This window comes from Bhargavaea sp. CC-171006 (genome assembly GCF_009761675.1).
GTDB lineage: Bacteria > Bacillota > Bacilli > Bacillales_A > Planococcaceae > Bhargavaea > Bhargavaea changchunensis.
In genome coordinates, this window is sequence record NZ_QUZH01000013.1 from 1 (window position 1) to 98,995 (window position 98,995).

94 protein-coding genes, 1 pseudogene and 1 riboswitch are annotated in these 98,995 nt (G+C 53.5%); of the genes and pseudogenes, 26 read left to right on the forward strand and 69 right to left on the reverse strand.

Annotated features, from left to right (window positions below):
- Positions 1-254: 254 nt before the first annotated feature.
- Positions 255-1,313, reverse strand: a complete 1,059-nt coding sequence (locus DZC51_RS05475; RefSeq protein ID WP_157294373.1) for an NAD(P)/FAD-dependent oxidoreductase — start codon at positions 1,311-1,313, stop codon at positions 255-257.
- Between the two features lie 206 nt (positions 1,314-1,519).
- Here DZC51_RS05475 and DZC51_RS05480 point away from each other — a divergent pair, with 206 nt between their 5' ends.
- From DZC51_RS05480 to DZC51_RS05495, 4 genes are all read left to right on the forward strand, one after another.
- Entirely contained in the window at positions 1,520-2,242 is a 723-nt protein-coding gene (locus tag DZC51_RS05480; protein WP_232524066.1) for an ABC transporter ATP-binding protein, read from the forward strand.
- A 26-nt stretch (positions 2,243-2,268) separates the two neighbouring features.
- Entirely contained in the window at positions 2,269-3,198 is a 930-nt protein-coding gene (locus DZC51_RS05485) for an iron-hydroxamate ABC transporter substrate-binding protein (protein WP_157294375.1), read from the forward strand.
- A gap of 62 nt (positions 3,199-3,260) precedes the next feature.
- The gene (locus DZC51_RS05490) at positions 3,261-4,259 is read left to right on the forward strand and encodes a FecCD family ABC transporter permease (protein WP_157294376.1); all 999 of its coding nucleotides are present in this window, start codon (positions 3,261-3,263) and stop codon (positions 4,257-4,259) included.
- Positions 4,252-5,256 (forward strand): FecCD family ABC transporter permease, encoded by a 1,005-nt coding sequence (locus DZC51_RS05495; RefSeq protein WP_157294377.1) that lies wholly within the window; start codon positions 4,252-4,254, stop codon positions 5,254-5,256. The genes DZC51_RS05490 and DZC51_RS05495 overlap by 8 nt, the downstream gene beginning before the upstream one ends.
- 179 nt (positions 5,257-5,435) lie before the next feature.
- On the opposite strand, the gene DZC51_RS05500 is transcribed toward DZC51_RS05495, so the two are convergent.
- Positions 5,436-5,699: a YciI family protein gene (locus tag DZC51_RS05500; protein WP_157294378.1), complete on the reverse strand. Its 264-nt coding sequence runs from the start codon at positions 5,697-5,699 to the stop codon at positions 5,436-5,438.
- A 75-nt stretch (positions 5,700-5,774) separates the two neighbouring features.
- On the reverse strand, positions 5,775-6,965 hold the full coding sequence (locus tag DZC51_RS05505; RefSeq protein WP_157294379.1) for an NAD(P)-dependent malic enzyme: 1,191 nt from the start codon (positions 6,963-6,965) through the stop codon (positions 5,775-5,777).
- 275 nt (positions 6,966-7,240) lie between these two features.
- On the opposite strand from DZC51_RS05505, the gene DZC51_RS05510 reads away from it, so the two are divergent.
- Positions 7,241-7,726 (forward strand): immunity protein YezG family protein, encoded by a 486-nt coding sequence (locus DZC51_RS05510; RefSeq protein ID WP_157294380.1) that lies wholly within the window; start codon positions 7,241-7,243, stop codon positions 7,724-7,726.
- A gap of 44 nt (positions 7,727-7,770) precedes the next feature.
- Here DZC51_RS05510 and DZC51_RS05515 read toward each other — a convergent pair whose 3' ends face one another.
- From DZC51_RS05515 to DZC51_RS05525, 3 genes are all read right to left on the reverse strand, one after another.
- The gene (locus tag DZC51_RS05515; protein ID WP_157294381.1) at positions 7,771-8,685 is read right to left on the reverse strand and encodes a nucleoside hydrolase; all 915 of its coding nucleotides are present in this window, start codon (positions 8,683-8,685) and stop codon (positions 7,771-7,773) included.
- Positions 8,686-8,772: 87 nt separating this feature from the next.
- On the reverse strand, positions 8,773-9,495 hold the full coding sequence (locus tag DZC51_RS05520; RefSeq protein ID WP_157294382.1) for an endonuclease V: 723 nt from the start codon (positions 9,493-9,495) through the stop codon (positions 8,773-8,775).
- Between the two features lie 50 nt (positions 9,496-9,545).
- Complete coding sequence (locus DZC51_RS05525) at positions 9,546-10,043, reverse strand: toxin-antitoxin system YwqK family antitoxin (protein WP_157294383.1); 498 nt, start codon at positions 10,041-10,043, stop codon at positions 9,546-9,548.
- A 175-nt stretch (positions 10,044-10,218) separates the two neighbouring features.
- Here DZC51_RS05525 and DZC51_RS05530 point away from each other — a divergent pair, with 175 nt between their 5' ends.
- Positions 10,219-10,656, forward strand: coding sequence for a YrhA family protein (locus DZC51_RS05530; protein WP_157294384.1), 438 nt, complete (start codon positions 10,219-10,221; stop codon positions 10,654-10,656).
- Positions 10,657-10,713: 57 nt separating this feature from the next.
- Here DZC51_RS05530 and DZC51_RS05535 read toward each other — a convergent pair whose 3' ends face one another.
- On the reverse strand, positions 10,714-12,324 hold the full coding sequence (locus DZC51_RS05535; protein ID WP_157294385.1) for a long-chain-fatty-acid--CoA ligase: 1,611 nt from the start codon (positions 12,322-12,324) through the stop codon (positions 10,714-10,716).
- A 298-nt stretch (positions 12,325-12,622) separates the two neighbouring features.
- Here DZC51_RS05535 and DZC51_RS05540 point away from each other — a divergent pair, with 298 nt between their 5' ends.
- A complete protein-coding gene (locus DZC51_RS05540) occupies positions 12,623-14,665 on the forward strand; it encodes a prolyl oligopeptidase family serine peptidase (protein ID WP_157294386.1) in 2,043 nt (680 codons plus the stop codon).
- A 44-nt stretch (positions 14,666-14,709) separates the two neighbouring features.
- Here the strand turns inward: DZC51_RS05540 and opp4C are convergent, their stop codons facing one another.
- The 5 genes from opp4C to DZC51_RS05565 all read right to left on the reverse strand — a co-directional run bounded on the left by opp4C (position 14,710) and on the right by DZC51_RS05565 (position 20,427).
- Complete coding sequence (opp4C, locus tag DZC51_RS05545) at positions 14,710-15,627, reverse strand: oligopeptide ABC transporter permease (RefSeq protein WP_157294387.1); 918 nt, start codon at positions 15,625-15,627, stop codon at positions 14,710-14,712.
- A gap of 21 nt (positions 15,628-15,648) precedes the next feature.
- Positions 15,649-16,599, reverse strand: coding sequence for an ABC transporter permease (locus DZC51_RS05550; protein ID WP_008297978.1), 951 nt, complete (start codon positions 16,597-16,599; stop codon positions 15,649-15,651).
- Positions 16,600-16,691: 92 nt separating this feature from the next.
- On the reverse strand, positions 16,692-18,320 hold the full coding sequence (locus DZC51_RS05555) for a peptide-binding protein (RefSeq protein WP_157294388.1): 1,629 nt from the start codon (positions 18,318-18,320) through the stop codon (positions 16,692-16,694).
- Positions 18,321-18,418: 98 nt separating this feature from the next.
- Complete coding sequence (locus DZC51_RS05560) at positions 18,419-19,450, reverse strand: ABC transporter ATP-binding protein (RefSeq protein WP_157294389.1); 1,032 nt, start codon at positions 19,448-19,450, stop codon at positions 18,419-18,421.
- The gene (locus tag DZC51_RS05565; RefSeq protein ID WP_157294390.1) at positions 19,447-20,427 is read right to left on the reverse strand and encodes an ABC transporter ATP-binding protein; all 981 of its coding nucleotides are present in this window, start codon (positions 20,425-20,427) and stop codon (positions 19,447-19,449) included. Before DZC51_RS05565 ends, DZC51_RS05560 begins: the two co-directional genes overlap by 4 nt.
- A gap of 239 nt (positions 20,428-20,666) precedes the next feature.
- Between DZC51_RS05565 and DZC51_RS05570 the strand changes: the two genes are divergently transcribed.
- Positions 20,667-21,773 carry a M24 family metallopeptidase gene (locus DZC51_RS05570; protein WP_157294391.1) on the forward strand — a complete coding sequence of 369 codons (1,107 nt, stop codon included), beginning with the start codon at positions 20,667-20,669 and terminating at the stop codon, positions 21,771-21,773.
- A 134-nt stretch (positions 21,774-21,907) separates the two neighbouring features.
- On the forward strand, positions 21,908-23,191 hold the full coding sequence (gene rpoN, locus DZC51_RS05575; RefSeq protein WP_157294392.1) for an RNA polymerase factor sigma-54: 1,284 nt from the start codon (positions 21,908-21,910) through the stop codon (positions 23,189-23,191).
- Positions 23,192-23,241: 50 nt separating this feature from the next.
- Here the strand turns inward: rpoN and DZC51_RS05580 are convergent, their stop codons facing one another.
- The 7 genes from DZC51_RS05580 to DZC51_RS05610 form a co-directional block, all read right to left on the reverse strand.
- A complete protein-coding gene (locus tag DZC51_RS05580) occupies positions 23,242-23,514 on the reverse strand; it encodes a hypothetical protein (protein WP_157294393.1) in 273 nt (90 codons plus the stop codon).
- A gap of 74 nt (positions 23,515-23,588) precedes the next feature.
- On the reverse strand, positions 23,589-25,088 hold the full coding sequence (locus tag DZC51_RS05585; protein ID WP_157294394.1) for an aldehyde dehydrogenase family protein: 1,500 nt from the start codon (positions 25,086-25,088) through the stop codon (positions 23,589-23,591).
- A 16-nt stretch (positions 25,089-25,104) separates the two neighbouring features.
- Positions 25,105-25,998: a 4-hydroxy-tetrahydrodipicolinate synthase gene (gene dapA, locus DZC51_RS05590; RefSeq protein ID WP_157294395.1), complete on the reverse strand. Its 894-nt coding sequence runs from the start codon at positions 25,996-25,998 to the stop codon at positions 25,105-25,107.
- A gap of 36 nt (positions 25,999-26,034) precedes the next feature.
- Positions 26,035-27,471, reverse strand: coding sequence for a Na+/H+ antiporter NhaC (gene nhaC / locus DZC51_RS05595; RefSeq protein ID WP_157294396.1), 1,437 nt, complete (start codon positions 27,469-27,471; stop codon positions 26,035-26,037).
- Between the two features lie 33 nt (positions 27,472-27,504).
- Positions 27,505-28,416, reverse strand: a complete 912-nt coding sequence (locus DZC51_RS05600) for a proline racemase family protein (protein ID WP_157294397.1) — start codon at positions 28,414-28,416, stop codon at positions 27,505-27,507.
- Entirely contained in the window at positions 28,417-29,469 is a 1,053-nt protein-coding gene (locus DZC51_RS05605) for a proline racemase family protein (protein ID WP_157294398.1), read from the reverse strand. It abuts the gene before it with no gap.
- On the reverse strand, positions 29,466-30,659 hold the full coding sequence (locus DZC51_RS05610; RefSeq protein WP_157294399.1) for an NAD(P)/FAD-dependent oxidoreductase: 1,194 nt from the start codon (positions 30,657-30,659) through the stop codon (positions 29,466-29,468). Before DZC51_RS05610 ends, DZC51_RS05605 begins: the two co-directional genes overlap by 4 nt.
- A gap of 167 nt (positions 30,660-30,826) precedes the next feature.
- Here DZC51_RS05610 and DZC51_RS05615 point away from each other — a divergent pair, with 167 nt between their 5' ends.
- The 4 genes from DZC51_RS05615 to DZC51_RS05630 all read left to right on the forward strand — a co-directional run bounded on the left by DZC51_RS05615 (position 30,827) and on the right by DZC51_RS05630 (position 34,323).
- Complete coding sequence (locus tag DZC51_RS05615; RefSeq protein WP_157294400.1) at positions 30,827-32,422, forward strand: sigma-54 interaction domain-containing protein; 1,596 nt, start codon at positions 30,827-30,829, stop codon at positions 32,420-32,422.
- Positions 32,423-32,503: 81 nt separating this feature from the next.
- Complete coding sequence (locus DZC51_RS05620) at positions 32,504-32,776, forward strand: (2Fe-2S)-binding protein (RefSeq protein ID WP_157294401.1); 273 nt, start codon at positions 32,504-32,506, stop codon at positions 32,774-32,776.
- A complete protein-coding gene (locus tag DZC51_RS05625) occupies positions 32,769-33,107 on the forward strand; it encodes a (2Fe-2S)-binding protein (protein WP_157294402.1) in 339 nt (112 codons plus the stop codon). Before DZC51_RS05620 ends, DZC51_RS05625 begins: the two co-directional genes overlap by 8 nt.
- The gene (locus DZC51_RS05630) at positions 33,100-34,323 is read left to right on the forward strand and encodes an NAD(P)/FAD-dependent oxidoreductase (protein ID WP_198304070.1); all 1,224 of its coding nucleotides are present in this window, start codon (positions 33,100-33,102) and stop codon (positions 34,321-34,323) included. The genes DZC51_RS05625 and DZC51_RS05630 overlap by 8 nt, the downstream gene beginning before the upstream one ends.
- A 47-nt stretch (positions 34,324-34,370) precedes the next feature.
- Here DZC51_RS05630 and DZC51_RS05635 read toward each other — a convergent pair whose 3' ends face one another.
- Both DZC51_RS05635 and DZC51_RS05640 read right to left on the reverse strand, forming a co-directional pair.
- Positions 34,371-35,462: a M24 family metallopeptidase gene (locus DZC51_RS05635; protein WP_157294403.1), complete on the reverse strand. Its 1,092-nt coding sequence runs from the start codon at positions 35,460-35,462 to the stop codon at positions 34,371-34,373.
- A 292-nt stretch (positions 35,463-35,754) separates the two neighbouring features.
- Positions 35,755-36,141 (reverse strand): DUF5362 family protein, encoded by a 387-nt coding sequence (locus DZC51_RS05640; RefSeq protein WP_157294404.1) that lies wholly within the window; start codon positions 36,139-36,141, stop codon positions 35,755-35,757.
- Positions 36,142-36,261: 120 nt separating this feature from the next.
- Between DZC51_RS05640 and DZC51_RS05645 the strand changes: the two genes are divergently transcribed.
- Complete coding sequence (locus DZC51_RS05645; protein WP_232524068.1) at positions 36,262-37,617, forward strand: amidase; 1,356 nt, start codon at positions 36,262-36,264, stop codon at positions 37,615-37,617.
- A gap of 73 nt (positions 37,618-37,690) precedes the next feature.
- Here DZC51_RS05645 and DZC51_RS05650 read toward each other — a convergent pair whose 3' ends face one another.
- Both DZC51_RS05650 and DZC51_RS05655 read right to left on the reverse strand, forming a co-directional pair.
- Positions 37,691-38,215, reverse strand: a complete 525-nt coding sequence (locus tag DZC51_RS05650) for a divergent PAP2 family protein (RefSeq protein WP_157294463.1) — start codon at positions 38,213-38,215, stop codon at positions 37,691-37,693.
- A 243-nt stretch (positions 38,216-38,458) separates the two neighbouring features.
- Positions 38,459-39,658 carry a M20 family metallopeptidase gene (locus DZC51_RS05655; protein ID WP_157294406.1) on the reverse strand — a complete coding sequence of 400 codons (1,200 nt, stop codon included), beginning with the start codon at positions 39,656-39,658 and terminating at the stop codon, positions 38,459-38,461.
- Between the two features lie 196 nt (positions 39,659-39,854).
- On the opposite strand from DZC51_RS05655, the gene DZC51_RS05660 reads away from it, so the two are divergent.
- Positions 39,855-40,325 carry a hypothetical protein gene (locus DZC51_RS05660; protein ID WP_157294407.1) on the forward strand — a complete coding sequence of 157 codons (471 nt, stop codon included), beginning with the start codon at positions 39,855-39,857 and terminating at the stop codon, positions 40,323-40,325.
- Positions 40,326-40,525: 200 nt separating this feature from the next.
- Here the strand turns inward: DZC51_RS05660 and DZC51_RS05665 are convergent, their stop codons facing one another.
- The 9 genes from DZC51_RS05665 to DZC51_RS05705 all read right to left on the reverse strand — a co-directional run bounded on the left by DZC51_RS05665 (position 40,526) and on the right by DZC51_RS05705 (position 47,784).
- Positions 40,526-40,936: a PH domain-containing protein gene (locus DZC51_RS05665; RefSeq protein WP_157294408.1), complete on the reverse strand. Its 411-nt coding sequence runs from the start codon at positions 40,934-40,936 to the stop codon at positions 40,526-40,528.
- Complete coding sequence (locus DZC51_RS05670) at positions 40,933-41,565, reverse strand: HAD family hydrolase (RefSeq protein WP_157294409.1); 633 nt, start codon at positions 41,563-41,565, stop codon at positions 40,933-40,935. The genes DZC51_RS05665 and DZC51_RS05670 overlap by 4 nt, the downstream gene beginning before the upstream one ends.
- Positions 41,566-41,570: 5 nt before the next feature.
- On the reverse strand, positions 41,571-42,911 hold the full coding sequence (locus DZC51_RS05675) for an MATE family efflux transporter (protein WP_157294410.1): 1,341 nt from the start codon (positions 42,909-42,911) through the stop codon (positions 41,571-41,573).
- A 135-nt stretch (positions 42,912-43,046) separates the two neighbouring features.
- The gene (locus DZC51_RS05680; RefSeq protein WP_157294411.1) at positions 43,047-43,565 is read right to left on the reverse strand and encodes a flagellar type III secretion system protein FlhB; all 519 of its coding nucleotides are present in this window, start codon (positions 43,563-43,565) and stop codon (positions 43,047-43,049) included.
- Positions 43,566-43,760: 195 nt separating this feature from the next.
- Complete coding sequence (locus DZC51_RS05685; RefSeq protein WP_157294412.1) at positions 43,761-45,005, reverse strand: M20 metallopeptidase family protein; 1,245 nt, start codon at positions 45,003-45,005, stop codon at positions 43,761-43,763.
- Positions 45,006-45,022: 17 nt separating this feature from the next.
- Positions 45,023-45,805 (reverse strand): putative hydro-lyase, encoded by a 783-nt coding sequence (locus tag DZC51_RS05690; protein ID WP_157294413.1) that lies wholly within the window; start codon positions 45,803-45,805, stop codon positions 45,023-45,025.
- Positions 45,802-46,011 (reverse strand): hypothetical protein, encoded by a 210-nt coding sequence (locus tag DZC51_RS05695; protein ID WP_157294414.1) that lies wholly within the window; start codon positions 46,009-46,011, stop codon positions 45,802-45,804. The genes DZC51_RS05690 and DZC51_RS05695 overlap by 4 nt, the downstream gene beginning before the upstream one ends.
- 2 nt (positions 46,012-46,013) lie before the next feature.
- Positions 46,014-46,487 (reverse strand): GNAT family N-acetyltransferase, encoded by a 474-nt coding sequence (locus tag DZC51_RS05700; RefSeq protein WP_157294415.1) that lies wholly within the window; start codon positions 46,485-46,487, stop codon positions 46,014-46,016.
- Positions 46,477-47,784 carry a Zn-dependent hydrolase gene (locus DZC51_RS05705; RefSeq protein ID WP_157294416.1) on the reverse strand — a complete coding sequence of 436 codons (1,308 nt, stop codon included), beginning with the start codon at positions 47,782-47,784 and terminating at the stop codon, positions 46,477-46,479. The genes DZC51_RS05700 and DZC51_RS05705 overlap by 11 nt, the downstream gene beginning before the upstream one ends.
- 115 nt (positions 47,785-47,899) lie before the next feature.
- On the opposite strand from DZC51_RS05705, the gene DZC51_RS05710 reads away from it, so the two are divergent.
- Both DZC51_RS05710 and DZC51_RS05715 read left to right on the forward strand, forming a co-directional pair.
- Positions 47,900-48,811 (forward strand): ketopantoate reductase family protein, encoded by a 912-nt coding sequence (locus DZC51_RS05710; RefSeq protein WP_157294417.1) that lies wholly within the window; start codon positions 47,900-47,902, stop codon positions 48,809-48,811.
- A gap of 1 nt (position 48,812) precedes the next feature.
- Entirely contained in the window at positions 48,813-49,253 is a 441-nt protein-coding gene (locus DZC51_RS05715) for an NUDIX hydrolase (RefSeq protein WP_157294418.1), read from the forward strand.
- Positions 49,254-49,301: 48 nt separating this feature from the next.
- Here the strand turns inward: DZC51_RS05715 and DZC51_RS05720 are convergent, their stop codons facing one another.
- Positions 49,302-49,973 (reverse strand): DUF4309 domain-containing protein, encoded by a 672-nt coding sequence (locus DZC51_RS05720; protein WP_157294419.1) that lies wholly within the window; start codon positions 49,971-49,973, stop codon positions 49,302-49,304.
- Positions 49,974-50,228: 255 nt separating this feature from the next.
- Here DZC51_RS05720 and DZC51_RS05725 point away from each other — a divergent pair, with 255 nt between their 5' ends.
- The gene (locus DZC51_RS05725; RefSeq protein ID WP_157294420.1) at positions 50,229-51,203 is read left to right on the forward strand and encodes a thermonuclease family protein; all 975 of its coding nucleotides are present in this window, start codon (positions 50,229-50,231) and stop codon (positions 51,201-51,203) included.
- Between the two features lie 159 nt (positions 51,204-51,362).
- On the opposite strand, the gene DZC51_RS16375 is transcribed toward DZC51_RS05725, so the two are convergent.
- Positions 51,363-52,721, reverse strand: a complete 1,359-nt coding sequence (locus DZC51_RS16375; RefSeq protein WP_304504511.1) for a YecA family protein — start codon at positions 52,719-52,721, stop codon at positions 51,363-51,365.
- Between the two features lie 132 nt (positions 52,722-52,853).
- Here DZC51_RS16375 and DZC51_RS05735 point away from each other — a divergent pair, with 132 nt between their 5' ends.
- Complete coding sequence (locus DZC51_RS05735; protein ID WP_157294421.1) at positions 52,854-53,018, forward strand: hypothetical protein; 165 nt, start codon at positions 52,854-52,856, stop codon at positions 53,016-53,018.
- A gap of 87 nt (positions 53,019-53,105) precedes the next feature.
- Here the strand turns inward: DZC51_RS05735 and DZC51_RS05740 are convergent, their stop codons facing one another.
- The 15 genes and pseudogenes from DZC51_RS05740 to DZC51_RS05810 form a co-directional block, all read right to left on the reverse strand.
- The gene (locus tag DZC51_RS05740) at positions 53,106-53,831 is read right to left on the reverse strand and encodes a sigma-70 family RNA polymerase sigma factor (RefSeq protein ID WP_157294422.1); all 726 of its coding nucleotides are present in this window, start codon (positions 53,829-53,831) and stop codon (positions 53,106-53,108) included.
- 274 nt (positions 53,832-54,105) lie between these two features.
- Positions 54,106-55,194, reverse strand: coding sequence for a nucleotide sugar dehydrogenase (locus DZC51_RS05745; RefSeq protein WP_157294423.1), 1,089 nt, complete (start codon positions 55,192-55,194; stop codon positions 54,106-54,108).
- 15 nt (positions 55,195-55,209) lie between these two features.
- Positions 55,210-56,823 carry a polysaccharide deacetylase family protein gene (locus DZC51_RS05750; protein ID WP_157294424.1) on the reverse strand — a complete coding sequence of 538 codons (1,614 nt, stop codon included), beginning with the start codon at positions 56,821-56,823 and terminating at the stop codon, positions 55,210-55,212.
- Positions 56,816-58,672, reverse strand: a pseudogene (locus DZC51_RS05755) (glycosyltransferase family 2 protein). The gene DZC51_RS05750 and the pseudogene DZC51_RS05755 overlap by 8 nt, the downstream one beginning before the upstream one ends.
- A 30-nt stretch (positions 58,673-58,702) precedes the next feature.
- On the reverse strand, positions 58,703-58,891 hold the full coding sequence (locus DZC51_RS05760; RefSeq protein WP_157294425.1) for a polysaccharide deacetylase family protein: 189 nt from the start codon (positions 58,889-58,891) through the stop codon (positions 58,703-58,705).
- On the reverse strand, positions 58,888-60,117 hold the full coding sequence (locus DZC51_RS05765) for a polysaccharide deacetylase family protein (protein WP_157294426.1): 1,230 nt from the start codon (positions 60,115-60,117) through the stop codon (positions 58,888-58,890). Before DZC51_RS05765 ends, DZC51_RS05760 begins: the two co-directional genes overlap by 4 nt.
- Before the next feature lie 61 nt (positions 60,118-60,178).
- Positions 60,179-60,958, reverse strand: coding sequence for a polysaccharide deacetylase family protein (locus tag DZC51_RS05770; protein WP_157294427.1), 780 nt, complete (start codon positions 60,956-60,958; stop codon positions 60,179-60,181).
- Positions 60,959-61,213: 255 nt separating this feature from the next.
- Positions 61,214-64,396 carry a hypothetical protein gene (locus DZC51_RS05775; protein ID WP_157294428.1) on the reverse strand — a complete coding sequence of 1,061 codons (3,183 nt, stop codon included), beginning with the start codon at positions 64,394-64,396 and terminating at the stop codon, positions 61,214-61,216.
- Positions 64,393-65,814, reverse strand: a complete 1,422-nt coding sequence (locus DZC51_RS05780) for a glycosyltransferase family 2 protein (RefSeq protein ID WP_198304071.1) — start codon at positions 65,812-65,814, stop codon at positions 64,393-64,395. The genes DZC51_RS05775 and DZC51_RS05780 overlap by 4 nt, the downstream gene beginning before the upstream one ends.
- A gap of 53 nt (positions 65,815-65,867) precedes the next feature.
- Complete coding sequence (locus DZC51_RS05785; RefSeq protein WP_157294429.1) at positions 65,868-66,845, reverse strand: HEAT repeat domain-containing protein; 978 nt, start codon at positions 66,843-66,845, stop codon at positions 65,868-65,870.
- On the reverse strand, positions 66,842-67,666 hold the full coding sequence (locus DZC51_RS05790; protein WP_157294430.1) for a response regulator transcription factor: 825 nt from the start codon (positions 67,664-67,666) through the stop codon (positions 66,842-66,844). The genes DZC51_RS05785 and DZC51_RS05790 overlap by 4 nt, the downstream gene beginning before the upstream one ends.
- A gap of 250 nt (positions 67,667-67,916) precedes the next feature.
- The gene (locus tag DZC51_RS05795; protein WP_157294431.1) at positions 67,917-69,107 is read right to left on the reverse strand and encodes a M20 metallopeptidase family protein; all 1,191 of its coding nucleotides are present in this window, start codon (positions 69,105-69,107) and stop codon (positions 67,917-67,919) included.
- 86 nt (positions 69,108-69,193) lie between these two features.
- A complete protein-coding gene (locus DZC51_RS05800; RefSeq protein ID WP_157294432.1) occupies positions 69,194-69,448 on the reverse strand; it encodes a hypothetical protein in 255 nt (84 codons plus the stop codon).
- Positions 69,449-69,556: 108 nt separating this feature from the next.
- Positions 69,557-70,102, reverse strand: coding sequence for a competence protein ComK (locus DZC51_RS05805; RefSeq protein WP_157294433.1), 546 nt, complete (start codon positions 70,100-70,102; stop codon positions 69,557-69,559).
- Positions 70,103-70,718: 616 nt separating this feature from the next.
- Positions 70,719-72,101 (reverse strand): YopA family protein, encoded by a 1,383-nt coding sequence (locus tag DZC51_RS05810; RefSeq protein WP_157294434.1) that lies wholly within the window; start codon positions 72,099-72,101, stop codon positions 70,719-70,721.
- 437 nt (positions 72,102-72,538) lie between these two features.
- Positions 72,539-72,644, forward strand: a riboswitch (TPP riboswitch).
- A gap of 96 nt (positions 72,645-72,740) precedes the next feature.
- Between DZC51_RS05810 and DZC51_RS05815 the strand changes: the two genes are divergently transcribed.
- From DZC51_RS05815 to DZC51_RS05830, 4 genes are read left to right on the forward strand one after another with little or no spacing between them, the layout of a single operon-like run.
- The gene (locus DZC51_RS05815; protein WP_157294435.1) at positions 72,741-73,331 is read left to right on the forward strand and encodes a YkoF family thiamine/hydroxymethylpyrimidine-binding protein; all 591 of its coding nucleotides are present in this window, start codon (positions 72,741-72,743) and stop codon (positions 73,329-73,331) included.
- Between the two features lies 1 nt (position 73,332).
- A complete protein-coding gene (locus DZC51_RS05820) occupies positions 73,333-73,914 on the forward strand; it encodes an ECF transporter S component (RefSeq protein ID WP_157294436.1) in 582 nt (193 codons plus the stop codon).
- Positions 73,907-75,334, forward strand: coding sequence for an ABC transporter ATP-binding protein (locus tag DZC51_RS05825; protein WP_157294437.1), 1,428 nt, complete (start codon positions 73,907-73,909; stop codon positions 75,332-75,334). Before DZC51_RS05820 ends, DZC51_RS05825 begins: the two co-directional genes overlap by 8 nt.
- Positions 75,315-76,073: an energy-coupling factor transporter transmembrane component T family protein gene (locus DZC51_RS05830; protein ID WP_157294438.1), complete on the forward strand. Its 759-nt coding sequence runs from the start codon at positions 75,315-75,317 to the stop codon at positions 76,071-76,073. Before DZC51_RS05825 ends, DZC51_RS05830 begins: the two co-directional genes overlap by 20 nt.
- A 178-nt stretch (positions 76,074-76,251) precedes the next feature.
- Here DZC51_RS05830 and DZC51_RS05835 read toward each other — a convergent pair whose 3' ends face one another.
- From DZC51_RS05835 to DZC51_RS05885, 11 genes are all read right to left on the reverse strand, one after another.
- Positions 76,252-76,965 carry a DUF421 domain-containing protein gene (locus DZC51_RS05835; protein WP_157294439.1) on the reverse strand — a complete coding sequence of 238 codons (714 nt, stop codon included), beginning with the start codon at positions 76,963-76,965 and terminating at the stop codon, positions 76,252-76,254.
- 198 nt (positions 76,966-77,163) lie between these two features.
- Positions 77,164-77,778 carry a PH domain-containing protein gene (locus DZC51_RS05840; protein ID WP_157294440.1) on the reverse strand — a complete coding sequence of 205 codons (615 nt, stop codon included), beginning with the start codon at positions 77,776-77,778 and terminating at the stop codon, positions 77,164-77,166.
- Positions 77,779-77,890: 112 nt separating this feature from the next.
- Positions 77,891-79,015 (reverse strand): NAD(P)/FAD-dependent oxidoreductase, encoded by a 1,125-nt coding sequence (locus tag DZC51_RS05845; RefSeq protein ID WP_157294441.1) that lies wholly within the window; start codon positions 79,013-79,015, stop codon positions 77,891-77,893.
- A gap of 168 nt (positions 79,016-79,183) precedes the next feature.
- The gene (locus DZC51_RS05850; RefSeq protein ID WP_157294442.1) at positions 79,184-80,377 is read right to left on the reverse strand and encodes a thiolase family protein; all 1,194 of its coding nucleotides are present in this window, start codon (positions 80,375-80,377) and stop codon (positions 79,184-79,186) included.
- On the reverse strand, positions 80,374-81,501 hold the full coding sequence (locus tag DZC51_RS05855) for a muconate cycloisomerase family protein (RefSeq protein ID WP_157294443.1): 1,128 nt from the start codon (positions 81,499-81,501) through the stop codon (positions 80,374-80,376). The genes DZC51_RS05850 and DZC51_RS05855 overlap by 4 nt, the downstream gene beginning before the upstream one ends.
- A 16-nt stretch (positions 81,502-81,517) precedes the next feature.
- On the reverse strand, positions 81,518-82,159 hold the full coding sequence (locus DZC51_RS05860) for a 3-oxoacid CoA-transferase subunit B (protein WP_157294444.1): 642 nt from the start codon (positions 82,157-82,159) through the stop codon (positions 81,518-81,520).
- Entirely contained in the window at positions 82,156-82,842 is a 687-nt protein-coding gene (locus tag DZC51_RS05865) for a CoA transferase subunit A (RefSeq protein ID WP_157294445.1), read from the reverse strand. Before DZC51_RS05865 ends, DZC51_RS05860 begins: the two co-directional genes overlap by 4 nt.
- Before the next feature lie 3 nt (positions 82,843-82,845).
- On the reverse strand, positions 82,846-83,577 hold the full coding sequence (locus DZC51_RS05870; RefSeq protein WP_157294446.1) for a carboxymuconolactone decarboxylase family protein: 732 nt from the start codon (positions 83,575-83,577) through the stop codon (positions 82,846-82,848).
- A gap of 21 nt (positions 83,578-83,598) precedes the next feature.
- Entirely contained in the window at positions 83,599-85,281 is a 1,683-nt protein-coding gene (locus DZC51_RS05875; protein WP_157294447.1) for an SLC13 family permease, read from the reverse strand.
- Positions 85,282-85,307: 26 nt separating this feature from the next.
- Positions 85,308-86,147 carry an alpha/beta fold hydrolase gene (locus DZC51_RS05880; RefSeq protein ID WP_157294448.1) on the reverse strand — a complete coding sequence of 280 codons (840 nt, stop codon included), beginning with the start codon at positions 86,145-86,147 and terminating at the stop codon, positions 85,308-85,310.
- 109 nt (positions 86,148-86,256) lie between these two features.
- The gene (locus DZC51_RS05885) at positions 86,257-87,036 is read right to left on the reverse strand and encodes a dioxygenase family protein (protein ID WP_157294449.1); all 780 of its coding nucleotides are present in this window, start codon (positions 87,034-87,036) and stop codon (positions 86,257-86,259) included.
- 210 nt (positions 87,037-87,246) lie between these two features.
- Here DZC51_RS05885 and DZC51_RS05890 point away from each other — a divergent pair, with 210 nt between their 5' ends.
- A complete protein-coding gene (locus tag DZC51_RS05890; protein WP_157294450.1) occupies positions 87,247-88,038 on the forward strand; it encodes an IclR family transcriptional regulator domain-containing protein in 792 nt (263 codons plus the stop codon).
- 52 nt (positions 88,039-88,090) lie between these two features.
- Here the strand turns inward: DZC51_RS05890 and DZC51_RS05895 are convergent, their stop codons facing one another.
- The 7 genes from DZC51_RS05895 to DZC51_RS05925 form a co-directional block, all read right to left on the reverse strand.
- Entirely contained in the window at positions 88,091-89,398 is a 1,308-nt protein-coding gene (locus tag DZC51_RS05895) for an Nramp family divalent metal transporter (protein WP_157294451.1), read from the reverse strand.
- A gap of 619 nt (positions 89,399-90,017) precedes the next feature.
- Positions 90,018-90,920: a hydroxymethylglutaryl-CoA lyase gene (locus DZC51_RS05900; protein WP_157294452.1), complete on the reverse strand. Its 903-nt coding sequence runs from the start codon at positions 90,918-90,920 to the stop codon at positions 90,018-90,020.
- Positions 90,907-91,533, reverse strand: coding sequence for a flavin reductase family protein (locus DZC51_RS05905; protein WP_157294453.1), 627 nt, complete (start codon positions 91,531-91,533; stop codon positions 90,907-90,909). Before DZC51_RS05905 ends, DZC51_RS05900 begins: the two co-directional genes overlap by 14 nt.
- The gene (locus DZC51_RS05910) at positions 91,523-92,770 is read right to left on the reverse strand and encodes an MFS transporter (protein WP_157294454.1); all 1,248 of its coding nucleotides are present in this window, start codon (positions 92,768-92,770) and stop codon (positions 91,523-91,525) included. The genes DZC51_RS05905 and DZC51_RS05910 overlap by 11 nt, the downstream gene beginning before the upstream one ends.
- Before the next feature lie 12 nt (positions 92,771-92,782).
- Complete coding sequence (locus tag DZC51_RS05915) at positions 92,783-94,297, reverse strand: sodium:solute symporter family protein (RefSeq protein WP_157294455.1); 1,515 nt, start codon at positions 94,295-94,297, stop codon at positions 92,783-92,785.
- Positions 94,294-94,557, reverse strand: a complete 264-nt coding sequence (locus DZC51_RS05920) for a hypothetical protein (protein ID WP_157294456.1) — start codon at positions 94,555-94,557, stop codon at positions 94,294-94,296. The genes DZC51_RS05915 and DZC51_RS05920 overlap by 4 nt, the downstream gene beginning before the upstream one ends.
- A gap of 87 nt (positions 94,558-94,644) precedes the next feature.
- Positions 94,645-95,832, reverse strand: coding sequence for a CaiB/BaiF CoA transferase family protein (locus DZC51_RS05925; RefSeq protein ID WP_232524069.1), 1,188 nt, complete (start codon positions 95,830-95,832; stop codon positions 94,645-94,647).
- Positions 95,833-96,130: 298 nt separating this feature from the next.
- Between DZC51_RS05925 and DZC51_RS05930 the strand changes: the two genes are divergently transcribed.
- Positions 96,131-96,790 (forward strand): GntR family transcriptional regulator, encoded by a 660-nt coding sequence (locus DZC51_RS05930; RefSeq protein ID WP_157294458.1) that lies wholly within the window; start codon positions 96,131-96,133, stop codon positions 96,788-96,790.
- A gap of 105 nt (positions 96,791-96,895) precedes the next feature.
- Here the strand turns inward: DZC51_RS05930 and DZC51_RS05935 are convergent, their stop codons facing one another.
- Both DZC51_RS05935 and DZC51_RS05940 read right to left on the reverse strand, forming a co-directional pair.
- Positions 96,896-97,123 (reverse strand): hypothetical protein, encoded by a 228-nt coding sequence (locus DZC51_RS05935; RefSeq protein WP_157294459.1) that lies wholly within the window; start codon positions 97,121-97,123, stop codon positions 96,896-96,898.
- Positions 97,124-97,303: 180 nt separating this feature from the next.
- Positions 97,304-97,450, reverse strand: a complete 147-nt coding sequence (locus tag DZC51_RS05940; RefSeq protein ID WP_157294460.1) for a hypothetical protein — start codon at positions 97,448-97,450, stop codon at positions 97,304-97,306.
- A 321-nt stretch (positions 97,451-97,771) separates the two neighbouring features.
- Here DZC51_RS05940 and DZC51_RS05945 point away from each other — a divergent pair.
- On the forward strand, positions 97,772-98,995 hold a 1,224-nt coding region (locus tag DZC51_RS05945; protein WP_157294461.1), incomplete at its 3' end, for an N-acetylmuramoyl-L-alanine amidase.

Sequence of the window (98,995 nt, forward strand, 5' to 3'; positions counted from 1 at the left end):
CTGTGCGCATCGCGAAGCGTTGCGCAACATCCGGGGTCTTCGGCTAACGCTATTCCCGCAGGACAGGGAAGCTTCCTCGAACAAGCCTCGCACGAAGGAAATGCGAAGCATTTTCGAGGAGTCTCCCGGCGCCACTGCTGTTTACTATAGATACAAGAATTTAATTACTTATTGGACAGCCCCTGTTGGATCATCTTGAACTTCTTAAAGTCGTTCTCCGCAGCTAATCACAACTTGGCCGATGAGCTATTCATCTACTGTTTCACCTTATCCGCCAGCTCCCTGATCAGGGTGCGGTTCCGCTCTTTAAAGCGCTCATTGTGCGAAGAAACCATGCCGCGGTCGTGGGCACCGGGGTCGACGAAAGCTTTGGCACGGTTGACAGCATTCACTGCATCCTGGAACGCACCGACCAGCAGGTTCACCTTACCTGCATAAGACAGGCAGTCTCCAGCAGCAAAAATGCCCGGGACGGACGTGGCTGCATCCGCACTGCCTTCAAAGAAATGTCCGTCCTTGCGGAGCGGTTCCAAATCGGCCTCGAACCCGAGTTCCGCATCCCGCTCGTATCCGTGGCTGACGACGACATGATCGGCTCCGACACGGGTAAGGGCGCCGGTTTCCGTGTCCTTCAGCTCCACCATCTCGATCCGGGTCTTCGTCTTATCCGCAAGCAGCCGGTGAATGGCCACATTCAGCAGGATGTCCGCACCGCTCCGCTTCACCTTCTCCACTTGCGCCTCATGTGCACAGAAATTGTCCCTGCGGTGGACGAGGATCACTTTCTCCGCTATACCGGACAGTTCTTCCGCCCAGTCGACCGCAGCATCTCCCCCTCCCGAGATCAGTACGGTTTTGCCCGTGAATGTCGCCAGCGAAGGCATCGTATAATGAAGATTGTCCATCTCCGCCACGGCAGCTCCCTGCAGCCGGAGCTTTTGGGGCGTGACGATTCCGCCGCCATTCGCCATGATGATGCTCTTGGACAAATGGACTTGGCCACGGTGGTCCTCAGCCTCGAACAGTCCTTGGCCGTTTTTCCGGATTGCGGCAATCTTCGTCCCTGTCAGAACTTCAGGATCGAATGTCTTCCCCTGTTCAACCAGTTGCTTCCGGAACGTCTCTCCCTGAAGCGGCGGCTGGCCGCCCGCGTCCCAGATCATCTTCTCCCGGAACAGGCATAACTTCCCTCCCAGTTCCTCCCTCGCCTCGACCAGCCTCGCGTCCATGCCCCGGAGTCCGGCGTAAAACGCTGAATAGAGGCCGGCCGGTCCCCCTCCAATAATCGTCACATCCCGGATTGGTTCTGCCACGTCGATTTCCTCCCTCTCCTGCTTCAGAAAATAGTTGACACCTTTAAGCTTTGGCTATATCATCTGAAATTGAAAATCATTCTCATTGATAATCATTTTCATCGAGAATAACACGATACACTCAAAAAAGAAAGGAGAAATCCGCTTTGCAACTGCTCGCCGAACAAATCCGGATCGGCTACGGGGAGACCCCCATCGTCCACGGGATGGACATTTCGTTTCCGCAAGGCAAAATCACGACCATCATCGGGGCGAACGGATGCGGTAAATCGACGCTCCTGAAGGCGCTCACCCGCATCATCCCCCATCAGGGCGGCGCCGTCCTTCTTGATGGTGCCAATATCCGGTCGATGGATACAAAAGCGCTGGCGAGGAAGATGGCGATCCTCCCCCAGACGCAGGACAGCGCGAACGGACTCCTCGTCGGGGAACTCGTCGCCTACGGCCGCTTCCCCCACCAGAAAGGGTTTGGGCGCTTAAGCGCGGAAGACCGCCGCATGGTCGACTGGGCGCTGGAGGCGACTCGCATGGACGAATTCCGTGACCGGCCGGTGGATGCCCTGTCCGGCGGGCAGCGGCAGCGAGCCTGGATCGCCATGGCCCTCGCACAAGATACCGGAATCATCTTCCTGGATGAGCCGACCACCTATCTGGACATGGCCCACCAGCTCGAGGTCTTGGAGCTTCTCCGTAAGCTGAACCGGGAAGAGGGCCGGACGATTGTCATGGTGCTCCATGACCTTAACCAGGCCGCACGTTTTTCCGACCACCTGATCGCCCTTTCGTCGGGGCGGCTCATCAAGAGCGGACCGCCCGAAGATGTGCTCGTCCCTGAGGTGCTGAAAGACGTGTTCCGAATCGACGCCGTCATCGGAAAGGACCCGAGAACCGGGACCCCCTTCTGCATGACCTATGATCTGATCAAATAAACGACCTTATCCGAAGGAGAATCCACATGAACAAGAAACTGCTCTTGATCCTCACCCTTTTCATGACACTTGCGCTTGCCGCATGCGGTTCAAGTTCCACGGATGACAGCAAGGGAAAAGCGGAAGACAACGCTTCCTCTGACACCATCGTCTACGAATCCGAAACCGGGCCCGTCGAAGTGCCGGCAGATCCTCAGCGCGTCGTTGTGCTGTCTTCCTACGCAGGTGACCTGATCAAACTCGGTGTGCCGATTGTCGGCGTCGACTCCTGGTCGGCAGCCAACCCGAGCTTTGACGAAGCGCTGAAAGATGCTGAAGTCGTTTCCAACGAAGACATCGAAAAAATCATCGAACTGGAGCCGGACCTCATCATCGGCCTGAACAACATCCAGAACGCAGACAAGCTGGAGAAGATCGCGCCGACCGTCCTCTTCACCTATGGCAAGAATGACTATCTCCAGCAGCACATCGAAATCGCCAAAGTCGTCAATAAAGAAAAAGAAGCTACCGAGTGGGCCGAAGATTTCAAGATGCGCTCAGAAGAGCTCGGCTCGCGCATCAAGGAGAAGATCGGTGAAGATGCCACGGTTACCGTCGCGGAGAACTTTGAGAAGCAACTGTACCTGTTCGGCGACAACTGGGGACGCGGCACCGAAATCCTCTACCAGGCAATGGGCCTGAAGATGCCGAAGCAAGTCCAGGACGTCGCTCTTGAGCCAGGCTACTTCGCCATCTCCCAGGAAGTGCTCGGGGACTATACGGGCGATTACCTGGTCTTGAGCCTGACGGAAGAGCAGGACACCTCGTTCATGGATGCTGCTTGGTTCAAGGAAATCCCGGCTGTGAAAAACGGCAACCTGATCATTGCCGATGCCCGTAAGGCCTATTTCAATGATGCCTTGACGCTTGATGACCAGCTGGACTTCTTTGAACAGGAATTTCTCGGGAACGAATAACTGGAGAAAAGCGGTCCGGTTCGCGGGCCGCTTTTCCGTTGATATGAGGAAAGTGTGACGATATGACCACCAAACGACTATTACCATTTCCGATACAGCTCGCACTCGGCAGCCTGCTTGTGGCAGGTTCCTTTGTTGCGGCACTGACGCTCGGAGCGGCGGATACTGGCATCCGTGACGTCTGGCAGGCGCTCTCTTCCGCTTCTGGCGAGCATGCGGCCATCCTCCGCGAACTGCGAATTCCGCGTGTAGTGGCTGCCATCTTCACCGGAGCGGCACTCGGCGTCGCCGGCGCGATCATGCAGGGGGTGACCCGCAACCCGCTCGCGGATCCCGGCCTTCTCGGACTCACCTCCGGAGCGAATGCCGCACTCGCCCTTTCGCTTGCCCTGATGCCTGGCATCCCCTACCTGGGTATTCTTGCCGCCTGCTTTATCGGTGCCGCTCTTGGCATGATTCTCGTCTTCGGCATCGGGGCCTCCAGCCGTGGCGGCATGTCCGCGATGCGTCTCGTTGTCGCAGGCGCTGCGGTTTCGGCTTTCCTGCAGGCGGTCGCGGACGGGACGGGAATCGTCTTCCAGATTTCCAAGGATGTTTCGCTCTGGACGGCAGGTGGCCTCATGGGTACGACCCCCAAGGCACTCATCATCGTTCCGTTTATCGCAATCGGACTGATCGGCGCAATCGCCGTCAGCCGCCAGCTTACCATCCTCAGCCTTCAGGAAGACGTGGCAGCCGGTCTCGGCCAGCGGGTGTTCCTGATGAAGGCCATCATGATGGGCATCACCGCCCTTCTCGCAGGCGCTGCGGTCGCCCTCGTCGGCAACCTGGCATTTGTCGGCCTCATCATCCCGCACGTCGTGAGAACCTTCAGCGGTTCGGACTATACTCGGATCATCCCGATGAGCGCCCTTCTTGGCGCCGCCTTCATGACTCTGGCCGATCTTGCGGGCCGGACCTTGAATGCACCTTTCGAAACGCCTGTCGTTGCCATCACCGCACTGATCGGACTGCCGTTCTTCCTGATGATCGTCCGGAAAGGAGGGCTCCGTGATGCATGAAGTGAAACGTCGCCGGCCGCTCCGCCGGACACTTTTGCTCGCCGGTCTGTTCCTCATCGTGCTCGTTTTTGCCCTTTCGGCTGGTGCATCCGCCGTGACGATCGACCGGCTCATCCCCGTCCTCACCGGAAACGGCACATTCAAGGAAGCGTTCATCCTGCTTGAGGTGCGGCTTCCGAGACTTGCAGTGCTTGTCCTTGCCGGGGTGGCACTCGCAGTGTCCGGTTCCATCCTGCAGACTGTCACTCGAAATGATTTGGCGGACCCTGGCATCATCGGAATCCATTCCGGGGCAGGTTTCGCCATCACCGTGTTTTACCTGTTTGCCGGGGGCGGCATCCCTTATTACGCCTATGTGCTTCCGGCGGTGGGGTTTGCCGGGGCCATCGTGACGGCCGCGCTGATTTACCTGTTCTCGACCGAAAAGGGACGCGGCCTCCGCCCGATGCGCCTGCTCCTGGTGGGAATCGGATTTGCATCCGCATTGTCCGGCGGCATGATGCTCCTCATCTCCGGCGCCGAGCGCCAGGAGGCGGCCTTTGTCGCGGAGTGGCTTGCAGGTAGCGTCTGGGGAGCCGACTGGCCGTTTGTGCTCGCCCTTCTTCCATGGGTCGTCCTGCTCGTCCCGTTTGTCCTGTGCCGGGCGAACACGCTCAATATCCTGGCGCTCAGTGAACCTTCCGCAATCGGACTCGGATTGCGATTGTCCCGGTTCCGGATCGTTTTTATCGCAATCGCAGTTGCTCTTGCTGCGGCCGCCGTATCGGTCACGGGCTACATCGCCTTTATCGGACTGATGGCCCCACATATCGCCAGGGGCATAGCGGGACCTCGCCATCAGCATTACCTGCCGGCAGCGATGCTGATCGGCGCCGGTCTCCTTGTCACGGCAGACACGATCGGCCACTTGCTCCCCGCCTTCTCCATTCCTGCCGGCATCATCGCCGCCTTAATCGGTGCCCCGTACTTTCTTTATCTGATGAGGAAGAGCGGATAATCGGAAACGTTGATTATCTTGGGTGAGACGTTGACGTACTGAGGTAAGACGTTCACATACTGAGGTGAGACGTTCACATACTAGGGTGAAACGTTCACATACTAGGGTGAAACGTTTACAATCTCATTGAAAGCCCAAAATAAAACCAGCAGCCGTCCGCCGGCTGCTGGTTTCCTGATTCACGCGAAAGTCGCGATCCATTCTTTGATTTCCATTCCGCGCGCGCCTTTTTCGACGTACGGGTCTTGCTTGGCGATTTTCTCTGCCGCTTCCAGTGACTCGGCCTGATAGATCACCATACCACCGGAACCGTCGGCAAACTTTCCTTTTGCCTTTACATTGCCTTTTTCAATCTGTTCGTCCACGAACGCCAGATGATCCGGACGGTAGGTTTGACTCAGTTCCTCGTCCTTCATCGGCAGATAGACCACATAATAGGACATCCCGTTTCCCCCATTTCCGTTAGTTGTCCGTTCCATTATATAGCTTTCCGGACACCAGGGGAATGGGGCCGCGGCTCAGGACTGGACAGGCGCTTTCCGGGCAACCCCTGTCCGGATAGCCGCTTCGGCGACCGCTTTTGCCACCTCGTCCGCGACCCGCACGTCAAACGGATCCGGGATGATGCGATCATCGGTGAGCGCGGTGCGGCCAATCAGATCCGCAATGGCATAGGCGGCCGCCCGCTTCATCTCCTCGTTCACTTCGCTCGCGCGGACGTTTAGCGCGCCCTTGAAGATTCCCGGGAAAGCGAGGATATTGTTGACCTGGTTCGGGAAGTCGGAGCGCCCTGTGCCGACAATCCGGGCACCGGCCGCTTTGGCTTCATCCGGCATGATTTCCGGAACCGGATTGGCCATCGCGAAGATGATCGGCTCACCGGCCATCGAACGGACCATATCCTGAGTGAGCGCGCCTGCCGCGGACACCCCGATAAAGACATCCGCGCCGATGATGACATCCGCCAGGCTGCCGCTCCTGCGCTCAGGATTGGTCATTTGCGCGATCGATTCCTTCATCGGATTCATCCGCTCCGTCCGGCCTTCGTAGATGGCACCGGCCGTATCACACATGATGATCTGTTCCACGCCGAATCCGAGCAACAGCTTGGCGATTGCCACACCCGCAGCCCCTGCGCCGTTCATGACGACTTTCATGTCACGAAGCTCGCGCCCGGTCAGGCGGGATGCATTCAGAAGGCCCGCCGCGACAACGATTGCCGTCCCGTGCTGGTCATCGTGGAACACCGGGATATCCAATTCCTCTTTCAGACGGTCTTCGATTTCAAAGCATGCGGGTGCCGCGATGTCTTCGAGATTAATGCCGCCAAATACACCTGCCATCAGCTTGACCGCATTCACGAACTCATCCGGATCTTCCGTATCCAGGACGATCGGAAAGGCGTCCACACCGCCGAACCGCTTGAACAGCGCCGCTTTTCCTTCCATGACCGGGATCGATGCCGCAGCGCCTATATTGCCAAGACCGAGCACCGCCGTGCCGTTGCTGATGACACCGACCGTGTGGCCCTTGATTGTATAGTCATAGATGCTTTCCGGATCCTGCTCGATCTCCAGGCAGGGACCGGCGACACCCGGTGAATACACCAGGCTCAGGTCACGCTTCGACTCGATCGGTGCCTTTAACGTCACTTCCAGCTTTCCTTCCAGCTCACGATGCAAATCAAGCGCTTCTTCGTACTTTTTCACCGGTCTCCACTCCTTTAGCTTGTTAACCAAGCAAATTAAAAAATATACATCCCATTGTATAGGCGTAATATTTTTAAATCAACTGAATCAGAATAATTTTGGATGAAAGACGCAAAATCAGAGACAAGACGAAGAATTGACGGTTTGTCGAATCAGAAATAAGTTCTTGTATATCCACTATTGTGTGCAGGACCGGCAAAAGAATACAGCCGGTGGAGCCATGACGAGCCCTCCCGAATCTGATAGCATGAAACCAAGACTGGGAGGCGGAGCGCATGGATACAACCAAGCTTGAAACCATCACACAGCAGCTGATTGAAAAAATTATCGAATCGGTCCCCACGGATTGGGACAAAGTGATGTTCTACGGAGAAAACCGCGGTGATCATGCCGAATACTTCTATTACTTTTTCCGGAAAGACAGCCCGGAATTCCTGCCGGATGCGGAGATGCACTACATCCTCGACCTGGAGCCCACGGATTTTTACCATGAACAGAAGGACGAGATTAATAACCTGATCCTTAAGCTTGCCGGAGAGTTCAAAGCACTGGGACGTGAACCGTTCACGACGATGAAACTCATGATCGATGACGCCGGCGGCCTGGATCTCATTTATGGGTATGATGGTTTGCGGTATGACCGTGCGGCAGATTACGAGCTGAAGTTCACGAATAAGTTTGTGGTACCCGAATGGAAGGCGCGCGGAGGACGTCCGGAAAAAAGCGCTATGAGAAGGGTTTTCGAACTCTTCTTCAAATGAAACCAAAGCCCGTGTTGCCTGGTTGGCATCACGGGCTTTTCCTGTTAGCGGACCATGCTTTGGATCAGATAGCGGATGAACCGATCCCCATCGACCCCGAGGCAGACGTCCATATTCGGCTCATGGCCTGTCACTTTATTAAAGTCACACACCGTCTGGCCGTCGCACAGGGAACTGTCTGCCTCCACATCGACATAGAACCGCTCGGTCCGGACAAACGACCGGTCGAGCGCCACCCCGACCGCCAGCGGATCGTGCATCGAGCACGCACGGCTGCCGGTCATCTCCTCGTAACGGTTCATATACTGGACGGTCGCTTCGCGGATAAACTCCCCTTCCGCATTCCCCGCCATCTCCCGGACATGCGGCTCGTCAAGAAGCGTCTTTTCTGTGACGTCCAGCCCGACTAGCGTGATCGGAAGGCCTGCCTGGAAGACAATCTTTGCGGCCTCCGGATCGACAAAGATATTGAACTCGGCCTTTGGAGTGATGTTCCCCGGTGTATCCACCGCGCCGCCCATAATGATGACTTCCTTCAGCCAGTCCCTGAGGCGGGGCTCCTTACGGACGGCGAGCGCCATGTTCGTAAGCGGGGCGAGCAGGACAAGCGTCAGCTCCCCCTTGTGTTTTTCTGCCTGTTCAATGATAAAGTCCGGTGCGAACCCTTCAGCCGGTGTTCCCGGGTCCATTTTTCCAAGTGCACCGCCGATTCCGTCATCACCGTGCACCCTCGCCTCGAAATGAGGCTCACGCAGGAGCGGACGGTCCGCACCGCGGACGACTGGAATATCATCCCGCCCGATCAGGTCGAGGACTTTAAGTGTATTGACCGTCGCATTCTCCAGCGACGTATTCCCGTTCACCGTCGTCACGCCGATCAGTTCGGATTCCTTGGCCGCGAGCAAAAGCGCAATCGCATCATCGATTCCAGTATCGACATCCAATAATAGTTTCTTCATATAATATTCCGCCTTTCTCCATTTCCCATTTATTACAGCAGTCCCGAAATGGCCTGAACGAACGAGCCCGTGACTACACCTACGGAATCACGGGTCCAAACGTTGTTCTTCTTCCCAACTGCGGCGCATCCTGCGAGTCGAGATATCCGCTTCCCTCACCGGTACAGGCAGGCGACTTTCTGAGCCGGTTAGCGACAGGACAAGTTTAGTCGATGAATCCAAATCGATTCCGTTTCCGGGCGACACGAACACAGACTTTACGCCGGAGGAGGTCCGGACAGCGCGCCCCAGCGTCTCGCCGTCAATTGTGATTTCCGTGTAACTGCCCTTTTCCTGTTCCGGTTCCTTGTACTCCGTCTCCGCTATTTTGAAATAGGTTTTTGCGACACCGACAGTCGGTTTCCCAAGAAAGAATGAGGCGTGCGCGGCAATTCCCATCCTGCGGGGATGGAGGATGCCATTCCCGTCGAACAGGAACAGGTCCGGCACCGTCTCCAGCTTTCCGGCTGCCTCCACGACCAGCGGCAGCTCCCGGAATGTCAGGAGACCGGGGATATACGGCACTTCAATCTTCCCGACCGCCTCGGCGCGCTCCACAACCTGCATCGTGGCCGCATCGAAGACGGCGATATGGCAGAAGCCGGTCTCGGATTCGCCTTCACCGGCATAAGCCAGGTCGACTCCGGCCACTGTGCGAAGATCTTTACACCGGAACGGCCGGCTCACGTCGATCTGCTTGGCCAGCCGCTCCTGGATTTGGATGAACTCCCCCGGATCTGGCAGGAGGGGATGGATGTCATTCACCTGCACACTTTCCACTTCCTTTGCTTACTGCGTTTCTCATGGAGTTTTACTTGGATTCAATCAATTCCATCATTTTTGGGATCTGCTCCGTAATGCCTTCTATAAAAATCACGGGTTTGCCTGATCATCGTCAATCGGCTTTCATCCGGCTCTGTTTTCTCCTCAACCAGGTTTCCGGACTCGTCCCATCTTTTATATCTCAGCTCATGTCCGTACTCGTACTCTCCCCAGAAAACGAGCCGGCCTTCCCTGTCCCACTGACGATGTTCGCCATGGATCGGCCTGTGGAAATGTCTATGGACCTGTTGAACTTGTCCATTCGGATGGAAATCAACCGAGATGCCATGGGGCAGGCCGTCCGCATACTCTCCATAGTTCAGGACTGATCCGTCTTGCTCGCTCAGCTCATAGACCAATCCGTTAACCGGCACCAGATTGTCCTCTTCCTCGCCGGTCCTCACAAACAGCCGGTCGTCCGGCGGATCCATCTCCAGTTGGTCATAATCGTAACCGTTACCAGTCAGCTCTTCTTTGGTCAGCAGTTGATCTTCCATACTACACCCCTTATCAATTGCCTATAGTGCCAGGCACTAAGCGTATTCACCATACACCACTCTATTAATTTTCCCATTTGAATAACTATTAAGTATAATGGATAGGAGTTTGGACATAATGCTTGTGTCTGAACTCAGCACGGATTACATGACGCACTGAACAAGGAGGCCGGGCATGAGACCCATCGATGAACTCTCGGAAATAATCAATCAGATCAACATTCGGCTGATGGATAAAGGCGGCAAGCCGCATGCTCCTGCACCGGCAACACAGGTCGCAAAAGTCACGGAATGGATCCGCAGCCAGACCAAAAAAACCGATTGGCTGGCGGAATACGAGTGTTTCCTTGGCCTGTCCGACGGGCTCGTATTGGATGATGTTGTCTTCTACAATACTGACCCGAACGACCCTCTAAACCATATTGTACATGCAAACCGGATCTGGCAGGAAGAAGACTGGGACGGAGTTTACCTGTTTCTCGGCGACTCTGAGAAGGCCTGGTACGCCTACGACATCAAACAGGATCGCTTTGCCGAGCTCGAAAAATTGTACGGTGACCAGAAAATGCACTTCTCTTCTTTCACGGCAATGCTGCGCAATGCGGTTGGCTGACGCTACCCATACATATGAAAAATCCCGTGATCCTTCCCAAGGATCACGGGATTTTTATTAATTCACAAACCGCCCTGCGGCGGTTGCCCCTTTATGGGATTCCCAGTAGTCATTCCTCAGATGCACTTTCTGGATCTTTCCGGAGGCGGTCTTTGGCAGTTCATCCACGAATGTCACACTGGTAACAGCTTTGAAGTGCGCGAGTTTCGAGCGGGAGAAATCGATGACATCCTCTTCGCTCAGGCTTATCCCTTCCCGGAGGACGACGTAGGCATGCGGGGTCTCGCCCCACTTTTCGTGGGGAACCGCGATGACGGCGGCTTCCACGATGTCCGGGTGCTCATAGAGCGCGCCTTCCACTTCAATTGAGGAAATGTTTTCTCCGCCGGATATGATGATGTCTTTTTTCCGGTCGGTGATGTCGATGTGTCCGAATTCGTCAATGGTGCCCATATCCCCCGTATGGAGCCAGCCATTCCGTAGTGCTTCCGCTGTCGCTTCTTCGTTTTTCCAGTAGCCTTTCATGACGCCATGGCTCCGGACGACCACTTCGCCGACTGACTTGCCGTCATGCGGAACCTCTTCCCCGAAGTCGTTGACAACCCGGACGTCGTTGCCGACCATCGGGTAGCCCGCCTTCGCTTTCAGGCGGACCTTCTGCTCATCAGACAAATGCGCTTCCGTTGAACGGCTCGAAGACGTGAGGCTGAGCGGTGATGATTCGGTCATGCCGTACACCTGGATGAATTCCCAGCCCAGCTCGTCTTCGACGCGGCGGATAAAGGCCGGCGGCGGAGCGGAGCCCGCGATGATGATGCGGAGGTCGGCTGTCCCTGTCTGCGGCTTTTCGGAATCATAATACTGCAGCAACGAGTTGAGGACAGTCGGCGCCATATGCACCGATGTCACGCCGTGGGAATTGATGGCGTCATAGATTGTCTCCGGACGCGCCTTGCGGAGGCAGACATGGGTCGCCCCGTTTGCTGTGTAGTAGAAAGGCGCGCCCCAACCGTTAACGTGGAACATAGGCAGAACATGAAGATATGTGTCCGTGTCATATACACGAAGGTGATGCATCAGCGACATGGCGTGCAGGTAGTTGTTCCGGTGAGTCAGCATGACACCTTTCGGATTGCCGGTCGTCCCGCTTGTATAAAGCAGGCTCGCGACATCGTTCTCATCGAGCTCTGCCCGACCAAACGGTTCTTCCGGAAACCCTGACAGCCACTCGTCATAAGCCGTTTCTTCGGTTCCACCGTCATGATAATGGACAACGATCCGTTCAATCGTTTCAAACTTGTGCTTTACCGGCTCGATCAGATGAATCAGGTCTTGATCGATGAACAGCACCCTGGATTCGCTATGGTTAAGGATAAACAGATAATCCTCCGGCTTGAGCCGGATATTGAGCGGCACCATGACTGCGCCGGTCTGATAGATTCCGTAGAACCCCTCCAGCATCTCCAGTGTATTCGGAGCGAGGTAAGCGACACGGTCGCCCTTTTCCACACCAAGTGATTGCAAGCCGTGTGATAGTTGATTCACCCGTCCACCCAGCTCGGTATAAGTCAGCCTGCGGCCCTCATCATGGTCGATTACGGCCGTCTTCTCCCCGTACAGACGGACTGCACGGTCCAGGAAGTCAGTCAATATCAGCGGTACATTCATGTCTGCTCACCTCTTGTGGGAATAATGAAATTTCTGATAAGTAAAATTATACCACCTGTTGTATATCAACCTTCCTTTAGTTGCCAAGATAGCGTTTTCTTGATTAAGTGACTGCTTGAACTGTATGAATACAGAGTTTCCAGAAAACTCTCCTTTCTTTTCACGCTTTTCGGCCTAATCTACAATTATTCACTTTATTTCCTGGGAAATATGTCATCAAAACTCGAATGAAAACGATTTGTTTCAAATGGCATGTAACTTGCAACATCTTCGATGATTGAAAAAGGGAGGAATTGAAATGACCATACCAGTAGAAAAATCAAAAGTCATTGAGCTTTATCATGGACATGAAGTTCAAGACGCCTATCGCTGGCTAGAAAGTTCTGAGCATCCTGAAACGAAAACTTGGGCAGATTCTCAGAATCAAAACACCCGCTCTTATTTTGAAAAACTTCCCGTGCGGAATATGCTTCAAAAGAAACTTGCCGGACGTTGGAACACCGCCAAATTCTTTACACCTGAAAAAGTGAACGGCGAATATTTCTATCAGAAAAATAACGGTCTGCAGAACCAGCCGGTGCTCTACCGTTCACACAACCTCTCAGATTCAACGCCTGACAAGGTGATTGACCCGAACGAGATAAATCCGGAAGGCACGACTGCACTGACCGCACTTTCATTCAGCGGAAAAGGATCATGGCTCGCATATGCCCTGTCGGAAAACGGAAGCGACTGGCAGACCATCCGGATCCGTAACCTTGAAACCGGCAATGACCTCCCGGAAATCATCCGATGGGCCAAGTTTACAGACATCGCATGGACAGAGAATGAGACTGGCTTTTACTATAGCCGTTACCCCGAACCGGGCACTGTGCCGGATGAGGATGGAAGCAACTACAACCGGCTTTATTTCCACCGGCTGAATACCCCTCAATCTGAAGACCGCCTGATTCATGAACGGCCTGATGACAAGGAACTGTCGTTCAGTGCTACCTTCACCGATGTTCATCGTCACCTTATTCTCCAATCATGGAAAGGCACTGAAAACAAGAGCCGCCTCTACTACCGGGAGGCAACTTCCGATGGGGACTTCCTCCCCCTCGCCCCTGATGACGACGGCTACTACTCGTTCCTGGGGAATTCGGAAGGCCGGTTCATCCTCTACACCACTGCCGGTGCCCCAAATGGGAGGATCATCTCGGTTGATCCGGAACACCCGGAAAAAGAGCACTGGCAGGAAATCATTCCTGAGCAGGAAAGTGTTCTCTACTTCCCGAAACTCGCCGGGAACCACCTGATTGCGGCTTATATGGAACATGCCTGGCACCGTGTTGAACTATACAGGACGGATGGAACTCATGTCAGAAGACTCGGCTTGCCCGAAATGATCTCGGTATCGAACATTCAGGTATCCAAAAAAGAAGGTGAAGTGCTGATCGGCTATACGTCCTATCTCACTCCCACGACGATTGCCCGATACACGATTGAATCGGATGAATTGGTCACCGTTCTGGTGCCGGAAGGCGGATTGGATCCTGACCTCTACACCACCCGGCAGGTTTTCTATCCTTCTACTGACGGCACACAGATTCCGATGTTCATCACCAGCCGGAAAGACCTGTCGCCCGACGGCTCCCATCCGGTCCTGCTCTATGGTTACGGTGGCTTCAATATCAGTATGACGCCGGCTTTCAACGCCTCGAACGCCATGTTCATCGAGGACGGCGGCATCTATGCCGTGGCGAATATCAGGGGCGGCGGGGAATACGGCGAAGAATGGCACCAGGGCGGTACATTCGGCAACAAGCCACAAGTGTTTGACGACTTCATTTCGGCTGCGGAATGGCTGATTTCGGAACAGTGGACGAAGCCCGAAAAGATCGCCATCATGGGCGGAAGCAATGGCGGCCTGCTTGTGGCAGCCTGTCTGAACCGAAGACCCGATCTGTACGGCGCGGTCATCTGCCAGGTTCCGGTGACCGATATGCTCAGGTACCATAAGTTCACGGTCGGCCGATTCTGGACCTCGGAGTTCGGCCATCCAGAGGAAAATGAAGAAGATTTCCGGAATATCATTGCATATTCCCCGCTGCACAACATTAAAGAACGTGAACATCCTCCCGTTCTGATCACAACCGCGGATACTGATGACCGTGTCGTCCCTCTTCACGCGATGAAGTACGCGGCTGCGATGCAGGAAGCCCAAAAGGGGGATGCCCCCATCCTGCTACGGATCGAGAAGGATGCAGGACATGGGCTCGGCAAACCGGTGTCAAAAATCATTGACGAACATGCGGACATCTATTCGTTCCTTTATACACACCTGGATATGGATGCCTGAACAGCAGAGGCCGCTCTCCCGATGGAGAACGGCCTCTTATCTTTTCAGTCATCAATTTTAGGATCAAATGCATCACGGAGTCCGTCGCCGACAAAGTTGAACGCCAGGACCGTGATCAGGATCATGAACCCCGGGAATAGCGGATACCACCAGGCGCCCAGCATGATTTGAGGATTCTGTGCACTCTGCAGCATATTCCCCCAGCTCGGGGTTGGCGGCTGGATGCCGAGCCCGAGATAACTCAGACCGGCCTCAGCGAGAATGACCCCTCCCACTCCCAGCGTCGCCGATACGATAATCGGCCCCAGCGCATTTGGCAGGATATGAGAAAATATAATGCGGGTGTTGCTAATTCCCAGTGTTCTCGCCGCCAGTACAAATTCTGACTTCCTGAGTGAGAGGAACTCACCCCGAACGAGGCGGGCGGTACCTGTCCATCCAAATACCGCAAAGATTGCAATCAGCGTAAAAATGCTTGGCTCAAAAATGGTCACGAGGGTAATAAGCAGGAACAGTGATGGAAACGAAATGATTGCATCCACAATCCGCATTAGCACAGCATCCAATATTCCCCCAAAGTACCCGGCAATCGCACCGATGACCGTACCAATGAATATCGAACCGGCAACCGAGGCAAAGCCAACCAGCAGGGAGATTCTGGCCCCGTACAGGAGACGGCTCAGCGTATCCCTGCCGAGATTATCCGCTCCCAACGGGTAGTCCTTCCCCGGCGGCGCCAACTTGTCGAGAAGAACCTGCTGGCTCGGATCTTTAGGGGCCAACATAGGTGCAAAGATGGCAGCCCCGACGATCATAATCAGCAGAACCGCCCCGATTACCGCAAGTTTGTTTTTCATGAATTTCCTGAGCATCACTTTCCAAATGGCCTCATGCCCTATCAAGCTATGGTCTTCTGCTGAGACGGGTTTTTTCGGTATCCGCCTCTCATTGGTCAGTGTCACGGTCTCCTCTCCTTTCCTCCATCAATACTCGATCCTCGGATCAAAGACTGCATATAGAATATCTGCCAGCAGATTTCCGATCACGACCAGTGTCGCCGCAATGACCACAACCGCCATGATGACCGGATAATCGCGCTGGAAGGCCGCCTCCATGAAAAGCAATCCGATGCCCGGCCATGCAAAGACGCTCTCGATGATGACCGATCCGCCGATGAACGACGGCAGCATGAGCCCGAAAATCGTAATGATCGGGATCAGCGCGTTTCTTAGTCCGTGTTTGAAAATGACGGTCTTCTGCCTGAAGCCGTTCGCTTTTGCCGTCCGGATATAGTCCTGCCGCAGCACATCGAGCATGCTGGACCTCGAATAGCGCGTCAGACCCGCCATGTCGGCTGTTGCGAGAACAAAGGCAGGCAGAACCAGGTGATGAAGACGGTCCCATATACTGAACGGTTCACCGTATGTCGCGACACCGCCAATCGGGAACCAGCCGAGATGAACAGACAGCACCATGATAAGGACCAATCCGATCCAGAAGTTCGGAGTGGCGACACCCAGGAAGGAGACGACGGTGATTGCATAATCCTGTAATGAATTTCTTTTTGTTGCAGACCAGACCCCAAGGGGAATGGAGATGATGAACGCAATGAATGTAGAAACGAGCATCAGCAACAGCGTGTTCGGCAGCCTCGCGGTGATGAGTTCACTTACCGGCACGCCCTGGCGGATAAACGACTCACCAAAGTTTCCCTGAACCATATTCCCGAGCCATCGCCCATATTGGACGACGATGCTGTCATTGAGACCGTAAGATTCCTTGTAAGCCTCCAGGTTCTCCTGCTTGATCATCGGATCCATCATCAGAGCCGTGGGATCGCCTGGAGCCATTTTCATGATTCCGAAGGAGATGACGCTGATGAGGAATAACAGAGGAATGGCCATCAGGCACCGACGGATGATATAAGTTGTCATATCGATCACTTCCTTCCCGTCAAACATCTAAAGTAATAACACCGGGCATCACCCGATTGGGAGATGCCCGCCATGAGTCATTGGGAACAGTTTTATTGCTCAAAGTACCATTCATGGATCTTGTAATACGTATTGGCGGCATTGTACGATGGTCCGACCAGTTTAGGCGAGATCGCCAGATAACCTTCAGGATAGTACAGGAAGGTGTTTGGCTGATCCTCGGTGACAATGGCATCAGCCTCAGCAATGACAGCCTTTCTTTCTTCAAGATCCGCAATTTGTGTATTCTTGGAGAGAAGCTCATCGACTTCAGAATTCGAATAGCCGTTATAGTTCAGGCCGGCTTCAATTTCGGACGTGTGCCAGAACCATGTCGGATCCGGATCGCTGCCGATCGACCAACCTGCCACAATCGCATCAAAGTTCCAGTTTGGAGGGCTTGTCTGCTCGACATAGGCACTCCACTCAAGCACTTCAATCGACGTCTTGATGCCGATTTCCGCCCACTGCTGCTGGGCAACTTCGGCAATCTGCTGGCGGATCTCGTTGGCGGACGTTGTTTTTAAAGCAAACTCAAACTTTTTGCCGTCCTTCTCAAGGATGCCATCAGGACCCGGTTCCCAGCCGGCTTCTTTCAGGAGTTGCTTTGCTTTTTCAGGGTCATACTCGAACTTTGGAACATCCGGGTTAAACGCCCAGTTTGCAGGGCTTCCCGGTCCGTGTGCCACTGTACCGGCATCGCCGAGAATGGCCTGGATGATGGCTTCCCTATCAATGGCATGCGTCAATGCGTGGCGGACCTTCTTGTCCTGGAACAGTTCATTTCTGAGGTTGTATCCGATGTATTCGAATGCATTGGATGGACCGGATTCGAGCTTCACCATGCCCTTGGCCTCAAGATCCTGTGCCATCCCCACATACTCCGGCGAAATACCGGCCATGCTGATCTCACCGACCTGTAGCTGTGCCATCGACGTATTCGTGTCAGGAACAATCTTATAAAGCAGTCCATCCAGCTTTGGCGCGCCAAGATGGTAGTCCTCGTGCGCCTCAAGTGCAATGTATTCTCCTTCTTTCCATTCCTTGAATTTGAACGGACCGGTTCCGATCGGCTCTTTCGTATTGAACGGATGCTTACCCAGTTCCGCTATTGGCACTTCACCAAGAATATGTTTCGGCAGAACTTCAAATTGCGCCGTGATCGTGATAAATGGTGCGTATGGCTCCGATAGGACGAATTCCACCGTGTAGTCATCAATTTTATTGACCTCTTCGATGATCTCGAACGGCAGGCCCCTTGGTCCGACATAATCCGGGTCTTTCGGGATGGTGTAGGAGAAGACGACGTCGTCAGCCGTCATCGGTTCTCCGTCATGCCACTTCACGTTTTCCCGAAGATGGAACGTCCATCGCAGGCCGTCATCCGTGAAGTCCCAGCTTTCTGCAAGGTCACCTTCCGGGTTAAAGTCCTGGTCAACGGTAACGAGGCCGCTGAAGATAAACCCTTCAATCGTCGAACTGGATGTATCAGTGGAGTAGTACGGATTGAACAAAGTCGGCGCGGCAGTCGTGGCCAGTACGAGATTGCCCCCCTCAGCTTCCGCACCTTCCTTTTCCGCCGCATTTGCATCAATATTTCCTGCTTCTTCAGGCTGTGAGCAGGCAGCAATCATCAAGACCATTGCCAGTGCCGCCACCTTCCATAGTGGTTTTCTGAACATATAAATCCCCCTTTTTTATTCATTGCTGATTCATCGTTATTAACGAATGCAAAGTTATTGGCAGGCGAACCGGACCACCCCCTTTCCTGGAACCGCTTTCAATTGAACAAGTGGCAGGCGACATGGCGTCCGGGAACTACTTCACGGAACACAGGCGCTTCAGATCCGCACTGTGGCATCGCATATGGGCAGCGGGTATGAAAAACGCAACCCCTGGGAGGATTTGCAGGACTCGGCAGATCTCCCTTTAAGATGATGCGATCGCGCTTCACAACGCCTCCCTTCCGGATCACCGGAACCGCCGAAAGAAGGGACTGTGTATACGGATGAAGCGGTTCATCGTACAAACTTTTCTTATCTGACAGCTCCATGAGCTTCCCAAGATACATCACGCCGACTCTATCCGAAATATGGCGGACAACACTCAGGTCATGGGAGATAAAGATGTAGGTCAGGTTAAATTTCTCCTGCAGATCCTCCAGCAGGTTGACGATCTGGGCCTGAATGGACACATCCAGGGCGGAAACTGCTTCGTCCGCTATAATCAGCTCTGGATTCAGGATGAGGGCGCGGGCTATGCCGATCCTTTGGCGCTGGCCTCCCGAAAACTCATGCGGATAATTGTTGATGACCGTAGGGTGAAGTCCGACCGTCTGCAGAATCTCCGTGATATGGTCCATTCGCTCTTCCCTGCTATTCAGAATCCCATGTACACGGAGAGGTTCCATAAGAATGCTGCCAAGTGACTTTCTCGGGTTAAGCGAAGCGTTCGGATCCTGGAATACCATCTGCATGTTTCGCCGCAGGACCGGGCCTAAATCCCGCTCTTTTAACTTGGTGACGTCGTTGCCGCCAAACAGGATCTTGCCGTCTGTCGGCTCATACAGGCGGATCAGGGCGCGTCCCAGCGTTGATTTTCCACACCCCGACTCTCCCACGATGCCAAGAGTTTCCCCTTTCTTCACTGTAAAACTGACGTCGTCGACCGCTTTGACAGATCCGGTCGTCCGCTGAAGAATGCCCGTCTTGATTGGAAAATGCATTTTCAGGTTCTGTACGTCAAGCAGGTTCTCATGGAATCTCTCATTGGCTTTCTCTCTTTGGGAGAGCAGTATATTGGCCGTACTCATTCGACCACCTCCCCATCATAGAGAAAGCAGCGCACGCACCGGCCGTCTTCACGAACGTACATCCCCGGAACTTCCTCCGTACATCTTGCAAATGCTTTGCTGCATCGCGGAGCAAACTTACATCCCGGCAACACTGTACCCGGAGCAGGCACGTTTCCTTTGATGGATTGCAGACGGGTGATCTCGCCTTCAATGGCTGGAATGGAATGAATCAGGCCCTCTGTATACGGGTGGAGAGGCTCCTCAAACAGATCATCGACATCGCTGATTTCAACAATCTGTCCGGCGTACATGACAATCACCCGTTCCGCCAGCTCGGATACGACACCGAGGTCGTGTGTGATCAGCAGAATGGAGGTTGAGAACTTCTTGCTCAAATCCTTCATAAGCTCCAACACTTGTGCCTGTATCGTCACATCCAATGCAGTCGTCGGTTCATCCGCAATCAGCAGCTTCGGGTTGCATGACATCGCCATTGCGATCATGACACGCTGCCGCATACCGCCGGACAGCCGGTGGGGATAGTCTTTTAATGTCTTTAGAGGATCGGAAAACCCTACAATTCCGAGCATTTCCGCCGCCTTTTCCGTCGCTGTTTTCTTGTTTACTTTCAGGTGGTGCATGATGACGCCCGTCAGCTGATCGCCAATCGTCAGCACCGGATTCAGCGAAGTCATCGGTTCCTGAAAAATCATGGCGACTTCCTTGCCGCGGATGTCATACATTTTCTTCTCGGGCATCTGAACCAGATCGACACCGTTCAGTTTGATGGAACCATCCACGACCTTGCCGGCAGGAGCCGGCACTAATCCCATGATGGAAAGGGACGTCATGCTTTTACCGCAACCTGATTCCCCAACAAGTGCCACGGTCTCTCCTTTGCCGATCTCAAAATCGATGCCGTCTACTGCACGGATGGTCTTTTTATTTTTTTGGAAATACGTTTTTAGATTGGAAACCTCCAAAACAGCGTTCATTTTCCCCCTCCTCATGCTTCTATTGCCTGTTAAATTTAACTGCAATTTCTATGCCAACTTTGAACTCTTGTATCGCGTACATACACCGGCACTATTTATCCTTATGCTCCCGTAAACCGTCGGGGATTTAGACACTATTTTATAAATGTCAAAATGTTTTGACATAATAATTTAAGGGTTAGTCCGTGAAAGAGAGGAACAAAACTTGCATAATGAACTTTAATAAGGAGGTCATGAAGATGAATCAATATACAGCCAGACAAGTACGTTTAATAGAATCACTTAAGGATCACGGCATGGATGGATCCCTGATCCTTTCACCGGCCAGTATTTTTTATTACACCGGGTTTCTTTCGGACCCCCATGAGCGGTTTATGGCTTTGGCAATCTCCCCGGAAACCGGGCGGGCTATCCTGTTTATTCCGGCACTGGACTATGAAGCTGCCTCCGGTATCGCGGCAGTGGACCGAATCATTCCCATTTCGGATGATCAGATGCCGATGGAGGTTGTTAAAGAAGCCATCCCAAAACTGTCGGGCCCCATCGGAATCGAACCGAAAGCTTTAAATTACGAACGATATGTATGGCTGACCCAAACATTCCCTGACATATCCATTAGGGACATTGAAGAACTTATCAGCAAGCAGCGCCTTTGCAAATCGGCCGAAGAAGTGGCGTCCATCAAAGAAGCCATCCGCATCATCGAGCAGGTCATGGAGGACGGTGTCCGAAAAGTGAGGCCGGGTATGACGGAAGCCGAGCTCACGGCAGAGCTGGAGTACCTGATGAGAATGCATGGTGCGGACGGTCCGTCGTTTTCCACCATTGTTTTGTCAGGCGAGAAGGCCGCCCTTCCCCACGGTTCCCCGGGCGGCCGAAAAATCGGCGCCGGTGACTTTCTCCTGATTGATATGGGCGTGACCAAGGACGGCTACTGCTCGGATATCACCAGAACCTTCATTATTGGGGAGCCTACTGAAAAGCAGAGAAAAATCTATGACATCGTCCTACGGTCCAATGAAGCGGGCATCGCGGCTTCACGGGGCGGTGTTCCGCTTGGCAGCATCGACGAAGCCTCCCGGAAAGTGATTGAAGACGAAGGGTACGGAAAATTCTTTAACAATCGGGTCGGACATGGGGTAGGCATTGAAGTGCATGAGGCCCCTTCCGTGCATGGGAAAAATACATCCCTTGCGGATCCTGGCAACGTATTCACCATTGAGCCCGGCATCTATATTCCCGGCTATGGCGGTGTCAGAATTGAGGACATTGTCCATATCCGTGAAGACGGTCAGGCAGAAGTGCTCACCGCCTTCCCCAAAACAATCCGAATCATTGAAGCGTAAAAAGGCCCGGCAGCATAGGCGAACGATGCTGCCGGGCGTATTTCTTTGAATCCGATATCGAACTAGTCTGTCAAATGTGGTAAGCTGTCCCTAAGTAACCGCTTTCAAAACATGCTGCAAGGGGGATGAATTAGGTGCAGCTTACTATGACGCAACGCCAGGAACTCAAACTCATCATGACGATGGAACTCAGGCAAGCCATTGAGCTTCTGCAGTATTCCACCTTTGAATTGGAACAGTTTATCAGGGAGCAGGAAGCCGAGAATCCGCTCATTGAGCTGAAAGAACGCGATGATACCGGTTCCTACGATTCACCTTTTCCAAAGGTTTCGGGAGGAGAAGGGTTAAAGACCGACTGGATAAAGGCCCCCGATGCCCTTTATCGGGACGACCTGGTCTCCATGGTGCGACTCACCTATTCGGATGAAGATTCCATTCGTTTGCTATCTTACCTGATACAAAATCTGGACGACAACGGGTATCTAATCCTTCCTGAAGACTGCAAAATTGGAGAAGATCTCCTGACTTTAGGCATCCGAATGCTCCAGGAAATCGGGCCGTCCGGCATCGGGGCCCGCAATTTGCAGGAGTGTCTTCTCCTGCAATTGGACGAGGAGTCGGATTCGTTGGCACGGCAGATCGTCAGTCATTGCTTCTCTCTCCTCGCATCGCGTAAGTGGAAAGAGATCGCCCAAGCTTTACAAATCACACTGGCTGACGTGAAATCAGCTGTCGACCAGATCCAGACACTTAATCCTAAGCCATGTTCACTGATAAATGACCAACAGACCGACTATACCTTTCCGGATGTCATTGTGACTGAACGGGAGGGCAATCTGGAGTTCCTCCTGAATGATGGCCATCTGCCCGAAGTGAAGTTGAACTCGGATTATCTTCCCTACCTGAACGCAAAAGATGAGGTGGGCAGCTACCTGGCCGAACGGCACAAGCAGTATCGCTGGCTCCTCAACAGCCTTGAACAGCGCCGCGAAACCCTCATCAAGATCGTCCGGGTTCTGGCTGAAAAGCAGCAAGCCTTTTTCATCAAAGGTCCGGAAGCGCTGAACCCCCTCACGATGCGGGAGGTTGCGGAGGAAATCGGCATGCATGAATCTACGATCAGCCGGGCCACGGCCAATAAAATCATCAAAACTCCTTCTGGAACGTTTGAGATGAAGTCACTCTTCACTTCAAAGCTGGAGTCTGCCGACGGACTGTCTGTCTCGCAAAGCAAGGTGAAAAGCTTGCTTAGGAAATACATCGATCAGGAAAACAAGAGCAGGCCGCTGTCCGATCAGAAGCTTGCAGAGCGCTTAAAAGATGAACAAGGGATTACGGTTTCCCGCCGGACGATCAGCAAGTATCGCGAGGAAATGAACATCCCTTCATCTGCACAAAGGAAAGATATTGTCGTCTGAACCCAAACAAGACCGGGAGGGATTTCTCCCCACCGGTCTTGTTATTTGCGTTATTTTCCAGAAAAGTGCCCCAGCCAATAGCGGTTCAGCAGAATGATAAATCCCCCGAGCAAGACTGCCTTAAAAACCAAGAGTTGGCCCATGCCGTACGCAGATATACCCGAAATCAGCAGGGCTCCCCCCAGGCAGGCCGTAATTCGGACACACCTGTGGAAGCGACCTTCAGACGCGCGTTGAACAGCACGCTCCATAGCCCACATCAGAACCAGAAGGAGCAATATAGATCCCAACGCAATCCCCAAAAACTCAAATACTGTGAGCATTTCTTCATCCCCCTTTAGAGAAACTCAATCCCCCCTCTACTATACAATTTTTAAAAACAGAAAAAATATTTAGCTTATTTATTAGGATCTTTAATGTTTACGAATACACTCTTCACTTCTGTATAGTTGGCGAGCCCATAGTCGCCACCCATTTCCCTGCCGACACCTGATTGCTTGTAACCGCCGAATGGCATGGTCTCCCACTCAAGACCGAAGTCATTAATCCAGACTGTCCCGGACTGAAGCTTGCCTGCAATATAGTGGCCAGACTTGATATTGGTCGTCCAGACACTTGCAGCCAGCCCATAATCACTGTCATTTGCCCGCTTGATGACTTCATCGACCGTATCAAACGGGAAAACTGCCATAACCGGCCCGAAGATTTCTTCACGCGCAATCGTCATGTCATCCTCTACATCCGCAAAGATCGTCGGGCGGACGAAGTACCCTTTTTCTCCGGCTTTTGTGCCTCCGGAAACTAGACGGGCCCCCTCTTCCTTCCCCTTTTCGATGTATTCAAGGACTGTTTTCTGTTGCTTTGCGGAAACGAGCGGACCCATATCGGTTTCGGGGTCCAGACCCGGACCGATCTTGAGGGCATCTGCACGTTTTGCAAGTTTATCAACTACCTGGTCATAGAGGCTTCGGTGTACGTAGACTCGTGTGCAGGCGCTGCAGTTCTGCCCATGGTTATACATCGTTCCGCTGAAGACCCCTTCAATCGTTTCTTCGAGATCAGCGTCAGCCAGCACAATGGCTGGCGATTTGCCGCCAAGTTCGAGCGTAACGCCCTTGATCTGATCCGCAGCCTTTTTCATGACTTCTTTGCCAACAGCGGTGGATCCGGTAAATGCCACTTTGTCCACATCCGGATGAGTCAGGATCGCTTCTCCCGCCACGCGTCCGGCGCCCGGTACCACGTTTACGACACCATCCGGGAATCCTGCCTCCTTAAAGAGCCGGGCTGCATAAAGCAGAGACAGCGGCGTCTCACTGGCCGGCTTGATGACCACAGTGCAGCCGACCGCCAGCGCCGAACCCAGCTTCCAGGCGGCCATTGCAAGCGGGAAGTTCCATGGAATGATCTGCCCGACCACACCGACCGGCTCATGGACGGTATAAGTGACATAATCAGGGGAGACCTGCGTGGTCTTACCGAAGATCTTAGTTGCCCACCCGGAATAGTAACGGAAATGCTGGACCGTGCCGTACACGTCATCCGCCAGTGCTGTTTCATAAGGTTTACCGTTGTCGAGTGATTCGAGCTGAGCGAGCTCCTCACGGTGTTCCTCCAGAAGATCAGCAAACTTATAGATCAGATGCGCCCGTTCAGCCGCCTCCATTTTCGTCCACTCACCTTCATCAAAGGCCTTTCGGGCAGCGGCTACCGCCTTGTCAATATCCTCTTTTTGGGCTTCGCTTACCTCCGCAATGACATCTTCCGTCGCGGGGTCAAGAACCTGAAAAGTTTTCTCGCTTTCAGACAGGACATATTCTCCGTTGATATAAAGGCCTTTGATCCCCTCAAGGAATTCCTTCACCCTCGGTTTCAGTTCGTAATTGACTGCTTGCATGTTCTCTCCCCCTTAATTATTGATTTACTGTTTCAAGGTTTGCCATCAGTTCTTTCAGCCGTGCGTCTTCTTCATCGGTCAGCGGCATCCTTGGCTTACGGCAAGGTCCGCCTGCCCACCCTTTGAGCTCCATTGACCGCTTTGCGATCTGTACGTACTTGCCGGAACCCTCTAGGAATTCGCAGAGAGGAAGTAAGCGATCATACAGGCTCCATGCTTTTTCAATGTCCCCAGCCTGGTAGGATTCATAAATATCTGTTGCGAGTCGAGGAACGATGTTTCCTGCGACCGAAATCCAGCCGGTTGCCCCGATAAAGAAGGATTCAAGGATGAGTTCCTCAGAACCGCAGAAGACTTGTATATCGCCTGCACCTTGACGCGCGATATCACGCGCTTTCCTGATGTCCCCGCTTGATTCTTTAATATGGGTAATGTTTGGCACATCCCGGCCGACTTTCAGCAGAGTTTCTGTGCTGATATCAACACCGGTTGTGGACGGATTGTTATAAATCATAATCGGCAACTCGACCGATTCCGCAACCGCTTTGAAATGGGCGTAAATCTCTTCTTCTGTGGGATGCGAATAATACGAGTTAATGAGAAGTGCAGCATCGGCCCCAGCCTTTTCTGCCTGTTGAGTGTATTCTATGGCGTCTGCAGTTGTTTCTGCAGCTGTTCCCACGATAAGCGGTATGCGGCCATTGATTTGTTCCACAGCGATTTCAACCGCCTTAAAACGTTCTTCTTTAGTCAGGCTGACAAATTCTCCGGTACTGCCATTGATACATAGGCCGGCCACACCTTCTTGGATGAACTTTTCGATGTTCTGAGCCAGTCCTTCGTAGTTGACCGATTCATCTTCGTGCATTGGTGTAACAAGAACAGGAAACGCGCCTTTGATTTCTTTCATAATTGATTCCTCCAATATTGTTTTGTCTAAATTCTCTCAGGAAAGATTGAGTTTCTTTCCGGACATCGTCCGCTTTTCAGCCGGGACCGCTTCAGAACCGGTATACCAGATGAACTTATTTCGATAGCCGTAAATCAGGCAGATGATAATGGCGATAAAGTTAAACCAGAGAAACGGTAGATAGCTTAGTGTTGAGACGCCCAGTGCGGCTGCCATGAAGACGCCTCCGTCAGACCATGGAACCATCGGAGTCGTCAAAGTTCCTCCAGCCTCCGTATTCCGTGAAAGGACCCGCCGGTCAATCCGGAGCCGGTCGTAATTGTCTCCGGTGATCTTGCTTGCCGTGATTAGCGATACATACGCCGCACCGCCAAAGAAGTTGCCAAAAAATCCGGAGATGACGGTCGCGAGTGTTGCATTCCCTGCATTCGTCGCCCATTTGGCAAGGTAATGGCCAATTGCGCGCAAGATGCCGATCCGTTCCATCAGCCCGCCCACACCGAGGGCGAAAATGATAAGGACGATGACATCCAGCATGAACACGATGCCTCCACGATTCAGCAAGTTGTCGATAAACGGCACGCCGGACTCGATCGCATTACCCGTGTACATGATATTCACCGAATCGAGAACAGACTTGCCTTGGAAAAGAAACGCCCACAATGCTCCCATGACTGCTCCGAACAAGATCACTGGAATAGACGGTTTCTTCAACGCCAGAAGTGCAATCACGAGAACCGCCGGAACAAGCATGTACCAGCCAATATTAAAATATTGTTCGAGAGAAGCCATCGTCTGCGTGGCGCTGCTCATGTCCCCTTCACCCCTGTAGAAGAACCCGACTCCCAGGAATAGAAGCGCCGTGATGACCCATGCCGGCGCACTGGCGGTCAGCATCGACTTGATATGCTCGATCAGGTCCACCTTGGACAAGGATGCAGTCATAACGGTCGTGTCGGATAGCGGTGAAAGCTTGTCGCCGACGTAGCAGCCGGAAATGACGGCACCTGCGACAAGCGGAAGCGGAAAGCCGAAACTTGCCCCGATTCCCATCATCGCAATGCCGGCTGTTCCGGCCGATCCGAATGACGTACCGGTCGCAATGGAAGTCACTGAACAGATGATGAATGCGGCCAGAAGGAATATGCTCGGGTTGATGACGGACAGTCCGTAATAGATGATTGACGGCACAATTCCGCCTGCAATCCACGTCCCAATCAGCGCGCCGACTGAGATCAGGATCAACACCGCTTCCAGCCCGTCATTGATTCCTTTCAGCAGACCATCCTGCATCTGCTTGTAGTTGTAGCCGATCTTCAAGCCGACGACCATGATCAATCCCCAGGTGGTCAGCAACGCAAGTTGAATGGATATCCCGAATTGGACGATGAAAAAATACATGACGAGCGTAAACCCGATCAGGACAAACAGAATTTCCGGTAGTGTGGGAAGCCGTTTCGTATCCTCTCTCATAGAACCCCTCCTTGTAGTGGGCGTAAGGGACAATCAGACAATCAGGAAGCCTTGGTCAAGCGGGTCTTCACGGTCAAGGACAAACTGGTGGGCGCCCGTGACAAATGGCTCTGCCTGAACCTTGGCCTGCCCCCCTTCCCCATCCGTGGCTTCCGCTTTGAGCGTACTGCCGAAAATGCTCGTGTTGGAAACAGAAGCTGCATTCCCATTCCGTTTCTCTTTAAGGGCCAACAATGCGAAGGTCGTGTCGATCCCGGGCGAACGCAGAATATATCCGTCTTTTTCAAACGTCACGCTTCTGAACCCTCCTCCCGGAAGCTCTTCGGCCAGCACGATGCCAGTGACGCCATGCTCTTCACCGGCATATTCCGCCGCCTTTCCAGCCCCCCACTCACTGATCACAGATAAATTGGCAAGGTCAATTTCCGGAATGGCCGGCGGCAACGGGTAGATGAGGTATTTCCGCTTTCCATCAAGCACCACTGTGGATGACTGAGAAGTTTGGCTCATAGACGCGGACTTGTTCTGCACATGGACTTGCGTGACTTCATCACCCTCGAAATCGGCACTGATTTCAATTACGCCTTCTGTGGTTTCCGCCGTATACCGGCCATTTCTCCGGCGCTCCAGCCCTCCGGTTTCAAGCAGGGCACCAACAGCAGCCAGGACACCTTCATACTTGAATGCGCTTACTTGCTGATGGGAGAAAAAGAGCAGACCGATATCCGCGCATTCAGAGCCTGTCGGGATGACGCCGTGCATCCCCCGGTGGCCTCTGGGCTCATTTAAAAGTAGTTTCTTCTCATTCGAGAAGCTCTTTGCCAGTTGTTCGGATTGGGCTTTCAGGCCCGCTCCACTAAGGCGGATCGGCGATTGGCTGACGATGCGGTATGCCTCTCCAGCCACATGGGCATCCAACGAACTGAACATTTTTCCGAATTCCATTTAAACACGCTCCTTTGCCGTCTCGCATGCCGGCTCATGATCCATCGGAGGGATCAGCAAATAGCCTTCTCGGAGAGGGTCGCGTTCGTTATAGAAGAACTTGTGCATCCCCATCACCCAGGCGGAGCCCGTCACTTCCGTTACGACGGCATCCAATGTCCCGGCGGTTGCCGTATCGATCACCCTTGCCTTGAACAGCGTTCCGACAATACTTTCGTGTACAAAGCGTTCCTTCTTCCGAATCTGGCCGTGTGAGTAAAGGGTTGCAAGTTTGGCGGAAGTTCCGGTTCCGCAGGGAGAACGGTCAATCCCGCCGGGCGGGACAACAACGGTATTTTTCACGTCAGCATCAGGATGGACAGGCTTCGTAAAAAATTCGATGTGTGTGAGCCCGCGGATAAACGGAAACTCAGGATGAACAATTTCTTCGCGTTCATTGATCGTATTCCGGATCAGGATCGCTTTGCTGATGATTTCCGCGGCATGTTCCTCGGTCAGTTCAATTCCGAGCGTGTCTGCGTCGATGATGGCGTAAAAGTTCCCGCCATAGGCGATATCCGCCTGAACGTTTCCGATGCCTTCCACATCAATCGAGATAGACCGCAGCAGGAACGCTGGGACATTCTCGAACGTCACTTCCTTCGCTTTCCCGTCCTCCACAAGGACCTGTACATCGATCAACCCGGCTGGGGTATCGATTTTGAGATTGGTGAACGGCTCCTGCACTTCGACCAGGCCCGCCTCGATCAGCGCCGTGCAAAAACCGATCGTGTCATGGCCGCACATCGGCAAATAGCCCCCGGTTTCGATATAGATCACGCCGACATCCGCCACCGGATCGCACGGGTCAGTAAGGAGTGCACCTGACATGACGCTGTGGCCGCGGGGCTCGTTCATCAGGTGTTTGCGGATCCAGTCATAATGCTCCTGCATATAGAGCATTTTCTCTCCCATCGTCTCCCCTTCCAATGGCGGAAGACCACTGATCAGCGTCCTTGTAGGGTTTCCCCCTGTATGTGTATCGATTGTCGTAAACAGCCGCTCGTACTTCACTTGATTCCCACCTCCACTTTCTTTTCATTGAACCGGCTGATCCGCAGCGGCTCGGTCGGAATGCATGTCTCCTTGCCGCTCAGCATTTCTTCCATCACTTTACCGGTGACGGCGGCGAGGCTGATTCCGTCCCCCTCATGTCCTGCCGCGACATAGAAACCCGGTACCTCCTTTACTTCCGAAACGATTGGCAGATGATCTTCCGTCCACGGCCTGAGCCCCGCGTATGTGCGGATCACGGTCATATCCGCCATCTTCGGATAAAATCGGACTGCCCGCTTTGCAATATAGCGGGTCACTTCGTGGTTCACCCGTGTATCGTAGCCGGCAAACTGCCGGCTGCTGCCGATCAGGAAATTCTGGCTTTCCGTCGGTTCAAACACGAGTGCAACCCCGTACTTTTCCGTCATCTCATCGACCACACGCTCTCCTCCGAATTTGGAGATCAGATAACCGAACTCCATCACTTTACGGAGACCGACCGGCTGCTGGCGTGATGCAACAATCAGTTGGCCTTTCCTTGGATAAATCGGCACATCCACATCGAGCATCTTGCCGATATACGGCGCCCATACACCTGCTGCGTTCACCACCTTGTTCGCTGTAAGTGTTGCCCCGTCCGTTTCAATCATGAAATGGCCATCCGGACCCTTCGAGAGATTCTTCACCTCCGTATTCGTGTGGATTTTTGCCCCCTGCTTTTCTGCAGAATGGAACATCGAAAACGTCAGCATATACGGATTAACGGTCGAGTCCGTCTTGCACTCCAGCCCGCCGTATAGGTCATCAGCAAAAAACTTCGATTCATTTCTCAGATCTTCACGGTCCAACATCCGGAAGTCGAGACCGGCGTCGCATTGCTGCCGGACCCATTTTTCCGCAGCTTCCATCTCGGCATCGTTTTCACAAACGAGGATGCTTCCAGGATTGCGGTATTCGAATTTTACTTCTAATTCCTGATCAAGCTCATGGACCAGTTTCTGGCTGACCAGTGACATCTGGCTGTCGAAGCCCGGATCTTTGTCTATGGCCAAGATATTGCCATCGCAGCGTGAGGAAGTCCCGCTGGCGAGTGTGCTTTTTTCAAGGACAGTGATGTCGAGTCCGGCCTTTGACCCGTAGTAGGCTATGGCCGCTCCTATGATGCCGCCGCCGATGACGACGATATCACGATGCTCTCGGGATAACATTAAGAATCCCCCTTTCTAAATTCAGTCTCATGAATGTTGTTGCAAGAGGCATGCCAACTTTCCAAAAGGCGGATCAATCACTTATTTTCTTTTCTGTATTGAATTTTTGTATTATTCATGTAAAATCCTTTTTACACTGACAAATTATTTGGACAGGAGAGAAACGAATGCCGCGAGAACTGCAGCTTAAAGATGTCATCATGCCCGGTTTGCCTGCCGTCGGAGCCGAAGGGCTACCCGCCTTCCCTGTAGACACCGTATTGGACAATATCCTCCCTCTGCTAAAGAGATCTGGAACGGTCATTGCTCTAAATGAAAGCGGCTCTCCTATCGGACATATCGACTTAAAGACGGCTCTGGACGAAATCGTGTTGGCCTATAAAAAGGAAAAGGCTTACCTTGATACCATCCTTCAGACCATAAACGATTCCTGCACAGTGATTGATTCTGAGAAAAGAGTCGTCCATTGGACTGAAGGGGCCGAACGAATTTTCTCTGTCAAGGAAGAGGAGATTCTCGGGAATCCGATCACGGATTTTTTCGAAGCGGAACATCTTGAAATCCTAAACACGCTGAAGACCGGTTCTTCCGTCAGAAACCAGCAGCACCATGCCAGGGAAGACCTCGTTGTCCTCATCAACTCCAATCCGGTCATGCTGGAAGACCGTGTGATTGGCGCGGTCGTTTCCGAAACGGACATCACCAGCCAAATCCGGCTGAACAACGAACTGCACAACACCTCGGAAAAACTGTTCCGGCTCGAGGAGCAATTGCGGAAAGCCTCCCCGACGGACAACCCGTTTTCCTATATAAAAGGCAACAGCCGGGCACTCAAGCGCACATTGGAACTGACCCGAAAAGCGGCCAGAACAGACGCGAACATCCTGATCAACGGGGAGAGCGGCGTCGGCAAAGAACTGTTTGCAAAAGCCGTCCATCACTTGCGTGAGACAGACACCGCCCCCTTTATCGCGCTTAACTGCGGGGCCATCTCGGAAAGCCTGTTTGAGAGCGAAATCTTCGGATATGAAAAAGGCGCATTCTCTGGCGCTGACGCAAAAGGCAAAAAAGGCAAAGTGGAGCTAGCTAGAGGCGGCACCCTATTCCTCGACGAAGTCGGTGAGATGCCTCTTGAGATGCAGGTGAAATTCCTGCGTGTGCTTCAGGAAAAGCGGTTTTTCCGAGTTGGCGGCACAAAAGAACTTGATGTCGACTTCCGGATCATCGCTGCGACGAACCGCGATCTCAAAGAACTTGTGGATGAAGGAAAGTTCCGTGAAGACCTTTATTACCGACTGAATGTTGTCAACATCAAGGTTCCTCCTCTCCGCGAAAGAATCGAAGACATCATCGAACTGACCCATTACTTCCTTTATGAAATTTCAATGAAGTATAACCGGCCGATCCACGGCATCTCCCAGGAAGTGATGCAGTCGCTCATGAACCACAGCTGGCCAGGAAATGTCAGGGAGCTGCATAATGTCATCGAGCGGCTCGTCATCTTTTCCGACCACGGAGAAATCAAGATAGATGATCTTCCTCCTGAAATCGATCAGATTCATACTTCCGCCCAATCCCCTCCTGACTTGCTACAGGAAAAGGGAAGCGGAACACTGAATGAACAACTTGGCGAATATGAAAAAAACATTATCCTCAAAGAATTAAAAGCGGCCGGCGGCAATAAACAACAATGCGCCGCCAACCTTGGAATCACAAGGGCGACGCTCTACAACCGGATGAATAAGCTCGGCATCGAACTCTGATCCGTCCAGGGCCGAATTCACCTTGGCAAGGAACTTGCATGTAGTTGGTTAGCAGCAAAACTACAGCAAGAGGTGATTCGGATGACTGATCGAGACATGATTGTATGCAGATGCGAAGAAGTGACATATGGGGAACTGGTGGACACTGCCGGACAGTTTGCCTGTAACTCCCGTGAGCTAAAGCTCCGTACAAGAGCCGGCATGGGATATTGCGGAGGCAGGACCTGCCGCTCTTTAGTGGACGCCATCGCGCTGGCAGCCACCGAACGTGACGTGACGCAGATTACGCTGAAATACCAGCCGCCTGTCCGGCCGGTTCATTTCGGAGATTTGGGGGCGATTCCAAATGACTGAGCGAATCCTTGATCATCCTGTACTCGGCGTACTGGAACCGGATCAAACGGTCACATTTACTTTCAACGGCATGAAGTACGAAGGCCGTTGCGGCGAACCGATTGCGGCTGCCCTCCTCGCTGCGGGTATCCGGACTCTCAGGCATCATGAAGAGAGCGGAACACCCAGGGGAATTTACTGCAACATTGGTCACTGTTTTGAATGCCGTGTGGAAGTTGACGGCCATCAGGGAGTCCGTGCCTGCCTCACCCCTGTCCGGGAAGGCATGGTGATTAACGGGGGTGGCGCACTGCCCTCTCCGGTACGTGATTGGAGGAAGGATAATGCGTGACCTGATTATTATCGGAAGTGGCCCTGCGGGGCTGACTGCCGCCATCACCGCAGCAGAGCACGGACTGGACATTCTCGTCATCGACGAATATCTGAAGCCCGGCGGCAGACTCCTTGGGCAACTTTACGAAGAACCGGGAGGCAACTGGTGGAATGGTATTGAGGAAAGCAGAAAGCTTGCCGGACGCGCCAGTTCACTCGGCCTGGATATCCGTCTTGGAATTTCGGTCCACAACATCGAACAGATTGACGGTTCCTGGCTGGTCCACGCGGATTGTGAAACTTTTGAAACCAAGTCTCTTCTCTTGGCAACCGGGGCGGCAGAAGCACCGGTTGCCATCCCAGGCTGGACCCTCCCCGGTGTCATGTCGGTCGGTGCCGCACAGGTGATGACCAATGTGCATCGGGTAAAACCTGGCCAGAGAGGAGTCATTATCGGTGTGAACGTTCTTTCTTCAGCCATCGCCATGGAGCTGAAAATCGCGGATGTCGAAGTCGCCGCTATCGCATTACCAAAGACCAATCAGGTTAATGGTAAGGCCGCCAACCCATCAGAAGTGATGAACGCTCTTCTTCATGTGTCCCATATGGCACCGTCTCCTCTTGTGAAAATGGGCAGTAAACTAATGACCAACGATTTCATGAAGAGGATGGGCATCACTCTCTATCCGAAAAATGGCGTCCGCATGTGGGACATCCCGGTTATGTTACGCAAGGCGGTCATTCGGATCGAGGGAACCGATCAGGTGGAAGGTGTCACCCTTGCTACAGTGACCGCTGAAGGAAAGATTATACCGGGAACGGAGGAAGTGATCGGCTGTGACTTTGTCTGCATAGCGGGGGGACTCTACCCGCTTGCTGAGCTTGCTGCACTGACAGGTTGTCCGTTTTATCATATTGATGAACTTGGCGGCTTTGTCCCGCTTCATTCGGAAGACATGCGCACACCGCTAGACGGTCTCTACGTTGCCGGTAACATTACCGGCATCGAGGGTGCAAAAGTTGCCATGAGCCAGGGAAAAACGGCAGCCCTGGCGATCGCAAAAGATCATGGGCAAGACATTGCTGATACATCCCTTTCCGAAGCCGTCCGGCAGATTTCCTCAACACGGTCGGATGCGCATATTCAATTCCACTCGGAAGTCGAGGCTGGGCGGAGAAAGCTTCAGGAATACTGGGAGCAACATGCTGCGGGAATGCGGAATGTTATGGTTTAACGACAAGAGACCGGGTAGGCCCAAGGCCCCCCGGTCCCTTTTTTGGTTCAGGCTTCCACCACTTCAATGACAACTAATTCCTTCGTCGATGGAGTGAGCGTTTTGCAACCATCCTCCGTGACCAGCAGCACGTCCTCCACCCGCGCTCCCCCTACGCCTGGAAGGTAGATACCCGGCTCGATCGTGATCACCATGCCCGGTTCCAGAGTCTTCTCTGTATCCACTGAGAAGAGTGGTTTTTCATGGACTTCAAGGCCGATTCCGTGTCCGGTGCCCGTTCCGGAACGATCATTATAACCGCTCTCGATCAATGCTTTTCTCATCAGGGCATCCACATCACTGTCTTTCATTCCCGGCCGAATGTTGTGGAAGCAATCCATGAAGGAACGGTAGACAACTTCCTGTATCTCACGCATCTGTGCATCAGGTTCTCCGACAGCGACCGTACGGGAGATATCTGACCAGTAGCCGTCATAGTTAGCACCAAAGTCGATGGTAATCATCTCACCCTTTTCGATGACCTTATCGCTTGCCCGGCCGTGGGGAAGCGATGAGCGGACACCCGACGCCACAATCGGATAAAACCCGACGGCATGACCACCGCGGCTCTCGATGAATCGCACCAGTTCATCCGCGACTTCCCGCTCTTTCTGCCCAGGCCGGATATAGCCCAGGATATGGGTGTACGCGTCATCCGTAATTTTTGAGGCCATCCGCATCTTCTCGAGCTCATCCGGTCGCTTGATCATCCGGATGTTTTCAACAAAATCAAAAGTCGGAACAAGTTTTGCTGTTACTCTGCTCTTTAGCCTTTCGTAATTCCCATAGCTCAGATGCTGCTGTTCAAAGCCAACACTTTTTAGTCCATGTTTGGTAATCTCACGCGCAGCTTCATCAAAAATCTTCTGCTTGTGCCCGGTATGTTCAGCATGAAGAACAACCGGCAAGCCGGTCTGCTGGGCAGCCTGCTCATAGTACCGGTAATCAACAATCATCTTCGCCGTCTCCTGTGTGATCAGGACGAGTCCATGGCTTCCCGTGAATCCCGTCACATACCGCCGGTTCCATTCCCCATTGATGACCAGGCCATCCAGCCCCTGTTGCTTCAGTTCCTCACGGATCATTTGGATCGTTTTCATTCTTCTTCTCTCCCCTTTAGTAGATGTACGCACCGCTCAGGCCGGTTCCGGCAATGAGAAGGGCCTAATTATGCTACGCAAAAAGACTCCCTCTTTCGCTCCCCTTCTCATTCCCATTTCTACTTGCATGTTTCATGCCACCCCTAAGATGGAGAATGTTTTAACTATTTTTTCCGCAAAACCAGCCCCATACCGCAATAATCTGCTATTTCCCGGGAAATATGTCGGCTGATGCAACTTGAGGTCAATTAAAAAAGACTCCCCTCAATTGGGAAGTCCTTGATGACCTTTATTAATAATAGCCGTCAAACATGAAGCCGCTGAAGATCGCGACACCAAACAGCACCAGCATGAGAATCGTAATTCCTACACCTACCGCAAACATAATAAAGGTGATCAGCAGGTAAAGACCGTAATTGTGGAACAGATCACTTAATGCGCGGGTGTCCCCGCCATCGCGGATCTGCGCCGCGGCCGTGCCTGTTTTGTAGATGAGGTACCCCAGAAATAGCGTGATTGCACCCGGAATGGCCCCGACAATAAAGTTAAACAGGCCGAGCACTCCGGTGATCCCGCCGGTGATCATCATGGCGATGCCTGTCACCTTGCCCCATAGTGCAATGCGCTGAAGGCCCTTTTGCGCCACCGCTTCTTCAAACGATTGTGCTTGCATTTCCATTCTCTCCTTCTCCTTTACTCTTCTTCCATTCTGACCGAACGGACTGCGCGTGTCACCAGATATTTGCAAAACCTCCGAAGATTCGACTACCCTTTAGGAAAAGGGGGGATTGCCTTGGACATGATGGAAGCCATCCGCTTGATCCGGGAGCGTGAGCGCTCACCGGTAGAGCTGGTCAAAGACATGCTTGAGACCATCCGGAAAAAGAACGGTGAACTGAATGCCTATATCACGGTATGCGAGGAAGAGGCTGTCCGAGAAGCGGAGCAGCTCACCCGTGAATGGGAGTCGGGCATTCTGCGCGGCCCGCTCCACAGTATTCCGGTGGCAGTGAAAGATCTGGTCTTCACAGAGGGAATCCGGACGACGATGGGTTCTGTGATCCATCAGGATTTCATTCCTGCTGAAGACGCGACAATCATCGAGAAGCTGAAGGACTCGGGTGCCATCATCATCGGAAAGACAAATACGCATGAGTTCGCCTATGGGCCGACGGGAGACGTCTCCCACTACGGCCCCGTACGCAACCCGTATGACCCATCCAGGATCTCGGGCGGGTCCAGCAGCGGATCGGCCGCGGCGGTTGCTTCGGGCATGGCGTTTGCAGGCATCGGGACGGACACAGGCGGATCGGTCCGTATCCCTGCAAGTGCCTGCAACCTGGTCGGCATGAAGCCGACATTCGGACGAATCAGCAAAAACAACATCTTCCCGCTCGCTTATACGCTGGACCATCCGGGACCGATTACGGCAGGTGTGGAAGAAAACGCAATCCTGCTCAACATTCTGGCCGGCCCGGATCCGGCTGACCGTTATTCCCTCCTGGAGTCTCCGCCCGACTTCACGTCGGAGCTCGGGGACGGCGTGGAGGGAAAGGTCATCGGTCTCCCCAGCCATTATTTCCGGCTGCTTGACCCGGAGGTCCGGGCAGCAGCGAAACGGTCTGTCCGCAAATTTGAATCGCTCGGCGCAAAAGTGGTGGAGGTCGACATCCCGGTCATGCCGAAAATCAATGAAGCACAGATTGTGACCATCCAGTGCGAAGCGGCTGCCATTCACAGGGAGACTATGGAGAGCCGGCCAGGCGACTATGCACCGGAAGTGCTCGCACGGCTGGAAGCAAGCGTCAAACGGGCCGGATGGGAATATGTCCGTGCCCAGCAGGAACGCCCCGGCCTGATTGAAGCGTTCAATGATGTATTCTCAAAGGTCGATGTCCTGCTTACGCCGACGCTCCCGATTCTCCCGACTCCCATCGGAGAGCGGAAAACCGTTGTCGATGGCAAAGAGATCGACGTCATTCCTGCCCTCCTCAGCCTCACGTCGCCGACCAACTTCACCGGCAATCCGAGCCTGAGCGTGCCCGCCGGATTCTCGCAAGGAGGGCTTCCGATCGGCATCCAGCTGATCGGAAATCACGGGGATGAAGCGAAGCTGTATCGTTTCGGCTATGCGTTCGAGCAGGCTCACCGATAAATTGGCGCTCACAATTCATCCGATAACCCGAAAAGGCCTTTCCGGATCCACCCGGAAAGGCCCTTTCTTTTTTTCAGTCCCGTTCATCCAGAAAATCAGGACGCACGCCTCTCGCGTTTTCAATCTCCCGTTCATGGTTCTCAATTTTTGCCGAGACGAGTCCAAGGGCACCGCCAAAGATGGCTCCTGCCAAAACTTCAAGCGGCTGGTGGCCGAGGAGTTCCTTCAGATCTTTTTCCCGTTCCTCGTATTCAAGACTCGGGAATTCACCCGACAGCTTGACAAAATTGTCTTCAAGATCATTCACGAGCTTGGCGATCTCGCCGGTATGCCGCCGGATTCCCTGAGCGTCATACATGACGATCGTGGCAAGGACCACCGCTACTGCTGTTTCGGTATGGCGGGCGCCACGGTTTGAAGCCACATAGGTCGCCAGCGCAGAAACGCCTGCGGAGTGCGAGCTCGGCATGCCGCCTGTTGTGAAGAGCGGCCGCCAGTCCCATTTGCCCGTCACCGCCTTGTGGGTCACCAGCTTAAGTGCCTGCGCGATGCCGATGGCACCGAATGCCGTCACGATTCCCCTATTCATTTTCCTCATCTGTTTCACGGCTGCCGTGTCCGCTATCTGCGGCATCCGCTTTTCTGCTGTTGGCCGTGTGGCCCGGACCGGCATGGCCGGGTTCATCGGTAGTACGGAATGTCTCTCCATGAATCGCCCTCCTATGTATCATCGTCTTTATCCATACCCATCGGTGATTCGATTCATGTATCGAAAGAGGGAACAAAAACTGAAAATAAGAAGGCTTGCCTCCAAATCGGCAAGCCTCCCAAAGAGTTGTCCTTATTCGTTTACACTTCCGTCGCTATAAGACAGCACAGCTGCCGCCATCGACTTTGCGCTGATGATCAGGCTTTTCTCATCAATGTTGAACTTTGGATGGTGATGCGGATAGGCTTCCCCGGTCTCCGGCGCCGCTCCGACATAGAAAAAGCATCCCGGTACTTTTTCCAGATAATAAGCGAAATCTTCGGAAGGCGGTTGCGGAGGGGTTTCCAGAACCGCGTCTACTTCCGGAATCTGTGCCTGATCTATTGACTGCCTGACCTGTTCAGTGACCTCGGGATCATTATAAAGAACAGGGTAATCGTTCTTGTATTCCAGGTCGCAGGTGACATGGAATGACCGCTCCAGTCCTTCCGTAAACGCCCGGACTTCCCCTTCGACGATCTCTCGGGTTTCAGCAGACATCGCCCGGACATCCCCTTCTATCGTCACCGCATCTTTGATGACATTGAACGTCCCTTTCCCATCAAAGTTTCCGATGGTAACTGTTGCAGCATCAAACGGATTAATCCGCCGGCTCACAATCGTCTGCAAGTTCATGACGAATGAGCTTGCCGCAACGATTGCATCATTTGCGAGATGCGGCGAAGATCCATGTCCGCCTTTGCCCTGGACAATCAGCTTAAAGTAAGAACGACCGGTTTGCGTGTTCCCGCTCCGGTAAAACACCTTGCCGGTTTCCATATTCGTCATGACATGGATCCCAAGGATGGCTTCCACCCCGTCAAGGACACCCGCATTGATCATGCCGATCGCGCCTCCGGGCGGCATTTCCTCTGCCGGCTGGTGAATCACACGGATCGTGCCCTGAAGCTGGTCCTTGAACTCAGCCAGCGTCTCGGCCAGCACCAGCATGTAAGCGGTATGCCCGTCATGTCCACAGGCATGCATGACTCCCTCATTTTTCGAAGCAAACGGAAGTCCCGTTTCCTCTTTGATCGGCAACGCATCAAAATCCGCGCGAATGGCAATGGTCTTTCCAGGCTTCGCGCCCTTGATGGTCACCACGACGCCCCGCTGGCCTCCAAAGTTGGTCTCCACGTTATCCACGGGCACTTCGGCATAAAAATCACTGATATACTTGGCTGTTTCCTCTTCATGGAACGACAATTCCGGATGTTCATGAAGATAGCGTCGGATCTCGATGATCCGGTCCTTTTTTTCATCCAGTTTATTCATCACTTCATTCAAAAGCATTTGATCGCCTCCGTGCTGTAACTGTCTTCGCTTTAAGTCCCCGGGCGCTGTAATTACCCTGTCTTCTATCTTCCCCATAATTGTCAGAAAAAAACGTTGAGCAAGCGCCTGGCACACCTCTGAGGAGGAAATAGAGGATGTTAAGCGGAATTTGTAGTTAGAATTATTTTTTCATACGTTTTCGAGGGGTGAATCGGTGAAAAGGCTTATTATCACATCTCTTTTATTATTTTCTTTTATAGTGAACGGTTGCAGCAATATGAACACAAGTTTATCCGGGGACGGCCCTCCTGATGTATCCTTGGATATTCATGACGAAATGTATGGAACTATTCTTGGTTCATACTGTTGGAGTTCTGTCAGGGTGGCAGAGTGTGTTGACACAGTCGGACCAGTAGAATTAATGGAAGACAAAGAGCCTATTAAAGTACAGGCCGGGGAGCAAATTTTATTGGTCATGGACTTTGAACCTAAACCAAATGAAATTCACTTGTCGAGGATAGAGAACAGTAATGAAACTGAGGTGAAAATAAGAAACCAGACGTTCACGGCTCCAATAGATAAAGGCATTTATTATTACGTTTACAGTGTGAAATGGCTGGATGAGAAAGAAGAAAATTTATCACATGGCGATGCTTTTTATGCCTTCGCTTTCGAGGTTCAATAACTTTCATTGCCCTGTCGGACCGTTTAATAATACAAATCCCAAAGCGCGTCTTGAGATGATTTATTATAAAAGAAAGCACCCAAAATGGGTGCAGAAAACGATGTGAATGTCATGCTAAGACCTCTGCATGGTGCAGTGCCAGTTCGCCTGTTTGCACGATTCAACTCGACTCAGCGGGTCAACCTAATGCGCGGGCCTCTTCAGCTTTTCCTAACTTCTATTTCCGGATTCACTTCCTGAAGCGCCAAGATCAGTTGGTCCCGGTCTTCCGGGCCGACAGACACCACTCCGTGTGTACCAAACTGGATTTCCAGCTTCCGCATGGTAAGCGAGGGTGAAGAGAACGGGTTCGATGTCTTGCGGACCGAAGTGATCCGATCGATGGGAATCGACTTGTAATAAGGGCCGGACGTGATGAAAAAGCGGCCGTCTTTGATTTCGTAGTATGTCCGGAACCAGATTGAAAGCAGCAAAAGAACGATGCCCGAAACGATGATCGCACCGACCGGATCTCCTCCCGCAACCATCCGGACAACGCTCCAGATCATGAGGGCGATGCTTCCCCAGATCACACTTCCGAGCCACAGGTCCCGTCCGGCACGGAATTTCAAAGACCCTCCACCAGCCCCGGGAGTTCTGCGAGTGAACCGATCCGGAAGTCCGGGGCATCCGTCTGCCCGAATCCGTAGGCTGCCCAGATGAACGGAACGCCTGCGCCCCGCGCCGCGTCCTCATCACCTTTCGTGTCACCAACATAAATCGCGTTTTTCAAGTTGTTCCGTTCGATGACAAGCTTAATATTGCCGCTTTTCGGCAGACCCGTGCGACCGGGATTCTCGTAATCCTTGAAATACTTGCCGAGCCCATGAGCTTCGAAAAATGCCTCAATGTAGCCGTCCTGGCAGTTGCTGACGATATACAGCGGATAGGTTTGGGTCAACTGCTCCAGCACTTCTTCCAGTCCTGGGTACAGCGTGCCGCCTTTTTCCGCGACATAGTCGTTCTCATATACACAGCACTCGTCCATCAGCTCTTTGCGCTCATCCGCGTCCAGTTCCGGGAACAGCCGGTCGCCGATTTCAGGCAACTGCAGTCCCATCAGCCCCGTCAGATCATCCGCTGTCACCTCGCGCGCTGCGTCATGCCGGTCCTGCACAACTTTCGTCCAAGATTCCGCAACCTCTTTGCGTGAATCCCACAGCGTTCCGTCCAAATCGAAAATAATTCCATCCACTGCCATTTCGCTCACTCCTCAGAAATTGCCTTGATTTCTCTCCACTTCCCGTACCGGTAATAAAGAAACGCAAACCCACTGCTGATGATAAAGCCCGTCCCCATGCCAAGCGCGATTCCCTCGCGGCCCAGCCATCCGGAAAACAGCCAGACGAGCGGATATCTGAGCACCCAGAACGAAATGATGTTCAGGACGAGCACCTGGAACATCGCTCCTGCCGCACGCACAGCCCCGTTCAGGATAAAGTTGATGCCGAGGAACGGATAAAAGAACGCGATCGTCTTCAGATAGTTCGTGCCGAATTCAACCGCCTCAGGCTCTTTGATAAACAGTTTGACTGCCGGTTCCGCAAGCAAGAACAAAAGTGCCGCCATAAAAAGCATCGCGCCCAGATTAAAGAAGAAGCCATATTTCGTTATGCGCCCGACCCGCTCCCATTTGGCTGCGCCGATATTCTGGCCCGCCATCGAGTTGACGGCTGTCCCGAGCGCCTGCGCCGGCAGCATAATGAGACTGTCGAGCCGCCATGCAGCGCCGTATCCGGCGACGACCGCCGGGCCGAACGACGCGACGACGCTCATGATTGCCATGACACCGGCCGAAATGACACTCATCTGGAGCCCCGCAGGAATGCCGAGCTTCAGGATATCTTTGACTTCCCGGGACTTTGGAACCGTCGGCTTCGTGAAGGGCACGAGCTGCTTCCTGAGAATGTAGATGAGGCCTCCCAGGAACGACAGCCCCTGCGAGAGCACCGTCGCATACGCCGCACCCTCAATCCCCCAGCCGAATAATGAAATAAATACGGGATCGAGAACGGCATTCAGAGCAACCGCTGTTGCAACAAAATACAGCGGCGTCCTGGAGTCCCCGACCGACCGCATGACGGTCGTGATGAAATTGTAACCAAACAAAAACAGCATCCCTGTAAAGTTGATCTGCAGGTACGCCGTCGCCATCGGCAGCATCACTTCCGGAGTGCCGAGCAGCCGGAGCACCGGTTCGGCGATGAAGATTCCCACGATGCCAAGTACGACCGACATGATCGACATCAGCACGACGAACGCATTCAAATAGCGCTTCAGCCCATCCTCGCTCTTGCGGCCCTTTTGCTGGGACAGAATCGTGAGCGCCGCGTTGTTCAGCCCGAGCACGAACGACAGCACCGTGAACAGCACTGTCGACGAAATCGACACTGCGCCGAGCGCGTCCGCCCCGATCAGGTTCCCCACCCACAGCGAATCGATCAGCTGATACGACACCTGAAGCAGGTTCGCCAACAGGAGTGGCCAGGCAAAGGAAAACATCTGCCGGGCAAGCGGCCCCTGTGTAAAGTCCTGTTGAGTCGCCATCCCGCTGCCCCCTTTTAAGACATATTGATGCTATCCATTATAGCGGAATTGGCCGGGTGGGGCTCAGCGGCCTGCCCGTAAGTATATGAAGGAGTTTTGAAAATACACGAAATGGCCCCCAAAATACACTTTCCCTCATCGCCGGCCCTCCCTGCCGGAATCGGTTCCGCTTTTCTTCAACAAACGGAAAAGGGTTTCGATCACGAGCAGCATCACTGCCAGGCCGGCTGCGATCTGAAACGCGGTTCCCTCTTGCGCACCAATGATTAAGCCAATGACGTAAAAAGCGACCACACGCGTGAACAGCAGCACCAGCTTGCCCGTCACAGACTTGCCCATTACGGATTTCAGGAAAAGCTCGACCAGGCTGTCGATGCTGAACAGGTAGACGAGAACGGCGATAACGAAAATCCCGACTTTTCCGGGGCTCATCTCCAGATCAAACAGCCAGCCGACCACCTGCACCGACCCGGCCAAAGCAAACAAGATCCCGCCCATCATCGCCGCAACCGGCAAGGCAAGCAGCACCGATGTGATGGCGATGATGCCCGTGCCTTTCCCCTGCGGATCCTGCCGCTCACTTCTCCGGATAAATGCGAAGATGGAAAGGGTTGCGATGATCCAGATTCCGAGTGTCGCGAAGATGATGCTCATGTGCTCACGTCCAATCCTGTTGTAGGTCTTTAATGAATTGTACGGCTGCGGGTTGGCGGAGGTTTCAAACGGGAGTCGCTCGACTTTTTGTATGCGAACTTCTTGGGTTCGCCCGTAAACCCCGGGGACTCCATCCCGCACTCAGCCACCCACTAAAAAAACCCGCCGCATCAAACGGCAGGCTCATTCATTCCATTATTCAAACTTACTCGGTTCCATCGCCGTCAGCCGGTTCGTCAGTTCGATGAATGTCGCGATTCCGTACAGGAATGCGTCTTCGTCGACGTCGAAGCGGTTGTTGTGGTTGGCGTAGGCGGTGCGGTCGTCTTCCCCATGGGTCCCCAGCCGGAAGAAGACGGACGGGACCTGTTCCGAGAAGAAGGAGAAATCTTCCCCGCCCATTGCCGGGATGACTTTCTTCAGCGCATCCGGGCCAAATAGTGAGTTTACAGTTTCCTCGAACACTTGAGCCGGAACATCCGCGATCTTCACTGATGGGACACCGTAATGGTAGGTGAGATTGCAGGTGCCGCCGAGCCCTCCGGCCACTCCTTCCGCAATGGCTCGCATGCGCTCCTCCATCCGGTTGCGCGTTTCCGGCAACACTGTGCGGACGGTCCCTTCCACACGGACCGTGTCCGGGATGATGTTGTTTTTCGTGCCGCCCTCGATCTTGCCGAAGCTGAGCACGACGGAGTCAAGCGGGTCGGTCTGCCGGCTGACGATCTGCTGCATCGTGACGAGTGTCTGCGCGGCGATCATGATCGGGTCGACCGTCTGATGCGGGTAGGCTGCGTGTCCGCCTTCCCCCTTAAACTCCAATTCAAAGAAGTCTCCTGCGGCCGTAGCAAATCCTGTCGTGGAAAGCGAAAACTCGCCTGTCCGGACGCTCGGGTGCACGTGGAGCCCCGCCATGACGTCCACTTTCGGATTGTCCAGCGCCCCGTCGCGGATCATCGCTTCCGCGCCTTTCCCGATTTCCTCGGCAGGCTGGAAGACAAGTTTGAGTGTGCCCCGCTGGAGTCCGTTTTCGGAAAATGCCCGGGCGACCCCCAAAAGAATCGCCGTATGTGCATCATGCCCGCATGTATGCGCCTTGCCGTCCCTTGTGCTCCGGTAAATCTGATCGATTTCATCCTGCATCGGCAGGGCGTCCATGTCCGCACGGAGTCCGACGACCGGTCCCGGTGCCGCACCTTCCAGGATACCGATCACACCGGTTCCGCCGACGTCTTCGCGGACATCATAGCCCCAGCTCCGGAGCTTGTCCGCGACCAGCCTGGCTGTTTCCGTTTCCTCGAATGAAAGTTCCGGGTTTATATGAAGATGCCGGCGGGTCGCCACCGTTTCTTCAAACACACTCCGGACCGTCGCATACAGCTCGGGCCGGCTTTCATTCAGCGCTTCAAAACGTCCGATTCCATCCAATGTCTGCACCATATTGATCTCTCCTGTCATCAAATCACACCCAGTTGTTCACTTTTCAGATCCGTCACGAACATATGACCCGGCGCATGGGTAATCATGAGCGAAGGCTTTGTATGCATTGCAACGGACTGCGGGGTGACGCCGCACGCCCAAAATACAGGCGTTTCCCCTTCTCGGACCGGGACCGCGTCACCAAAGTCCGGGCTGGCAAGATTACGGATTCCGATTTCCTCCGGATTTCCGATATGGACCGGCGCCCCGTGGACCGACGGGAAGCGGCTCGTCACCTGGACGGCCCGGACCACATCGCCTGCACCCATCGGCCGCATCGACACGACCATAGGGCCCGAAAACTTCCCTGCAGGAATCGTATCAAACGAGGTCCGATACATCGGTACATTGACGCCCTCTTCATGGTGCCGCATCGGGATGCCGTTGCGGATCAGAGCTTCCTCGAACGTGAAGCTGCAGCCGATCAGGAAAGCGACCATGTCCTCCGTCCAATACTCGTTCAGGTCGGTCGGCTCATCTGTCAGTTCCCCGTTCCGGTACACCCGGTATTTCGGCAAGTCCGTCCGCAGATCGGCAGTCGGCGCCGACGCCCTCGGCACAGGTGAACCGAGGTCGGTCACGTCGATCAGCGGGCACGACTTCGGATTGCGCTGGCAGAACAATAGAAACTCGAATGCATCCTCCTTCGGCAAAATCGCCAGGTTCGCCTGAACAAATCCATCGCACACCCCTGCGGTCGGCCCTGTGAAGACCCCGTTCCGCACCTGTTCCCGAAACTGTTCCGGTGTCAGATTCCTCATTGTCTCACCCTCTTACGTTTGGATTTGTCTATCAGGAGATAAAATCCCGTCACGAATAATGCCGAAATGCCGAGGCGTACCCACATGGCCATCTCAACTGTGTTGCCGCCAGGCACATAGGCTGCCGTCAACAGCAAGCCCTGGATCCATTCGGCTGCAAGAAGCGCGGCGGCCATTCCAAAAAATATGATGAATAATCGCTTCAATGTCATTCCTCCTTGAGTCCCGGCTTGTCCAATTCCCTCTCAAACATGACCATATCTAGCGCCTGGATCCCGTTTTCCCAGATCGGTTCCGGATAGGATAAAAAGAAATCCTTTCGGATCCCACACATGCGAAACCCGCATTTCTGGTAGAAGGCAAAGTTCCCGATGCTTGAGTTGGCCGTGCCCACAATCATCCTTCTGAAACCCATCTCCGTATACCGGGAAATGCCGACTTCGATCAGGGCACGACCGGTTCCTATTCCTCGGGCCTTTTCATACAGTGCGATGTTCTTCAGCTCCACCGTTACACCGTCTATGGGTACATAAAGCGCCGCTCCCTGAATCTCGTTCCCTGACTTCGCCGCGAAGAGCCGGCCGTCATGAAGATACTTCCGGACAGCCGCCTCCCCTTCATCCGCCAGCATCAGCAGTGGCAGATAGGCTTCACGCGGACCGGTGACCTCCTCAACCCTCATGGGCGGCCATCTTCACCATCCGCTGTTCCGCAAATTGCTTCAGCAGATGGACAGCAGTGATGCAGTCGCCCAGATCGGACCATTCCGCCGGGTTGTGGCTGATGCCTTCGATGCTTTTCACAAAGATCATCGCCATCGGGACATGCCCTCCGAGGATCATGGCGTCATGCCCCGCACCGCTCATCAGTTCCATCGGCCGGATGCCCGCTTCCTCGAACACCTGACCCAGCTCTTCCCGCACTTCATCCGGCACCGGGACGGGGTCGATCGAGGAAGCCAGATCCAAGCTGACCTCGACTCCCCCTTCAACTGCGCATCGCTTTGCAGTCTCACGAACCTTTTCGACCAGGCCATCGCGCGCTGTCTTGTCGAGGTCACGGATATCGACGGTGAGCGCAACCTCCTCCGGAATGACATTGGCGCCGTTCGGAGAGACGTTCAGCTTGCCGACTGTAGCCACGGCAGTGTCGCTGAACTGGGCGGGAAGCGAACTCACTTCATGCAAAAAGCGGCCCGCCGCAACGAGCGGATCCCTTCGCCCGATCATCGGCGTGTTGCCGGCGTGTCCCGCGGTGCCGCGGAAGACCACATTCAGCCAGGCAGGGCCTGCGATGCCCTTGACGATACCTGCCGGAAGGCCCGCCTGCTCAAGCAGTTTCCCCTGCTCGATATGGATTTCCGCATAGAAGCCAATTTCCTTTAGGTCTCTTGCCGCTCCCAGGAATTCATCCACAGTTGTGCCGTAGGCGCTGATGACCTCTTCAAATGAGTTACCTTCGGAATCCGAAAGCACCGACAGCGCCTCATGACCCATGTCGCCCGTCATCGCCTGGCTGCCCATGATGCCAGCGCCGAATCGCGATCCTTCCTCTTCCGAAAAAATGATCACTTCCACCGGCACCGGCGGCTCGTAACCCGTCTCTTTCCATGCCTCGACCACTTCAAGCGCCGACAGCACGCCGAGCGGACCGTCGAAGTTGCCGCCGTTCGGTACGGAGTCGACGTGTGAGCCTGCGGCGAACGCAGGCCCGTCCGACTTTCCATCAAGCCGTCCGATCACGTTCCCTGCTCCGTCCATCCTGACATCCAGTCCCGCTTCGCGCATCCATTCCATGACCTGTTCCTTTGCCCGCTTTTCTTCCGCCGAGAAGCCCGGTCGGTTGACGCCGCCGTCCTCTGTCTCGCCGATCAAAGCAAGCGTTGCCAGCCTTTCGGCGAGCCGCTTTCCGCTTACGCCGTCCCGGTCCGCCGTCCCGTCATATCCGGCGAGCAGCCGGTCCCTCACCGATTCTCTCATCTTATAAAATCCCCTTTCTCTCTGTCCGAAAAGACGGATTAACTAGAATCTTACGTCATCCGCCCGCTTCTTCTATGATAAACTCTTCAATATATGAAAGAAAGGGGAGGGCATCATGAGCGACATCCGGACTGCGACGCTGATCGGCCTCGGAGCCATCGGAGCAGCGTACGCCGAGCGCCTGCAGGCACATCTGAAAGAGAGGTTCCATGTTCTGGCCGATGAAGGCCGCATCACACGTTACACGGATCACGGCATCCGCATCAACGGACGCGAGACACGGTTCCGCTACAAGTCGCTGAACGGGGATGCAGACCAGGTTGACCTGATTTTGTTCGGCGTAAAAAACGACCAGTTGGATGAAGCGATTGACTGCGTCCGTCCGTTTGTCGGACCCGAGACGATCCTTCTCCCTCTCCTGAACGGCATCTCGAGCGAAGAAGACCTGAAAGCGGCATTCCCGGCCAATCCGGTCCTCTACGCCATGTGTGTCGGGATCGACGCGCAGCGCAAAGACCGAGACATCCGCTATTCCAGCCTCGGCCAGATCACATTCGGCACACGTGCCGGAGAGTATCCGGATGCGGAAGCCGCTGTCGAACGGCTCTTCCGCGACGCGGACGTCCCTTACGAAATCCCGGACGACATCTGGCGGGAGATGTGGTGGAAGTTCATGATTAACGTCGGTGTGAACCAGTCCTCCTCGGTGCTCCGTGCCCCGTACGGCATCTTCCAGACGATCCACAGCGCAAGAAGTTGGATGGAAGAAGTCATGCAGGAAGTCGTCCAAGTGTCCCAAGCAGCAGGCGTGGGACTGAACGACCGCGACATCGCCCGCTTCCGACCGGTTCTGAATAGCCTTTCGCCGGAAGGCAGAACAAGCATGCTGCAGGACATCGAAAACGGCCGAAAGACGGAAGTCGAATTCCTGGCCGGCAAGATGGTCGAGCTTGGTGAAAAATATGGCGTGCCGGTGCCGGAGAACGAGCATCTCCTGAAAGTCATCCGGATCCTGGAGAAGATGTGACATGACCAAACCGGTACAGCCACAATCCTCGGCCCCTCCAAAACACATCGTCTCCGCTGCCGCGATCCTCGTGAATGAGCGGAATGAGCTGCTCCTGATCCGCGGCCCGCGACGCGGATGGGAAATGCCCGGCGGCCAGGTCGAGGAAGGTGAATCCATACGTGACGCCGCCATCCGGGAAACCCTTGAAGAATCCGGCATCGAGATTGAGATCACCGGCTTCTGCGGCATCTACCAGAATGTCTCCCGCGACATCTGCAACACTCTCTTTACAGGAAAGCCTGTCGGCGGGACGCCCACTCCGTGCGAGGAAGCACTCGAAGTCGGCTTTTATCCGCTGCCGGATGCACTTGATATGGTCACCAATGGAAACTTCCGGGAACGGATCGAGAAGTGTCTGGATCCGGATGCGCAGCCGTTTTATGTGGAGTTTAATATCTGACAAACCAAAGACGCGCCCCTCACAGGAGCGCGTCTTTCCAATCATTCATTAACTGTAATTCCATTTCACCGTCACATTGTCGACTTTATCGGCTCCTGCCGGAAATTCAAAGAATACCTCATAATCGCCCTTGGAATACCAGAGATAATCAAATTCCATCCCTTCTGCGCCTGCCGATTCTTCTGCAGATCCCATAAAGTGACGGACTTCATCTACTGTCGGCTTTTCTTTGAAATGGTAGGTCACGGTTGTCACAGGTTTTTCTTCCTTTTCATCCTCTACATACGGAACGCCATAGTGGTAGTTCCCGTAGACATGCCGGATGCCGCCCTCAAAGTCATACTCATCTTCCGGCTTCCCTTCCTTCGCTTTCAAGTCGGACAGTGCGGAGCCAATCTGGACCGAGGCACCCGGCACCTTGCCCTGTTCCAATTCTGAATAGAAAGAGGCCGGCATGACTGATTTTTCTTCGTTCGATGCTTGTTCTGAGGCGGGTGATGCCGCAAGCTGTCCACCGAGCGTTATGGCGAGCATATTGTAGGCATCGTTAAACATTCCGTCTTTTTGTCCCAACATCATGACGGTTCCATTTGCCACGGCAAGATGATCTGACATCAACCTTTCCGAATGACCGGATGCGGAAGAAGGCGTGGCCAAACCGACGAGCATCCCTGCCGTTGCGGCTGATATTGCCAGCTTTCTGAGTTGCTTTTGTTTCATCATGCAAACCTCCTTTAAGTCATTACCGGGAAAGAAAATTCGGATATAATTTCACATCTTGAATAGTCTCTATCGAAATGAATTGAAGGAGCTGAAAGTACCTTTGACTCCTTCGTTATTATGTGCATTCCTCTTTATATAGAAAATAAACTCACGGGATGGTTTGGTAAATCCCACTTTCACCCCTTTACTTTTCTCCGATCTTCATCTATAAATAGTCTTGGAATATTTACCAAGAAAGAAGGAAGCCACCCCATGGGTTTACGTTTTAGAAAACAGATGAAGGCAAAGTCCGCTCCTGCGGTCCTCCTCATCGGTCTCGTCCTCTTCCTCACCGGTTGTGCCGAAACAGTTGCCGATGAGCAAGTTGCAGAAGAAGAGACAAAGCAGGTCCAAACAGAAGAGCCGTCCGAAGCAGAGAAAGAAACAGATGAAATCACTCCGGAAAAACCTGCCGAGGAAAAGAAGGAAAATAAACCGCAAGAGCAGATGACAAAAAAGGAGATACAGCCAGTCAAGAAACCGACCGAAACCGGCGGCACGACTGCCCATATCCCGGTCGAGCTCGTCAAGACGATCGACGGCGATACAATTAAGGTCCGCTACAATGGTCAAGAAGAAAATGTGCGGTATCTCTTGATTGACACTCCGGAAACGAACCACCCCCGCCTCGGCAAGCAGCCGTTCGGCGATCAGGCGAAGGAGCGCAACCGCGAACTTGTGAACAGCGGTGAACTCTCGATTGAATTTGACATAGGTGACCGGACCGATAAATACGGCCGGCTGCTCGCTTACGTCTATGTAAACGACAAAAGCGTCCAGGAAACCCTGCTCCGGGAAGGCCTCGCCCGCGTAGGCTATGTCTATCCGCCGAGCACACGCCATCTGACGCCATTTGAAGCCGCCGAAGCGGAAGCCAAGGCGAAGAAAGTCGGCATTTGGTCGATCGAGGACTATGCGACCGACTCCGGATTTGATCCGGAAGCTTCCGGCCAGCAAAGTGCAGCTGCGAGTGCACCCGCTTCAACAAGCCAAGCTTCTTCCGGCGGAGGAGGGACATCCGGGGGCTCGAACTACGACGGTGACCCGAACGCACAAAGCGGCTCGACCACCGAATGGTTCAAAAACTGCACAGAGCTCCGTACGAAATACCCGGAAGGCGTCCCCGCCGGCCACCCGGCCTACCAGTCGAAGATGGACCGTGACAAAGACAACTATGCGTGTGAATAATGGAATGAGAAAGTCCCCTGCGGCTGTACGCCTGCAGGGGACTTTTTGTGAATGACGAAATCGAAACCGTGAATGACGAAATCGGATGCTCGAATGACGAAATTGAGCCTACGAATGACGAGACCGGACGCTTGAACGGCTTAACCGCCACCTATCGCTTCACTTCCCGCAACACTTCTTATATTTCTTCCCGCTCCCGCACGGACACGGGTCGTTTCGGCCGACGACTTTTTCGGAAACTGCAGGTTGTCTTGCGGCCGCTCCGCCCGACAGTACTTTCAGCGCCCCGTTCCCCCTCAGTTCGTTCGGTGTGTGCCCTCGGTTTTCCCACATTCTTGTGGCGTTCACCATGTCGAAGAACAGGCCGATGAGTTCGTTCGCCTGCTTGTCGTCATCAAACACGATGCCTTCGTCATCCAGCAGCAGGCCCATCGCCTGCGCCGGCGGCGTGTTTGATGCGGCGAGATACTGGGCGTAGTCGACCCAGTTGATGGCACGGGTTTCCTCGCCCCTGAACAGCTTTCGCTCCGCAAATCTTCGGAACTTCTCCAGTTCCGGAGTTTCCTCGTAGTGATCGGCATCTGCGTACTGCATCAGTTGCTCCCTTTCCGGCACGTAATACGGCTTGCCGTTCGCCTGCTTCGAGTAATAATCGTAGTTCCCGGGTTCCAGCAGTTCCTCATGGATGAACCGGTCGCCCTTTACATGGACGAACCCCCGGTCCAGCCATTCTGCGGCGGACGGATCCTTCAGCACCGCTGCAAAATCTGAGTCCGCAAGCGACGTTCCGTTTTGCTCGTTGAAGACTTCCCTTATTTTCGTGACCGGTGCGATTCCCCAAAGATGGGTCAAAGCGAGGATATAGTCGACTTTCTCCTGCATATCCCCGTCCAATTCAGGCCTCGGCATGCCCAGGAGAATCTCTTCTCCCATCTCATACGGCGTATGGCCGTGGTGCGCCCAGCTGCGAACATGGTTGTACATATGGGCAGCATAGCGGATCAGATCCTCAAAGTCGTCGGGATCCATCTTTTCCACGTAACCACCTGTCCTCAGAACAGCAATCAGATTTTGGAATGCATCGCCCTCCGCTTCATTTGCGGCAGACCGGATCCATCCCAGCAGATCCGACACTTCTCCGTCATTAAATCCAAGCCGCGCTCTCACGAAAGTCTCCAAAGCCTTTGCCTGAGCCGTCATTTCCACATAGTTTCCACTCCGATAGCGGAGCAGTTCCTCCGCCTCCGGTACATAATTTGTCTTCCCTTTGCCTGTCTCAAGGTACAGCTCCGGATTGTTTTCCTGCATCACCGCATCTTGAGCAAGGAATTCCGGCTCTGCCCAGACGAACATCCTGCCAAGCTCGTCTTCGGAATCCCCGGACAGTTTCCGCACTTCTTCTGCGGTTATCCGGTCGCCCGTCTGCTCTGTATAGATCTCAGCCACTTTTTCGTAAGGTACCACTCCGTACAAATTTGTTGCCGATACGATATAGTTCATCACCAGTTGCCTGTCCATTCCGGCACACCCCTTCCGTCCATTTCGTGATTCCCCATTATAACTTGAGAGAGCGGGGCTGCATCAACCATTCCCTCCCTGCTCCTTCTGTGAGAAGATAGAAGAAACATATGACGGAGGATGATGATGCCCATGGACAAACTCAAACATTCCCGCGCTTCCGCCATCCTTCTCGGTGTCCTGCTCGGCATGGTGCTCGGTATCGCCCTTAAAAACACGGCCACCGGCATAGCACTCGCCATCATCTTCGCCCTGGTGTTTGTCAGCGGCCATGATGATGACGATGATGACGAATAACGCAAAATTGGCTTCACCCTGAAAAGCGGAACCGGGTTCTCATCCGGTTCCGCTTATTTGTAGGAATGATGGCTTCTGGCAGACCCGTTATGAAACAGGATGATTCCAATCAAGATGCCGCAGAAACCTTCTCAAGTCTTTCGCAATTCTCTTTTCCAGCCGGGAAATATAGGATTGGGAAATACCCAGCTTCTCCGAAAGTTCCTGCTGGGTCAGTTCCTCCCGTCCGCCGATCGCGAATCGGGATTCAACGATAAACCGCTCCCGTTCCTCTAATCTGGACACCGCTTCCGTGACTTGGGCGCGCTCATATTCCCGCTCGAGATCTATGTCCATGTCCTCATCCATTCCCAATACTTCTGACAGAATCCGCCCGTTGCCTTCCAAATCCGGTCCAAGCGGCTGCTCCAGTGAAACTTCTAATCGGGTCTTTCCGGCTTTTCGGAGATGCATCAGGATTTCATTTTTTATGCACCGGGATGCGTAAGTGGACAATTTCACATTCCTTTCCCGATCAAATGTATCGACCGCTTTGATCAGCCCGATTGCTCCGATATTCGTCAGTTCGTCCGCGGGAATATTCGTGTGCCTGAACCTGCATACCACATAGTTCACAAGGTGAAGATTTTCTTCGATGATCCGATTTCTCTCCGGCAAATAAACAATTTGTCCAACACTTCGCACATGGCTTTCTGCTCTGTCGGATGGCGAATCCGTTTCATCAAAATCCATATCCGCCCCTGCCTTCCCTTCCGGCAGCTCTCCTGGTACCCGCTCCATTTCCCGAGAAACCGGCATTTCTTCTCTGTCCATGTGTTTTCCTCCTCTGCGGCACTTATCCGCACCACCGGTACCAATGACTCAATCGATGAGGAAATAAAGAAAAAACAGATATTCAAATGCAGTACTATCGAACCTATCTTACGATTAAGATATCATATTTTTGAACTATTCGGTATATTATTTTGCTATAAAAGTTCTATGAAGGAAGAAGACGGGAAATAGAAATAATCGGCCTTCACCTTACACGTTTCGAAGCTGGTCATGCGAAAAAGCCGCCCGAGGGCGGCTTCTCCTGATTCTCAATTTACAGCGACCATACTTCCAGCCCCAGTTTCCTGAAATCTCCCTTCGGATAAAGTGTCTTCAGGTCGAAGACGACACGTCGGCCGTCCTTCAGCATCGACCGAATTTCCCGGACGAATCCCGATCCGCGGAATTCGTCATGTCCGACTGCTACGACTACGGCATCCAGATTACGCAGAGTGTCCTTGCCTGCAAGCTCAAGCCCATATTCCCTCCTGACCGCGACCGGATCGGCATGCGGGTCATGGATGATGACTTCAAATCCGTAACGCATCAGTTCCCGTGCGATGTCGGCGACTTTCGTGTTTCTGCTGTCCGGACTGTTCTCCTTGAACGTAAAGCCCAAGATACCGACCCGTGTGTCCGGATCGATCCTGCCGTGGACGCGGAGAAATTCTTTGAGAATCTGATCCGCAACGAACTTCGCCATTCCCTCATTGACCGTCCGTCCGGCCGGCACAATCAGCGGTGCAAGGCCGAGCAGTTCCGCCTTGTAGACCAGGTAATGCGGATCGACACCGATGCAATGGCCGCCGACAAGCCCCGGGCTGAAGTGGAGAAAGTTCCACTTCGTCCCGGCAGCCTTCAGCACCTCGGCCGTGTCGATTCCCATCCGATTGAAGATCATCGAAAGCTCGTTCATGAACGCAATGTTCACGTCACGCTGTGCATTTTCAATCACCTTGGCGGCTTCGGCCACCTTGATGGACGGAGCCTCATAAACACCCGCTCTGACAACCGAACGGTACACGTCCCCCACTTTCTTCAATCCTGCCTCATCGGATGCAGAGACGATCTTTACAATAGTTGATAATGTATGGGTCTTGTCACCCGGGTTGATCCGCTCCGGAGAATAGCCGACTTTGAAGTCTGTTCCAAGGGCCAGCCCCGAGGTTTCCTCCAAAATCGGGACGCAGATTTCTAGCGCAGCCCCGCCTGCTTCCCCCGTGACATCGATCCCGTTCCAGTATGCACTGACCTTCTCCTGATTCAAGTCGAAACCGACAACCTCATAGTGTTTCGCCAATTCGAGTGCAAGCGGAAGGCCGACGTAGCCCAGCCCGATCACCGCAATCTTGTTTTCTTCCATTCATCCCCCCTCCTCTCAAAACCGGTCCATCAGGGAATAAACGATGTGACCGAACCACTCGGTGACCTTGTCTTTCATTTTTTCAAATCCCGACGGAACATCCGAGTACAGAACGCTGTCATCATCTGTAATCACGAGGTTCGTGAAGACGGCATCCGTGATCGCCTCTTCTTCGCCTTCCGTGCCGGTTTCAGCCGGTACTCCTGACAGCTGCAACCGGTATCCTTCTTTGAGATTCAAATCCTTTGTTTCAATTTTGAAGTCTTTTGCATCATTGACCCGGACATGCAGCAGATGATCGCGAACTTCGAGCCGGATTCCTGTGCCGTCACTTTTTGCAATCTGATGGTTGGAAATGACTTTTGCATCCTGCCTTGCGACAAGATGCCCGTCTTCCACGAACAGCAGGACCGTCTTTCCAGTGCCGTCCGCGATTCCAAGAGCAGCACGGTTGCCCAATGTAACCTGCACAACAGCATCTTTCTGGAGCGGGTTCTTCAAAATGGCAGTGACTTCTTCTCCCGGTTCAGAAGTGAGGATCGCCTGCTCCCTTTGAAATTCTGCAACACCGCCCCGCATTGTCCACCGCTCCGCCTTCTCCTGATTGCCCGTTTCGAACGAAACCGGGATACCGGCGTCTTCGCGAATCTTCATGAGCAGATGATTCACCTGCCAGTCCGGTCCGACACGGAGCCGGGTGAGATCGGAGACCCTGTCATCCGAACTGTTGAACAAGCTTCCGCTCCGGTTGAAATGAAGCTTGAAATAGGTCCTGATATTCCGGTCGTTCACCTCTTCGACAGCCGGGTGCATATTCTGATAAAGGGTGTCAGGGCGAGGAATTGCATACACATCAGGCAATTCTCCGAACTCCCGGGTATACAACTTTTTCATATCCGCATATTCACCGCTGATGCGTTCCTTCATCTCCTCAGCGTCTTCCTTGGGAATCCCGTTTTCATCCCGCAGGAAATCCATCAGCGGATGATCGGAACGCAAGATGTCCATGTCAGGTGACACTTCCCCTGCATTCAGTTCTCCCATGTAATGCCCTTCTCTATCAAACGCATTGATGTAGGCGAGGCGGTACCCGCTTGTGCCCATCTCCCAGTAGCCGCTCTTCATCATCGTTTTCAGATGATCTGCCTTGAGGTAACTCCGGTCATCCGAGGATAGGTGATCGGCATATGTGAACAATGTCGCTCTGTAATTGAAAGTTTCAAGGGCAGGCTGGGCATAAACCACAGTGTCTCTCTGACCATCCTCGAATGACAGGAACAATGCTTTTTCCGGCAAAGGCGAGCCGGTCCTGTAAAACTCTAAAATCTGTTTTTGCGATACCGTCCCAAATCCGTTTCGTTTCAGTGCTGACAGATGGTCGGCCAGTTCATCTTTAGAGAGTCTGTTCCCATTCCCTTCCCTGGAAGCTCCGGGATAGCTGATCGCGATGAACCCGTCATCATTGACCATCGGTACGGCCGGCTGCTCATACGTCTTCATGAGGAACACTTCCTGAACGAGGACATAACAAAGCAGGGCGATGACGGCTGCCTGGATGACCGAACGGAGTTTTTTCCGCCGGTTCTTCCGGTCGGGATCGAGCACGGCGAACCTGTGCTTCTTACTCATCTCCGTCCCCTGCCTTTCCTTGCCGCGCCCATCGTTTTCCGCGCTTTTTCTTGGCAGCGACATCCTGTGGCGTATTCCTCGTTCCCCACGTTGACTTATAGAACGTCACCCATGCGACCGGCATTTGCCAAAGCAGGATGAACGTGTAGTAGAGGACGAAGATGAACCCATAGGCCCAGAGAGTGCTTTTCCTGAAAAACAGATACGCGAAGCTCATCAGCATCGCCATCAGAGCCAGCCCTACGATGAATGTGGACGGGAAAAAACCTTGGAAGAGCGGGATATAAACGAAGTTGTAGAGCACGACGATCGGGGCTGCAATCGGGACGATGAGCCCGACAAGGAAAAACAGGAACATGAGCGGTTCTTTTTTCCACATGAATGTCAGGGCCCGGAGCGACTCCCGGAGCCATGATCGCTTCCACCGCATCTGCTGGCGGAGGAACATCTTCCCCGTCGACGGAACTATGGTCGAACACACTGCACTGTCTTGGTATCCGGTCCGGTGCGTCCTCAGGATGTAGTTCGTCATGCTCCTATCGTCGCCGAATGTTGCCGGGTGTCCGAGGAAGCGCTGGTTCAGCCATGCATCCGCATACTGGAGCACCAGGTCCTTCCGGTAGCACGACAGCGGTCCCGACAGGCAGGTCACCGCGTCAAAGTATGCTTCCGCTGCTTTCATGATCCGGAAAGCGATGTAGTACCGGACGGTCTGCAATTTCGTCAGGAAATTGGTGAACGGATTGGCCACTTCAGTCCGGCCGGCCACCCCTCCAATATCGGGATCCTGGAATGGCTGGACAAGGTTCCGGATGGCATTCGGCTCAAGGAAGCTGTCTGAGTCGACAAATACGACGAGGTCATGTTTTGCTCGCCTGACGCCGTGGACCAGCGCCTACCGCTTTCCGGAGTTCTTCTTCAGAGAGAAAAAGCGGACCCGCTGCATGGTGCCGAACCGTTCACCATATCGGTGGATTTCGTGAAGTGTCTGACGGATCTCCGCTGCCGTTCCATCCGTCGAGCAGTCATCGACAATGATGAGCTCCAATTTCCCTGCCGGATAGGTTTGGTCGAGGCAACTTGCAATCGTCCGGCCGATCCACTTTTCTTCATTGAATACCGGAATGATGATCGACACCCCCGGCTCATACCCGGGATTCAGCGGGACGTTCCGGTACATGGTGCCGAACAGATACCGGCTTAAGAGGAAGCTTGCCGCGATGAGGCTGTACATGTACAGGAACTGATGGAACCTGAAATAGACCAGGCTCTCGGTGCGCATCAGAACAACGAGTGACACGATCAGCATCATGAGGAACCCGGCTGCCGGGACGGAGAACCGCCAGCGTCGGCGATAGTAGTGATCTTTCAGCCTCCGCTCAAAACGGACGGCGACATAAAGGTCCTCTCCGCCATCCCCTCTCTTCCTGAATGTCCTGACAACCCCGGCTCCGATGCTGATCTTCGATTCAAATCCTTCCGGCATGACCCCGCCGGGTATTGAAAACCTGAACTCCCCTTTTTTCAACTTGTCGAGATCCTCTTCATGATCACGCGGAATCCTCAAGAGCATCCCCGTTTCCGAAATCTCCACACATCTTACATTCATGAACCGGTGCTGATGGTCGTCTATGCTGAATCTGGCCCGGACCGGAAAATCAGCCTCATAGCGCATCCCGCTGTCCTTCCATTCCTGGACAGCATTCGGGTGGAGCTCTGCCGGCAATTCCTCTCCTAGAGGGAACCCACGCCGGTCAATAGCGATCCTGTTCCCTGGCGGTTCCGGGACATTGGGCAGGAGGCGCCTGTCCTCCTTCGGGCGGGCCAGTATTTCTTGGCCGGTAGCCATTTTTATCTCCCCACATTTCTTTTTGGTCCCTTAGAGCCCGGTCTCGGAGATCAGCTCTCCAACTGTCTTGAATTCGTAACCCTTTTTCTTCAAATCATCCAGAATCTTAGGAAGCACCGAAATGGTGTGTGACTCATCCTGGATATGCATCGTGATGATACTGCCCGGCTTCACATGGTCAACGACCCGGTGGTAGACTTCCTGTTCCTCGAGGTTCATGTTCCAGTCAAAGGACGAGACATCATACAGGAGGATATACTCCACGCCGGTCGCGGTGATTTTCGGGCTGCCTCATTATCGAGCTTTCCTTGCGCCGGCCTCATATAGTTGGACGGTGTCTCCCGGATCGCTTCCGCAATCACTTCGTCCGCCCGGATCAGGTCTTCCTGCAGTTTCCGGAGCGGCATCTCCGTTACCAGCTGGTGCGAATAGGTATGGCTCGCGATCTCATGCCCTTCCTCCATGATCAGCCTGGCGAGCTGGGGATTCGTCTCCACGCCCCTGCCAATCAGGAAAAACGTCGACCTGATATCGTATTCCTCCAGGATTTCAAGCACCCTGGAGATCGTCCGGTCGCCCGCCCAGTCATCGAATGTCAGCGCCACGACTTTTTTCTCGACAGGGAAGCTCCGGATCACCTTGGGTTTTGCTCCATCGTAGTTTTCGTTAAATGCGAGCCCGTTTGATTTGTAGTAGTCTTCTCCATATGAAGTTTCCGCCAGTTCCCCCAGGGGGGTCAGACCGTAGCCCTCCTCCCCGGCCATCCGGGCAATCATCGGTATGGCATCCACCACCGCAGGATTGGTCGTTGCATTCAGTTGGATGATCGCGCCCCTCACCATAAACCTGTCGATATAACTGGTGATCTCCACCGCTGTTTTCATCTTACTGTCCGGCCTGATCGTGTTTGTCACCAATTCTAAGCCTGCCTCAGCAGCCGCCTGTTCGAAGGCTTCCGAGGTATCTCCGTTGCGCGTCCGCACATATTTCGGTGTGATGCCAAGCCGATCGCTGTAAACCTGATTGGCCAGCTCCACTTCCCGGTAGGCCTCTTCATAGTCAAGCCCCTCGGGCACCACACTGCTCAGCGTGCCGTTTTCAACTTCGTGGCCCTGTTCAAGGATTTCCCTGGCCAAATCAGGCTCTTCCGCCACCCTCAATGCCGGAATGAAAAAGGTCGCCTTCAACCCTTCTGAGTCCAGCGCATCAAGCAGCCGCTCCGTTGACTCCCTATCCGCCAGTCCGTTGAAGGTTAGCGCCATCGACTTTTCCGTCGTCAGGATGAGGCGGAGCGGAGGCGTTGTCTGGATGCTCGGCTCAGGGACCACAACCGCCGGCGGCAACTTCTCGTCTTCAGGATCCTTCTCTTCTGCCGGTTTTGACTGACAGCCTGCGAACAGCAAGACTGCCACGAGGCCGATGACAGTACCCATTCTCCATCTCACGTTTGCCTCACCTCCCATGTTTTTGATAATTTGAATGGCGGATTTTCCACTGACTGTATGCTTATAATCCTGACTCCGAAATCATTTCACCGACCGTCCTGAACTCATATCCCTGGGCAATCAGCCAATCCAAAATTTCCGGCAAGACCCTGACGGTATGGGCATTGTCCAGAATGTGCATCGTGATGATGCTTCCCGGTTGAACGCCGTCCATCACCCGTTCGCATACTTCCTGGTCTGTCAATGCCGGATTCCAGTCATCTGACGAGACGCCGACCTGGATGATATAATCCACTCCGGCTGCAGTGACCTTCTGTGCCGTTTCATGATCCAGCTTCCCCCGCGGCGGTCTGACATAGTTGGCCGGGGCCTGGCCGATTGCCTCGGTCAGCACCTCATCCGTCCTGATCACCTGCTCCTGAATCTCCCGGATCGACAGCCCGGGTAGCTCAGGATGGGTATACGAATGATTGGCGATTTCATGGCCGTTTTCCAAAATGATCCGAGCCAGCTGCGGATTTCGTTCGACGCCTTCCCCGATCAGAAAGAAAGTGGAATGGACCCCATACTCCCTCAGAATGGAAAGCACCTCACTGACCGTCTCATCGCTTGCCCAGTCATCAAAGGTAAGAGCAATCGTCTTGCCTTCAGCCGGAAACCTCTCGATGATCTTCGGATCTGCTTCCTGATAGTCTTCGTTGAATTCCAGATGATTGAATTCCGCAGTAGCGGGTTCATCGTGCACGACCTCTGGTTCTGCTTGTTCAGGGCTTTGCCGGCATCCTGTTGCCAGCAAAGCCATAGAGATGATCAACACCCAAGTGATTTTTCGTATACCCACACTCCCTTTCTCGTTCGGATGCAGAAGCACCGCTGACCCTATTTATATTCAGGACCATCTTCCCAGGCATGGACCAACGCATAGAACGGGACTGGTTCCTTCGCGGAGTAACCCCTCCTGAATGGACAAGCGCCCACAAAAAAAATAAGGCTCGGCGGCAGCCTCCGGAATTGTGGTCAAGTGCGTCATCGTCTTTAGCATCCTGATTTCTCCGGCAAAATAAAAACCGGCCATGGGGGCCGGTTTCCTTCTTTCTTATTCTTCATTAAATGTTTCTTTCATGATCTCGTATGACTGCTTGAGCCGTTCCTCTGATTCCGGGAGATCCCAGTCATCCCATGAGTATCCTTGGAGTGCTCCGATTTCTTCTTGATCAGCCTCCGGCAGCGAATCGATCACTTCTCCCTCTTCTCCGACCATCAACACACCCAAACCAATTTGATTGATAAAGGCACTGGCTGATTCCCCTTCTTCGGCGAGATTTCCCATGAACTCTTTCTTGCTCGGGTCCTTCGACTGAAGCAGCAGCCAGGGAAGACGCAGTTCGATTACGCCGTTCCCTTCGTAATAATCAGCCAGAGAATCATAATCATGGGACTCCGGATTACCGTTGCCTTCACGCAACTTCCCTGTCTCATAAGCCGTAAAAGGAATGGTCCGGCCTTCGTTTGCAACCTGATATTCCTTGTTGAGAACGTATTCGACCGGAATGAACCGGCCACTGTCATTCACCCGCTCGACATCCGGGATCATGCCGAGTTTTTTCCCATATAGATAGTGATGGAAATCATAGTAAGGATCGATCAGGAGCCTTGATTCTTCGCCATTCAGATTTGCGATAAACTCCAGACCGTCTGCAAATTCCACACCCTTTATTCCTTCAATTGACGTGTTCCCCTGATCGGGAACCGTATCCAAAAGGACGATCGGGTGCCCTTCGTCCCCGGGTTCCATATCAAGCCTCAGGTATAAATACCGCTCGTCATGATCGGCGTATAAAGCACGAATCGGTCCGTCCTCTTTCTTATACAACGGGTCCCGGCTCCAGTCCGATGCCTCCCCATCAATCTTCACCTTCAAACGGTCGAAGCTCAGGAGCCCGAACTGCTGCTCATTCGTCTGGGCATTCGACCAGAATGGCCGCCTGTCGGGATTGTCGTAATCCAGCGTGTTCCAAGTCCTCTTGAACCATTCGTCCTGCCATGTAAATACGAGAGCGCCCAGCATCCCCTCATGCAGGATGTCTTCATACAGTCGCTTCAGTATCTCGCCCTGCTCCTGTTCTGACATGAAGCCCTGATTCCAGCCGCTCGGGTTCTCATGAGCCTTTCCGCGGGAAGCGGGAATTCCGAACTCCGCAATCAGGACAGGCATCCGGTGAGCCTCATGCAGTTCTTTCAGGTAAGCGGCATAGTTGTTCTGCTCACCGCGATGGTCACGGAACTCCAGATAGCGGCGCTCGTAGTTCAGGAAGTCCGGGTAGTATGGATAGACATGATAAGATGCGAACATTCCGGCCCTTTCCATTTCACCCTTCGCAATAATCAGGTTCGGATCGACCGGGACAAGGTCCTCCTGCTCGGCGGATTCGGCCGGGTGATCCAGAAGATCGGTCGTCGGCCAGTTTGAAAAACTCATCGCACGGAGTGCCCCGTATTCCTCATATTCGTAGGCAGTCAGCCACTCCATCTGCTCCGCGATCCAATATTCAAACGGCCGGGCCCCTTCTGTCCGATAATACTTCCCGTCAAATTCACCGATTCCGTCATGTTTCTCGTTCGTCCCCTGAACCATGTACGGATACCATTCAATCCCGATCATCCATGCACTGACCCACTGTGAAATGTCAGCATCATAAAAACCCGATGCATGGCCCGGCCGCTTCGGAAAATCCGCATTCCCATGAACGACATCCACGGCCCGATGCATCTCTTCACGGAAATCCTTCAGATTTTCCTCTTCGAAAGCATCCAGAGACTCTTCCAGTTTCTCCTCGTTGATCCATACACCATGCATGACATAAATCGGCTCGTCATGCGATTCATTATAGGCTTTCAGTGCACGGTAAAAGCCCGGCGGGTGAAGCGTGTAAATACGGATGGTATTGGCGTTCATCTCTCCGATCATCTCGAACCAGCGTGCATATTCTTCCTCTGTGATGGCAGCCTCGCCCGGGAAGTGGCCGGGCTTGCCCATGCCGATATTCACACCCTTGACCGTGAGCGGTTTCCACTTCCCGTCTTTGAATACTTCCAGACGGTCGCCGGAAATTCTCGAATACACCCCGTCGTCCCCTTCCGCTTTCGCATCCTGCACATCTTCCGTCCCCTCTTTTCCGAATCCGTCCAGCAACGCCCCGATGATCGGTATATAAGCTGACCAATAAAACGATTGATCGGAGAAGCTATTCAGCACACGATACACTTGAGGAAGCCCCTGAATCTGATAGAAAACCGGCACCGACGGTACATCATTGTAATCTCCGGCAAAATAAATGCTTTCGGCAGCTCCCGACCTTTTCGAGACGATGGCCGCGAACTCGGTTGGAATTCCATTCTCCCGTAGCAGGCCCTGACCTTCATCAGTCAGCCCCCAGTCATATCCGGCCAGCATCTGACCACCGTCGGCAGGCGTCACAATATCGAACCAATAGTCATACCGTGGACTTTTATCGATGCCAAACCGTTCCTTTCCCTCTTCCGTGAAAGAAAGCCGGATGCCTTCTCCAGTGAGGTGCAAGTCGCGCTCCAGGACAACCGACTCTCCGGTCAGATCATTGACCAGCAGGAAGCCCGGACCCTCGTACTTCCAATCTTCTCCAAACTGTTTCACCAGCCATGCCGGAATCTCATCATTTTTCCTGAAATCCAATTCATCAAAAAAACGTCCGGTCCATCCATCCCAGTCAACACCCAGACTTGACATGATCCGGTCCCGCACATCTTTTCGGGTCGGCGAGGCAAACGTGTTGTATTCGGCGATCAGAAGCAGCGGATCATCGGACTGCATCCGCTGTTCCACTGCATCCCATTCCTCACCGGTAAGACCGCCGTCAATCTTCTCTGACCGGGCACCTGTCCTTCCTGCCCCCTCCCGCGGAAGATCTTCCTTGTAGACGCCATATGTATCCGCTATGTACAGGACATCCGTATCCCTGTAATCCGTTGCGGAAGGGCGGATTTCATCAGTCTGCCTCTCCTCATCCGGAACAAAGCCCTCGTAGTCCAGGTCTGCTTGATATGCCTTGCCGTCCGGCCGGACAATCTTCATATGGTTCATCGCCCACATCAGCCCCAGATGTTCCCGATAGGAAGCATCGGGAACCGTCTTGTCGATCACGGTGACCGAAATCGGCCGGCTGTCCTTTGCAAACCAGAGGATGACCGGCAGAATCAGGACAATCAGTGCCAGAGCGACAATCAGATAAAACTTCTTCATTCAGACATCCCCTTTGTTGCGCCGACACGCTCCATGTCCCCCCAGGAACGGATGCGGAACATGGATCGGACAAGCCCTTCGACTCGCCAAAACAGGGTCAGCGGCTTGTACCAGACAACTTCCGTGAGTGACAATGCCATCATGCGCAGCACATCCCGTTGTTTCGGAAAAGCATTCAAACTCCAGGACTCCAGCAGCACGGAGCCGATCGAGAAGACGGTGCCATACAGGATGAACAGCAGCATGAGCAGCACTGCATATTCGTAATAAATGCCGCCCATGAAGAATGCGGCAATCACATACAGATAGCCGCCCAACTCAATCAGCGGCCCGAGACATTCAACCAGCCAGAAATAAGGGATAGACAGCATTCCGACACTGCCATACTTCGGATTCAGCGTCATCCCCCTGTGCCGCCAGAGGCTCTCAAGCAGCCCCTGATGCCATCGCCTCCTCTGTCTTCGCAGAACAGCGAGTGACTGCGGTGCTTCCGTCCAGCAGACCGGATCGGGCACAAATTCCACCCTTGCATCCATGTTCTTGTCCTTGATGAGCCGCTGGATTTTCACGATCATTTCCATGTCTTCGCCAATCGTCTCCGTATTATAGCCGCCGGCTTCAAAGGCGTATTTCTTTGAAAACACGCTGAAAGCACCCGAAATGATGAGCACCATGTTCAGCCTGCTCAAGGCAATCCGCCCCATGAGAAAGGCCCTCAAGTATTCGACAACCTGCATCACGACGAGCGGGCGTCCCGACAGCCGGATGTCTGAAACGACGCCATGGTCAACGGCCATCCCATTGACAATCCTGACATTCCCGCCCGCGGCAACGACTTTGCCGTCCGAAGTCATAATCGGCTTCATGACCCGAAGAAGAGAATTCCCATCCAGGATCGAGTCACCGTCAATCGTACAGAAATACGGATAACGCGCAAAATTGATCCCTACATTGAGCGCGTCTCCTTTCCCTCCGTTTTCCTTTTTGATCAGCCAGAGATTCGGATGAACCTGGGAACGGTATACGGCCCGTACCTGCCTGGTATCCAAACGGGATTCGGTAGGCTTTTCAGCCCGCACCATGTCAAATTGGCGAATGACCACCTCCGCAGTCCTGTCTGTCGAACCGTCATCGATCACGAGCAACTCAGTTTGGGGATAATTCAGGTTGAGGAGCGAGTGAATGCTTCCGACCACACCGGCCTCCTCGTTATAGGCCGGCACCAGAACCGTGACCGGCTTGGAATAAAAGGCATCGATAAATTGGTCATCGAGCTCACGGCGGTCAAGGCGGCGCTGGCGCTTCAGGTCGAGGAAAGCGAACAGGAACATTCCGCTGTAAGCCAGGATCACAATGGTCATGTATGTAAAAATGACCACTCCAAAAAACTTCATTACCCATTCCATTACATTTTCCATCCTGTTCGCTTCCTTTCACAGGCTGATCGTTTATTTTTATCAGTTTGTATTACTTAACGCAGGACCGCCATTTTCCCTTCGGGGGAACGTTGCCTCACTGACAATGCGCGGATTTCTTCCCGGACCAGCCAGGATGGATCATCGCGCATGCGGGAGGCATAACGGGCGGCCTCATCCGCAGGAACTCTCCGGAGCATCCGGGCCCCGAGGAACCGCTCCTCCCAGACCGGCGAATCAAATGCACGCTCAAGAATCCGGTCCGGTGTCCGGATGCCGAATGCATCGATTGCCCGGAGTACACGAATTCTGATCTCCGGATCAGAACTGTCCAATAGCTCTTCCAGGAACCGCAATCTCATAAGATCCTGTCGCATTCCGAGCACTTCAATCAATCCGTACTGCAGAACGGGAGCAAGTTTGCCGAACATCGCGACAGTCTCGTTAAATACATGTTCCGGCATGAGGAAAAACAATTGGCGTGCCTCATACTCGGACAGATCACCAAGACGTGTTGCATTCCTTTCCATAAAGCCGTCCGGACGGAATTGCAGGTCGATCAGATGCAGTTGAAACCGCTCATCGGCAGTGAGTTTTTTGCGTTCGAGTCTGCGCACATCGCCGATGAGGCTTTCCATGCCGAAGTCTTCGATCCGGTAGAGGGCGTTCATCCGTTCGCTCCAGTTCCGGCTCTTCAGCTTCTTCCGGTAAAACGGTGCCAGATGAACATCGGCAAATTCCTGGATCCTCTCCTTGATTTTGTCTCCCGAGACGTTGGTCAGGTAAGCACGGAAGATCTCTTCAACAGCGGCAAGTTCCGCTTCATCACTCGGCACCAGTTCTTGCGATGCAGTTTCAATGCCCCGAAGAACCTGATACCACCTTTTACTATTACGTAACAGATAGGAATCCGCCTTTTTCATTTTTCTTTCTTGTGAATCACGGGCGGCGAATAGATAGACGGTCATCACAGCCAAAACCAGGAACAGCAGCATCACCCCGAAAAACACAGCGGTCACCGGTACGCCGATCATGACCATAACCTCGTGAGCAGCCGTTTGACCTGAGCCTCAAACAGCCTGAGGTTGAACGGTTTGATCAGATAACCATCAGCGCCGCTCTCATAGGCATAGGTCATGTCCTCTTCCGAATTCCTGCGTGTCATCATCAGAATCGTGAATTTCCCGTCGTTCGGAAGGGAACGGAGTGTATGCAACACATCCAGTCCGTTCTGTCTCGGCAGCAGATCATTCATGACAACCAGATGGGAATGGGCTGACGCCGTCCATCCCGATTGAAGAAATGACCGTCCGTCACCAAATGTTTTCACTTCAAGCCGTACTGCAGGCGTGTCCAGTTGTCCAAGCGCCATGCCAAGCACATCACGAAACAGCGGATCCGGATCAAGGACACTCACCTTAACCTCCTCCTCCGGACGTTGACTCACAGGGGCCATGAACGTTATAGCTCCCTCTTCACGATCGATTGCCGATTGCATGTCTTCGATTGAAGCCCGAAGTTCCGTATCCGGATGAAAGATTTCGAGAACAGCCGCTTTGATTTCTCCCGTTTCCCGGAACAGACGGTTCAGGAAACTTCTTGCTTCATCCGCTCCGCTCATAGGCAACAGCACGCCCCGCTCGTCCTGGCGGTCCGTTTCAAAAAGCACATCGGTCGAACGGACCAGGCTTTGGAGACGGAAAGCCGTTTCTGAAGCTGTTTCACTCTCTGCACGGATCAGGACCATCACCATGACACGTCGTCCCCGCAGGGCATTTGCTTTCAGCAGGTCAAAAACATATTGTATGTATGGCTCTTTCAGAACTGCCTGTGTCCCCGCTTTATTCGGTACCATCCGCTTCCCTCCCTTTCTCTATTACTCCACTACCCCGCCGGACAGGAAAAATATCTATTAGGCGGAATAAAGTTCCTTATTATTCCCAATATCATATAAATCCCGCCCACAATCGGCAAGCTTTTTTCGACAAGTCCCCCTTCTATCCTGTAACAGGCATAAAAAATGGGAAGAAACACCTGCCACCCGACGGCACATTTTCCTGTTCTTCAGAAAACAAAAAAACCGGCCCCTGCGGCCGGCTTCCTTGTTAATGAACTGCATTCAGGTAATCGATTGCAAATCCGCTCATGGCAATGATTCCCGTCGGAATCGCCCGTTCATCGAAGACGATGCCCGGGTTGTGCAATGAGAGGTGGGTACGGCTGTCTTCTTCGTCCCTCGTGCCGAGACGGAAAAGCAGACCCGGAACCTGTTCGAGGTAATAGGCGAAATCCTCGCTGCCTGTCGATGGCTCTTTCAGGTAGTCGATATTTTCCTGCCCGAGGTGCTTTTTCAGTGACTGCTCGAGCTGGCCGGTCAGGTGAGGATCGTTGATGACCGGCGGACAGCCTGCGCCCTTGAATTCGACCTCAGCCTCCGCATTTGAAGCGGCAGCGACATGGTGGGCAATTTCCTTCATGCGCTTTTTGATGTAGTCCCGGGTCGACTGGCTGAGTGTACGCACGGTTCCTGAGACCTTCACTTCAGTAGCGATGACATTATTGGCCGTGCCCCCGTCAATCTGGCCTGCCGTGATGACGGCGGGGTCGAACGGCGAAAGATTCCGGGAGATGATCCGCTGGAACAGGTCCACGACATCGCCCGCAACCGGCACGGGATCGACAGCTTTCTCAGGATGGGCCCCGTGGCCGCCGGTGCCTTTCACCATCACTTCAAACGTATCGTTCGCCGCAGTCATCGGGCCGGGGCGGATGCCGATTTTCCCTGCATCGGTCGATGGCCATGTATGCAGGCACACGGCATGGTCCGGCTTCGGATTTTCAAGCACTCCTGCTTCGACCAGCTCGGAGGCGCCGCCTGCCTTCTCTTCGGACGGCTGGAAAACAAACTTAATCGTCCCTTTCCATTCATCGCGGGTCCGGTCGAGCACCTTTGCCGCTCCGATCAGCACAGTCGTATGGATATCATGGCCGCAGGCATGCATGACGTTCGGCTTTTCAGACGCAAACTCAACACCGGATTCCTCCATGAGCGGCAGTGCGTCCAAGTCAGCCCGAAGCATCAGGACTGGTCCGTCACCGGCTTTCCCGTGCATCAGCCCGACTGCACCCGTCTCAAGGCCGAGATCTTGCCATTCGATTGACGTATCCCTCAGCTGATCCTGCACGAACTTGGTGGTCTCAAACTCCTCATGGCTCAGCTCCGGATGCGTATGGATATGCCTCCGGATCCGGATCATTTCCTCTTTGATCTTGTCAACAATCGCTTGAATCTCCATCAAATCCTCCGTTCTTTATGGGTTGGATTGGTATCTCCCGATAATCTTCCATTACCCTCAACCGCCCGGAGATATGTATGAGATTCCTACTCTCCACTCCTGCCTTTCATCCGATCCGACAACCTGCCTTCCGCCCATTCCAGCACTGTCCCGCCTGTCCGCCGCTCCGAAGCGGCAACCCGCAGCACACCAAGCACTTCCTTTTCTCCAAACTCCCCGATCAGTTCAATCAGGCAGCCATAAGCAAACAGATCAAGCTGCGCAATCCTCGAATCGTAGAAAAAGAGAATCTCGTTCACCGGATCGATCCGGTACAACCCGTCCCGTGTCCTCGGTTCCATCCAATCAGCCCCTTCCGGAATCTTTCCATTTAGATAGACTCCATTGGATGAAAGGCGACAGTTACTGAAGCAAAATAGCCCCCGCTCTCCGTTGAGCAGGGGCATGTTTTAGTGATCCTCGAAGTTCCGTTGTCCATCCCGCTTGACGAGATGATAGCTTTTCTTCGGCTCCCGGATCAGGAGCATCCGGGTTTGCCTGCGCTCGACAAGCTGATATCTCAACCGGAGGGCTTTCTGGAACTGATTGTGGAAGCTGAATTGGCTGACAGGCAGCGTGACGGTGTGGCCGTTCGTAAGCGTCACGCAGGTCTTCCCCTTTTCCACCGCCTCATAGCGGTCAATGTGGTGCAGGGCAAACCAGGTACAATCTTCGCGTGAGGGCGAAGTGGTCGGGAAGAGGATGATCGTCTTCTCCCCTTCGATCCGGACGGGCGTATTATGTGTTCTTGACAGGATGTAATTGGCGCCGTCCCGCGCACCCCGAAAACTGGTTCCCTGTGTCCGAAGTGTGCGGTCAATCAGTTGCGTCGGGCTTTCCCCGACCGTCACATACTCATCCGGCAGCAGCACCTTGGCGTGCAGGTCGCCAAATGCGTCATACTCCGGAACAATACCCATTGTCTCCTGCCCAATCAAGAACATGGCCGTTCTCATGCCCCCATCCCCTTTGATATCATTTTCACCACTTTCTTTTTCCGCAAATGCCTTGCGCACTTATGTACAACTTTCCAGCCACTTCATTCCCTTCACCTCACACCCCTCGACTAAGAAAAAGGAACCGGACTGACTAGGAAGCAAATGACCCATGAAAATCCAAATCATTGGAATAAATGAGTGATGATTCCCTTTCTGATTTCATTATAGATAATTACAATGATAAAAGTCTATCTATTTTGACAATTAAAGTTGAATATTGCTAAAAACTGTCGTTGAGCGTGAAAAGGCTGCCATGAATTAAGGCCACAATAAGAGCCGCCACTCAGATTTCTGAGTGACGGCTTTGATTCCTGCTCATTTCGGAATGATTTTACATGGCGGCGGCGGGTGACCAGGGCTTCCGGAGGTTTCGTCATTCGTGGACTTGATTTCGTCATTCACGTGCTGAGTTTCGTCATTCGGCCACTATATCGGAACGAATGACGAGATTAAACGGCCGAATGACGAGATTGGAAGGATGAATGACGAAATTACCTTCAGCCGGCTTCAACGTCACCGACCCAACGGCAATACATGCGGGTGATCCCAGATCTCATTCCACTTATTTAGAGCCTTACAAACTCTTTATCCAAGGAACCGGCTCAAGTCTGCCCGGACGCTCCCCGCCAAGCAGCAGGTTGTTGTACCGGCCGGTGTATCCCAGCAAATGGAGAAGCGCAAGTTCGAGATATTGGACGCCAAGCTGGAGAATGGCTTCCTTGTCACGGTCGCTGAGAGCCTGGAGGTTCCGCCGGTTGGCGTGAATGGTTTCTTTATAATATGCAGCGATCAGCTGCGGGCCGTCTGCGTAGCCTCCTACACGTATCGTGTGGCGTGGAATGGCAGCCGGTATTGCGCAGAACTGAAGTAGTCGACGAATCTGCATATCGACGGGGAAGCGCTCGAATTCCTGGGCGGATAGGACCTTTTCTTCTTCGACAAGCACTTTCCATGCCAGCTTTACCAATGCGGCGTGTACGGATACCAGACGATTCTCTGCAAAGCCCGCGGATTTCGCACTGAGATACCAATGCAGCAGTCGCGGCAGCGTCTGCTGCCAGTGCGGAATCGTGAATTTCCCCATCACATTTTCGACCAGGCGACCAAGTTTGTCCTCGGGGTCGTTCCCGACACCGGGACACCAATTGGCCTGGTTTTTCCAACTGTCGACCGCCGGGACCCGGTACTGCTTGAACATGTTGCCTTGCGCGTCACTGCCGTGGATGCTGCAAATGCCAACGGAACGGCCTGCATTAAAGGACAGCACCCAATTCAGTGCGTCGATCAGTTCATTGACCGTCTTCGGGTCGGCCGGCTGACCGTCAGTCCTTTCGATGAGACCCGCGTGCGTCACCCCGTATCCACCCAGTTCATCCAGACTTCGATACGTCTCATCGTAGTTATGGACCTGGTCGAACAGGATCCGATATGCTCCATGCCGGACCCGCATTCTCCCCCTGTAAACCAGATTCAGATGGCGGATTGGCTCGCCTGCTGTTCCGTAGAAGTTAACGACTGAAAACTGAAGCCGTTCAGCCGGCCGCAACGGCTGGCTGAACGCCCCACTGATGGACCCGGCTAACTCGCCACTCTCTATATCGAATCGGCTAATGAAGGCTTCTCCCCGGAATCCGGTCGGCGTCATGATTTTGTAGGTGCGGAAAACGGACTCCTGCAGAAGATTTTCGGCTTTCTCCACGGAGATGCCCAGCCCGGTGATGGTGCCAGCCCACTCAATCTTCGATTCCGGGTACCACTTCAGCGTAACCTGGCCGTTAAGCTGAAAGATCTCTATTCCGTCTTCCAATGAAAACTCGCCCGAATACAGATGCACTGCCTGATTGACAAAGTTCATTTTGAGTGGAGAGACCAATGCATCCTCCACATCTGCCGAATCCCCCGCTTTTTCCTTGGATAACCGCACCGCCTGCCTCCGACGAGCCGATTCTACGTTCATTACCGATTTTCTCCTCTCCATTCTCATTCCCGTCATTCTAATACCTCGTCGCCAAAACTTATTAGGCTCTGTCGAACAGGCTTGATTCCCACCGGCGACTGCCTTTAGGATACTCCATCTTGCGACCGCATCCGACTTCTCGTGCAATTCATACCTATCTCCCCAATTCTATGAGGAAACTCCTAATGTTTTTTTATCATAGCATTCGGTTGACCCTGAAAATATAGAACAAAAGTCCGAACATTTCGTATCATTTCTACACAGATTGTGTTTAATCGACAGTTTACTGCAAGTCTCATCTCAGTTAACTTATTTCTATGGGAACCGTACTCTCTCACCTAGGCTCTTAATACTTCCAAGCCCCCTTTACTTCCCCACTCCCATCCTCTACACTGGAGGCATCGGGGCGACCCGAGACACATTAAACTGCATACCGTCATTTGCACTGGGGGTGCCCGTTATGGGCTGAGATGAGAGCGCTGCTCCGATCCCTTAGAACTCGATCAGGTTAGGACCTGCGTGAGGAAGTGCGGCGATTTTCATGACGCCCTCATCAATCTGGGCAACTTCTGAAATTACGGCTGCATCTTCACGGGTGCAGCTTTTTTGTGTTCATTTTTCAGAAGGGGGTTTTTAGTAATGGAAAATTTGCATTGTGGGGTCAGTCCGATTGTGGGGTTCCGGTTTACGCTGAATCCGATGACCGATGATTTTGTTGCGGTCATCAAGGGGGCGCTTGAAGAGGTGGACACGTCTACGGTATGGATGCACACGGATGATGTGTCGACGGTCATCCGCGGTAAGCAGGTGCATGTGTTCAATGTGGCGAAGGCGCTTGCACTCCATGCGGCGAAGACCGGCGTTCATGTGGCATTGAACGGCACCTTTTCCGCTGGCTGCCCGGGAGACACAACCGGGGACGCGTTCCTGGACAAGCCGGATGAGCCGCTGAACAACGACCCGACCAAACAATATGTATCGTCGCAGTTTGCACTATATCCGATGAACAACCCGGATTATATGTCGGTGATTTATCGTGAAGTGGAGCGTGCGAAGGAGCGCGGCGTGTTCAATGAGTCGATGCATTACGCGAGCGGAATCCACGGGGATATCCATGACGTGTTCGACTTCTATGAGGAAACGTTCACCCATGCCCGCTCCGAAGAGCACCGTCACCTCGTCATGACGGTCTCGATGAGCATCAACAGTCCGTCCCACGGAGGGAAATGACATGCTGAAGTCATGGAAACTGAAAGAGATTGTACTGATGTCCCTGTTCGGCGTGGTATTCGGCATCGTTTATCTCGTTGCCATCCACTTCGGAAACATTTGGGCCGGCCTGATCGGGCCGATCGCCTATGAATGGATGTTCGGCATCTGGTTCATCGTGTCGATCCTATCGATGGCGATTATTCGAAAGCCCGGTGCCGCGGTGTTGCCGGAGACGATTGCCGCCATCATTGAAGTTATGCTCGGCAATGCGGTTGGCCCCCGTCTGATTCTGTCCGGGGTCATCCAGGGCCTCGGTGCGGAAGCCGCATTTGCCGCAACCCGCTACCGCCACTTTAATCTGGCGGTCATGATGCTCGCGGGTGCCGGCGCTGCAGTGTTCAGCTTCGTGTACGGTTACTTTGTCTCGGGTTATGCCGCATTGGACCCGTCGTTCGTGCTTCTCATGTTCACGCTGCGCGTGCTGAGCGGCGCCATCATTGCGGGAATCGGCGGCAAGTATCTTGCTGACGGATTGCTCGCAACCGGTGCGCTCCGCGGGTACGCCATCTCGCGGACGAAACAGGGTGGGGCCGGTGCATGAGCACGTCATCTCACTTGCTGACGTTTCATTCCGCTTTCCGGATGATCCTGAAAACACCTTGAACGGTCTGACGTTCGAGATTCAACGAGGCGAGCGGGTCGTCATCAGCGGGCCGAGCGGCTGCGGCAAAAGCACTCTGCTTTACCTGCTGAACCGCCTTTATCCCCTCAACTGTGACGGTATTGATGAGGGTGATATCCATCTGTTTGGGAAAAGTGCGGATGATTACCGCCCCGGTGAGATCAACCGGCGGATTGCGACCGTTTTCCAGGACCCGGATTCCCAGTTCTGCATGACGACCGTCGAGGAGGAACTGGCCTTCACGCTGGAAAACTTGCGGGTCCCCCGGGCTGACGTGGAGCGCCGGATTGTGGACGTGCTCGATCAGACGGGACTCGCGAACTTCCGCCAGTCGGTCATCCAGTCCCTGTCCGGCGGTCAGAAGCAGCGGGTCGCTACCGCCTGCGCACTGATCTCGGAGCCCGAAATCCTTCTTCTCGACGAACCGCTCGCCCACCTCGACCCGCTGACCGCACGAAATTTTGTCCAGTGGCTGGACGGACTACAACGGCAGACCGGCCTGACGGTTGTCGCGGTGGAACACCGGCTTGATCTGTGGGAACGTTTTTTCGAAAGAGAGATTGTCCTCGGGTTAGACGGACAGATGATTGCGGATCATCCGTCCGATTCAAAAGCTCCGGTGGCATTTCCGCAAAGTGCGACCGGCATGACCGGCAGGCCTGCCCTCTCCGTTACAGAACTGTCGGTAGAAATCAGCGGTAAGCAACTTCTCGCTCCTCTGTCATTCGATGTTGAAGAAGGTGAAATTGCGGTCATCGCGGGGCCGAACGGAAGCGGGAAATCAACGCTCGCCAAGGCGCTCTGCGGCATTTACAAGCATTCCGGCACCGTCCGGTCGCCCGGCACCGGCTACGTCCCTCAATCACCGGAATTCCTGTTTCTGACGAATTCCGTCGCTGATGAACTCGCCTTCTCTGGCCTGGCTACGACGGAAACGCTGAACGATCTAGCAGAACGGCTGATGCTCACTCCCATTTGGGATGCACATCCGTTCTCGGTCAGCCATGGCCAAAAACGCCGCATCGCAATCGGCACCATGCTCGCCGACAACCGTCCGGTCATCATCATGGACGAACCGACATCCGGCCAGGACACGGCAGGCCTGCAGGAACTGTTTTCACTCATCAACGAGCGCTCGAGGGAAGGCATCACGTTTCTGATCATCACCCACGACATGGAGTTCGCTGCGGCCGTTGCCGACTCGATCCTTCTAATTAATGACGGCAGGCTGACCGGGAAATTCAGGGCGGAGGACGTGTGGGCCGACCCGTCACTGTTGGACGAGCACCATCTCCTCCCGCCGAGAGGAGCGGACCGCCGTGAGCCGACTTTTGCATGACATGAATCCGTCCGTGAAGTTCATCATCGTGACCGTCTCGATGCTCACGATGGCCTTCTTCTTTAATCCGTGGACACCGCTCCTGTTCTGGGTCGGAATTCTGGCCCTGCAGTTCACGATGAGCCGGATCAACTGGAAGCTATGGGCGCTGATGATGCTGCCCTTCACGCTCGGCGCCGTGGGTTATCTATGGACGACACTCGTATTCGGAGCGGACAGCGGCGGTGAAGTCATCGGCTCATTTGCCGGGATCGAAGTCACCGACGAGCAATGGGCACATGCCTGGTCACTGACTTTTAGGGTCATGGCTTTTTCAACGCTGTCATTGCTGTTCGCCTTCACCACGAACCCGGTCACCTTTGTCATGAGCCTCATGCAGCAACTAAAGGTGCCACCGAAAATTGCCTACGGCACGATGGTCGGCTACCAGTTCCTGCCCGTCCTGAAAGACGAACTCACCCAGATCCGTCAGGCCCAGCGCCTTCGGGGGGTAAGTCAGGACCGGCACTGGTGGCAGCGGGTTGCCGGCACAAGACGACTTCTGATCCCGATGCTTGCCGGAGCCGTCCGGAAAGCCGAACGCGCGGCTTTCGCGATGGAAGCGAGAGGATTTACCGGCGAGCGAAGGAAGGAATTTTATCGACCTGTAAGAGTGAGCGGCCGTGATTATGTATTGGCGGGTGTGTTTTTGGCGGTGTTGGCCGTAAGTTGTGCGGCCGGTTTGATTATGGGGAAATAAATGAAGCATCCGGCCTCGGTGGTCGGATGCTTTTTCGTTATGCATTAATTTAAGTTTCTCTTGAGATTGAGCGCTCGTAGATTTCTATGAGCGCTTCTATCAGTTCTATGAGCGCTCGCGGTGATTCTATGAGCGCTTCTCGGACTTCTACGAGCGCTTCTCCCAGTCCTATGAGCGATCAACTGCCTCTTCCCCGAACAAACACCTTCACTCTCCCGCTCCGCTCCATCGTCGCAAGCAGGACATCTTCCAAGGTAATAAAGTGCTCCTCTTTTATGACGGACATCAACCAGGCCTCATCCTTTCCCTTCTCCCCGAGCGCTTTGCGGTCAATTTCCCCTTCCCTCACAACAACCACGGGCAAATCAAATGGCTCAGGCACTATATCAAAATCGCTCCGGGTCGGCCCCTGGTATTGCGGACTTTCGAAAAACGAGATGGTGCCGTCTGGCTCCCAGAGTGCCAGCGACAGCTTTTGGATATCCTCAATCTTCGCCTTCCGCGCTTCGGAAAGCAGATAGTCAATCGTGATGCGGGCTTTTTTCAGGTTCGGGTAAACGAGCTGTCCCTTTTCCACGAGCGGAATCGGGCGGGGCAGGACAAAGTCCCGAACGCGGCCGGATTTCAGTACGGCAAATACACTTGCCGAATAGAGGACAACGAGCGCGACCATGGTGATCATCGATCCTTTCAGACCAAGTCCTTCATCTGACAGGGGATGCGCGATGATGTTCCCGATTGCGATGGCAATTGCAAAGTCCAGCAGACTCAGCTGCGATATTGACCGCTGCCCCATAACCTTGACCACAATCAGCAGAAAAAAATATGAAACAACCGCCCGCAAAATCCATTGCGTGGCGGTCAGTGTCTCCTGGGCATGAAAAAACTCCACCGGCTCCGCCCCTCTCGGTTGTTTTCAGCCAGTGTGCCCAAAGGGGACGACGATTTAGACTTTTGTTGAGCGCGCATAGGTTTCTATGTGCGGTTTTTGCGGTTCTATGCGCGCTTCCAGGGTTTCTATGCGCGCTCGCGGCGAATCTATGCGCACTCCTAACAAAAAGAGAAGGCGCCACACGCCTTCTCCCATCCATCAATTATTAATATACTTCTCAAACACGTCTCCGAAGTCTTTCTCATGATACTTGGCACGCGCCTGCTGCATCCAGTCAAAACCGAACTCGGTGAGCTGCTTGTACTGGTCCGCAAGCTGGACGTCGGATGGTCGCGCATTGTGCAGCACCTGAACGGCCCTGTCGAGACTCTGTGTCGCCATGTCCATCTGGATGCTGTTTTCGTGCGTGACTTCAGCAATGTAGACGAGCGCCTTGTACAGGTCTTTCAGCTGATCCAGCTGCTTTTTGTCCACATCGATGCTGTATGCCTGGTTGCCTAATGTAAACTTGATTTCGACATCAAGGTCGACTTTCCCGGCGGTCTCAAGTGTGACATCCGCGAACTTGTATTGCGAGTACGCGTAGCGCTTCAGCGTCCGCTTGGAAGACACTGCAGTGTCCCCGTCCACATGGATGAACGCGATATTCGTGAAGCAGTACTCGTCCGCTTTCGTCTTGATCAGGAAATATATTTTCTCGTTGTCTTCATGGCGGATATAATCATCGGCGTCCGTCTTGTCATAGTCCGCCGGTCCGATGATCTTCCCGATATCCGACAATCCGAGCGCGTCGGAAGCGATTTTCTTCAGCATGGTGCAGCCCCTCTTCCTCTATATAAATATACTTTCAGTATATCATTTCATAGGAGGTGCTTCGGACCAAAATATAGGAGCTGCCGATGCACTTGACACAGTCACGATCACATCATCCGTTCACTGACGCACCCCGCAATGGATGATAAACACTCAAATCCATTCCGGTCTCCTCGCCCATCGCCAGACAGGCGGCCAGATAGCCGACGTAAGGCCCCATTGTCAGTCCCGATGGTCCAAGCCCGGTCGCCACGATAACCTGCCGTGGTTCATCAAGCTTCCCTAATAGTGGAAGGGAATCCTCCCCCATAGGCCGGAAGCCGATCCGGACTTCCTTAAGCGTGCCCTCCGAGAGTCCCGGAGCGATCCGGAGCGCTTCACCCGCGACTTCATGGACCCCACCGACTGTCTGCCGATAATCGAATCCCGACCCGGTCTCCCTTGTGGCACCTGCGACCACTCGTGAATCGTCAAACGCCAGCATGTAGTGAGTGCTCTGGGGCAGGATGACCGGCCAGTCAGACGTGTCCTCATCCTGCATATCAATGTGAAGAATCTGCCCCCGCTGCGGCTGCACGTTCACCCGCACACCGAGCGGTTCCAGAAGATCCGGAACCCAGGCGCCTGCAGTGATGATCACTTGGTTAGCGTCGATGACCTCGCCCGCTGCAGCCACACCCGTCAGCCGGTCCCCATCCGATACGAGACTCGCTTCTCCCTCCACAATGCGCGCCCCGTTTTTCCCTGCCGCCCGCACCATGGCCTCGCGCAGGAGCCGGCCGTCGATCCTGGCCGCACCCGACACAAAGACGGACTCCAGTTCCTCGTTTAATGGAGGGAACCTGCGTCGGGTCTCCTTGGCATCCAGCCGCAGGACCTCACCGAGTTCAGGCGCCTCACCCTTCTTCGCCCTCACCGCCTCCTCTATCCGGTCAAGCTCCTCCTGCCGGTCGCTCACACAAAGCGCGCCGACCCGCTTATAGCTGGTCCCGCTTTCTCCGTCCTCTTCAAGATGCCGGACCAGTTCCGGATAAAACTTCGCCCCCTCTTTCGCCAGCCGATACCAATCAGGATTCTCAACATGGGACACCCATGGACAGATGATCCCCGCTCCAGCCAGTGTCGCTTTCCCTTGCTGGTCCTTGTCGATCAGAATCACTTCAGTATCTGCCCGCCTGCTCAGATGATAGGCGGCGCTTGCCCCGACGATGCCCGCTCCGATGATGGCAACTTTCATTGTGTCCCTCCTAATCCTCTATTCTAATTTTCAGTATATTTTAGGCGAGCACTTTCTTCAACAGAACCAAGCAGGAGAAATACGAAGTGGCATACCCTAGCCAAACAAGTGGTTACCATTTATACAACAACAAAAAACCACCGCTCTGTAAAAGCGATGGCTTCCAATTTACCTTCTCAGATTCTCCACAATCGTCGCAATGCCCATGCCGCCTGCGATGCAGAGCGTCACGAGGCCGTAGCGGCCGCCGGTGCGCTCGAGTTCATGTAACAGTTTTGTCATGAGGATCGCGCCGGTCGCGCCGATCGGGTGGCCGAGTGCGATGGCGCCGCCGTTCGGGTTGACCTTCTCGAGATCCAGGCCGAGTTCATTGATGCAGGCGACTGCCTGCGCGGCGAATGCCTCGTTCAGCTCGATGACATCGAGGTCTGCGACCGTAAGGCCTGCCTGGCGCAATGCTTTCTGTGTTGCGCCGACCGGGCCCATGCCCATGATATCAGGCGAGCATCCGGAAGATGCCTGCGCCACAATCCGGGCTTTCGGTGTGAGTCCGTAGCGCTCGGCCGCTTCTTCGCTCGTGACTAGTAGCGCCGCGGCGCCGTCGTTCCGTCCGCTGGCGTTGCCCGCGGTGACCGTGCCGCCTTCCTTGAAGACCGGCTTCAGCTTGGCGAGTTTCTCGAGGCTCGTTTCCCTTGGGTGCTCGTCTGTCTTGAAGTCGATCGTCTGCTTGCGTTCCTGGACGGCATACGGAATGATTTCTTCCTCGAATCGTCCCTCCCGGATTGCCGCCGCGGTACGTTCCTGGCTGAGCAAAGCAAATTCGTCCTGCTGCTCGCGGGAGATGCCGTACTTTTCGGCGACATTTTCAGCGGTTATGCCCATGTTCAGGTTGCCGTACTCTTCAACCGGCTGGGAGCCCGGCTGGCTTTCCGTGTTCGGGTCTTTCAGGATCGTGTTGCCGGCCTTTACACCAAAGCGCACGCCGCTCACATAATACGGCGCGGTGCTCATCGACTCTGCGCCGCCCGCGATGATGACGTCGCTCAGGCCCATGCCGATCTGCTGGGCAGCGGAGTTCACTGCCTGGACGCCCGAACCGCATTGGCGGTGGACGGTGTACCCCGGCACACTCGCAGAAAGACCTGCGCGGAGCAGTGCCAACCGTGCAAGATTCGACTCATCCGCGCTCTGCTTGGCCTGCCCGAGGATGACTTCTTCCACGATTTCTTTATCAATGCCCGTCCTGTCGATCAGCGCCTCCATGACGTGAGCCGCCAGGTAGTTCGCCGGCACGTTGCCGAGCGAGCCGCCCAGTTTGCCGATCGCCGTACGGACGGAATCGATGATGACTGCGTTCTTCATGCAAGCACCCCTTTTTCACGTGAGTAATGTTCCACTTTTTCATGGTCGACATCGACGCCGAAGCCGGGACCGTCCGGAACGATCACGTTAAAGTCCCTGAACTCGACCCGGTTTGTCGTGATCGAATCCTTGAACAAAAGCGGACCGAAAAGTTCGGTGCCGAACTTCATCGGCGGCATCGTCGAATACAGCTGGACCGTCATCGCCGTGCCGAGGTCCGATTCGATCATCGTGCCGCCGTAAAGGCCAAGGCCTGCCGCTTCCGCGATGCCGGCCGCCTGTTTGACCGCCGTAAGCCCGCCTGTCTTTCCGACCTTGAGCGCAATGGAATTTCCGGCGCGGTGCTTGGCGATATGGAAGATTTCCTGGATCGATGTCGCGCCTTCGTCTGTGAGGATCGGAACCCGGTAACGGTCGGCAAGTCGCGCCATCCCTTCATGGTTCCAGCCCGGGAGCGGCTGCTCGATCATCGAGATGCCGCCGTCTTGGAGGATCGGGATGCACTGGTTGGCCGTGTCTTCATCCCATGCCTGGTTCACATCGACCGTGAGCCTTGCCTGGTCGCCGACCGCCTTCTGGATTTCAAGCACATGCTCGACGTTTTTCATCGGGTCGCCCTTGCCGATCTTCAGCTTGAAGATGTTATGCCGCTTCTGATGAAGGTACTCTTTGGCTTCCTCGATATCCTTGCCGGTGTCGCCGCTTGCCAGTGTCCACGCGACCGGCAGGCCGTCGTGGATTTTGCCGCCGAACAGCTGGTAAGCCGGGATGTTCTGCTGGCGCGCAGCCAGGTCGACGATCGCACTTTCGACCAGTGCCTTCGCGTGCAGGTTGCCGCGGACATGGATGGAAATGTCGTACATAATCTTTCCGAAGCGGATCGGGTCCTGCCCGATCACATGCGGCGTGATGTACGTATCGATGTTCGCCTTGATCGCTTCCGGAGTGGACTCGCCGTATGATGCCCCGCCGATCGTCGCAATCTCCGACCAGCCTTCACGGCCTTCCTCGTCCCTTACCCGCGCCACGACGACCGCCTGTTCGGTGATCGTATGCATCGCAAGCTGATGGGGCCGGATCGTCGGAAGGTCCAGAATGGCCACATGAACCGATTGGATGATCATCTCAACTGCCCCCTTTTCACTCGATAAATGCCGCTTCCGTCTTTTCGCGTACTTCTTCGATTATCGCGCCCGGCATCAGTTCGACCAGGCGGAGCTGCTTGTTTTCCGTCACTTCGAATACCGCCAGTTCCGTGAAGATCATGTCCACGCTGCGCGTCGAGGTGATCGGGTATGTGCATTCTTTCAGCAGTTTCGGCGAGCCGTCCTTGGAAGTGTGGGTCATCGTGACGTAGACTTTCTTCGCCCCGACAAGGAGGTCCATCGCGCCGCCGACGCCCATGATGTTCTTGCCTGGAACCGCCCAGTTGGCGATCACGCCGCGCTCATCCACCTGCAGAGCGCCGAGAATCGCCGCATCCACATGGCCGCCGCGGATCATCGCGAACGACTCGGAGCTGTTGAAGTACGCGGCACCGACCGCCTCACCGACCGGCAGCTTGCCGGCATTCACAAGGTTCGGGTCGATGTCTTCCTCCTCAACATCGGTGACGCCGAGCAGGCCGTTTTCCGTGTGCAGGTAAATATCATCGTCTTCCATGTATTCCGCGACGAGCGTCGGGATGCCTATGCCGAGGTTGACGCTCATCGGCCCTTGGAGTTCCTTCGCCACGCGCTGTGCGATCATATGCTGCAATTCCTGTTTTGTCATCGTCGTCATACGGTCACCACTCCCTCCTTCGTCAGCACTTGCTTCGCTTCGATGATGGCATCGACGAACAGATGGGGCGTGACGACTTCCTCCGGATTCAGTTCACCCGGTTCGACGATTTCATCCACTTCCACGATGACCGTCTTTGCGGCCGTCGCCATGAGCGGGTTGAAGTTCCGTGCCGTCTTGTAATAAACGAGGTTGCCGAGCGTATCCGCCTTGTGCGCGCGGATCAGCGCGACATCGCCGCGGATCGCCTTTTCCAGTACATACGTGACGCCGTCGATTTCCCGTTCTTCCTTACCCTTTGCAAGATCCGTCCCGGCTCCGGTCGTTGTATAATAGCCGCCGAGGCCTGCTCCACCGGCACGAATGGACTCAGCAAGCGTCCCCTGTGGCAGCAACTCTAGTTCAATTTCGCCCGCCTGGTACTTGTCGCCGACATCCCGGTTGCTAGTGAAGTACGAACCGATACCTTTTTTGATTTTGCCCTGATTCAGCAAAATCCCGAGACCCTTGCCAGACTCACCGAGGTTGTTGGAGACAATCGTCAGTCCATCAACATCCTTTTGGGTCAGTTCATCAATCAATGTGAGCGGCGCGCCGATCAGGCCGAATCCGCCGACGAGGATCGTATCCCCTGACTTCACACATTCAAGCGCTTCTGCCGCGCTCTGTTTTCGTTTCGTCATCGTTTATCCCTCCGACTTTGTTTCTGCGGCTGCCTTCAATGAATCACTCAGCTCAAACCAGGCCGGGATCCCTGCCGTCAGGATACAGATATAGCCGACATCCGCAAGCTCGGCCTCTGTAGCGCCCGCCTGCCGCGCGCGCTCCATCCACTGCACGGCGCCTTTTCCGTCCAACTCGACGATATGGTTTCCGACCATGTTGAGGAGCTTCAGCCTGTCCGGCACGAGTCCGCTGTCCAGGATCTTCCGCTCAACTGCATTCTGGTCTCCGGATTCCACAAGGGAAAGGACGTCTTCCAGATAAGTCGTGTCTTCCCCGTCCAGCCATCCGATGATTTCACGAAGAATCTCCTCAGCATCCTTGCCCTCAGCTTCCGGCACGGTATTCCCGTTCAGCTCCAGTGCATAGCGGACCGCTTCCACTGCCGTCTGAAGTGCGGGAACGCCCTTATACACGTATGCAGTCAGGAAGTACTCCACAATTTCCGGAACCGAACTGCCGAAATCGACGGCGCCCTTCGTGTGATACACCATGCTGCGGGCATAGAGCCGCGCCGCGTTCATGCCTGCGATCAGCACGTCCTTTTCCTTGCGGGAAAGCGCACCGTCCTGCATGATTTCCCCGCGGATGCCGGTGTATGTATCCAGCACCTCCGGACTGTAGTCGTGCATCTTCTGCACCCAGCCCGGCACAGTGTCATAAACTTTTCTGAAATACTCCAGTGCTTCACTCATTGAATTCCATACACTCCTTTATTACTTAAGGGCTTCCGGGTACTCGTACTGATTGATGCCGAATACAAGCGGAAGTACAAAGTAAACGAATAGAATGATCAGCATAAATGCCAAAATCGTCAGCCATGACCCTTTTTTCAGCATATCGACCATGGTGATTTTTCCGGTGGCAAAGATAATTGCGTTTGAAGGCGTCCCGATCGGAAGCATGAATGCAAAGCCTGCCCCCATCGCCACTGCAGTCATGACAGGCAGCGGGTGGACATCAATGGCGAGTGCCAAGGCCGCTACGATTGGCAGTAGGATGGTGACCGTCGCCGTGTTTGGAGCCACTTGTGTCATCCCGGTAGCCAGCAACGTCGGAATCGCCAAAATCAGCAGATAAGAAGCTCCTTCAAGTGACAGCAACTGTCCGCCGATCCAGCCGGCAAGATCTGTTCCATTAAAGCCTGCAGCAAGGGCCAGCCCGCCTCCTACCAGAAGAAGGACACCCCAAGGCATGTTTTTCAAAGAGTCCGCCTCAAGAATACGGCCGCCATTCTCTTTGGAAGCCGGTATGGCATGAAGCATGACCGCACTGACCATCGCGATCATCGTATCGCTCAGCCCCGGAATGATATCCTGCCAAAGGAATGTCCGGGAAAGCCACATGAACGCAGTAAACGCGAAAATGGACAGGACGATTTTCTCTTCATAAGACATTTTCCCAAGTTCCTTTTTTCGCTCCAGGACAAATGATCGCCCATTGGTGATTTTCTTGACGTTCATCGGATAGGCAATTTTCGTAATGTAAAACACACCGAAAATCATGAGCAGAACAATGAGCGGGAAGGCAAATGCGAAGAACGTTGCAAAAGAAATATCAATGCCCAGAAGCTCTTTCGCCAAACCTGCAAGCACAAGGTTCGTCGGTGTCCCGATCAGTGTGGCACTGCCCCCGATCGTTCCGCCGAATCCGATGGCAAAGATGATCGCCTTCGTGAATTTCGTCTCTTCCTCTTGCGAATACACATTGTCTTCCTTCATTAAAGTAACGACTTTTGCAATGATCGCTGTCCCTATCGGAATCATGAGCATGACGGTCGCCATATTGGAGACCCACATCGAAATGAATCCTGTCGCCAGCATAAATCCTAAAACAAGTCCCGATGTGCTCGTCCCTACCGCGCTGATGACTGTCAATGCAATTCGCTCATGGAGATTCCATTTCTCTAGTGCCAGCGCAAGCGCAAATCCGCCGATAAACAGGAAGATCAGCGAGTCGCCATACGCCGATGCGGCCGTTGCTCCATCGACTGCCCCCATAACCGGCAATAAAATCAGCGGCATCAATGAAGCAATTCCGAGAGGGACCGCTTCAGTGATCCACCACGCGGCAATCCAGGCTGTGATCGCTAATACCGCACGACCCTCAGGTGATAGACCGGGCAGCGGCAACAGGAAGATGATGCTGAAAAATAGTACAGGTCCCAATAATAGCCCGATCAGTTGGGTCAGGCTATACGCATCCTTCTGATTCTTCTCCTCGGAGCCGCCAGTCCTGGCTTTTTCGGTTTTCCTTGGAACTGCCTCCCCTTTCGGCAATTCAGAGACCGCCTCCGCCGCGCTTAGTTCACTTCTTACGTTTGCAAAAGTGACCGTATCCTTTGTTCGTTTATGTGAGTTCCATAGCATGCGGCTAATTGCCGTCATTGGATTCCCCATGGAAGTTCCCCCTATCCCCTATCAGATTAAGATTCTATTTTCTTTAGAAATTCCCCAATCGCTGCATTCACTTCCGGACGGTCTTCAAACACGAGCGTGTAATGGTTGGCATCGGTCTCGGTCACGTCCAGGTTGCCGATGGACGCCTTTGTTTTGTCGTAATGCTCTTCCAGGAACAGCGGCGGCATCTGGCCGATGGCTCCGGATGCGTAGACAAGCAGCACCGGGCAGCTAATTTTAGAACCGATTTCCACCGGATCAAATGTGTAGAAACTGTCGAAATCAGCACGGATGCCTGTCTCATCCGACTTGTTCTCCCAGTGTCCGTCCTTCTCGCCGACCTCGTAGGCGGCTGTCTTGGCAATCTCGTCAGACCAGGTGATGCCGAGGTTTCCGTAGATTCTTTGGATTTCTGCCACGTATGCTTCCTGCGACTCGTATTCCTTGCTGATTCTGCCGAGGGACGGTTCCACGATGCCCCGCTGGTGGTCGGACATTTCCGCGGCGCCGTCCAGCAGAATGACGCCTTTCACAGAATCCAGGCGGCTTGCTACAATTGCCGAGATAAACGCTCCCATCGAATAACCCATGAGAATCGGATTTTCAATCTCCAGTTCTTTGATCAGCGCGATGATGTCTTCCGCATGCTTGAAAATAGACGGGTCTAGATCCAGAGCTGAGGAGTTCCCTCGTCCTCTGAGGTCGACCGCAACAATCCGGTAGTCACCCTTGAACCGTTCTATAAAGTAATGAAGGTTCCGGTGATTGCCCGTGAGGCCGTGAATCGCGATGATGGTCCCTTTTCCCCCCGGGTGGTCCGCCACCTGGATTGCATTTCCGTTTACATTGACCTGATAAAATTCCATTCCTTCACCCCTTCTCCATTGTACGTATATTGTACACTATATCGCAAAGCGTACCATCGAGACTAAAAGAAAGAGGGCATCCGTCTGAATGTCCCCTTTCCTGTTTTGATTAGTTGTCGAAGCGGAGTACGAAATTGAGCTCGGCTTCTTTGTAGTCGCCTTTATCCTCAAGCCTCGTCATGAGGGATTGGCGGACGCCACGTGCGACATCTGTCTCGAGCCACTCGTCGCCTTCGAAGAAGACTTGCGTAATGAGCGTTTCATAGCCTTCGTGCTCGAACTTCATGTGGATGTGCGCCGGACGGAAGGAATGGTAGCCTGCCGCACGTGTGAACTCCCCTGTCGGCCCGTCAGTCGGGATCGAATAAGGAATCGGCAGGATGGATTCAACTTCGAAGTCGCCGTTTTCATCTGTGTAGAAATGACTGCGGAGGTTGAAGTCCGGAGCGTCCGAGTCAAAGTTGGAATAGTAACCGCTTGCATCATCCTGCCACCACTCAACCTTCGTGTTGGCCAATTTCTTGCCGTTTACATCGGAGACATTCCCCTTGAAGCGGAGCTTTTCGCCCGGCTCGTCATCGCGCATGTTGATCTTCGCAGGCTTGCCTTCAACGAGCGGCGAACCTTCTGTCCAGTAAGGTCCAAGGAGGGAAGGCTCCGTGCCAGGAAGGTCTTTGTACTTTGCTTCCAGAACATATGTTTCAACGAAAACATCCAGGTAAAGTGGAATCTCACCGGAGCGTCCGAGGCGGTCCGCCCAGTTGACGAAGTTTGTGTACTCTTCGTGGTTCAGGTTGGCTTCCGCCAGAAATTCTTGCATGTGCTTGACGAACAGATCGTACACCTCGACGACACGGTTGTTGACTGCAGTTTCAGTTGTGTTTGCCATTTTCAATCTCTCCTTTTAAATCAGCATTTTAGACTTATGGTTCTGACAGTTATTCCACCAACAGGATGATCAACCATTAAAAGCGCTTGCATAAAGCGTTTACAAAAAAATGTGGTTGAAAAAAGAAATGACTTGTTGTACGATTTGCGTACAAGAATACGTTTTCCGTACAACTTGTTTTCATTATAGAAAGGGGTCATGACTTTGTCAATGCAAGATTCTAAAAATTTCAGAGAAAGCAAGGACTTTATTCAGTCCCTTGAGCGTGGGCTGATGGTCATACAAGCTTTTTCTGCAGAGACACCGCAGCTCACGGTGAGCCAGGCTGCGGCTGCGACAAACCTATCACGGCCTGCCGTGCGACGGATCTTTCTGACCCTGGAGGCACTCGGCTTCGCGGAGTCGGTAAACGGTATCTACTCGCTTACTGCCCGTACTCTCACCCTCGGCTATGCCTATCTGGCCTCAAAAAACATCTGGTCCCTCGCCCAGCCGTTCATGAGGGAATTCACGGATAAATCCGGCGAGTCCTGTTCCATCTCTGTCCTGGATGGGGACGAAATCGTTTATGTGGCCCGTGTCCAGGCCAAGCGGATCATGCGGATCAACCTGGACGTCGGATCCCGCCTCCCGGCATATGCCACCTCCATGGGCCATATCCTTCTGGCCAGCCAGCCTGAAGAAAAACTGGAGAAACTTCTGGAAAACATTCCGCTTGAAGGCTTCACCTCAAATACCATAACGGACACGGAATCCCTGAAAGCCGAACTCCAGGAAGTCAGGAAACGCGGATGGGCCGGAGTGGATCAGCAACTGGAAGAAGGTCTGCGATCCATCGCCGTCCCGATCCGGGTAAACGGGAAAGTCATCGCCGCCATCAACTGCTCCGCGCATGCGGGGCGCGTCGGCAGGGAAGAGCTGAGAGGCTCTTATCTGGAATTGCTGCGGGAAACGGCGCAGGACATCAGCACAGCCATCGCCTCTTCCGGACAGGCGATCTAATAAATATCACTACGCAAAAAACGATGATGCGCATCCGCATCACCGTTTTTTTTTATTTTGTAAAGATACCTACCAACTCAGAAGCTCCCAGATACACAAACATGATCACACAAGCAGTCAGTACAAAGTTCGGGACCGCTTTGTTACGCAGCGGCTGGTCGATTTTCTTGGAATTAAGCAGGATCATCAACGAAATCGCCAGGAATGGCATGAACAGTGAACCGAGAGCACCGTAGATGATGACAAGTTCTACCGGCTTGCCGAAGAAGTACAGCAGCATCGGAGGAAACGTCAGCCAGAACAGATAGAAACGGTAAGCCTTGTCGGTGGATTGCACGACTTTACGGGGTGCATCCTTTTTCTCGCGGATGGTCTGAACAAAGTCCGCGAACAGATACGGAACCCCGTTCCAGACACCGAGCAAAGAAGAAAATGCCGCGGACCAGAACGCAATCAGGAAGACCCATTTCATCCAGATTCCGAATTCCTGGCCGAGCAGTGCCGCCAGTTCAATCAGTCCTTGGTCACCGCGCAGGTTGACGCCGGTTCCGAACAAAAACTGTGAACCGATGATCAGGCCGGCAGCAGTGAAAACCCCCGTCAGGATATAGGCAATCTTGATATCAAGGCGCATCGTCGACACCCACTTGGGACCCGACCAGTTTTTCTCCGCAAGCCAGTACCCATAGGACGCCATCGTGATGGTGCCGCCGACACCGCCGATCAGACCCATCATGAGCATGAAGGAACCGTCAGGCGTGCGCGGAACAAAACCGCCCATGAAGTCACCGAAGCTCGGCAAGAACAGCAGCGCTGTCCCGATAATCGTGACAAACATGACGCCGATCAGCACAGTCATGACTTTCTCAAACAAATGATACTTACTGAACCAGATCAGAAGGAATCCGGCAATCGCATGAAGTGCAGCCCATGCCCAGAGCGGCATGATCCCTGGGAACATTGCATGAGTGGCCATCGCGGCGGTCGAGGCCGCAGTGGCACCATAGACGAACCCCCAGATGATCGAGTAAACACCGAAGTAGCCGGTTGCCCATTTGCCGAGCTGTTGCCACCCTTGTACCATTGTGCGTTCAGAAGCGAGGTGCCATCTTCCGACACCCTCGTTTAGGAAATATTTCAGAATGGATCCGACGACGATGGCCCAAAGGAACGTCATCCCGAACTGTGTACCGATGACGATGGATGTGATCAGGTCTGCAGTTCCTACCCCTGTAGCCGCAACCACGATCCCCGGTCCCACTTGCTTGAGCTTTTCACCAACCGTTGACGGCGGTGACAAAAGATGAGAAGTATCTCCCACAGTAGTGGCAGCGACTTTATTATCTGTATGCGTTTTCATGATGCACCCCTCTTTTGTACGCATTACGTACTTATGTACGTTTTACGTTTTATAATAATTTTCAATATATCAGACAACCTGTTCGATAACAATACTTTTTTGAAAATTGATTATCATTTCCAATCCGATGGCAATACGGTTTAGCGACCTTTTCACCAGTTATATGACAGCTATATTTTGTGATAAAAAATATAAAAAGCACGGCATGCATTGGCACACCGTGCAATCTTATGATAATGACTGGACATCTTCAGACTAAGTCATTTTTTCTATATCGCACCTTGATGCGTCGTCTCTTCTTTCAGAACACATTCTCCGCCTGGATGGCGATCGTGTTTTTCGGCAGTTTCGCATGGTTCCGGTATACCCTGAAGATTTTCAAACTCCCGCAAATCGAATTCCAGGTGAAGCCGGTCCTGATGAAATCGACGCCGCCCCTACATCCAAGTCGGCGGAGCGGTTGTGGGAGGTGGTGCAATAAGAATATGCGCGGCTATGTAATCTTAAAAAACTCCCAGAATCCGCTCCGTGTCATAAAACACGAAGAATCTTCGAGGAGTTTTTATCTTGGCCTGTAAATTTGCACCAAGCCATATGGGCAAGGTTAAATTCCACGTTCTCAAACCGGATGCAACGTCTTTGCCGTTCCTGCCTTCATGACCTGCCCTGGCAGCTCATATCCGAGGATTTCCTGCATCCGTTTGGAAGTTCCGATCAATCTCTCCAGATTGATGCCCGTCCTCACGTCCATCAATTCAAGCATGTGGGCAACATCATCCATCGCGACATTCCCGCTCGCTCCCGGGGCAAACGGGCAGCCGCCTATCCCCCCGAGCGCGGCATCAAAGTACCGGATGCCTTCCTGATAACCAGCCACCAGGTTAGCGAGGCCCATGCCCCGCGTATTATGAAGGTGAAGAGCAAAGCGCTGTTCCGGGTAACGGGCGGAAAGTGTCCGGACAAATTCCGCCACCTGTTTTGGATTGGCCATGCCCGTCGTGTCGCAGAGCGTGATCTGAGACAGACCCATATCGGCGACTTTCCCAATGACCGCCTGAACTTTGTCCACCGGGTACAGCCCTTCAAACGGACAGCCGAATGTCGTCCCCAAGCTCAGGATGATGCGGTCAGGAGAAAAGACTTCCGTGATTTCTTTTAACTGAGACAAGGATTCTTCAACCGTCCTGCGCACATTTTTCTGGTTATGCGTCTCGCTGATCGACAAAACAAAGTTGATCTTGTCCGCTCCGGCTTCATGCGCCAGCTCCGCCCCTTTCAGGTTGGGAACCAGGACGATGATTTCCGCATCCCGGCGGTCAATGCGAGCCAGTACTTCCTTGGCATCCTTTAGTTGAGGAACCGCCTTCGGTGAAACAAATGAGGTCGCTTCCAGACGCTTGACTCCGGAGGCCAGGATTGCATTCAGGACTTCTGCTTTCCTGTCGGTCGGAATCCATTCCTTTTCCATCTGGAACCCGTCCCTTCCCGTCACATCCGTCAATACCACGTCAAGATCCGGCATTTGCCACGTCTCCCTTCACTTTCGGCAGTTTATAAAACTCCTTAAGTTCAGCGTATCCGCCCGCTAGTCTCCCAAGTGGGTTCAGCCGATCCAGGTCCACTTTGTAAGGCTCCACGTAGTACTCTTCCTGGATATGATAATTCACGACTTTCCCCAAAATCAGATGATCGGTCCCCAGTTCGAGGATTTGATCCAGCTCAAGCTCGAATGAAATCGGAGCTTCACCGACCCTGGGCACTCCGGTTACCGTATCAAGCACACCGGTCAGCCCCGCCGTTTCGAATTCATCCACTTCGGCGGCATGGTTCAGTGATGTCTCATGCATCGCCTCTCCAAGATCGGCGCGGAGAATATTGATCACATACTTGGACGTGTCCCGGATATTCTGGAGCGTATCCTTCACCGTCCCTGTTCTCTCCCCAACTCCCGGTCCGATTGAAATACAGAGCATCGGCGGTTTCCTTGATGCGACCGTGAAAAAGCTGAATGGGGCCAGGTTCCGGTTCCCATCCGTATCGATGGTCGATACCCAGGCGATGGGTCTCGGCACAACAGCACCTGTCATCAGTTTATAGGCGTCTTTTGTATTGAGTGTTCGCAAATCAATCTGCATGGGCTGCCTCCTTAGGTCTTCGTTGTTTTTCAATTCCTGATGCCAGTTTCAGTGAAATCAGCACCAACATCAGCAACGCCAGCAGGAACCACCAGGCGTACTGGAAAGAATGGCTTACATCAACCATCATTCCGAACAGGGGCGGAACAAAGAGGACACCACAAGACCCGATGGTCAGCGTAAAGCCAGTCGACAATCCGACCCGTTCTTTTGGTACCACCTCTGTGGCGCTGTTCATCCAAATTCCGTTATAGCCGGCAATACAAAAGCCTAGCACTGCGGCTATAGCGGCCAACACATAATAAGGTGTTCCCGCAGGCAACATGCTAATCAGGGTAATCAAAACCGCCGAAATGAGCGTCACCAGAATCAGGACAATGATTCTCCTGGACTGGAACAGGGTGTCACTAATGATGCCCCACCCGATCCGGCCAAGTGAACCGGCCACCTCTGAAATGACCAGCAAACCGGCAGCAGCGGTCAAACTGATCCCGATAAACTCATGACTATAAATGACCAGATACGTATTGAAGGTCATCTGAATCCCGGTCAATCCCATTGCTGCAAGGCTGATCAGGACAAGCGGACGGTTTTTGGCGACATCCGACAAGCCGGAAAAAAGATTCTTCCACCCACGGTCCTTTGCAGGTATTTCGCTGATGCCCGCAGGATCCTTATAAAAACAGGAAGCCAGCAATCCGCCGGTGATCAGCAAGGCGGCTGACGTCAGAATCGAGGCTTTCCATCCATATGCCTCACCCAACGGCAGCAGGATAATCGCTGCGAGCGCCGAGCCGAATGTAACCCCCATCTGCTTAATTCCCATCGCGATTCCCCGCTTCTCCGGAAACCAGAAGAAAATCCCCTTGTTCGCCGTCGGGTGCATCGATCCGTATCCGAGACCAGCCACGGTAATACACAGCAATACAAAACCGAAATAGGGCAACAGCGACATGGCGACAAACGCGCCGGTTACACAGGTTGCCACAAGAATCAGCATCCGCCTGGAAGAAATGATGTCTGACAGATAGCCGGACGGGATCGCGATCAGCGCCTGCCCCAGAAATAGAGCAGCCGTCAGCATGCCGATCTGGGAATTTGTGAGATTCAGGTCATAGCCGATCAAAATACTGAGGGGCGCAATACTACGCCCCGCAAATGCCACTAATATCTGCACAATCAGCAACCACAGCAACATCGTCCACGATTGCCTTAAAACAATAGAATGGGATCCCATCCCTTCATCTCCTTAGTTCTGGGTCGGCATCCTCGTGAGTGCCGGCGCCGCCACTTCCTCATCGTCCTCTTCTGCTGAAGGAACGAGGATGGAACCGACAACCGCGACCAGGAAGTTCAGCGCCAGCCCGATGACCCCGCCATGGATACCCATGACTGTTTTATGGCCTGTCCAAGTCATGAGCCCGGCGACGATCGCGCCAAGAAGCATCCCCCAGAACACCGGCTTCGCGGACATCTTCTTCCAATAGATGCCGAGCACAAATGCCGGGAAGACCTGGACGAGCAATTCAAACTTGAGAACAAAGATTTCATACAGGGTGCCCGGAGGATTCCAGGCAATCCAGAGAAGCAAAGCGATGACAACAACGCCTGCGATTTTGCCGGCCATCAGCTTTTTCTTTTCCGGCGCATCGGGATTAATGTATTTTCCATACAAATCATTCGAGACGATTGAAGAGAAGCTGAGCAGGACAGAGTCCGCAGTGGAAATGATCGCCGCGACAATGGCGCCGAAGAAAATGATCATGATCCAGTAGAAGAACCCGTTGATTCCGGCGATTTCGTTTGCCAGAAGTCCGACCAGCTGTTCAGATCCTGCTGTATCCAGGCCAGGAATAACGACGATCCCGATCAAACCGATGAACAGGACGAGACCGGTCGTGATCGGCGGCATCCAGGCCATGCGGGCAAACGACTTCTTCAGTGTCCGCTCGCTCTTCGAAGCGAAAATCCTCTGGACCGCATGCGGATAGATTGCCGCTCCAAACCCGACCAGAAGCAACATACTGAACCAGTTAATCGATGTGGTCAGATCCGGCACACCGACAAGACCCGGATCGACGTCGGCAATGCTTTGAGTAATCGTTCCAATCTTGCCCCCCGCCAGATAAATGGCACCAATCAGGAAGATGACAATCCCGACCATGAGGACAAGCCCCTGCATGACGTCGGTAAAGGCGACAGCACGCATGCCGCCCATCCACTCATAGGCCAGCATGACAAGGATGAACCCGACAACCGCCACCTGGTAGGGAATCGTTCCGCCTGTCAGGCTGGTGACCGCATGGCCGATTGCGACCAGCTGTTCCAGTAGGTAGTTGCCCAGCCCCCACAGCATGAGGAAAATCGCCAGGATTGTAACCCGCTTAGACTTAAACCGATGGCTCAGCCAGTCGGAAGGCGTGATGAAATTATGCTTCTTGCCCAGTACATACATCCTCGGCGCAAAGAGGAGATAGATCCCGATGATGATGGTCATGAAGGAAATCGACTGCAACCAGGTCAGCCCGGTCCGGTAAGCCGACGGGGCATAGCCGACAATCGTGTTACCGCTGTACTGCGTGGCATATAGGGTGAAGAACAACGCAACAAATCCAAGGTTTCGGCCGGCCAGATAGTAGTTGCTGAGGCTGTTGTTGACCGTTTTATCGGAGCGTCCGGCAAACCATCCGATGGCAAGCATGATGACCGCATAGGCAATGAGGATGATGACTCCGTCCAAGCCCGCAAACTTGAGTTCTGTCATTCTGCCGCTCCCCCTTCCCGCTGCTCCTGCTCTTCTTCATCTTCAACAAGGTTCCACTGCGTCAGCGTGACCCAGTACAGATAACCGCTTAAGACCAGTGATGCAACCAGGATGATCAATGCCCAGTATGGCAATCCGAACACCAAAGGATAGATGTCCCCCTCCGGAAAATACCACGGAACATTTGCCAGAACGATCAGCACCAGCCCGATCCAGATCCATTTCTTCCGGATCGGCTCTTTGATAGGTTTGGAATTCATAGTCTCTCCCCTTATAGAAATTTTCCCCTGTGCCCTTCGGTCTGAATTCGTGGTGCGGATCTGGCTGAAGATCGACCTTTTGCGCAATCAGATAATATTCTTTTGTTTTAGTTCATCCAGTTTCTCCTCGTCATACTCCAGTAGTTTTCCGTAGACGGCCAGATTGTCTTTGCCGACGGACTCGGCCCCGACATGCTTCACTCCACCTGGCGTGCGGCTCAGTTTCGGCACGACACCGGGCATCGGGAACTCGCCCAAGGTCGGATGATCGGTCTTGATGATCATCTCCCGAGCCGCGTAATGCGGATCTTCCACGATATCCTTCGCGGAATAAATCAGCCCGGACGGTACACCATGCTCTTCAAGAAGCGCCAGGATCTCTTTGGCTTCCAGGCTCTTCGTCCATTCCTCGATCAGGGCGTCCAACTGCTTCTGGTTTTCACCTCGAGCCAAGTGGGTCGCATATCGCTTGTCTTCCGCCAGCTCCGGCTGTCCCATCGCCTCACACAGACGCCTAAAGACTCCGTCCGCATTCGCCCCGATGACGACATAGGTTTTGTCTTTGGTGAAGTAGATGTTGGACGGGGCCACTCCCGGCAGGACGTTCCCCATCCGCTCTCGGATATAGCCTGCCAGCAGATAGTCAGGAATGAGGCTCTCCATAACGGCAAAGACCGACTCATAGATGGCCGTATCGACCACTTGCCCCTTGCCCGACTGATGGCGCTCCTGAAGGGCGACGAGGGTTCCGATTGTGGCGAACAGTGCCGCCAGCGTATCGCCGATGGAAATCCCGATCCGGGAAGGCGCCCGGTCTTCAAAGCCGGTTACATAACGGATCCCGCCCATCGCTTCCCCGACACTGCCGAAACCGGCTTTTTTGTGGTACGGCCCGGTCTGTCCAAAACCCGATGTCCGGGTCATGATCAGCTTCGGGTTGATCTCGGAAAGCGTTTCGTAGGAAAGTCCCCATTTCTCAAATGTCCCCGGACGGAAGTTCTCGATCAGGATATCGGACTCCGCCACAAGCTCTTTCAAAATCTCCTGCCCTTCAGGCGTCCGAAGATTCAGTGTAATCGACTTTTTATTTCTGGATTGGATTGGCCACCAGAGGCCGACGCCATCCTTTGCCTTGCCCCAATTCCTCAGCGGATCAGAAACGTCCGGAGCCTCGATCTTGATCACTTCAGCTCCAAAATCCCCGAGCAAACGCCCTGTAAATGGCCCGGCCAGCAAAGTACCGAGTTCAAGAACGCGGATTCCTTCGAGCGGCAGCTTCTGCTCCTCTGCAGTCGAACTTCCTTCCTGTGCGGAATCCGCTTCTTGCGGCTTTTCTTGAAAGTGAACCAAAACGCCATCCCCCCATTCAGATAAATTTAATTTATCAAAAAATATCACACGGTATACAATCAGTCAATAAAATTCCTAAAACTAAATAAATTTATCTCATAATCATAAATATTGTATACAGTAACGAACAAGATCGGCTTTTAGGTCTTATTTCCTTTATGTTGGAATTCAGCTAAACTAGTGAGAAGACTTTCCCAAGATACCTCCATAGAAAGGAACCGCCATGAATCCATACAAGTACATGAAAAACGCCATCATCGTCGGCCAGTATAAACCGGGAACACGACTTACCGAAAAAGCGCTGGCCGAAGAACTGCAGGTGAGCCGAACCCCGATCCGTGAAGCAATCAAGCAACTGGAAGTCGACGGGCTGATCACGCCCTACAAAAAACGCGGATATGTCGTAAAGTCCTTCTCAATAGAAGACATCCGCCAAATCTACAACGTCCGTGCGCTCCTGGAAGGATACGCAACCGGAGAAGCTGCAATCATGCGGACTGATGAAGACATTGAACGGATTACCGCCAAGAACAAGGCTTACCGCCAAGCCATAGAGTCGGTTGACCGTGAAGACATTGAGACCATTCAGTACATCCAGCAAATCAACCAGCAATTCCATACCGAGATCCTGGCGGCCGCCCGAAACGATCATTTAAAGGCTCTTATTGAACGGGTGGTCGTTGTGCCGATCATCTTCCGTTCCTTCTACTGGTACGACGAGAGACAGCTCCTGCGCTCACTCCAAGTACATGAAACCATCCTGCAAGCCCTCCGCAACAGAGAAAGCGACCGTGCACGTGTGGCCATGCAGGAACACATCTACCAGGGACGGGATGATGTGATTCATGCTCTCCAACAGCAAAACATCCTCCAAGATGAATAACCCCAAAAAATCCCGCCTCCAATTAATTGAGGCGGGATGACTTGTCTAGTATTCATTTACTCGCAGCTTCCTACTAATCCAGCGTTTTTTCACGAAGCCACCCTTCTACTCCACGTCCTCCTCAAAATCCTTCGGTTCCAGATCATCAGGATTTGGATCATACGGATCGGACGGCTGGGTGTCGTGAGGATCTTCTACATAAGTACTAGGTCCGCCTGTCGGGTTTGCCACTTCATCCGGTGTGATGCAGTCAGCGCATCGATCAGGTTCGGAAGAATGGCCGGGATCAAACTCTTTTCCGCATTCAACACAGACCGGGTGCGTTTTGGTCATGGGCTGCTCGCCTCCATTTTGTCATTTTGGCTTTATTATGCGGAGTTCGCACGGCTTCCATTCAGATTGCCCAAACATAATGAGTTGAGTCATTAGTGACTAGTTTAAATGGCTATCCATATACAAAATCTATTGATTATATGTTCACAGCACCATAAAAAAAAGACCGTCATAAAACGATCATTGTAAGGCACTGATTGCGCGCTCGAGCAGGTCGATATCTTCTGCAATCTTCAGCTGCATTTCTTCGTCCCGGCACTCTTCCAAATCTATATATAATCGCAAAAGCTCATACGAAAACATCTGGTATTCAACAGTATTCTCCAATATTCGCGTTACCCCCATTGTGGAACTGTATCTACATATTCCCACCCCTTTAGAATATAAACCATGTTTGACGTCCACTTTTTTCGATCTTTTCAACCGGCTTAGGGGTATTTCACCTAATCGCCCTCCACTTCAGGCAGACAGAATCTTCCCCATTTTGGATGATTCATACTATAAGACTAATTTTTATGAAATAAATTTATGCTATAATATTCCGGAATCCTTATCGCAGATCATTCCCGGTCATTCGGCATATTCCGCGGCAAGGAAAACTCGTTGTCAATATCGCTGTCTCCAAAATCTATACATAAGGTGGATGAAATGAAAAAAAACAAACTGTCCAAGAAGATTCTCGCCGTCACCGTTGCCCTTTCCCTATCTGCTCCATTCGCGGTTCTGGCTGAATCACCCGCCAAGGTTGTCGTTGATCCGGGCCATGGCGGTCATGACTCAGGAGCTCTCGGAAATGGGCTTCTGGAAAAGAATCTGAACCTGAAGCTGTCCCTGATGATCAACCAGAAACTCAACGCCTCTTACGTCGTGAACACAAGAATGACAAGGGACTCGGACATTTACCTTTCCCTCAATGAGAGAACCGACTTCGCCAATAACTGGGGCGCGGACTTGCTTGTGTCTGTCCACCATAACTCCTCTGGCGGTTCCGGATATGAAGATTATATCCACTCCGGAAACGCAACGGCAAAAGATCGTGAAGTCCAAAATGAAATCAACAAAGAAGTCCAAAAGGTACTGAACCGATATGGGCTGAATAACCGCGGAAAGAAAAGTGCCAACTTCCATGTTCTTCGGGAATCCGGTATGACTTCCATTCTTCTTGAGATCCTGTTTGTTGATAATCCGACAGATGCAGCACATCTCCGGAACAACAACTTCATGAATGACATGGCTTCCGCCATTACACTCGGCATTGCCCAGGCATTGGATCTGCCGCTCAAAGAAAACGCTTCGGCCCCTTCGATCGGAAGCGGGGGTGCTGAGCACGCTTCAGGGATCAATGTCCAGCAGTTGAACGGTACGTTCGAATCAACAGCGGATAACCTGAACGTCAGGACGGGCAACACGACACAGTACCGCTCGCTCGGCAAACTCAACAAAGGCGACAAGATCCAGGTCACCGGTGTAACATCCAATGGCTGGTACCGATTCAGCTTCAACGGGACAACTGCGTATGTCAGCGGAGATTATCTGAAGCAAATTGCTTCGGCCCCTTCCACCCCGTCCAACGGAATGATTTACGGCAAGACGCTGTCTCTCGGCGCAACCGGATCGGCCGTAAAAGACTGGCAGCGCGACATGAACACGGTCGGCTTCAAGATGGCGATTGACGGAAGCTTCGGATACAGTTCCCGCACGGCGGCAATCGCTTTCCAGAAAAAGTACGGACTCACTCCGGACGGTTATTTCGGGCCTTCTTCCCAGCAGAAGATGGCGACCCTGCTCAACGGCTCAAGCAAGCCGGCCAAGCCTTCCAAGCCGGCTGAACCTGAAAAAACCGAAAAACCGGCAACGTCCGGCGGCATGATC

Coding starts and splice junctions, on each gene's coding strand:
- DZC51_RS05480 (WP_232524066.1), top strand. CDS start 1,520: ATGGACATTTCGTTTCCGCAAGGCAAAATCACGACCATCATCGGGGCG.
- DZC51_RS05485 (WP_157294375.1), top strand. CDS start 2,269: ATGAACAAGAAACTGCTCTTGATCCTCACCCTTTTCATGACACTTGCG.
- DZC51_RS05490 (WP_157294376.1), top strand. CDS start 3,261: ATGACCACCAAACGACTATTACCATTTCCGATACAGCTCGCACTCGGC.
- DZC51_RS05495 (WP_157294377.1), top strand. CDS start 4,252: ATGCATGAAGTGAAACGTCGCCGGCCGCTCCGCCGGACACTTTTGCTC.
- DZC51_RS05500 (WP_157294378.1), bottom strand. CDS start 5,699: ATGTCCTATTATGTGGTCTATCTGCCGATGAAGGACGAGGAACTGAGT.
- DZC51_RS05510 (WP_157294380.1), top strand. CDS start 7,241: ATGGATACAACCAAGCTTGAAACCATCACACAGCAGCTGATTGAAAAA.
- DZC51_RS05515 (WP_157294381.1), bottom strand. CDS start 8,685: ATGAAGAAACTATTATTGGATGTCGATACTGGAATCGATGATGCGATT.
- DZC51_RS05525 (WP_157294383.1), bottom strand. CDS start 10,043: ATGGAAGATCAACTGCTGACCAAAGAAGAGCTGACTGGTAACGGTTAC.
- DZC51_RS05530 (WP_157294384.1), top strand. CDS start 10,219: ATGAGACCCATCGATGAACTCTCGGAAATAATCAATCAGATCAACATT.
- DZC51_RS05535 (WP_157294385.1), bottom strand. CDS start 12,324: ATGAATGTACCGCTGATATTGACTGACTTCCTGGACCGTGCAGTCCGT.
- DZC51_RS05540 (WP_157294386.1), top strand. CDS start 12,623: ATGACCATACCAGTAGAAAAATCAAAAGTCATTGAGCTTTATCATGGA.
- DZC51_RS05550 (WP_008297978.1), bottom strand. CDS start 16,599: ATGACAACTTATATCATCCGTCGGTGCCTGATGGCCATTCCTCTGTTA.
- DZC51_RS05555 (WP_157294388.1), bottom strand. CDS start 18,320: ATGTTCAGAAAACCACTATGGAAGGTGGCGGCACTGGCAATGGTCTTG.
- DZC51_RS05560 (WP_157294389.1), bottom strand. CDS start 19,450: ATGAGTACGGCCAATATACTGCTCTCCCAAAGAGAGAAAGCCAATGAG.
- DZC51_RS05565 (WP_157294390.1), bottom strand. CDS start 20,427: ATGAACGCTGTTTTGGAGGTTTCCAATCTAAAAACGTATTTCCAAAAA.
- DZC51_RS05570 (WP_157294391.1), top strand. CDS start 20,667: ATGAATCAATATACAGCCAGACAAGTACGTTTAATAGAATCACTTAAG.
- DZC51_RS05580 (WP_157294393.1), bottom strand. CDS start 23,514: ATGCTCACAGTATTTGAGTTTTTGGGGATTGCGTTGGGATCTATATTG.
- DZC51_RS05585 (WP_157294394.1), bottom strand. CDS start 25,088: ATGCAAGCAGTCAATTACGAACTGAAACCGAGGGTGAAGGAATTCCTT.
- dapA (WP_157294395.1), bottom strand. CDS start 25,998: ATGAAAGAAATCAAAGGCGCGTTTCCTGTTCTTGTTACACCAATGCAC.
- nhaC (WP_157294396.1), bottom strand. CDS start 27,471: ATGAGAGAGGATACGAAACGGCTTCCCACACTACCGGAAATTCTGTTT.
- DZC51_RS05600 (WP_157294397.1), bottom strand. CDS start 28,416: ATGGAATTCGGAAAAATGTTCAGTTCGTTGGATGCCCATGTGGCTGGA.
- DZC51_RS05610 (WP_157294399.1), bottom strand. CDS start 30,659: ATGTTATCCCGAGAGCATCGTGATATCGTCGTCATCGGCGGCGGCATC.
- DZC51_RS05615 (WP_157294400.1), top strand. CDS start 30,827: ATGCCGCGAGAACTGCAGCTTAAAGATGTCATCATGCCCGGTTTGCCT.
- DZC51_RS05620 (WP_157294401.1), top strand. CDS start 32,504: ATGACTGATCGAGACATGATTGTATGCAGATGCGAAGAAGTGACATAT.
- DZC51_RS05625 (WP_157294402.1), top strand. CDS start 32,769: ATGACTGAGCGAATCCTTGATCATCCTGTACTCGGCGTACTGGAACCG.
- DZC51_RS05630 (WP_198304070.1), top strand. CDS start 33,100: ATGCGTGACCTGATTATTATCGGAAGTGGCCCTGCGGGGCTGACTGCC.
- DZC51_RS05635 (WP_157294403.1), bottom strand. CDS start 35,462: ATGAAAACGATCCAAATGATCCGTGAGGAACTGAAGCAACAGGGGCTG.
- DZC51_RS05640 (WP_157294404.1), bottom strand. CDS start 36,141: ATGGAAATGCAAGCACAATCGTTTGAAGAAGCGGTGGCGCAAAAGGGC.
- DZC51_RS05645 (WP_232524068.1), top strand. CDS start 36,262: ATGATGGAAGCCATCCGCTTGATCCGGGAGCGTGAGCGCTCACCGGTA.
- DZC51_RS05650 (WP_157294463.1), bottom strand. CDS start 38,215: ATGAGGAAAATGAATAGGGGAATCGTGACGGCATTCGGTGCCATCGGC.
- DZC51_RS05655 (WP_157294406.1), bottom strand. CDS start 39,658: ATGCTTTTGAATGAAGTGATGAATAAACTGGATGAAAAAAAGGACCGG.
- DZC51_RS05670 (WP_157294409.1), bottom strand. CDS start 41,565: ATGGCAGTGGATGGAATTATTTTCGATTTGGACGGAACGCTGTGGGAT.
- DZC51_RS05675 (WP_157294410.1), bottom strand. CDS start 42,911: ATGGCGACTCAACAGGACTTTACACAGGGGCCGCTTGCCCGGCAGATG.
- DZC51_RS05680 (WP_157294411.1), bottom strand. CDS start 43,565: ATGAGCATCATCTTCGCGACACTCGGAATCTGGATCATCGCAACCCTT.
- DZC51_RS05685 (WP_157294412.1), bottom strand. CDS start 45,005: ATGGTGCAGACATTGGATGGAATCGGACGTTTTGAAGCGCTGAATGAA.
- DZC51_RS05690 (WP_157294413.1), bottom strand. CDS start 45,805: ATGAGGAATCTGACACCGGAACAGTTTCGGGAACAGGTGCGGAACGGG.
- DZC51_RS05700 (WP_157294415.1), bottom strand. CDS start 46,487: ATGAGGGTTGAGGAGGTCACCGGTCCGCGTGAAGCCTATCTGCCACTG.
- DZC51_RS05705 (WP_157294416.1), bottom strand. CDS start 47,784: ATGAGAGAATCGGTGAGGGACCGGCTGCTCGCCGGATATGACGGGACG.
- DZC51_RS05710 (WP_157294417.1), top strand. CDS start 47,900: ATGAGCGACATCCGGACTGCGACGCTGATCGGCCTCGGAGCCATCGGA.
- DZC51_RS05715 (WP_157294418.1), top strand. CDS start 48,813: ATGACCAAACCGGTACAGCCACAATCCTCGGCCCCTCCAAAACACATC.
- DZC51_RS05720 (WP_157294419.1), bottom strand. CDS start 49,973: ATGAAACAAAAGCAACTCAGAAAGCTGGCAATATCAGCCGCAACGGCA.
- DZC51_RS05725 (WP_157294420.1), top strand. CDS start 50,229: ATGGGTTTACGTTTTAGAAAACAGATGAAGGCAAAGTCCGCTCCTGCG.
- DZC51_RS16375 (WP_304504511.1), bottom strand. CDS start 52,721: ATGGACAGGCAACTGGTGATGAACTATATCGTATCGGCAACAAATTTG.
- DZC51_RS05735 (WP_157294421.1), top strand. CDS start 52,854: ATGGACAAACTCAAACATTCCCGCGCTTCCGCCATCCTTCTCGGTGTC.
- DZC51_RS05740 (WP_157294422.1), bottom strand. CDS start 53,831: ATGGACAGAGAAGAAATGCCGGTTTCTCGGGAAATGGAGCGGGTACCA.
- DZC51_RS05745 (WP_157294423.1), bottom strand. CDS start 55,194: ATGGAAGAAAACAAGATTGCGGTGATCGGGCTGGGCTACGTCGGCCTT.
- DZC51_RS05750 (WP_157294424.1), bottom strand. CDS start 56,823: ATGAGTAAGAAGCACAGGTTCGCCGTGCTCGATCCCGACCGGAAGAAC.
- DZC51_RS05760 (WP_157294425.1), bottom strand. CDS start 58,891: ATGAACCTCGAGGAACAGGAAGTCTACCACCGGGTCGTTGACCATGTG.
- DZC51_RS05775 (WP_157294428.1), bottom strand. CDS start 64,396: ATGAAGAAGTTTTATCTGATTGTCGCTCTGGCACTGATTGTCCTGATT.
- DZC51_RS05780 (WP_198304071.1), bottom strand. CDS start 65,814: ATGGAAAATGTAATGGAATGGGTAATGAAGTTTTTTGGAGTGGTCATT.
- DZC51_RS05785 (WP_157294429.1), bottom strand. CDS start 66,845: ATGATCGGCGTACCGGTGACCGCTGTGTTTTTCGGGGTGATGCTGCTG.
- DZC51_RS05790 (WP_157294430.1), bottom strand. CDS start 67,666: ATGGTACCGAATAAAGCGGGGACACAGGCAGTTCTGAAAGAGCCATAC.
- DZC51_RS05795 (WP_157294431.1), bottom strand. CDS start 69,107: ATGGAGATTCAAGCGATTGTTGACAAGATCAAAGAGGAAATGATCCGG.
- DZC51_RS05800 (WP_157294432.1), bottom strand. CDS start 69,448: ATGGAACCGAGGACACGGGACGGGTTGTACCGGATCGATCCGGTGAAC.
- DZC51_RS05805 (WP_157294433.1), bottom strand. CDS start 70,102: ATGAGAACGGCCATGTTCTTGATTGGGCAGGAGACAATGGGTATTGTT.
- DZC51_RS05810 (WP_157294434.1), bottom strand. CDS start 72,101: ATGAACGTAGAATCGGCTCGTCGGAGGCAGGCGGTGCGGTTATCCAAG.
- DZC51_RS05815 (WP_157294435.1), top strand. CDS start 72,741: ATGGAAAATTTGCATTGTGGGGTCAGTCCGATTGTGGGGTTCCGGTTT.
- DZC51_RS05820 (WP_157294436.1), top strand. CDS start 73,333: ATGCTGAAGTCATGGAAACTGAAAGAGATTGTACTGATGTCCCTGTTC.
- DZC51_RS05840 (WP_157294440.1), bottom strand. CDS start 77,778: ATGCTGAAGAAAATCGCTTCCGACGCGCTCGGATTGTCGGATATCGGG.
- DZC51_RS05845 (WP_157294441.1), bottom strand. CDS start 79,015: ATGAAAGTTGCCATCATCGGAGCGGGCATCGTCGGGGCAAGCGCCGCC.
- DZC51_RS05850 (WP_157294442.1), bottom strand. CDS start 80,377: ATGAAGAACGCAGTCATCATCGATTCCGTCCGTACGGCGATCGGCAAA.
- DZC51_RS05855 (WP_157294443.1), bottom strand. CDS start 81,501: ATGATCATCCAATCGGTTCATGTGGCCATTCTGGACCTTCCGACGATC.
- DZC51_RS05860 (WP_157294444.1), bottom strand. CDS start 82,159: ATGACGACGATGACAAAACAGGAATTGCAGCATATGATCGCACAGCGC.
- DZC51_RS05865 (WP_157294445.1), bottom strand. CDS start 82,842: ATGACGAAACGAAAACAGAGCGCGGCAGAAGCGCTTGAATGTGTGAAG.
- DZC51_RS05870 (WP_157294446.1), bottom strand. CDS start 83,577: ATGAGTGAAGCACTGGAGTATTTCAGAAAAGTTTATGACACTGTGCCG.
- DZC51_RS05875 (WP_157294447.1), bottom strand. CDS start 85,281: ATGGGGAATCCAATGACGGCAATTAGCCGCATGCTATGGAACTCACAT.
- DZC51_RS05880 (WP_157294448.1), bottom strand. CDS start 86,147: ATGGAATTTTATCAGGTCAATGTAAACGGAAATGCAATCCAGGTGGCG.
- DZC51_RS05885 (WP_157294449.1), bottom strand. CDS start 87,036: ATGGCAAACACAACTGAAACTGCAGTCAACAACCGTGTCGTCGAGGTG.
- DZC51_RS05890 (WP_157294450.1), top strand. CDS start 87,247: ATGCAAGATTCTAAAAATTTCAGAGAAAGCAAGGACTTTATTCAGTCC.
- DZC51_RS05895 (WP_157294451.1), bottom strand. CDS start 89,398: ATGAAAACGCATACAGATAATAAAGTCGCTGCCACTACTGTGGGAGAT.
- DZC51_RS05900 (WP_157294452.1), bottom strand. CDS start 90,920: ATGCCGGATCTTGACGTGGTATTGACGGATGTGACGGGAAGGGACGGG.
- DZC51_RS05905 (WP_157294453.1), bottom strand. CDS start 91,533: ATGCAGATTGATTTGCGAACACTCAATACAAAAGACGCCTATAAACTG.
- DZC51_RS05910 (WP_157294454.1), bottom strand. CDS start 92,770: ATGGGATCCCATTCTATTGTTTTAAGGCAATCGTGGACGATGTTGCTG.
- DZC51_RS05915 (WP_157294455.1), bottom strand. CDS start 94,297: ATGACAGAACTCAAGTTTGCGGGCTTGGACGGAGTCATCATCCTCATT.
- DZC51_RS05920 (WP_157294456.1), bottom strand. CDS start 94,557: ATGAATTCCAAACCTATCAAAGAGCCGATCCGGAAGAAATGGATCTGG.
- DZC51_RS05930 (WP_157294458.1), top strand. CDS start 96,131: ATGAATCCATACAAGTACATGAAAAACGCCATCATCGTCGGCCAGTAT.
- DZC51_RS05935 (WP_157294459.1), bottom strand. CDS start 97,123: ATGACCAAAACGCACCCGGTCTGTGTTGAATGCGGAAAAGAGTTTGAT.